This window comes from Thiomicrospira microaerophila, from assembly GCF_000934765.1.
Taxonomy (GTDB): Bacteria; Pseudomonadota; Gammaproteobacteria; order Thiomicrospirales; family Thiomicrospiraceae; genus Thiomicrospira; species Thiomicrospira microaerophila.
In genome coordinates, this window is the sequence record NZ_JYNN01000001.1 from 1 (window position 1) to 115,343 (window position 115,343).

Here is a 115,343-nt window from a genome sequence, read left to right on the forward strand (position 1 = left end):
CAGAGAGTGCAAGCTTGTGTTTGATAATCAGTGCACCGATCACCAAACGTGCGGGTTTGGCGGGACGACCGCGTTTTTGATTGAGCTTGGCATAGTAGCTTTGGGCGAAGTCATCCCATGGAATGCACTGTGCAAGTTGAACCCAGCGGTTTTGTGGATCAAGATCTGATTGGAAGGGCCAATCGAATTCGCTGAGTGATAATTGGGTTACAGAGTGGTCTCGAATCATTTTTGTGCACGCTTTTTTATATCTTGGGGCTGAAAAACTGTGCATTACTATACCACAAAAACAAGTATTTTTGTTTTAAAACAATGATTTATATTTTCTGAGCAGACTCTAGGTAGAAATAGTTGAAGTGACAGGCTAAAGGAGCTTACGCATGGCAAACCGAATTCATATCCCCTCAGACTATGTGTTATACAGTACAACCGATTTGCGCGGCACAATTCTGAGTGCCTCCGATGATTTTGTTAAAGTCAGCGGCTATAAAAAAGAAGAAATGATCGGCCAGCCGCATAATATGGTACGTCATCCAAGCGTGCCTAAGCAGGTGTTTGCGGATATGTGGGCCACATTAAAATCCGGTAAAACCTGGTCGGCTACTGTCGTCAATCGGGCAAAATCAGGCGAAGAGTACTGGGTAGTGGCGAATGCGTCGCCGATTGTAGAAAACGGACAGATTAGCGGTTATATGTCAGTCCGTGTACCGGCCAGTGATGCCGAAATCAGCGCCGCACAGCAGGCGTATAAATTAATTGATGAAGGCAAGTTGGTTTTAAAAAACAGCATGCCGCGTAAACCGGCCGATACCAAATTTGATTGGTATCGGGATCAACCGCTCTTTAGAAAAATTATGGCGCCGATTGTTGGGTTATTCCTCATCGGGGGTGCGATCACTGCCGAGCGCTTGGTGCACATGAAAAACGAAAGCCTGTACGCCGCCGGCCACAACTCGGCGTCGGATATGATTACCATGGCGATGAATTCGCGTCAATTTTACATGGATGAAATTGTCCCCAAAGTGAGGGCCGCAGGTATGGTGTTAAGCCATGAGTACGCGACCCACCCAACGCACCTGCCGCTTGCGGCTAACGTGATGCTGGCGCTGGGTGAAATGTCGAAAAGTGCCGACGGAGAAAGCGAAGTAGGCGAAGTCAAACTCTTCAGTGCGCATCCGTTCAAATTCCGTGGCCCCGCTAACCTCGACAGTTTTGAAGTCGCCGCCTTAGACGCACTAGCTCAAAACCCTGACGTGCCTTATGTACAGATAGAGCAACATGAAGGTAAATCCTATTTTAGAATGGCGGTGCCGGACTTTATGAATGCGCAAACCTGCTTAAACTGCCATAACCATGACCCAAATAGCACCAAGCAGGATTGGAAAATTGGCGATGTGCGTGGTGCTGTATCGGCACGTATTCCAATGAGTGACCTTGAGCAAGCGATTGCTAAACCTGTGATGCAACTCCAAGTGACGCTAGCTATTATTGCGCTCTTGATCTTAGGCGTGACCTATTTCTTGATTACGCTACTAAGAGTGCGCTTGCGTAAACTGCGTGCGGCGGTCGATTATGTTGAGCAAACCGGCGACCTGACCAAACGCATGACAGATAAGTCTAACGATGCGATTGGTGTGACGATTAACAAGTTTAACTCCTTACAAAATTATGTGCTAAATGCCCTCACCCAAGTAGGGGCTGGCGCGCGAGCCATCAGTGAGGGCGACTTTAGTCAAACCGCTACTGGCGCCAAAGGCAGCTTTGTGCCTTTACAAAACGCGATTAATAATGCGGCGTCTAGCTTAGACAGTACGATGAAAGAGCTAGCTAAGGTGATGAATGGTCTGGAGCAGGGTCAATTTGATGTGCAAATGGATCCAAGTGTACCGCAGGCCTTCCGTGATCAAGTAGATCGTGCGTTATCGAGTATCGATCACGTCATGACCGACATTATTGGTGTGATGAAGAAAATGGAAGGAGGCGACTTCTCCGCTAGGGTGGGGGTTGAGGCCCAAGGCGAGTTAGCCAATCTGAAACAGGCTATTAATTCTTCGATGAATGCGATGTCGGATGCGATTAGCCAGATTGGGAAAGTTGTGGCAGCGCAAGCTTCAGGTGATTTAACCGTCAGCTTGCCAGCGGGTAGTTTTAAAGGTGAGCTACATAACCTTAAAAACGCGATTAACTATTCGATGGAAAAACTCAAAGAAGTGGTGAATGTGGTGTCGGAAGCGGCGAATACCGTTGATGGCGCCTCCAGAGAGGTGTCGCAAGGCTCGCATGATCTTAGCGACCGCGTGCAAGAACAGGCGTCTTCATTGGAAGAAACCTCCGCCACGATGGAACAGATGAACGCCACGATTCAGCAAAACACGGAGAACACCGATCATGCGTCTAAACTCGCGGTACAGGTGCAAACCAAAGCCCAGCAAGGCAGCGATGTCATGGGTAAAACCATTGTCGCAATGCAAGGAATTAAGGATTCTAGCCATAAAATTGCTGAAATTGTCACTTTGATTGACGGCATCGCGTTCCAAACTAACCTGTTGGCGCTAAATGCCGCGGTTGAAGCGGCACGTGCCGGTGACCATGGCCGTGGTTTTGCGGTGGTCGCGGGTGAAGTGCGTGGTTTAGCACAGAAATCAGCCGAAGCAGCGAAAGATATTAAAAAACTGATTGGCGAGAGTGTTGAACGTATCGAAGAGGGTACCAAGCTAGCGGATGACTCAGGTGTGGCGTTAAAAGAAATCACCGGCGCGATTGATGAAGTGGCGGGCTTGGTGGTACAAATTGCCAATGCAACGAAAGAGCAGGCGCAAGGCATGCATCAGGTGCATGATGCGATCACTAAAATCGATGGTGTCACCCAGCAGAATGCGGCCTTGGTAGAAGAAACCGCGGCGGCGGCTGAGAGCCTAAGCAGTCAATCGGCGATTTTGCGCAAGGAAATGAGTTTCTTTGATACGGGGGCGGGGCGAAGCGCCGCGCCACAAGCATCAGCAACGCGCTCGGTTGCGCAACGCCAGCCGGCAGCAGGCAACGCCTTGCCCAACCGCCAACAGGTTGGACAAAAATCGGGACAAAGACCAATGCAAAAACCAACGCAAAAACCGAATAGCTCAAATGATGAATGGGCAGAGTTTTAACCTGATGGGCGCTTTAACGCATTGATAAGCGCGCTTAAATCTTCGTTAAGCCTGCGCATCGTTCTGATGTCGATGGGCTTTACGCTGGTATTTGGCTTGGTGTTGCTCGGGGTGATGATGCATTACTTCACCGAACAACACCAGCGTCAATTTATCGCCGAACAAACCGCGATAAACGCCACGACCGGCCAGATGATCGATTTGAGTTTATCGCATCGCCGAGATGCCTTAACCCAGTTTACTAATTTGTTACTGGATGATGGTGGGCAACTTAAACCGCTTGATGAACTCCAAGACCTGCTCGATGAGCGGATTGTTTTGCATCATCTGTTTAATGGTGGATTATTGTTGCTGGATGCGGATGCAAAAGGGTTAGTCGATTCGCCTATTGTGCCTGACAGGGTGGGCACGGATTACACTGACCGCAGTCATGTCCAATGGGTACAACAGCACCGCCAACCGCTTATTTCCAACCCCTTTATAGGGCGACGTATTCAGACGCCGATTTTTATTGTCAACACCCCTGTTTTATCGCAAGACAAGCAACTGCTCGGGTTTATGATTGGCATCATCCTGCTCAATCAAGATCCTTTGCTTTCGCAGCTACATGAACAGTTCAAAGCGCGTAAAGACCGTTCGTTTATTATTGATCCGGCCCAAAAACTATTTGTTAGCTCCACCGATAAGCAGTTTATTTTTCAACCGATTAATGATTGGTTGGATCGCTCGTTGGTTCAAGCCTTAGACAATCAACTCTCCAGCGGAAAGGCTTTAAGCATGAACGCGGAGCCGATTTTCTTTAGCGCCTATCCGCTACAAAACGTTGATTGGCTCTTGGTTTCCATCAAAGAAGCGCGTCTACTGCACCAACCTATCTACCACATGACCCTGCAAATGAGCTTGATTGGGTTGTTAATGTTTTTCATTGGGTTGCCTATTTTGTATTGGCTGATGCACCATCAGTTACGTCGATTGCGCCTAGCGGCGCACCAACTTAAGCAGATGCCTTATCAGCCAATTACTATTGAACCCAAGGCTTACAAACAGCTTGATGAGGTGAATCAGTTGATTCAGGCGTTCAACCAAGCGATGGTTGAACAGCAAGCCCAGCAACAAAAAATCGATCAAGCACGCCAAGAAGCGGAACAGGCAAATCAAACTAAATCACGGTTTTTAGCGGTGATGAGCCATGAAATTCGCACCCCCTTGTCCGCGATTATGGGGTTAGCAGAAATTGGCATTGCGCCGAACACACCCGCCGAAAAGCAACACGACTGCCTCAAAAAAATCTATTTATCGAGCGAAGGCTTAAAAGAGCTACTGAATGATATTTTGGATTTATCCAAAATCGAAGAACGGAAACTGGTGATACAAAACCAGCCTTTTTATCTTCAAGACCTGGTTGAGCAAATAGATAGCCAATACCGTGATTTGGTACAACAAAAAGGCTTGGTATTCGATATACAGCTTGACCCAAGCCTCAGCGCCGCCTATTGCGGCGATCGCCATCGTCTGCTTCAAGTGCTCAATAACCTATTGAGCAACGCGCTTAAGTTTACAGAGCAGGGCGCTATAAGCATGACGGTTGAGGCAACAAACCATGCGGATTCCAACCAGGCCTGGTTACAGTTTAGTATTCAAGATAGCGGCATTGGCATGTCATTGTCACAACAAAAAAACCTATTCAAACCCTTCTCGCAAGGGGATGATTCAATCAGCCAGTTTTATGGCGGTACGGGGCTTGGTTTAACGATTAGTCAAGACTTAGTCCGATTGATGGGCGCGGATGAGATTGATTTAACTAGCGCACCGGGGCAAGGTAGTTGTTTTTCATTCAGTTTGCCGTTTGATATCTGCACCCAAGCACAGCTTGCTGAGGCTGAAAAGCGTATCGCACTGTCTCAAACGCGTTTACCCAATCTGCAAACGCTCAAAGCGCGCCCGATTAATATTTTAATCGTTGAGGATATTAATGTTAACCGTACGGTACTATCCGAGGGCTTAGGGCGTATAGGCTTTGATTGCTATCTCGCGGAAAACGGTCAAGAAGCGATTAACCTCATTCAACAGCAGCCGATTGATTTGGTGTTGATGGACAAGCAAATGCCAATTATGAACGGATTTGAAGCCACGGCGGCAATGCGTAAAATAAAGCCTGATTTGCCAATTATTGGTATCAGCGCGGATAATACCAAGCATGACCATTTCCTCGCGATGGAAGTGGGGATGAATGCGTTCTTGCCCAAACCGATTAACCTCAATCAGTTAACGGATCATATATGTCGACTTTTAAATCTTTCAGCGATTCAATTAGACGATGACGAGGCTAATCAGCTAACACCTGAGGAAAACCTCCGTAATCCGCTAGATACGGTGGGGGCACTGGGTCATTACGCGGGTCAGGTGGATTTATATCATCAAGCGCTTAAACAATTCAGGCACGAGCCAGATCTTCAGGCGCTAGTCTTGCAGATAACCGAGTTAAATGCGCTAAAAGACGATCTAAGTATACCTAGTGGCGAGTTGTATCAACGTTGGATTAGCTTGGCTAAGCGAGTACATCGTCTGCGCGGCACCTGTGCCATGATCGGTGCGCAAGGGTTAAGCGCATGGCTGGAAACCTTGCATCAACATGTGCGTGTTTACCAATTGCCTCAAGCAAATTTTATTGATTATTGGCAAGAGGCTGTACAACAGATGCAAGCGGCTATTGATGCGCAATTAAGTGAATAGCCGTGACGCATAGCTTGGGACGAGGTTAGTCCTACCTATTGCTATGATTTTGCGTTATTTAGAGGCGTTTGTCCTGCGAATTTGTGAAATAGTTGAGTTGATTCTTTATAATGGTTAGTTATCTATCATTTTGTTAAATATTTGTTCCGCTCAGGCGTCGAGGTAATTCATGTTCTTCCCTAAACTATCGCAGATTTCAACTCATCAAGTCACCACCTTGGCGGATAGTCATACGATACAACAAGCCGTTGATTTAATGGATCAGGCATCGCTTCGTGACTTGGTGATCACAGGGGAAGCTGGCTTTAGAATGATTACCGCGCGTGAATTGATTGCTTTGCGGTTGCAAGAAGTAGATTTTTCAGACACCTTGGCCAGTGTTAATTTACAGAAAATTAACGCGCTTTATCAAGATGCCACCGTGATAGATGGCTTAAGTGCGTTAAAAGAAGGGCATTTTGAATACCTTTGCTTAATCAATGATGAAGGACAGCTTAGTGGTATCGTCAGCTACTCGGATATGGCGGCACATCTAGACCCACATTATTTATCCGAGTTTAAACGCATTGATGACCTCATTCATTTGAGCGATTTTTTGTCAGTTGATGCGCAGGCCCCCCTTAAAAAAGTGCTGATTGCGATGCGCGAGCAACAACAAACGGCGGCGCTTATCAAGTCGACTAATGACCAGCATATTGGTATTGTCACCCAAAAAGACATCACCCACGCGATTGCCCAAAATCTTTCAGTCGAAACACCGGTTAGCGAAATCATGGTATCGCCACTGATTACCCTTGATGGGCAGGCTAGTTTGCAGCAAGCCTTAAGCTTTAGTCGTGAAAAAAAGCTCAAACGTCTGGTGGTGACCCATAACAACAAGGTGGTTGGCTTATTACATCAAAAAGACCTAGTTGCGCTAGTCTATGAAAAATGGCGCAATTTGCTTGACGAACAACAGCGTCATTTACAAGCTGAGCGCGAACTGTTTAAAAATGGGCCGGTGATGCTATTTAGTTGGCAGCCAACAGGTTACTGGCCAGTCAAATTTGTGTCGGACAACGTACAAGACATTTTGGGTTACAGCGCACAAGAGATGATGCAGGAAGGTTTCGAATTTGGTCAGATTGTGCATCCCGATGATCTTGACAAAACCGCTAATGAACTTGAAAAAGCTTTAGCCGATAAGGTTGAGTTTATCAAACAATCCTACCGCATTATCGACAAACAAGGCGTTGTGCATTGGATTTACGATTACACCCGCCCAGCCTATGATGCCAAGGGTGAGGTGATGTCTGTGTATGGCTACTTGATCGATCAAACCGAACAAATTCAAGCGAAATTAGAAACCGAACGCGCACAGCAGCGGCTTGAGTTAGCGCTAGAGGCTTCTGAAACAGGGTTGTGGGTCTGGGATATGCAAACCAATAATATTAGTTGGTCTGACCAAGCCTATAGACAGCTTGGCTATGCCCCGCAAGCTTTTGAGGTCACGCTGGAAAGTTTTCAAGCCAGACTTCACCCTGATGACGTTCAGCCAATGTTTGCGCAAATTCAACGGCAAATGGCGCAGAACAGCGGTTTTAATGTCGAGTTCCGCTTCAAAAATGCGCAAGGCGGCTGGACCTGGCTTCAAGGGCGTGGACGCGTCACTAAAAGCAACCCCCAAGGCGAGCCGATTGAAATGATGGGCGTGCACATTGATATTTCAGCGACTAAGAAAATCGAAAAGGATATCCGGCTGGAGCGCAAACGCCTTGAAAATATTATCTGGGGGACAGGCGTGGGAACTTGGGAGTGGAATGTCCAAACCGGGCAGACGTTTTTTAACCAACGCTGGGCGCAGCTGATTGGCTATGAACTAACTGAGCTTGAACCCACCACGATTGATACTTGGATGGCTTTTGCACATCCTGACGATTTGGCCGAATCAGAAAAGCAATTAATGGCTCACTTTAATGGCGAAGTGGATCATTATGAAGTCGAAGCCAGAATGCGTCATAAAAATGGCGATTGGATTTGGGTGTTAGACCGAGGCAAGGTGGTGAGCTGGACAGCCGATGGCAAACCCGAGTGGATGGCCGGCACCCATCAAGAAATAACTGATAGAGTAATAAAACAGCAGGCATTGGCGATCGCTCAGCACCAAGCCGAAGCGGCCAATCAAGCGAAGTCGGAGTTTTTGGCGAATATGAGCCATGAGATTCGCACACCGATGAATGGCATTATCGGCTTGAGCGAGTTGGCGATGAAGCAGGATGATGTTGATATTCTGCATGAACAGTTGAATAAAATTTATCAGTCGGGCCGCCTTTTGTTGGGCATTATCAATGATATTTTAGACTTCTCAAAAATCGAAGCCGGTAAGCTTGAAATGGATCCGCAGCCGTTTTTTATGGGTCGCTTATTCGATGGACTCGCCAGTTTGTTTGCGGTTCAGCTTGACGCTAAGCCGGTAAAGCTTCGTCTTGAGATGCACGGCTTAGAAAAACGCGCTTTTGTCGCCGATAGTTTGCGCCTGCGCCAAGTCTTGTTAAACCTGTTGGGCAATGCGATAAAATTTACCGAGCAGGGCGAGGTGGTGTTATCCGTAAGTGAATGTCAAAAAAACCAAAACGACAACCAGGCCTGGTTGTGTTTTGAAATTAAAGACACCGGCATGGGCATGTCACCCGAACAACAATCAAAACTGTTTCAAGCCTTCCACCAAGCCGACACCAGCATCACCCGCAAACATGGTGGCACAGGGCTAGGTTTAGTGATTAGCCAGCGTTTGATTCAGTTGTTAGGTGGTCATGCGATTGAAGTCGAGTCAGCACTTGGGCAAGGCTCATGCTTTCGTTTTTCCTTGCCGCTATATCCCGCCACTGAACAGCAAATCACCTGCATTAAAACCCATTCGATGCATCAAGGTGATGGCGCTCGTTTAAAAGGGCATGTGCTGCTGGTTGAAGATAATGAGATTAACCAAGAGGTGGCGCGCAATCAGTTGGGTAATTTAGGCTTACAGGTGACATTGGCTGAAAATGGACGTGAGGCGTTGGACTTGTGCCGTGACCAGCATTTTGATTTGGTGTTAATGGATATTCAAATGCCAGTGATGGACGGCTATCAAGCGACACGCGCGATTCGTGAGTTTGATGGCGATACCCCGATTATTGCCCTTACCGCGGCGGCGATGATTGAAGACAAGAAAAAGGCGTTAGCCGCTGGCATGAACAGTCATTTAAGCAAACCGATTAATATTGAGGAATTGCGCGTGTTGTTGAGTAATTATTTAACCACGCAAAAGGCAGAGAAGAACACAGCCGAAGGTAAGATAGAGGTCGAGAGAATGAGTCAACCAACGACTAGTTTTGGGCAGTCCTCTTTTATTAACCACGAGCAAGGTTTAGTTCAGCTAAATGGCAACCAAGCCTTATATAGCAAATTGCTGTCTAAGTTTGGCGTGCAGTTAACCCAAGATTATGCAGATTTAGTGCCGGATTTAGAAGCATTGCTAAAGACATCCAATATTGAGCAGGCTCAATGGCAAAAACTTCAACAGCTCAATCATGCGCTTAAAGGCGTGGCTGGCAATTTGGCGATTGATGGTTTGTTTAAATTAAGCCAGCAAATTGATCTATTGCTTAAACAGCAGCAAGTGCCGCCTGCGGCGTTAATTGCGCAGTTTGCTGAAACCTTTGAGGCGACACGGGCGCTACTGACCGCCGCAACTGAATCAGCGTCCACCAGCCAAGTCGCAAGCGACAGATCTCTATCCGTTTCTGAGATTAATTCGCTATTAGTTAGAGTTAAAAACAGTGAATATATTGATGATGAGGAGTTCGCCGAATTAAGCGCCAAAATACCTGAAAAGCACCACCAGGCCTGGTTGGTTTTTCAGCAATATTTAGACGCGTTTGAATTCGAAAAAGCCGCCGAAGCGCTTGCAGGGATAATCGATTAAGTATAATTGTGAGGCAAAAAAATAACTCGTTCCCACGCTCCTGCGTGGGAATGCAGACTGCTAGAGCGTGAAGCCTTTTGTCTTGAGCACGAAGGTACCTGATAGACAGGTCTGCATTCCCACTGAGGACAGTGGGAACGAGGCTCAAATGAAAGGACGTAAAGGACTTAACTCGTTCCCACGCTCCTGCGTGGGAACGCAGACCGCTAGAGCGTGAAGCCTTTTGTCTTGAGCACGAAGGTGGCAAATAGACAGGTCTGCATTCCCACTGAGGACAGTGGGAACGAGGCTCAATGAGTGGCAATACGGAGCGAACCAACTTGTGTCATTGCGAGGCCGAAGGCCGTGGCAATCTCTGGCAGACTGAGCACGCCCTTGAGAGATTGCCGCGTCGCTGCGCTCCTCGCAATGACAGGTTAACTCGTTCCCACGCTCCTGCGTGGGAATGCAGACCGCTAGAGCGTGATGTCTTTTGTCTTGAGCACGAAGGTACCTGATAGACAGGTCTGCATTCCCACAGAGGACAGTGGGAACGAGGCTCAATGAGTGGCAATACGGAGCGAACCAACTTGTGTCATTGCGAGGCCGAAGGCCGTGGCAATCTCTGGCAGACTGAGCACGCCCTTGAGAGATTGCCGCGTCGCTGCGCTCCTCGCAATGACAGGTTTTTTTAACCTCGTTCCCACTGAGGACAGTGGGAACGAGAAAAGAAGTGTGCTAGGTTAGGTCTAATAAGGATCTTGTTTAACTACAGAAAAAATACAAAAGAGTATATGATAAAACTACATAAATTAATCGCAGCGGGTTTCGTGTTAGTATTGTTGTTTGGCTTTAGCAGCTTTTATTGGCAAGCCAAACAAGTTGAAAACGCGGCTTATAAAGAGCTGCAAGCAGTGAATGAGCTTAAAACGCAGCAGCTAAACTATTGGTTGGACGAACGACGTGCGGATGGCTGGGTGTTAGCAAGCAATTTGATTTTTCAGGAGTTGATTGAATCTAGCTTAACGGATGCGCAAAAGAAATCACAACTTAAACAGCGTTTAATGTTGTTTTTATCCTCAAAAAACTACGGGCAGATTACCTTGCATCAGGCCAATGGCGAGTTGATTGTCAATGCGGGGGAACATTTCGCCCATTTGCCGAACCTGACCAGCGAAAAGTTTAAGCAGGCGATTATTCAAAAACAGCCGGTATTTACTGATGTTTTTATAGATAAGCAAGGCCACCGTCATTTGGATATGATTATGCCGGTGTGGTCAGAAGCGAATGCGTTTGAGCCTTTGGCGGTTTTGGTGTTTCATATTGACCCCAAAAACTTTATTGATCAACTGATGATGAAGTGGCCTAGCGACCTGGTCGGTGCGCAAACCTTGTTGGTTCGCTTTGATGATCAACAACTCTTTGCGCAAACCCCTGTTCGTTTGAATGAGCGATTACATTATCGTGCGGAAGCCTTAGAGGGTTATCAGAATGTAATTAAACATAAGCTGAAGAGGTTGAAGGTTGGGAGAGTAGCCTGTCAAAACCTAGCTGGTGAGTCTATTTGGATTTATTGCAATAGCTTAGATAACCCGGCATGGAGTGTACTTTCACAGGTTGAAAAAGCGCGTTTATTACAGCCTGTCTATGTAACCAGCCTATTGATGAGTTTGGTGTTTGGTTTAATCCTGTTTGGTTTAGGCGCCTTGGTTTTTTTGCGCGCACAGGTCAAACAACGCAAAATGCAGGACAACCTTAAAGTCGCGGCCAAGGTATTTGACCACACCGGTGAGGGGATTATGCTCACGAATGTTGCTGGTGAAATCGAAATGGTGAATAAGGCGTTTTGTGATTTGCTGGGCTATCAGTCATCGCAAGTGATTGGGCAAACCCCTCGTTTGTTGCAATCAGGGCGTCACGACAAGGCATTTTATGCCAGTATGTGGCAAACAATAGCGCAAACAGGGCGCTGGCAGGGGGAAATTTGGAACCGAAAACAAAATGGCGATTTGATTGCCGAATGGTTAAGTATTGCCAGCCTAAAAGACGATACCGGTCAGGTTACGCACTATCTGGCTGTGTTTGCTGATATTTCCAAACTAAAAAATTCAGAACAAAAACTGGATTATTTATCGCACCATGATCCGCTTACAGGTTTGGCGAATCGTCGGTTATTGCACATCCATTTGCAGCAAGCCTTATCCCATCATTCGCGTCCACCGCATACGGGTGAACACTTGGCGATTTTGATGTTAGATATTGATCGTTTTAAAACCATTAACGACAGTTATGGTCATGCGCTCGGTGACGAGTTATTACAAAAAGTCGCGCATACGCTCTGTGATGGGCGCCGAAAAACCGACACCGTTGCGCGTATTGGGAGTGATGAGTTTACACTGGTGCTTGATGAGTTACAAAAACCCGAAGATGCGGCGCGCATTGCCAGTCAGTTAATCAATCAGCTGGCTAAGCCGATCAGACTGAGCAATGGCGAATCAATGACGCTAAGTGTGACAGTGGGGATTACACTGCTTAAAGACCCTGCCATCAGTGCCGAACAGTTAATTCAACAGGCCGGCACAGCACTCTATCGAGCTAAAATAGAGGGGCGTGGCGGATTTTTATTTTTTGAGCCGCACATGACCGCACAAGCGCAACAGCGTTTGCTAATGGAGCTACAACTCAAACAAGCGCTCAACCAAAATCAATTTGAGGTGTATTACCAGCCGCAGGTTGATTTGCATACCGGTGAAATCATCTCCGCGGAAGCCTTGGTGCGCTGGCATCATCCTGAGCTGGGCATGGTATCGCCGGGTTATTTTATTCCGATTTGCGAAGAAATTGGTTTAATTATTCCGTTGGGTGATTGGGTGTTGAATGCGACCTTAGAACAAGGCTGCGCTTGGTTAGAGCAAGGCCAACCAGCTCGGGTGTTGGCGGTGAATGTCGCGGCACTGCAATGGCAACAGCCCAATTTTGTTGAAAAAGTGGAGCAGGCGCTGAAAAAAACCGGCTATCCCGCTGAGCTGCTGGAGTTGGAGTTAACCGAATCAGGGCTGATGCGCCACGAACAACAGGCCATTAGCGCGATGCAGGCATTGCGAAAGCTAGGGGTTCATATTGCGATTGATGATTTTGGCACCGGCTATTCATCATTGATTTATTTACGCAACCTGCCCCTGAGCAAACTTAAAATTGACAAGCAATTTATTGACGATGTGGTCAGCGATGTTAAAAGCCAGCAGTTGGCTAAAACTATTATCAAAATGGCCCATAACTTGGGTTTTGGCGTGATAGCCGAAGGGGTTGAAACGTCTGCGCAACTCGATTGGTTGGCGCAAAATGGCTGCGAGAGCTATCAAGGTTTCTTGTGCAGTCCGCCTGTTAAGTCCGACGAATTTATTACCCTGAATCAATGTCAAGGAGCACAATCTTGAATCGACTGCGTTATTGGGTGTATGGCGTACCCGCGTTATTGGTGTTTGTAGCTGTTTGCTTAGCAGGGCTCTATGTTATCGAAAAAAACAAGCAAGACCATTTGGCGATGGAGCGCTTTCATGCTCAGCAAGAACTTGCAAAGCTTCGTGTGCAGTTAGAAACGGTGATAATCAGTAGCGCAAGCCGCATTGAGGGCTTGGTGGCCTATATCAGGCTGAATCCTGATTTATCCACGGCGCAATTTGATAGCTTTGCTCAACAATTAATTGATGATTATCCAATAGTCCAAAATATTGCTGGCGCTCCGGACTTAACCGTGAGTTATATGTATCCCTTGGCGGGCAATGAAGCCATAGTCGGGATGAATTATATGCAGATTCCAGCGCAAGCCGCCGCGGCGATTGAGGCGAAGGCCGCTAAAGCCTTAGTCTTAGCGGGACCGGTGAATTTAATGCAGGGGGGCGTGGCGTTTATTGCGCGTTTTCCGGTGTTTGTTGAACAAGATGGGCAGGCGCATTTTTGGGGGTTAGTGTCATCAGTGATGCCAGTGGAATTGGTTTATCAAGCGTCTGGGCTCAAGCAAACCGACTTACAAATTGCGATGCGTGGCCAAAATGCCAGTGGACAGCATGGCGCTATTTTTTATGGTGATGACTCAGTGTTTCGCCAGCAACCTGAAACCCAACCCGTGTATCTGCCCTATGGCAGTTGGTATATTGCCGCCATCCCACAGCAAGGTTGGCCAACGCATGCGCCTAACCAGGCCTGGTTGATATTGCTGTTTTTGGTATTGGCTTTGTTATTAAGTGCGCCTACGCTTTATATTAGCGGGTTATTGTTGCAGCGACGTCAACAAGCTGTTGCGCTAGAGCAAGCGGTGGCAAAAGCCGAAGCGGCCAATCAAGCTAAATCGGCTTTTTTAGCTAATATGAGCCATGAAATCCGCACCCCCTTGAATGGTATTTTGGGTTTAAGCGAACTGGCGTTGGATGAAACTGATGAGAAAAAGCGTGCTCAGCTTTTGCAAAAAAATTATCAGTCTGCCAAAAACTTATTGACCATTTTGAATGATATTTTAGACTTTTCCAAAATTGAGGCGGGTAAGTTAACGCTGGAGCCGCAGTGGTTTAATGGGCGTGCGTTACTGCGTCCTATTTTGGATTTATTTGGCCCGATGGCGAAGAAAAAAGGCTTAACTCTCAAACTCGATATCCAACTGGATGCGAATTTACAATTTCAGTCCGATGCGGGCCGTATTCGTCAAGTGTTAATGAATTTGTTAAGTAATGCCTTAAAGTTTACCGACAAAGGCTCCATCACCCTAAAAGTCCATCAAACCCTGCGCGACGCCAACCAGGCCTGGTTGGCATTTTCGGTTGAAGACACCGGAGTAGGCTTGAGCAGCGAACAGCAGGCACGCCTGTTTCAGCCTTTTAGCCAAGCGGATGATTCAATTACGCGCAAACACGGTGGAACGGGCTTAGGCTTGGTGATTAGCCAGCGCTTGGTGAAAGCGCTCGGTGGCGAGGGGATTGCATTGCGCTCGTCATTGGGGCAAGGCACCGTTTTTTCCTTTAGTTTGCCTTGTACCTATCAACCCAACTCCAGTGCGCCAGACAATAGTAGCATGCACGATAGCAAAACGTTACGCACTGCGCAGGCTTTTGTTGGCAAAATTTTATTGGTAGAGGATAATGAAATTAACCAGATCGTGGCCAAAAATCAATTACAGAAACTCGGTTTGTCTGTGAGTGTGGTCGCGGACGGTAAAAAAGCGGTGGAAATGGTCGAACGTTATCATTTTGATTTGGTGTTGATGGATATTCAAATGCCAATTATGGATGGCTATCAGGCCACCCAAGCCATTCGCCGATTTAATAGTGAGATTCCAATTATCGCGCTGACGGCGGCGGCGATGATTGAAGATAAAAACAAAGCCTTGCGTGTGGGCATGAACGATCACCTCTCCAAACCGATTGATTCTGACGCCTTGTTGGCGTGTTTAGCGAGTTATTTAAAGCAATAGGATGATTATGTTAATAGAACGATTAAAAAATTCGATGAAATTACGGGTGATGCTGTTTAGTTATTTGATGTTGGTTGTTTTGTTTATATTTGTTGGGCTACTGGTTACTTTTACCGTGTATGAAGACAACAGGCAGCGCTATCAGCTGGCACAACAAGATGCTAACAAACAACTGGCCTTGTTAATTGAGCAAGAGTTGGCAGATAGATTAAAAACCCTGGGCGATTTTTCATCTCAGCTTGCGGATAGCAATGGGCTATTACCCTTTGATGAAATTCAGTCGTTGTTAGATAGCCGTGTGCGTTTACATGGTTTTTTTAATAATGGCTTGATTGTTGTCGATAAGACGGGGCGGATTGTGGTGGATTCACCGGTTGTTGAGGGCCGGGTGGGTATTGATGCGAGCTCCAGAGCGTTTATTCAACAGGTATTAGGCACGCAACAGTCCATCATTACCTCTCCATTAGTGGGTAAGGCGATGGGGCAACCTATTTTTAATATCGCCGTGCCCATTGTGGGCGCCGATAATCAAGCCCATGGCGTTTTGTTCGGTGTCACCTTGCTACGGGAGGATAATTTTTTAATCAATTTATCAAATCGCCTAGTATCGAATCGCTTAAGCCAGTTTTATGTGGTTGATAAAGCAAATGATATGATTGTGGCGTCCTCAAACTCGGACTTGGTTTTCGAGTCTTTATCCGGCTATGCTGAGATTTGTGGCATTCTGCAGTCTATCCAGCGCGGTGAAGTGTCTGGTTTTGCAACGAGTGCGCTTGGACAAGATGTACTGTTTAGCAGTGATCCGATTGAACGAATGGGCTGGGAGGTGGTGCATGCCGTGCCTTTGGAGATTGTATTAGAACCCATTTGGCCTTTATTATGGAACTTGGTTTGGCTTTTAGTTTTGTTGATGGGTTTAATGCTGATGACATTGACATGGTTTATGCGAAGGGAACTTGAACCTTTGAGCAAGTATGTTCAGCAAATTGATCAGATGTCAAATGACACTCAAGATTTTGCGCCCATTCAATCTAACCGTCAAGATGAGTTGGGGCGTTTGGTGGCGGCGTTTAATCGTTTGGGGGCTAAACAGCAAACGATGATAAATGAGATGACCGAGGCTAAATTTGTGGCCGAGCAAGCTAACCAGGCCAAGTCTGAGTTTTTAGCGAATATGAGCCATGAAATTCGGACCCCGTTGAATGCGGTGATTGGCTTGAGTGAGATGATGGTGCATGATAAAAATCTACCTGAACAGCATCAACGTCGCGTTCGTCAAGTGCATGGTTCAGCAAAGTTATTGCTTGGCATTATTAATGATGTATTGGATTACTCAAAAATCGAGAGCGGACGTCTAGAGGTCGAGCGTAAGCCTTTCCGACTCAATGAGGTTTTGGATCAAGTCAGCGTGTTGTTTAGCGATATGACCGTGCGTAAAGGCGTGGAACTGGCGTTTCATCTTCGCCCGAATGTCCCCACCGATTTGATTGGTGATAGTTTACGCTTGACGCAGGTCTTGACCAATTTAATGGGCAATGCGGTGAAATTTACCGAGAAGGGCGAAATTGAGTTATGTATTCGGGTGGAACGCTTAGAAACCCATCAGGTTTCCCTCGTGTTCGCGGTGCGCGATACCGGTATTGGTATGACCGTGCAACAGCGTCAGCGTCTGTTTAGTGCATTTATGCAAGCCGATACCTCGACCACCCGTAAATATGGCGGTACGGGTTTGGGGGTGGGGATTAGCCAGCGTTTGGTGCATCTATTAGGGGGCAGTGATATTGATGTGCAATCGACACCGGGTGAAGGCTCGATGTTTAGTTTTAGCCTCACCTTGCCTAGAGTGCAAACCGATGTGGAAAGCAAGGCGCATACGTTTGTGTGTGATCCAGCACCCTGTCGCGCATTGGTGGTTGATGACCAGCCGATTAGCCGAGCGATTTTGCGCGAGGTTTTAGAGTCTTGGCAGTTTGAGGTCGATGAGGCTGAGAATGGCGAGCAGGCGGTGCAGAAGGTCGCCGAACATTTAGAGGATGCCCGTTTTTATCGTGTGATTTTAATGGATTGGGAGATGCCAAAACTCAATGGCTTGCTAGCATTGCGTCAAATCAAACAGCTGTATTTAGAATCGGGGCATGAAACCGACTTGCCGGCGTTGTTGATGGTGAGCGCACACGACGAGGCCGAGTTGGCGATGAGCGGCGATGATGCCTATCCATTTGTGCACAAGCCTTTCAGCCCATCGCATCTGTATAACGCGATAAATCAATTGCAGCGTCTAGATCGTTTAGGTGTGGTGGAGCGTGATGTGAATGTGCAATTTAAAGGCCAGCGGATTTTGGTGGTTGAGGATAACGAGATTAACCGCGAAGTCGTGGCCGAGTTGTTGGCGGATTTGAATTTGGTGGTGGAGTATGCCGAAAACGGACAGCTGGCGGTTGAAGCGGTAAAAACGCATGACTACAAGCTGGTGCTGATGGATATTCAAATGCCAGTGATGGGCGGCTATGAGGCGACCCGTGCTATTCGTGAATTTAACAGCTCGGTGCCGATTGTGGCCTTGACCGCCGCCGCGATGGTGGAGGACAAAAAGAAAGCCCTCGCCGCTGGCATGGATGCACATCTGGCTAAGCCAATTGATTTAAACCAGCTCAAACAGGTGATGATGCAATATTTAGAGCATGAGCGAGTTGAAAAAACACCTTTAACCGACGACGATGTGCAACAAGCGGCTAGCGAGATGATTGAGCAACCAGGCCTGGTCGGTGCGCAAGCCAAAACCGACAGTTTATTGCGCCAGTCAAAACCTCGGATTTTAATTGTCGATGACGAACCGGCGAATGCACGCGTTTTAGCAAATGGTTTAAAGGCTGACTATGTGCTGTTATTGGCTAACTCAGGCCAAAAGGCATTGAACTTGGCACAGTCAGAACCTCAGCCCGACCTGGTGTTGTTGGATATTATGATGCCAGATATGGATGGTTATGAAGTGTGCCATAGGTTGAAAAATGAACCGAGTACCTCAAACATTCCGATTGTCTTTGTCAGTTCATTGGATCAACGGCATGACGAGGAAAAAGGCTTAAATATGGGCGCGGTGGATTATATTTCTAAACCTTTCCATTTGCCTATTGTGAAGTCTCGTATTCGTAATCATTTGGCACTAAAGCTCAAAACCGATTTGCTCGAAGAAATGTCGCATATGGATGGGTTAACGCATATCGCCAACCGCCGCCAGTTTGATGAAAGTTTGATGCGTGAAAGCATGCGTTTAGCGCGCAGCGGCAAGCCGATGGGGTTGATTATGCTGGATATTGATTTCTTTAAACCCTTCAACGATCATTATGGTCATGGTCAAGGCGATATTTGTTTGCAAAAAGTCGCACAAGCCTTACAAGCGGTGATTCACCGTCCTGGCGACTTGTTAGCCCGCTATGGGGGCGAGGAGTTTGTGGTGCTGTTACCTGAAACCGGGCAGCGCGGTACTCAGCGTGTAGCTGAAGAATTGCGTTCAGCGGTCGAGTCGTTAAAACTGAAACACGAGTATTCAAACGTAGCGGATTACGTTACGATCAGTGTTGGCGCGATATCAGGCTGGGCACAAAACCACGAACAGGCCGAACAGATGCTCAAGCAAGCCGATGATGCACTCTATCAAGCCAAAGAAAACGGCCGTAACCGTGTGTGTATGATTTAAGAGCCATGGGGACACTTAACCCGCCATAAATTGAATGGTGGCGTTCCCACGCACAGCGCCACGGCCATTAAGTTAAGGAATAAATAGCTCCTAATTGCCCTGTCACCCTGCGCGAAGTCGCAGGGTCTATTGCCGCCAGGTAAAAAAACAGAGGCCAATGAGAAATAAGAGGCCATAAAAAAAGCCGTCTGATCAGGACGGCTTTTTTAGGGGTTCAGCGTTTTAATTAACGTTGACGTGCTTTGAATTTTGGATTGGTTTTGCAGATCACGTAAACCTTTCCACGACGACGAACGATTTGACAGTCTTTATGACGCGTTTTTGCTGATTTTAATGAAGATAAAATTTTCATAGTGAGTTACCTAGGTTAAGAGCTTCACAGCTCGGTTCAAATTTGAAAGGCGCATTTTACTGATTTGATGGCGGTTTGTCTATTAATTGTTTTAGTTTTTGATTGAAATCATCCTATTTTTCGCTAAGCTAGCGACAGATTTTCATTTTTATCGTTGTTTTATCGTGAATACTGGGCATATATTATGAATGCAGTTAGGTGCAAATTATGACGTTGATGGCGCGCGTTGAAGCGTTTTTGAATAAAGACGGCGCGCTTGAGCAGCGCATCGAGGGGTTCTCTGTTCGTACAGCGCAAATTGAGATGGCCAAGCAAATTACAGCGTGTTTTGAATCTGATGACACATTAATTGTAGAGGCCGGCACCGGCACCGGGAAGACATTTGCATATTTAATTCCAGCCTTGTTATCAGGCAAGCAGGTGATTATCTCTACGGCGACTAAGAATTTGCAACAACAATTGGTCGACAAGGATTTGCCCTTGTTAAAAAAGGTTTGTGGTGTAAAGGGTGTGGTGATGCAATTAAAAGGGCGTGAGAACTATCTTTGCGAACAACGCTTACATCAGGCAGAAACGCTGTTTAAGAATACGAAGTCTGATTGGCGAAAATTGGCTAAATTGCGTCATTGGATGGAGAGCAGTGCAACGGGTGACTTGTCTGAAGCCGGGGTGATTGATGAGTCGGACCCACTTTGGCGCAAGGTGTGTGCAAAGTTAGAGTTCTGCCAAGCGGCGGCTTGTCAAAAAGAGGGTGAGTGTTTTTATCCTAAGGTTAAACAAAAAGCACTTGAAGCGCAGGTGCTGGTGGTCAATCATCATTTGTTTTGTGCCGATCTGGCATTGCGTGAGCAAGGATTTGGTGAACTGTTACCGGATGCGGATTGCTATGTATTTGATGAAGCGCATCAGCTACCGGACATTGCGGCGCAGTTTTTAGGTTTTTCTGTGTCGCGCTTTCAGCTTGATGAGTTGTGTCGTGATATTAAGCAAGCCAAAGCGGAGGAGTCGAATGAGTCGGAGGATGTGGTTGATCGCGTTAATGTGTTGCAAGAGCAAGTTAAGCTAGTTAATGAGGCGCTGGGGAAGTGGGATAGGCGTTGGAACTGGGAGCAGTTGGCGGGTTCAGCGGTTTTTTTACAGCACATTAAGCGGCTGATTAACCAATTAGCTACCTTGGCTGATCATTTAAAAACGCTAGAAAAGCGCGGCAAGCTTTTAGCCGCTGTGGCAAAGCGTACACAGGAGTTAGAGACGCAGTTAAACCTTTGGCTTAACACTGAAAAAGAGACAGAGGTGCGTTGGGCGGAGTCTTCACAGGCGCGTTTTAAGTTGAATATGACACCGTTGAGCGTGGCAGAGCCGTTTAGTCGTCAGCGTGAAGCGATAGGCGGGGGCTGGGTATTTACTTCGGCGACCTTGAGTGTGCATGAGCGTTTTGATTATTTTGTGCAGCGCTTGGGTTTGGCACAGGCGCAAACAGCGGTCTGGCCAAGCCCTTTTGATTATCAAGCCCAAGGCGTGATTTATCATCCGGTGGGGTTACCCGATCCGCGTTCTGAGGATTATATTAAAATTTGTATGCGTGCGGTCTGGCCGTTGTTGAAAGAAAGTGAGGGGCGTGCTTTTTTGCTGTTTACCAGTTTTCGTGCGTTAAATGAAGCAAAGACATTACTGGCTGCGCATTGGAAGGGCGTGCTGCTGGTACAGGGCGAGGATGCCAAACACAGGTTGTTGGCGCGCTTTAAATCGGAGAAGGCGGCTATTTTGCTCGGCACGAGTAGTTTTTGGGAGGGGGTCGATGTTAAGGGGCAGGACTTACAATTGGTAGTGATTGATCGCATTCCATTTGCGCCACCGGATGATCCATTGGTGCAAGCACGTGAAAGCTACCTCAAACAGAAAGGCTTGAGTGGTTTTGCACACTTTCAGTTACCCGAGGCCGTGATGGCGTTAAAGCAGGGAGCGGGAAGGCTGATTCGTGATGTGAATGATCGCGGGGTTTTGGTACTATGTGATCCTCGATTGTCGAGCAAAGGGTATGGGCAAACAATTATGAAGAGTTTGCCGGATTTTCCATGGGTTTATCAAGCCGATGCCCCTTTGAATTTATTAAAAAAATTAAAGAAAGAAGTAAAGTGATGAATGTATTAGCGATAGAAACTTCTACGGCGAATTGTGCGGTGAGCTTGGTCGGTGAGCAGGTATGTGTCAGTTTGCAGGAATATGCGCCACAGCAACATGCCCAGCTTATTTTACCAATGGTCGACCAGGTCTTAAGCCAAGCCGGTTTTCAAGCGCAGGATATTGATGCGTTGGCTTTTGGCGAAGGCCCCGGCGCTTTTACGGGACTGCGCATTGCGGCAGGAGTGGTGCAGGGGTTGGCATTGGGTTGGGATAAGCCGGTGATTGCGGTGTCGTCTTTACAGGCGATGGCTTATCAAGCGTTTGAACAAACAGGGCAGACCCACTGGTTGGCTTGTCTTGATGCACGCATGGGCGAGGTATACACCCAGTGGTGTGAGTTCGATACACAAGGTCAGTTGCTTAATTGCTCCACAGCACAATTAGTTAAGGCTGCTATGATTAATCCCGCATCAGATTGTAACGGCGTGGGGGATATTCAAACCAGTTATCCCGCGCAGGCGGCGTTGTTTTCTCGTTGGTTGGATGCGGTGCCGAATGCGAATGCGATTGCCCAGTTGGCAAGGCAGCGACCTGCGCAAGCGTATAGTTTAGGCCAGCAGATTCCACAGCCAATTTATTTGCGCCCTTCGGTGTCTTGAAGCTAATTGCCTATTTTTTAAGCATACTCTATTAGATGCAAGACTTTATTGAAGTTTTTATGAAACCCCCGTTGTTTCCAACAATTTTATCCACAGATTCTGTGTAAAAAGGAAAAGCATTATGCATAACTATCAAAACATTCTCGTCGCCGTTGATTTTTCTACTCATAGTGAGCAGGCCTTGAGTCGCGCTAAGCAGTTAGCGGATATTTATTCTGCCGACTTACAGGTATTACATGTCACAGAGATGCCCACTTATCCTGTTTTAGAGGATATTGCGATTACGGGCTTGCCCGGTATCTGGTCGGATGAGGTGGCCGATAAGCTTCAGCAGGCCACATTGAAGCGTTTAGTCAGTATGGCTGAAAAGGAAGGTATTCCTTCTTCGGCTTGTGAAATTGTGGTGGGGGTGGCAAAACAAGATATTGTTAAACACGCGGAGCAAATGAAGGCCGATTTAATTGTTGTAGGACGACGCGGTGTATCGATGATTCAGCGTTTAATCGGCTCAACGGCGGACAGTATTTTGCATACAGCCTCTTGTGATGTGTTGGCTGTAAACTTAGGGGATAATGAATGAGTGTTTCTTATAAAGCGATCAGTCTTATTTTTGTGTTAGTTGCTTGGATGGCGCATCCCGCATTGGCACAAACTTTTAAGCAAGGCGATACGGTGTTTGTTGGTTTGCCTTCTACGAATATTCGTGATGATGCGTTTATTATTGGTCAAGTGACGCGCATCACCGAAAATGGCGATTATCAAATTAAAGTCGAAGACTATGTTGAGGGGCATGATTATGGCGCTTTTTGTACGCCTGTAGCGGTTTCAAATACCAGTAATGAGTACGGTGATGGCTGGGAGTTGTGGCAGGATACACGCAGTTTGCGTCAGCGTAATTTAGAGTATATTGTCCCGGCACAAAATGTGATGGCACACCGTTCTGGTCAATACCACTATATTGAGCGTAATAATACCTGGGTGGTATTTGGTCGCTGGTTGTCCGATGCGCCTATTTTGGCGCCTGAACGTATTGAGCGGGCGATTAATGGTTTAGAGCCAATTGGCTTAGTGGGCATGAAACCCGCGTTAGAGCTGGCCATTGCGCATCGTCTAGCGTTTTATGACCAGGGTTGGGGAAGGCCTTATTGGCCTTATGAAACGGTCACACCATTAAATGATTTAATAAGCCAGATTGCACATTTGTTAGAATCGGATGCCGCGTTGGCTAAGATTTGGTATCAACGCCCACGTGATCAGGCGTTAGTCTTACAGGACGTAAAGACTTTTTTCTTAATCAGTGCGCTGGATAAAATTGTGCAGGATGCCTATTACCAGCTGTACGAAAATCTTGAAAAGGCGGATGCGGCGGAAGTAGCATCCTTAACGCAAACCCTAGCGCAGTTAGGACGAGTAAAGCGTAATTGATTCAAGCCGGTTTAAACCGGCTTTTTTTGCTTAGCGTGGGTATTTGTAATATTTCTGATTTAAATAAACAGCTACATCAAGCACTTCGTCTTCAAACCAACCCGTATTTAAGTTAGTATTGCAAAAGTCTACGGCTTTAACTAAACGCTCAAAGTTCGGGGTTTTGGCTGTGCTGTAAGGATTAGCTGTATGACAGGATAGGCAGTTGGCTTCTTTATGAAGGGCCTTGCCAGACTCAGGGTTACCTTCAGCAAAACCAGTTGAGGATACGGAAAGTAAAACAGATGTAGCAAATAGTGCGATAACTTTTTTCATGACACTCTCCCAAGTTATTTGAAAAACGCAGTTTCATTGTAACCACAAATAAACTATAAAAAATTAAAACTTACTTATTCCCCGATAAATATTATTTGAGCCCCTTGTACGAGAAAAGCTTGTCAAATTACTATAAGCCCGTAAAAAAACCGATTGGCTGTTAAAATATCACCTTATTATTTAGATTGAATTTCCCTAATTCAGCACAATTAAACTAGTAAATAAAATCATGCCTGGTTAAACTACTTAATCTACGCCAGTGGCTGAATCCTGCGACTTCGAGCAGGATGACGGCTCTGGGTAAAAGAAATGGGGCATTGCGAGGAGCACAGCGATGCGGCCAACGAAGTCAGCGCGAAGCCTGAATATCTCAAAGGCGTGCTCAGTCTGTCAGAGATTGCCACGGCCTTCGGCCTCGCGATGACGGGCATTTTCTAAGCTTAATGGCAATGATGTTCAACGTGAGAGCGCCTTGGACTTGGGTTCGAGCGCTGTTTCATAGGTTAAATCGGTCTGCATTCCCACGCACAGCGTGGGAACGAGGTTAACTTGTTGATTTGTTATTTATTTAGGATGCGTTTTTCCTGATGGCGATGTGTCGTGGCTTACGCTTGGCGGTTATGGTTTATAATCAACAAATCTATTGTTAACCAAAGTAGGAGGCAACTATGAAACCATTTTATTTATCGCTGTTTAGGGCGTTCGCTGTGATGGGCGGTTTGGCGGTGGCGGGGTTGGCCGTTGCGCATGAAACCGATTATCACCATGTGCATTTTTATGATAGCTTTTTACAGCATTTGCCGAGCTTGGGCTTTTTTGTCGCGCTGTTAGTGGCGGGTTATTGGGTTTGGAGTAAGGGGCGCCGTTAAAGCTTTTAGAACCCTTTTAGAATCCTTTAGGAGTTAAGATTATGTGTGAAGATTGTGGCTGTAGCCTTGCGCCTTCAAAACCCGCTAAGCGGTTGGTGTTGGATAATTTGAAACTAAACCCGCAGTTGAATGACAGCAAAACGCTGCAGGTGATTCATCAGATTTTAGATAAAAACAATCAAGAGGCCGCGCATAATCGTGCGCACTTTGATAAAGCCGGGGTGTTGGCGCTTAATCTGATGTCGAGCCCGGGCAGTGGTAAAACCAGTTTGCTCGAAGCCATCGCCGATTTGCCAACGCGCCGTTTACGCTTTGGCGTGATTGAAGGGGATTTAGAAACCAACCGCGATGCCGAGCGTATCCAAGCCAAGGGCATTGTGGCGCATCAAATCCAAACCGGCACGGCCTGCCATTTAGATGCATTTATGGTGCACAAAGGGCTGCATGCGATGCCGCTGGATCAGCTAGATGTGTGTTTTATTGAGAATGTCGGCAATTTGGTTTGTCCGGCTAGCTATGATGTCGGCAGTCATTTAAATGTAGTGTTGCTATCGGTGCCAGAGGGCGATGACAAGGTGGATAAATATCCAGTGATGTTTCAAAAAGCCGATTTGGTGTTAATCACCAAGCTGGATTTATTGGCGCACTTTGATTTTGACCTCGACGCGGTGAAGGCGGCGGCGCGGCGGGTAAAACCGAATGTGGATATTTTGACCTTATCCACCCGTGATGCGAGCTCGATTGAGCGCGTGGTGGAATGGATTGAATTCAAACGCAAAATGCGTCATTAAGGAGAGGGCGAGTGTGTCTATCTATTCCTTCGCAAGTGGTGCGGATTGAACAGGATATCGCTTGGGTCGATACGTTGGGGATGCAGCGCCATGCGAGTTTGGCGCTGATGGGCGATGAGGTCAAGCTAGGCGATTATGTGCTGATTCATGTCGGGTTTGTGATGAATGTGATGGATGCCGAGGATGCCCAGCAGAGTTTAGCACTTTATCAACAGATGCTTGAGCAGGATAATGGCCGCGATGACGTGAATGACAATGCGCATCGCTTAGACCGAGAGTCAGTTTAAATGTCATTGGTGCTCAAAGATTTGTTTGATGGGTTTCGTGATCCAGCGACTTTGCAAGCCTTGGCTCATCAAATTGAACAGGCGGCGGCGCGCTTGTCAAAACCGCTGCGGATTATGGAGGTGTGCGGTGGGCACACCCATACCATTATGCGCTATGCGCTGCCTCAGCGTTTGCCGAAAAACATTGAATTTATTCACGGGCCAGGTTGTCCCGTGTGTATTATGCCCAAGGAGCGGATTGATCAGGCGATAGCCTTGGCCCAGCCAGCGAATCATATTCTGGTCACGCTGGGGGATATGTTGCGCGTGCCGGGCTCAACCCAATCCTTGGCAAAAGCGCGTTCACAAGGCGCGGATGTTCGCGCGGTCTATTCGCCGTTGGAGGCGTTGAGTCTTGCCCAACAACATCCCGATAAGCAAGTGATCTTTTTTGCAATTGGCTTTGAAACCACCACCCCAATGACCGCCGCGCTGTTAGCGCAAACCGAGGCGCTGGGTGTGCGTAATTTGTTTTTTCATATCAATCATGTGCTAGTACCGCCTGCGGTATCGGCGCTATTAGCCGAGCAGCCCTGTCATATTGATGCGCTGATCGCCCCCTCGCATGTGAGCGTGATAACGGGCGCAAAAATCTATCAGCCGCTCTTAGCGCGTTATGGCTTGCCAATGGTGGTTAGCGGGTTTGAACCTGTCGATGTGATGCAAAGTATTTTGCAACTGGTTGAACAAACCCTCGCCGGTGAAGCGCGTTTGGCTGTGCAATATAGCCGTGCGGTGGATTGGGAGGGTAATCTAAAAGCCCAAGCGCTAATCGCGCGTTTTTTTGAGCCGCGTGCGATGTTTCGCTGGCGCGGTTTGGGGGATATTGCGTTGAGTGCGCTTCAGCTTAAAGCGCCATGGCAGACGTATGATGCCGAAATTCAGTTTGCGAGCTTGTTATCCAATCAACCGATTGATGATCACAAACTCTGTATTTGTGGTGATATTTTACGTGGACGCGCCAAGCCGCAGGACTGTAAGGTGTTTGCTAAAGGCTGTGATCCTGAACGCCCTTTGGGCAGTTGCATGGTGTCGAGCGAAGGCGCTTGTCATGCCTATTATCGTTATGCCAAAGTGACACAAATCGAGGTGGAGGTAAGGTGAACAGGATTCAGTTAAGCCAAGGGGGCGGTGGGCTGGAAAGCCAAGCACTGATTTCACAGTTATTTTACCGTTACTTTAACAACCCGATTCTCGCGCAGGCCGAGGATGCCGCGCTGATGACACTTTCTGGCTCGCTGGCGTTTACCACTGATAGCTACACAGTGAGCCCGTTGTTTTTTAACGGCGGCGATATCGGTAAACTCGCGGTAGTCGGTACCCTGAATGATTTAGCGATGCGTTCAGCCAGGCCTGGTTGCCTCAGTGCGGGATTTATTATTGAAGAAGGCCTGCCCTATGCCGATTTGGAGCGTATTGTGGGTTCGATGGCGCAAGCACTGCAACAAGCAAACGCTCAATTAGTCTGCGGTGACACCAAGGTCGTGCCTAAGGGAGCGGTAGATAAGGTCTTTATTAATACCTCTGGTGTCGGTCAAGTGCAATGTCAACCCGCACCCGGCATGAACCAGATTCAAGCGGGCGACGCGTTGCTGATCTCAGGGGATATTGGCCGCCATGGTGCGGTAATTATGGCGGCACGCGAAGGTTTGGACCTCACCACGGAATTGCAAACCGATTGCGCACTCTTATGGCCACAGGTTGATGCGCTTATTCAAGCAGGCATCCACCTTCATGCGTTGCGCGATGCCACTCGCGGGGGCGTGGCAGCGGTACTCAACGAATGGGCGCAGGCGACAGGCTTGGGTTTGTGGATTGAAGAAGCCTATTTGCCCATCAGTGAACCGGTACAGGGTTTGTGTGAGCTGTTAGGGTTTGAAGCGTATGATTTAGCGAATGAGGGGCGGATGCTCATCGCCTTGCCAAAATCGCAAGTTGAGCAAGCCTTATCGATATTGCAGCAACTGACTGACAGCCAACAAGCCGCCTATATCGGCGAAGTACGTGCCGCCCAACCAAGTCGGGTGGTGATGCAAACTGCATGGGGTACCCAGCGCATTTTAGACTGGCCGAAAGGCGAGCTTTTACCGCGCATTTGTTAACCAGGATAATTGATATGACGCAAGATGCATGAATATTCAGTGGTGCAAGCCTTAGTGGATCAATGCGCCGATTATCTGCAACAGCACCAAGCCAGACAGATTGACAAGCTGGTGGTACAAATCGGTGAGCTAAGCGGCGTTGAACCCGCGTTATTTGCGCGGGCGTTTGATACCTTTAAGTTAAGCGAACCCGGGTGTGCGGATGCGGAGCTAGTGCTGCAGATACAGCCGATTATCTTGCAGTGTGATGACTGTGGTTATCAAGGCGAAGCCAAGCCGCATGACTACCGCTGCCCAAAATGCCAAAGCGGCGCGGTTCGGATAACAGCGGGTGAAGATCTATTGCTGATGCAATTGGAAATGCGTTAAGAATTAGGGCCTTGCTGTGTGTTACGGCCACTAAGTTAATGAGTATCTGGACGAGCATTTTCTAGTGATTCACAGCGTGGAAGCGGTTAATCATGCCTATTACTATGGTTTTTTGTATTATTAAGCGGCGTTTACCTTGGTTATTACAGATTCACCTAGAGAAGTGAACCTAACTCGGTGATAGAACCGTTATAATACTTAAATCGAAAAAATAATTTAAAGGGTTACTAATGGATCACGGTGTTCACAACAAGCTTGTTTCTTTTATCTGGAGTATCGCCGATGATTGTTTGCGCGATGTTTATGTGCGCGGTAAATACCGTGATGTGATATTGCCTATGGTGGTGTTACGCCGCCTGGATACCTTACTAGAGCCGACCAAAGAGGCGGTGTTAGACGAGGTTAAGTTCCAGAAAGAAGAAATGGACGCCGTGGAACTAGACGATGCGCCATTACGCGAAGCATCGGGTTATGTGTTTTACAATACCTCTAAGTGGACACTCAAAAGCCTGTTCAGCACCGCCACCAATAACCAGCAGATTTTACTGGCTAACTTTGAAGAATATCTAGCTGGCTTTAGCGATAACGTTAAAGAAATCGTTGAGCGTTTCAAACTCAAATCGCAAGTACGCCATATGGCCAGCAAAGACGTATTGCTGGATGTGCTAGAAAAGTTTGTTTCGCCCTACATAAACCTCACCCCGAATGAGATTGAAGACCCGAATGGCAATAAAATGCCCGCCCTAACTAATTTAGGCATGGGCTATGTGTTTGAAGAACTGATTCGCAAATTCAACGAAGAAAACAACGAAGAAGCCGGTGAGCACTTTACCCCGCGTGAAGTGATTGAGCTGATGACCCATTTGGTGTTCGATCCGCTTAAAGACAACTTACCGCTTACGCTTACCGTCTATGACCCAGCCTGCGGCAGTGGCGGCATGCTGACCGAGGCGCAAAATTTCATCGAAGAAAAATACCCCAGCGATAACCGCGATATTTACCTCTACGGCAAAGAAATCAACGACGAAACCTACGCCATTTGTAAATCCGACATGATGATCAAGGGCAATAACCCAGAAAATATTAAAGTCGGCTCCACGCTGTCAACGGATGAATTTGCGGGTAATAAATTTGATTTTATGCTCTCCAACCCGCCTTACGGCAAAAGCTGGGGTGCTGATCAAAAGTCGATTAAAGACGGCAAGGATGTGGTCGATCCACGCTTTAAAGTTGAGCTAACAAACTATTGGGGCGAAATCGAACCCGCCGATGCCACACCGCGCTCTAGCGATGGGCAGTTACTGTTTCTAATGGAAATGGTCAGCAAAATGAAAGACCCCGCCCATAGCGCCTTGGGTTCACGCATCGCTTCGGTTCACAATGGTTCCAGCTTGTTTACCGGCGACGCAGGCAGTGGCGAAAGCAATATTCGCCGTTACATTATCGAAAACGATAGCTTGGATGCGATTGTGCAACTGCCGAATAATTTGTTCTATAACACCGGTATTACCACCTACATTTGGTTGCTCAACAATAACAAACCCGATAACCGCAAAGGCAAGGTGCAGTTGATTGACGCCAGCTTACTCTATCGTAAATTGCGCAAAAATCTCGGCAACAAAAACTGCGAATTTGCACCCGAACATATTCAACAGATAGTACAAACCTATCTGGATTGCGCCTCAGTCGAGCGAAAAAAAGACGCCAATAACGACCCGATAGGGCTGGCGAGCAAGGTTTTTGATAACAGCGATTTTGGCTATTACAAAGTCACGATTGAACGCCCAGATCGTCGCAGTGCACAGTTTAGTAGTGATCGACTTGCCGATTTACGTTTTGACAAAAGCCTACTCGAACCGATGCAATGGGTGTATGACACCTATCGCGATGCCGTGTATCAAGCTGGCTTTTTAACCGACAAGGCCGATGAGATTATTAAGGCGCTCGAAGACCAACAAATCGAACTCAACACCAAGCAACGTAAAAACCTCCTTAACCACCAGGCCTGGTTAAAACAACGTGATCTACTGCAAACTGCAGAAGTGTTAATGGCTAAGGTGGGTACACAACAAACCGACGATTTTAATGGTTTTAGTGAGCAGGTGAATGATGCGATAAAGGCCGAGAAAATTAAACTCAGCGCCCCAGAGAAAAAAGCGATTCTCAATGCGGTCAGTTGGTATAACGAAGCGGCCGTTAAGGTCATTAAGAAAATTGAAAAACTAAGCAGCGATAAACTGACTCAACTCTTAAACCACTTGAACTGCACCGAAGCCGATTTACCGGATTACGGTTATTTCCCTACGGGTAAAAAAGGTGATTTTATCACCTGTGAATCGAGCAGTGATTTACGCGACAGTGAATCTATACCGCTCAACCAATCGATTCACGACTACTTTGCAGCCGAAGTAAAACCCCATGTGGACGAAGCATGGATTAATCTCGATTCAGTAAAAATCGGTTACGAAATCAGTTTCAATAAATATTTCTACCAGCATAAACCTTTGCGCTCTATGGAAGCCGTAGCGCAAGAAATTATTGCGTTAGAACAACAAGCCGAAGGCCTGATTGCCGAAATACTGGGCGTGTCAGTAAAAAAGGTGCAGGGTGATCTATGACGCTTGCAACTATGCCGAAATATGACCGCTATAAAGATTCAGGGGTTGAATGGTTGGGGGAGATGCCTGAGGAATGGGAGCTAATACCCAATAAACGTCTATTTACCTTAAAAAAGACCCAAGTAGGTAAGCGTTCTCATGATTATGATTTGTTGTCTTTAACTTTAAAAGGCATTGTTAAAAGAGATATGGAAAACCCTGAAGGAAAGTTTCCGGCTGAGTTTGATACTTACCAAGAAGTTAAAAAAGGAGACTTCGTTTTTTGTTTATTTGATGTTGAAGAAACTCCGAGAACTGTAGGCTTGTCTAATTTCGAGGGGATGATTACTGGCGCATACACGGTGTTTTCGGTTAATAAAGGCTTTGATAGGCAGTTTTTGTACTATTTTTATTTAAACCTCGACGCTACAAAAAGACTCAAGCCTTTGTATAGAGGACTAAGAAATACAATTCCTAAAGACTCTTTTCTAGGCTTTAAGTCATTTATACCTGCACTAAATGAGCAGGCTAAAATTGCCAACTTCCTCGACCAAAAAACCGCGCAAATTGATCAAGCGGTGGCGATTAAACAAAAGCAAATCGTCTTGCTGAAAGAGCGCAAACAAATCCTTATCCAAAACGCCGTCACCCAAGGCCTAAACCCCGATGCTCCAATGAAAGACAGCGGCATAGACTGGATCGGCCAAATCCCAGCCCATTGGGAGGTTAAGAGGACTAAGTACTTATTAAAAGAGATAGATGAGCGCTCGCAAACTGGGCAAGAGGAATTACTTTCAGTTTCTCATATGACTGGAGTAACCCCTAGGTCTGAGAAAAACGTAACCATGTTTATGTCCGAAGATTACTCTGGTTCAAAGCTTTGTCGTTCTGGTGATTTAGTTATAAATATCATGTGGGCTTGGATGGGAGCCTTAGGCGTATCAGATAGAACAGGTATTGTTAGCCCGGCCTATGGTGTTTTTAGAGAGCGTTTTCACAACACATTTAACCCTAAGTATTTAGAGCTTTTGTTGAAAACAACCAACTATGTCGAGTATTACAACAAAGTTTCAACAGGCTTGCACTCATCTAGACTTAGATTTTACGGTCATATGCTATTTGCCATGAAAATTGGTTTTGCACCTTTCGATGAACAAAATGAAATTGTCAAATTCATCGAAAAACAATCCCAGAAAATCGACCAAGCGATTGGTTTACAACAGCAACAAATCGATAAACTCAAAGAATACAAAACCACGCTAATCAACAGCGCCGTCACCGGCAAAATCAAAATCACTCCAGAGACTAGGTTAAAAGGATGATCAGAAATGTCTGTTTATAAGCTATTTTGCGATGAAAGCTGTCACCTTCAGCATGATGGAAGCGATGTCATGGTTTTGGGGGCTTTGCATTGTACTGCCAAAAAAGCCGAACAACTGACTCGTCATATTAAATGGTTGCGCCATCAACACGCATTCTCTCCGGAGTTGAAGTGGAGTAAGCTCCATAAGCATCAATGGCCGCTTTACCAAGCGATCATTGATTTGATTTTGGATGATCCCGAAGTCAATTTTAAAGCTACTGTAGTGCTAAATAAGAACACTTTAGACCACCAGCAGTACAATGCTGGGTCGCATAGTGATTTTTATTACAAGATGTTTTACTACACCTTGAGGGACTTCTTTAAGGAGGGCAATGAATATCGAATCTATTTGGATTACATGGACACGCTGGGGGCTGAGAAAACAAAAAAACTTTGTGATGTGTTACAGAAGGGAACGGGTTGGCCTTTGAATATCAGTACTACAATTGTTCAGTCCTATGAATCCCAATTGATTCAGGTGTCCGATTTATTGATAGGGGCTGTGGCTTATAAAAGTCGGTCAGATATTGATCATTTGAGTGCAATCAAGAATCAATTTGTAAATTACTTAGAGACAAAGTTGCGTCGTGGTTTGAATTGTTCAACTCCACCTTGGGAAGAAAGTTTTAACGTTTTTCGTTTTGTGCCGAGAGGGACGCAATGCTAACGGAACCATTGGCGCTTAACCGAATCGATGCAACTGAAATTATCGATGTTCTTTATGAAATATTTTGTCGAGATTTTATTGAAAGTGATACTTATCTTGCTGATCAAATTTATATCAATCCAAGAAGTCATCGAAAAGATGATGACAAAGAAATGGATTTTTGGCATTTGACGACAAGAGATGTTAAAGAAAAGGTTTGGGAAAACCGCAAACCGGTTTGGCGGGTTGTTGATCGCTATTTGGACTTCGATAGAGCAAGCCGTTTAGAATGGGTAAAGCAAATTTTGACTCACCATGATGATGAAAGCATTAGATTTTTTTATCACCGTGAAACCAATAGGAAAAAAGATATTCGTTTGTATTTATGGGCTTTTGAGGAGGATTTCGTTGTGATCTTGCAAAAACTAGGCAGATCCAGTTCGTTTTTGGTGACAAGTTTTTATCTAGATCATGAAGGGAAAAAGCGAGATTTTAACGCTCGATACCAAAACTATTTGAAAACAGATCCTGAGTTGTTTGAGTGTGAGTGGTTTTGAATAGAGGAAATGGTCGCCTATTATGGACCGGGCGATACGGTCACCTCTTTCTACTTAATAGTAGGTGAGCGAAGACAATTTTGATTGATTTAGGTGCCTGTGTCAATGTTAATAAATATTTTTTTAATTGAAACTTTACCTATAAGATAAAAAATTAGGATTAAAAGTTTAATTAAATTATTGGGTTAGGTTTTTTTTGTGTACAGGTTGGCCGATAATTGATCGTTGGGTGAGTTGAATAAGTTCAGCTTGGAATAACCAGGCCTGGTTGCTGAAAGTCCTGCAATTTAATTTTAAAAAAGCGATTAACTAAGCAGAAAGTTTATGAGAATAGAGCAAATAACATTATGTAATTTCCGACGATTTAGCGAATTGCGCATGAGTTTTCATCCGCGTTTAACGGTGATTGTTGCAAAAAATGGCCAAGGTAAAACCTCGATTTTAGATGGTAGCACTGTCGCTCTGGGTTCTTATTTTTCAAGCTTTGAGTTTGGGCAAGCACGCAATTTTGATCGATATGATGCCAAATACATTTCTACATTTAAAAATCTTGAAAAAGATCAATGCTATCCGGTTTCTGTGTCTGCTGATGTTTACTTTTCTAAACAGCCACATCAGATTTTAAGAGAATTACGCGGCCCGAAAGGCAGAACCACAACCGGAGATGCATTTGAAATTAATCAATATGCTAAATCGTTAGCGCAGTCATTGACCTCAAACCAAGAGGTTTCGTTGCCCTTGTTGGCTTACTACGGTTCAGGAAGGCTTTGGAATAGTCACAAAAACATGAAACGAAAGTTGGTTTTAACGGCAAGCCGTAGTATGGGGTATGAAGACTGTTTTAGTGCCGCCTCGTCCTATAAGCAAGTACAAGAATGGATGATAAAAGCCACCTTCGCGGTGATTCAAGAAGGTGCGATGGGTGAAGATAGCGGCTCGAATTTAAAGCGCCAGCTGGCTTGTGTTCAAAATAGTATTAATCAAGTTCTCGAATCAGAGGGGTGGCGAAATTTTCATTACAGCATCCCACATGAAGAACTTGCCATGACGCATGATCAACTTGGCCCGTTGCCGGTATCGTTACTCAGTGATGGGGTGCGGGCGATGGTCTCGATGGTCGCGGATATGGCGTGGCGTTGTGCAAAACTTAATCCGCATTTTGGTGAGGATGCAGCGCAAAAAACAGAAGGTATCGTTTTGATTGATGAAGTCGATATGCATCTTCATCCGGAATGGCAGCAGCGAGTTATTCAATCGTTGACAAAAACATTCCCTAATATTCAATTTATTGTGACGACGCATAGCCCTCAAGTGCTTTCGACTGTTCCCAGGGAATCTATTCGGGTATTGTCCGAGTTTAATGGCGAAATGATAGCCGAAGAACCTAAAGCGCATTCTTATGGTGAGCCAAGCAATGATGTGCTTGAAGCGATTATGGGCGTAGACCCTCAACCACCGATTGCCGAAAAACAGAGTTTAGATAGGTTGACTGAATTGGTTGATCAAGGTGATTATGCATCGGAGGAGGCGAAAAATTTATCTAGTCTGCTTCAAGAAAAGTTAAATAAAGCGCACCCTCAGTTGCAAAAAATTGAGCGCTCGATTCGCCGTCAACAGTTCTTAAAAGGTGAGACGAACTAATGCGTTTTATCACAAAACATGGTAGTGGTGGGTTTCAACTCGATCAGTCTAATCAAACACCACCGACGACAGGCGAGCAGGCAACTACTCGGTGGGGATCATTTAAATATAAAGCCGGTTTACTCAAAACCTTAACCGACGAACAGCAAGGTTTGTGTGCTTATTCCGAAATCAATCCCGATGAATTTGGGCTGGCGTCTCACATTGAACATATTGAGCCCAAAAGTCTTAATCCACAAAGAACCTTTGATTATCATAATTTGGTAATGAATGCGTTAAGTTCGGATGACCTGAAGCGCAGTGATGTTGATTTATTTGCCGGTCATGCAAAGAGAGAGCGCTTTGATACAAACCTTTTTATTTCTCCGTTAAATAATAGTTGCCAAGATTACTTTGTTTATCTCTCTGATGGACTGGTTGTGCCGAACAATAAATTAAATGAGGCGGATAGGCTCAAGGCAGAATACACCATTGATTTATTGAACCTCAATTGCGCTTATCTTAAAAATAAGCGTAAAAACTGGGTTGATGAACTGGAAGAATTGATTGATGAGCACCTTAACAATAATTGGTCACTAAATGATTTGATGCAGATATATTTGTGCCCTTGTAATGATAAGCTCTATTCATTTTTTAGCGCAAATCAGCAACGTTTGGTTGCTTAATATTCGAGCTAAATAGACGAAAGGAATAAACATGGTAAGCCAAACCAACGAACAAGCATTAGAGGCCGCGATTGAGCTGGCATTAACGGGGTTGTGTCGTGAGGATTTTCAACCAGGCCTGGTTGCTGAAAGTCCTGCGGATTATGTTGTGCATAATGGTTTTAAGCGAGGCACGCCGTCCGACTTTAATGCGCAATATGCCTTGGATGAAAAATGGTTTTGGCTTTTCCTTGAAACAACACAAAAAGATACGTTATCGCAGTTACAAAAACATAACCCGAATGATTGGCAACGTAAAATTTTAGAGCGTTTTGATCGGTTAGCGAAAAAGCATGGTGTGTTACACCTTTTGAAAAAAGGTTTAAGCCTGGATGATGTGCATTTTGATCTGATGTTTCCAGCGCCTTTAGCCAGTAGTAGCGATCAGGTTAAACAAGATTTTGAAGCGAATATTTTTAGCGTCACGCGCCAACTTCGTTATTCGTTAGCCAATCCGTTGCAAGAAATTGATATGGTGTTGTTTATTAACGGTATCCCGTTAGTGACGTTGGAGTTAAAGAATGCTTGGACGGGGCAGAACGCGCGTTATCATGGTCAAAAGCAGTACCGCACCGACCGAGACACCAACCAGCCGTTATTACAATTTGCGCGTTGCTTAGTTCACATGGCCGTTGATACCGATGAGGTGTACATGACCACCAAGTTAAGCGGGCAGAGTACTTTCTTTTTACCGTTTAACAAAGGTCACAATCAGGGGCAGGGCAATCCGCCGAACCCTAACGGGCACAAAACGGATTATTTATGGAAAGAAATCTTTACCAAGCAAAGCCTAGCCAACTTAATTCAGCACTTCATTCGCTTGGATGGCTCAAGCAAAGATCCGCTCAATAAGCGCACGTTATTTTTCCCGCGTTATCATCAAATGGATGTGGTGCGCCGGTTAATAAGCGATGTGTCAACCAAAGGCGTAGGACAAACCTATTTAATTCAGCATTCCGCCGGTTCGGGTAAATCAAACTCGATTACTTGGGTCGCTTATCAATTGATCGAAGCCTATCCAGAAACTGAGGATGTACCGAGCGCAAAAGGGCTTGAAACGCCGTTGTTTGATTCGGTTATTGTGGTCACGGATCGGCGCATTCTTGATCAGCAACTTAAAGATAATATCAAAGACTTTTCTGAGGTTAAAAACATTATTGCGCATGCCAATAAGTCAGCCGATTTAAAAGCGGCGTTGGAGAGTGGTAAAAAAATCATCATTACCACCATTCAGAAATTCCCCTTTATTATTGATGGCCTCAGCGATTTGAGCGATAAGCGTTTTGCGGTGATTATTGATGAGGCGCATAGCTCACAAAGCGGCACGGCGCATAGCAAAATGAACGAAGCGATGGGTTCTGAAGAGGACGAGGATGCACAAGACAAAATTCTGCAAGCGATGCGATCACGCAAAATGCGCGGCAATGCGTCTTATTTGGCCTTTACGGCGACGCCCAAGAATACAACCTTAGAAAAGTTTGGCCATCAACAGCCAGACGGCTCGTTTGTGCCGTTTCACCTTTACTCGATGAAGCAGGCGATTGAGGAAGGCTTTATTTTGGATGTATTGGCCAATTACACGACCTATAAATCCTATTATGAAATTCAGAAATCGGTTGCTGAAAACCCAAAGTTTGATACCGCAAAAGCGCAAAAAAAGTTACGTGCATATGTTGAGCGAAGTCAGCAGACGATTGATACCAAAGCCGAGATCATGCTGGATCATTTTGTAAACCATGTAGTCAATACCAAAAAGCTGAAGGGCAAAGCCAAATGCATGGTGGTGACCCAAAGCATTGAAATGGCGATTCGCTATTTTAAAGCGATTCAGCGCTTGCTGGCGCAACGAGGTAATACGTTCAAAGCCATTGTGGCGTTTTCGGGTGAGAAGACGGTGGATGGTATTGTTTACACTGAGTCAGATATGAATGGCTTTTCGGATAATGACACCAAAGATAAATTTGATACCGATGAATATCGAGTGTTAGTGGTGGCGAATAAATACCTGACCGGTTTTGATCAACCGAAATTGAGCGCAATGTATGTCGATAAGAAGTTGCAAGGTGTACTGGCGGTGCAGGCACTTTCGCGCTTAAATCGTTCAGCCCCTAAGTTGGGTAAGAAAACCGAAGATTTGTTTGTGCTGGATTTCTTTAACAGTACCGATGATATTAAAAAGTCCTTTGATCCTTTCTACACAGCGACCTCTTTAAGCGAGCCAACGGATGTAAACGTGCTGAATGACTTAAAAGACGCGATGGATGATGTGGCGGTGTATGAGTGGTATGAAGTCGAGAATTTTGCAAAAGACTATTTTGATGGCGTAGATGGCCAATCTTTGAGCAGTATGATTGATGTGGCGGTTGAGCGTTTTGAGCATGAATTGCATTTAGAAAACGAAGAGCAAGCGGACTTCAAAATTAAGGCAAAGCAGTTTGTTAAAATTTATGGGCAGATGGCATCGATTATGCCGTATGAGAATATGGCCTGGGAAAAGCTGTTTTGGTTCTTAAAATTCTTAATACCCAAGCTAAAAGTGGCTGACCCGCAAGCGGATCAGCTGGATGCTTTGTTGGAGTCGGTTGATTTAAGTTCGTATGGCCTTGAACGCGTGAGGTTGAATCAGTCAATTGGGTTGGATACAACAGAAACGCAGCTTGACCCACAAAACCCTAATCCTCGTGGTGCGCACGGTGAAAAGCAAGAAGACCCATTGGATGAGATTATTCGTGAATTTAACGAACGCTGGTTCCAAGATTGGAGCGCGACACCGGAAGAACAACGGGTGAAGTTTATTAATATCGCAGACAGTATTAAAGCGCACCCAGACTTTGAAGCAAAGTATAAGCATGAAACCGACCCGCATCACCGAGACTTGGTATTTGACAAAATATATCAAGAGGTCATGTTGAAAATGCGCAAAAACGACTTGGATTTTTATAGGTTAATCGCTATGGATGAGGCGCGTAAAATGGCATTTAAGTCTACGATGCAGCATCGGGTTGCGTTTTAAGCAGAGATAAAGCAGAGAGGCGGTTATGAAAATTGTGATTATTGGTGGCGGGATTGCGGCGGATTATATTGCCAACCAGTTTTTGGCGCAGGATGCTTCGCTTGAGATTTTGATTTTATCAAAAGAGACTTATGCGCCTTATGATCGGATTCATTTGTGTGATCTGGTTGAGGGCACGGCGCAGCTAGAAGATATTACGCTCGATTTAGCGCCTCAGGTGCAGCTTAAGCTTGATCATCAAGTCACGCGGATTGAGCGCAAAGCGAAACAGGTGTTTTGTGGCGATAAATCCTATGGTTATGATTATCTGATTATTGCCAGCGGTTCTGAGCCTCGCACGCTGTTTGATCTGTCGCAGATTGACAATGCGATTACTTTTCGCAGTGCGGATGATAGTTTTAAGATTGCGAAAAATCTGCAAGATCGCCATATCGTCATCGTCGGCGCGGGGCCGATTGGTTTGGAATTATTGGATACGCTGGTGCGTATGCCACAGCCTAAAGCCATCACGCTGTTGGTGATCGATGAGGCGCTGTATGCGCCGGATGTCGATGCGTCGATTGTGGCGATGATGCGCGCGACCTATGAAGCCGATCCTCGGGTGAATATTGTGTTTAATGACCAGATTGTCGATAAACAGCTCGATGGTCGCCTGATTACTCGGTTAATCACTAAGAAACACCAGATAGACGACCCCTTTGTGATTTTTGGTATTGGGATTCAGCCGAATGTTGATTTTGCGCGAGATGCCTTGCCGATAGGGCGGGGTATTTTGGTGGATCGCCATATGCGCAGTGATGATTTGTTTATCTATGCGGTGGGTGAGGCCGCCGAAATCAATGAAACGGGCTTTTGCGCTGGTCATGCCCGCGATTGTCAACAGCAGGCCGATGTGGCGATTGCCCATATTCTAAAAACCGACCCGCAAGCGCAATATCATCGTCAGGTGGCGATTGATGGCTTAAAAGTGGGGGCGTTTGATTTTATTGATGCCACCTCGCCTGACTACAACCCAAAAGATCAAGCTAACGAAACCCTGTTGTTACGCGCAAATAATCCGCCGCGCATTGATCAATATATTCTTAACCAGGATAAGTTGGTACGCTTTTTTGGCGCGAACACCAATGTGGATGCGATGGCGGTGAAACGCTTGATGGAGTCGAATGAATCCGTTGATCCCGCTTTCTTTTACACCAGCCGTTTAGTGAGTGAACGTGGGCGTTTGGTCTGTAGTTGTGTCGGCGCTTATCAAGCTGAGTTGCAAGCGCTGATTGCGGATAACGCGGTGACCGATTTTGCGGAGCTCAAAGCCTATAGCCAAGCAGGGCGGGTGTGTGGACGTTGTAAAAACGAAGTGGTCACCTTGATTGCAAATACCGAAGTCGATCCTGAAGAAGTGGCGCGTAAAAAGCAGGCACAGCAACAGGCGGAGTTGGAGAAAAAACAGCAGAAAATCCAACGTCGACTAGACAAGTTTAATCGCTTCCATCCGGATGCGCCGCTGGATATCAATGAAATTGACCAAGCCCTCGCGGCCTTTGATAAGGTCAAGGATTTTAACGGCTGGGTATCGATGATGACGCTGAATCTTGAGTTTCCGCCGGTCTATCAAGACTTGGTGCGCCAAGGGGTTTATCAACTGAATAAAATGCCGGTGATTTGGCTGGAGCTGTCCGATTGCAGTGGCAACTCCGAGGCGTTTATAAAAACCGTGAACCCGAGCATTGATGAGTTGATTCTCAAGTTTATTTCACTCGATTATCACGAACTATTGATGGCGGCTTCCGGTCCACATTCTGAAACCCGTTTGGATGAAATTATCGAACAGTATCCGGGCGAGTATTTGTTGATTGTGGAAGGCGCAATTCCGCTGGCGATGGAGGGCAAGTATTTGCGCATTGGGCCGAAGGGCGAAACCGGCGAAGCCTTGTTAAAGCGGGTGGCAGAAAAAGCGGCGGCGATTATGGCGGTTGGCTCCTGCGCACTCGATGGCGGCGTAGTGGCGGCCAAGCCAAACCCAACGGGCGCAGTCGGGGTGGCGGAAGCCTTGGCGCGAGAGGATATTATTAATTTACCCGGTTGTCCGGTAAACCCGATTAATGTGGTGGGCACCTTGTTGCATTATTTAATGCTCGGTGAGATGCCGGCGCTGGATAGTAAAAACCGCCCGCTTTGGGCGTATGCGCCGCGTGTACATGATAACTGTGAGCGGCGCGGTCATTATGATGCGGGTGAGTTTGTTAAGGAATGGGGCGATGAAGGCGCGAAAAAAGGCTGGTGTTTGTTTGAAATGGGCTGTAAAGGGCCTTATGCGGATATTAACTGCTCGCTCGTGAAGTTTAACGAAAACACCTCTTGGCCAGTACAGGTCGGACACGGCTGTATTGCCTGTGGACAAGGAAAACGCGCGTTTGATGAGTACGCTAATAATCGTAAAGTTATTAGTATGCCAAGCTAGCCCGGATATTTCATAAAGTTCACGCGCCCTCGCTGGTATATTGATTCCCCAGCACTTTTTTCTCAGTCGGCTGTATGAATAACTACAGCGCTCCTTCGAAAAAAGCGCTGGGAAACCAATATCCTACGCGATCATCACGCGAATTTATGAAACATCCGGGCTAAGGAGAAGCAGATGAGTCAGCCAACAACACAAAAAATTATTATTGATCCGGTTACACGCATTGAAGGCCATTTACGGATTGAAGTCGAGCTGGATGAACATAATATTGTCAACCAGGCCTGGGCATCGGGGCAGTTATTTCGTGGTATCGAAACCATATTAAAAGGTCGTGATCCGCGCGATACCGGTTTAATTGCGCAGCGTATTTGCGGGGTGTGTACCAATGTACATTATCGCGCCTCGATCAGTGCGGTCGAGCAGGCTTATCAAATTGAGATTCCACGTAATGCCGAAATCGTGCGGAATCTAGTGACGCTTGCGTTGTTTGTGCAGGATCATTTGGTGCATTATTATCATTTGCATTCATTGGATTATGTTGATGTAGTGAGCGCCTTATCCGCCGACCCCAAGGCGGCTAGCGAACAGGCGCATCAATGGCATAGCCATCCTTATCAATGCAGTCAGAGTGATTTAGCCGCCAGCCAACAAAAGCTCACCCAGTTTGTGCAGGCAGGGCGATTAGGTTTGTTTGCCAATGGTTATTGGGGACATAGTGCCTATAAATTTAGCCCTGAGCAAAATTTGATTCATATGCATCATTACCTCGAAGCCTTGCGCATTCAGCGCGAGATTAGTAAAGCGATTGCGATTTTTGCTGGTAAAACGCCGCATCCGCAAAACCTAGTGGTCGGCGGCGTAACCAGTGTGATGGATATGCTCAACCCTCAGCGGATGAATGATTATCTGTTTATTATCAAAGACGCACGTGAGTTTATTAAGCGCGCCTATATGCCGGACATGAAAATGCTGGTGAGCGCCTATCGTGATTCGATTAAAGCCGGTGAAGGCCGAGGGCATGGACACTTTATGAGTTCGGGCGGCTATCGGCTGTTTAATAATGAGCCTTTATTTGCGCAGGGGGTGGTGTTTGATCATCAGTTTGATCAGGTAGCCGATTTTGATCCAGTCAATATCACCGAAGAAGCCGCACGTTCTTGGTATGCCGATAACGAACCGCGCTCGCCTTATGCGCAAACCACGGAGCCTGAATACACCGACTTGAATGACGATGGCAGTTTAAAAACCGAAGGTAAATACAGCTGGATTAAATCGCCGCGCTATCAAGGTAAAGCGATGGAGGTGGGCCCTGCGGCGAGGATGATCATTGGCTATTTGCGCGATGCGCCGCTGATCAAGCCTTATGTAGACGATTTTATGCAGACCTGTGATTTGGAACTGATTGATTTTTCAAGTTCGATTGGGCGTAATGCCGCTCGGGCGATTGAGGCGGAACTCACCTGTGATGCGATTTTTGCCTTTGCTAGTGAGTTGATTGAAAACATTAAATACTATGATGAAACTACCTGGACCCAATATGTGTTCGAGGATTTGCCAACTAGTGCGCAAGGCGCGGGCATTTTTGAAGTGCCGCGAGGCACTCTCGCGCATTTTGTGCGCATTGATGAGGCCAAGGTCGCTAACTATCAAGCGGTAGTGCCGACCACTTGGAACGCCTCGCCTAAAGATGGACAGAATCAACCGGGGCCTTATGAAGCTTCCCTGATCGGTATTCATTTGGCTGACCCGCAGAATCCACTTGAAGTGTTGCGTGTGGTGCATTCGTTTGACCCTTGTTTGGCGTGTGCGGTGCATGTGATTGATGCACAGGGCAGCGAATTAGCGGCCTATCGCATTCAGCCTAAAGCGATCTAGTCGGGTGTCTAGGCAAGCCAAAGTAGCGGTACTGGGGTTGGGCAATGTGTTGTTTAAAGACGAAGGGCTCGGCGTGTATGCAATGCAGTATTTGCAACGTAATTTTAAGTTTTCTACCGAGCTGGATTTTGTCGATGGCGGCACCTTGGGAATGGGTTTATTAGATTATTTTCATGATTATCGGCAGCTTTTGATTCTGGATAGTTTGTCCACCCAGCCAACCAGGCCTGGTTGGGTTTATCGCCTGCCGCTAAGCGCGTTACAAAACCTTGGGCAATATCGCAAAACCGCCCACGAAATCGAATTATTACAAGCCTTGGATATGGCTAGGTTGTTGAGTTTGAATGTCACGCTTGAAGTGGTGGCGATGACGCCAGAAGATATTGAAACCGTGGCGTTTGATTTATCCGAGCCAGTACAAAATGCCATGCCCTTGATGGCAAAAACGGCTTGTGAAGTGTTGGCGGATTGGGGGGTGCAGGCACGAGCCGTTGAAAGCCCGCTGACACCGACCGAGATTGTGGATTTATGCCATCCCTAATATGTCAGCATTGGCTCATTAGCGGTCAAGTGCAGGGCGTGGGGATGCGGCCTTATGTCTGTCGCTTGGCACAAGCGAGTCGTTTAGTCGGCTGGGTGATCAATCATCCGCAGGGCGCGGAGGTTGTGGTGCAAGGCCGATCAGAGGCGCTAAACAGGTTTCGCCAAGCGTTTGAAGCCAATTTGCCTCCTTTAGCACAGGTGCATCGGATTTCGGTTTCTTCTCATCCGCTGATTCAGATGACCGAGTTTGTTATCCATTCAACCGCTCATCAAGGCGCATTGACAGAGCTGGTTGTTGCGCCCGATCGTGCGGTGTGTGAGACGTGCTTGAGCGAGTTGCACGACCCTAAAAACCGACGCTATCAAGACGCTTTTATTCAATGCAGTGATTGTGGTCCTCGTTATTCGGTGAGTCGAGCGCTACCGTTTGAACGCGCTAGCACCGCGCTTGCGCCCTTTGATTTGTGTGGCGATTGTCAAACAGAATACATTGCGCCTGAAGTCCGACGGTTTCATTGCCAAGGTCTCACTTGCCCAGTCTGTGGTCCGAGTTTGCAGCTGTATCTTGCCGACCCAACGGGCGAATGGGTTCAACGCTCAGGCGATCAAACTCAGCTTATTCAACAGGCGGTGACGCAATTACAAAATGGCGCTATTTTGGCGCTTAAAGGTGTGGGCGGTTATCATTTAATCTGTGATGCGAGTCAAACAGCAGCGGTGGCACGCTTGCGCCAGATAAAGCGCCGTGTCGCCAAACCCTTTGCGCTTTTGTGCGCTGATTTGGCCAGCGCACAGAAATTGGCGCAGGTATCCCCGGCAGAAGCAGATTGGCTCACGAGTGCCGCACGTCCGATCGTGTTGCTGAACAAACGCCTAGATGCTATCGGCGGCATAGAGGGCGCAAGCAGGCAAATCAGCGAACAGGTTGCGCCCGATATTCAGCGTTTGGGTATTATGTTGGCTTACAGCCCGCTACATCATCTACTATTTGAACAGGCCAATCAGCCCTGGGTCGCGACCAGTGCTAATTTGGCGGGCGAGCCGATTATCTATCAATTTGAACAACTGAGAAACCAGTTTGCGGGCTTGATTGATGGCGTGTTGGATTATAACCGCGATATCCTTCATCCTTGTGATGACTCGATTGTCCAATGTATCAATCAGCAGACCTATCAAACCCTGCGCTTAGGACGCGGCATCGCTCCGTTGGTGATCCCTTTAGCGCCTGCATTTCACCATCAGCTTGAAGGTTGGGTGGGATTAGGCGGGCAGCAAAAATCAACCTTGGCGCTAGGCTTAAAACGGCATATTATGCTGATGCCCGATAGCGGCGACTTGTCGAGTTTGGCGGCGCTGGATCGTTTTGAACAGCAAATACAAACCGCGCTGGGATTCTACCAGCTCCGTGTCAAGGGATTTGTCGCCGATAACCACCCTGATTATGCCAGCCACCGCTGGGGCAAAGCGCGTGCAACTGAGATGGCGACTGAGATGGCGACTGAGATGGCGAGCGCGCCTGCTTGGCAAACAAGGCAGCACCATTATGCACATGTTCTGGCCTGTATGGCAGAGCACCAATTGGATGAGCCAGTGATTGCGCTGGTTTGGGATGGCAGTGGCTTGGGTGAACAGGGGCAAACTTGGGGCGGGGAGCTGATCCAAGCGGATCGCCAGGGTTATCAGCATCTTTGCGGGTTGATGCCTAGCCGTTTGCTGGGCGGTGAGTTGGCGATTAAGCAGCCTAAACGCATTGCGCTGGCCTGGTTGTTTAACCTATTGCCATTGGAAGCGGTTTTAAGCTTGGACCATCCAGCGGTCAAGGCCTTCAGCGAACCGCAACTTTGCGCCCTCCATCAATTGCATCAAACCGGATTCAATAGTCCACTCAGCAGTTCAGTTGGGCGCTTGTTTGATGGTGTCGCCAGTTGGTTGGGGTTAGCGCAAACACTGGATTATGAAGGGCAAAGCGGTTTATTGCTTGAAGCCTATTATGTGCCATCAAGTTGTGCGCCATCAAGTTGTGCGCCATCAAGTTGTGCGCCATCAAGTTGTGTAGCCTCCGATCAAGCCTATCCGCTGGCGCTCACCCCACAAGGCTGGGATACCCCCAGCCTACTCGCCGCCATTTGGCAGGATATCACCCAAGGCGCATCCTCCCAGCAGGTTGTCACGCGGTTTTTTAATGCCTTGGTGAATGCGGTGGTTGAGATTAGCCAGCGCTATCCAGATAGCCCCTTAATCCTGTCTGGTGGTGTATTCCAAAATGTCACCCTGATGCAACAGGTTGTGATAAGACTCGGATCACGCCGGTTCTATTTCCAACAAAAAACACCGATAAACGATGGCGGGCTTTCACTCGGACAAGTTTATTCAGTAGGGCAAAAAAACCGTCAGTTCCATTAAATAAAAAAACAGTCATTGCGCGGAGCAAAGCGACGCGGCCATCTCTTGAGGGTGTGCGCAGGTTTGAGAGATTGCTTCACTGCGTTCGCAATGACGTGGTTTTTTTGTTCGTAATGACAACATAAACCCAGTCATTGCGAGGAGCACAGCGACGCGGCAATAAGAGCGAGTTGGGGATAATCGCCGAATCAGCTATACTAGTCTGAATTCCAGGCTAGGCGTCAGTAGGCTGTTTATTTTTGAGTAATTAACGATTTTTAAAGGTTGTGAAAAGCATGAGTGAAGTGACATTTATTAAGGGCAAGGATCAAAGTTTAGAAAACTCGATTGCCTTTATGCAAGCTACATTGGCCGAGCAGGGTTTTGATATTAACGAGGTGAAGTGGCTAAATCCGATTGAAAATATTTTTTCGTTGCATATTCACGACAAGGTGTGCCCGGGTTTATTTACCAACGGCAAAGGAGCGAGCCGCAAGGCCACCTTGGCGAGTGCGCTAGGTGAGTTCTTAGAGCGTTTATCCACCAATTATTTTTTCTCTGATTATTATCTTGAACCTGCGCTGGATAACAACCAGGCCTGGTTGTACTACCCAAACGAAAAATCCTTTGCGCTAGCCGATTATAAGTCTTGCTTGAATGCGGATATGTGGCGTGTTTATGATCCGCACCAAGAATTGACTGGCGAGCATTTATTGAGTTTTAACGACAATAGCGATCAAATCCGCGCGATTGAAATGCGTCATGCTTTGACAGATGAAACAGTGTATGTGCCGATGAATCTGCTGAGTAACCTGTATGCCAGCAATGGTTTGTCCGCTGGCAATAGCCGTTATGAGGCGGCGGTGCAGGGTTTGTCTGAGATTTTTGAGCGTTGGGTGAAAAACAAAATTCTCAAGGAGAACATTTGCTTGCCAGAGGTTCCTGATAGTGTGATTGCGCGTTTTCCTTCGATTGAGCGTTCATTGGCGGATTTGCGTGCACAAGGTTTGTCGGTGTCTGTGCGTGATGCCTCGTTGGGCGGTCAGTTTCCGGTGATGAATGTAACTTTGTTTGATCCTAAACAGGGGCGTTGTTTTGCATCCTTTGGTGCGCACCCGTTGTTTGAGGTGGCGCTGGAGCGAACCTTGACGGAATCCTTGCAGGGTCGTCACTTAGGATTTTTAGATGGATTCCAAGTGCCGAGTTTTGACCAGCAGGCGATTGCCGAAGACGAAAACCTTGAAAATCATTTTATTGATTCGAGCGGCTTAATCAATGCGCGTTTTATTTCAAGCCAAGCGGATTTTGCGTTTGTGGATTGGAATTGGGATTTAACCACCGAGGCGCAATGGACTTGGCTGGTGGATCTTGCCAAACAGCAGGGTTTTGATGTCTATGTCGCGCATTATGATCATTATGGTTTTCATGCATGTCGGATGATTGCGCCGGGCATGTCAGAAGTTTATCCAATGGATGAATTATTGGTAAAAAATCAAAATGACGGGCGAAAACTTCGACAAGCGCTGGATCAGTTTGCGCTGGATTCTCAACCAGGCCTGGTGATTGATTTGTTAGATGAAATTGGCTTTAGCGATCATCAGGGCGTGGCGTCGTTAATCGGTTTGATGCCGGATGCGGGTGATGTCTGGAATGATATGAAAATTATTGATTTACGTTTTTGGCTAGAGGTCTATGCCAAGGATTTTGACTCAGCTTATCAAAGTTTGCAAGTTTGTAAAGCGTATGTGCATCCAGACAAGCCAATGGCGGTGGTGTATGAGGCGATGCAGTTTGCGCTGGGTATCGAGCTGGATGGTTTAGATGCGGCGATTTATCGTGATGGTAGGGTGATGTTGTTTGGTGAGACGATGGTTGAGCAGGTTGAAGCGCATATAAGCGGGGATGCATGTTGTTGGGGATTGGCCTTAGGTCAGGCGGCTTTTGAACAAAGCCAGCGTCATCAGGCGTTATGGCAGGTGTATCAGCGCGCCAATCTAGCGAAGGCGAAAGAGTAAAGCTAGCTGTGCACTAGGAGATTGCTTCACTGCGTTCGCAATGACGAGTGTGGGGTGCGTTTGCAATAAAAACATAAACCCATGTCATTGCGAGGAGCAACGCGACGCGGCAATCTCCAGCCAACTGTGCACTAGTTCAGGAGATTGCTTCACTACGTTCGCAATGACGAGGGAAGGCTGTTCGCAATCACATTGGGGTTGCTAGCCTTTTTGGTTTTTAGAAGTTGTAAATCAAAGACAGGTTGGTTTCACCGTCGGTCTTTTTCACACCGGCACCGGGTGCTGAATTGTAACGGTACTTGTAACCAAAGCTGGCTGATAACTGATTGCTTAGCGCCGCTCTTAAGCCGGTGTTGGTTTCAATCTTGTCTTGTTCGCTACCGGTGATATACAGCGCATCCTGTGCGAAGCTATAGGTGTCGTTGAACTTGTGATTGAAATCCAGTTTTACACGTCCGGTGACCTGGTCGAAATCAGAACCCGTATAAACACTCACGTCTTGATAACCGATACCGGCTTCACCCTTTAGCTGACTGGCATTGGTTTTATACAACACACGACCCAAACCGATAGTGAGGGTGTTGTCTAGTTTAATATCAGTAGGTTTGTTGCGCTCATTTCTAAGGTTAACAAAGCCATAGTTGTCGCGGGCGGTTGTGAAATAAAGGTCATACTGCTGATCAAGCATATAGCGCGCTGAATCTGTGTTGCCATCGGTTTTCTTGTTCTCAATTTCAAACATCACGCTATAGTCGCTACGCGTCAAGCCATAGCCCATTTTTAAGCGTGCAAGCAGGGTTTGGGTGTCGGTGTTCCCGGTCGTTTTATTAAAACCGGCTTCGCCCGATCCTGTCCAGCCAGCGCCATCATTGGCCATTGCTGCACCTGAAGCAACGCCTAAAATTGATGCAGAGGCAAGAGTGATAAGTTTTTTGTTCATTTTCATGCTAATTATTTCCTTTGAATGACTTAAGTGGCTATATGACCAAACTCTAATATTATCATGCCGATTGATTGCAAGCAAATGAAGCGCAGGGCGATGAAATTTGATAAAATGCCCTAAATTATGACTCGAATTAGGAAAGTCCCATGAAACTTGATTTTTTAGATTTTGAACAACCGATTGCTGAACTTGAAGCGAAGATTGACGAGCTGAGACACCTTGAAGGCAATCAAGACTTTGATTTATTACAAGAAATTAGTGCATTAGAGCAAAAGAGCCGCGCCTTAACCGAGTCTATTTTTAAAAACCTAACAGACTGGCAAATATCCCAGTTGGCTCGTCACCCCCAACGCCCCTATATGCTTGATTACATTAAATCCATTTTTACAGACTTTACCGAGTTACATGGTGATCGCGCGCTGGCAGATGATGCCGCCATCGTTGGCGGCTTGGCGCGTATTGAGGGCCAGCCCGTCATGGTGATTGGTCAACAAAAAGGCCGTGATACCAAGGAGAAGATTCGCCGTAATTTTGGCATGCCTCGACCAGAAGGTTACCGCAAAGCCCTGCGTTTGATGCGAATGGCTGAGCGTTTTAAATTACCAATCTTAACCTTTATTGATACCCCCGGCGCTTATCCAGGAATTGATGCCGAAGAACGTGGACAAAGTGAAGCGGTTGCACGTAATTTAATTGAAATGGCGGAGCTTAAAACCCCGATTATTTGTACCGTGATTGGTGAAGGTGGTTCGGGTGGGGCGTTAGCCATCGGTGTTGGCGATGTCACCATGATGATGCAATACAGCACCTATTCGGTCATCTCGCCAGAAGGTTGCGCGTCAATTTTATGGAAAAGTGCAGCCAATGCGTCTGATGCCGCTGCCGCGCTAGGTGTCACCGCGCCACGTTTAAAATCCTTGGGGTTGATTGATGAAATTGTGTCCGAACCTTTGGGTGGCGCCCATCGCGCCCATGCACAGACAGCTGAGAGTTTAAAGAAGGCATTACTTGCGCAACTCGCTCACTTTAAAACCTTTGAGGTTGATGCACTGGTAGCGCGCCGCTATGAGCGCTACATGGGCTACGGTAACTTTGAAGTTGCTTAAGTCTCACTTTTTTAAAAACGCGCTATATAGCGCGTTTTTTGTTTAATTTTTTTGTTTAAATCCTTATGCAAAACAATTGCCCAGTTCGTCATGCGGTGGACGCGTTTTATCAAAATCTAACAACCCATCAATTGTGGGTTGGTTTTAGTGGTGGCATGGATTCAACGGTGTTGTTGCATGCCTTAACTCAAGCTAAACCAAGCGCCGTTAAACTCAATGCGCTGCATATTCATCATGGTTTGCAATCCGAGGCTGATCATTGGTTGATTCATTGTGAGGCGATGGCAAGCCAGTTTAATGTGGGTTTCTTGGCTAAAAAAGTAGCGGTGGATGTCACGGCTAATCTTGAAGCCGCGGCACGTCAGGCGCGTTATCAGGCTTTTAGCGAAGTTGTTGAAGCAGATGGTGTGATTGTGACGGCACACCATCAACGCGATCAGGCAGAAACCTTTTTACTTAATCTAATGCGTGGAGCGGGTGTGGCGGGATTGTCTGCAATGCCAGTAAAGCGACCTCTGACTCATCAGTCATCCTACCAGGCCTGGTTGGTTAGACCTTTTTTAAGTGTGCCTTATCAGGCGTTGCTGGAGTATGCAAACAGCCATCGGTTAAGCTGGGTTGAAGACCCAATGAATCAGCAAACCGACTTTCGGCGCAATTTTATCCGTCAGCAAATTCTGCCATTATTCAACCAGGCCTGGTTGCAGCCTGAGCAAAAAATAGCGCAAGCCTCAGCGCATTGTTCCGAGGCGAATCACTTGCTAGACACCTTGGCGCAAATTGATTTACAGGCTATTGATCAAGGTTCAAATTATTTTGATTGGCAGGCGATGCAATCGCTTGATTGGCCACGACAAAAAAATCTTTTGCGCTATTGGTTTGTTCTTCGCCACCATATTCGTTTGACACAAAGCGATTTGGACTGGTTTAGGCATGAGTGTTTTGCTGCTTCATTAAAGGCAAATCCACAGCGAATTCTGGGCGGTAAGGTCTTAAAGCGTTTTAATAAGTTTGTACTTTATCCTGTTGAAAAAAAACAAGAGTTTTTATTTGTCTGGCGTGAAGATATTGATTTAACATCAATCAATTCGACGCTTCAAAAGTGTCTAGGCAAAGGGGTGGCCCAACACTGGTTTAATCCGAATAATAAAATTGAAATCCGCCGCCTAAAGCCGACGGATTCGGTTAATCGCGCCTCGTTAAAAAAATGGTTTCAAACCCATAAAATACCGCCTTGGGAGCGTGGAGTTTGGCCGGTGATAATAATTAACGATCAGCTTGCGGCGATTCGTGATTATCGTGTTTTTGAACCTTTTAGCGCAAAACCAAACGAAATGGGCGTAAAGTTTGTGGCTTTAAATTGAAGCGACCGCGCTTTTCGGTTAGAATAGGCGACCATTCTGAGTTCAAAAGGTTGGGATGTAAAAATAACATTCCCCACGTGTCTTAAATTTCTACAAAGTGTGAATAATGACTAAATTTATATTTGTTACCGGTGGTGTAGTTTCTTCTCTTGGAAAAGGCATTGCAGCCGCATCGTTGGGTGCTTTATTGGAAGCGCGTGGCTATCGTGTCAGTATGTTAAAGATGGATCCGTATATTAACGTCGATCCGGGAACGATGAGCCCCTTGCAACATGGTGAAGTATTTGTGACTGATGACGGTGCGGAAACCGATCTCGATCTTGGTCATTACGAACGTTTTGTGCAGCGCCCATTGAGCAAGCGCAATAGCTTTTCAACCGGTCAGGTCTATGAAACCGTGATTCGACGTGAGCGCCGTGGTGACTATTTAGGCGGCACCGTGCAGGTGATTCCGCATATTACCGATGAAATCAAAACCCGTATCAAAGCCGCTGCCGATGGCGCGGATGTCGCCTTGGTTGAAGTGGGCGGTACGGTAGGTGATATTGAATCCTTGCCTTTCTTAGAGGCGATTCGTCAAATGGGTGTCGAAGTGGGGCGTGACAACACCCTGTTTATGCATTTAACCTTGTTGCCTTATATTGCGGTGGCAGGTGAGGTAAAAACCAAACCTACCCAACACTCCGTAAAAGAATTACGTTCGATTGGTATTCAGCCTGATGTGCTTATCTGCCGCTCCGAAATTCCTTTAGCAGACAGTGAGCGCCGCAAGATTGCCTTGTTTACCAATGTTGAAGAAAAGGCCGTGATCAATTCACTCGATGCAAAATCGATTTACCAAGTTCCTCGCATGCTTCATGAGCAGGGTATGGATGATTTGGTTGTTCATAAGCTCAGACTCACCGATGCCAAACCACTTGATTTATCCGATTGGGATCAGGTGGTTGAAGCCCAGTTAAATGCACAAGATCAGGTTGATATTGCGATGGTTGGCAAGTATGTGGATTTAACCGAAGCCTATAAATCTTTAATTGAATCCTTATTGCATGCCGGCATTCATACCCGCACCAAAGTAAAAATTCATTACATAGACTCCGAAGAGCTTGAAAAGTCAGGGATTGAGCAGCTTAAAGCCATGGATGCAATTTTAGTTCCTGGTGGATTTGGTGAGCGGGGCGTTGAAGGTAAGATTTTGGCGATTCAATATGCACGTGAAAGCCTGAAGCCTTATTTAGGTATTTGTTTGGGTATGCAAATGGCCGTGGTCGAATATGCACGTCATGTCGCTGGTCTAGCAGCAGCGCACAGTAGTGAGCTTAACCCTAATACACCACACCCTGTTGTTGCATTAATCACTGAATGGACTGACGAGCAAGGTAAGGTTGTTGAGCGCTCTGCTAGCTCAGACTTAGGTGGCACGATGCGTCTAGGCGGTCAAAACTGTAACGTCAAGCCAGGTAGTAAACTAGCCAGCATTTACGGAAAAGCAACGATTCGCGAACGTCACCGTCATCGCTATGAAGTCAACGAAGGTTATATTTCTCGTTTAGAGCAGGCTGGATTGGTGTTTTCAGCGCACTCTGAAGATGGCGGATTGGTTGAATCGGTTGAGATTCCCAATCACCCTTGGTTTGTCGCGTGTCAGTTCCACCCTGAATTTACGTCAACACCGCGCAATGGTCACCCGTTGTTCAGTGCATTTGTGACAGCGGCGCTTAACGCCAAGAAAAAAGGATAACTCTATGCAGCTTTGTGGTTTTAACGTTGGGATTGATCAGCCGTTTTTTTTGATTGCCGGCCCGTGTGTGATTGAGTCTGAGCAATTAGCGATAGATACGGCGGGCAAGCTCAAAGAGTTGACTGATGAGCTGGGTATTCCTTTTATTTTTAAGTCCTCTTACGACAAAGCCAATCGATCTTCAACCGCCAGTTTTCGTGGTTTAGGGATTGAAGAGGGGTTACGTATTTTACAAAAAGTAAAAGATCAAATTGGGGTGCCCGTATTGACCGATGTGCATGAGGACACCCCTCTAGGTGAAGTCGCGAGTGTGGTGGATGTGATGCAAACGCCGGCTTTTTTAGTGCGTCAAACCAACTTTATTCAAAATGTTTGTCGTCAAGGCATCCCTGTTAATATCAAAAAAGGCCAGTTTCAAGCACCTTGGGACATGGATCAAGTCGTTGCCAAAGCCCGTGAAGTCGGCAATGATCAAATTATGGTCTGTGATAGAGGCACTTCGTTTGGTTATAACACCTTGATGTCGGATATGCGTGGTTTAGCTTCGATGCGCCGCACAGGTTGTCCAGTTGTCTTTGATGCCACTCATTCTGTGCAGCAGCCAGGTGGACAGGGCGCTACGTCAGGTGGGCAGCGGGAGTTTGTTCCTGTTTTGGCGCGCGCTGCGATTGCGGCAGGAATCTCTGGGTTATTTATGGAGACCCATCCAGATCCTGCAAACGCAAAAAGTGATGGTCCAAATATGTGGCCATTAGGCAATATTAAACCTGTTTTAGAAGTGCTTAAAGCACTCGATCAGGTGGTTAAACAACACGGCTTCATTGAAAACGAATTGATGTAATGGATTCGTCATGTTTGCCCGATAGAATTTGCAGTACCAAAGGAGCCTTCGACAGGCTTCAAGTTTTTTTAATTTTTATTACTCAAAAGGTTTAGAGAATGTCATTGATTAAACAAATCAAAGCGCGTCAAATTATTGATTCACGTGGAAATCCGACTGTAGAAGCGGATGTTATTTTAGAATGTGGTGCGGTTGGCCGTGCCGCATCACCTTCTGGCGCATCAACCGGATCGCGTGAAGCGATTGAATTGCGTGATGGCGATAAGTCTGTGTTTATGGGTAAGGGTGTGCTTAACGCCGTTAACAACATCAAAAACGAAATTGCCCCAGCTTTAATCGGTAAAGAAGCCACCGAGCAAGCTAATATTGATCAGATCATGATTGATTTAGACGGCACCCACAACAAAGCACGCTTAGGTGCTAACGCCATTTTGGCGGTATCGATGGCCTGTGCAAAAGCGGCGGCTATTTCTAAAGGTCAGGCGTTGTTCGAATATTTGAAAAACGATGACTACCGTATGCCTGTGCCGATGATGAATATCATTAATGGCGGCGAGCACGCCGATAATAGCGTTGATTTTCAAGAATTTATGATTATGCCTGTCGGTGCGCCAAGTCTTTCTGAAGCCCTACGTTATGGTGCAGAAGTCTTCCACACCTTGAAAAAAGTATTGCACGACAAAGGCTATAACACCGCTGTAGGCGATGAAGGTGGTTTTGCACCGGATCTGAAATCAAATGAAGAAGCGATTACCGTTATTCTTGAAGCGATTGAAAAAGCCGGTTACGTACCAGGTAAAGACATTATGATCGCGCTGGATGTGGCGGCATCAGAACTTTATAAAGACGGTCACTATGTATTGGCTTCTGAGGGTCGTACCTTGACCAGTGCTGAAATGGTTGATTTTTATGCTGACTGGTGTGCAAGATACCCCATTATCTCAATTGAAGATGGTTTTGATGAAAGCGACTGGGATGGCTTTAAAATGCAAACTGAGCGCCTTGGCAAAACCGTGCAGCTAGTGGGTGATGATTTGTTTGTAACCAACACTAAGATTCTGAAAGAAGGTATCGACAAGGGTATTGCTAACTCAATCTTGATTAAGGTAAACCAAATTGGTACCTTGACTGAAACCATGAACGCGATTCAAATGGCGAAAGAGGCGGGTTATACCGCGGTTATTTCTCACCGTTCGGGTGAAACCGAAGACGCAACGATTGCCGATATCGCTGTAGCAACGGGTGCCGGTCAAATCAAAACCGGTTCTATGTCACGTTCAGACCGTATTGCGAAGTACAACCAATTGATTCGTATTGAAGAAGCGTTGAATGAAACCGGTACAGCGGTTTACCCAGGTCTGTCTGCATTCTATAACCTTAAGTAATCGCTTAAAACGGAGCATATCAAACGGATGAAGGTATTATTGATTATTCTATCCGTTTTGGTGCTCTTGTCAGGTATTCGCTTGCTGTCATCGGATGGCGGTTTAGCCGAATACCTGTCACTTAAATTGCGTTTAGCGGAGGTTCAACAACAACTCGATAGCCAGCAAGCGGTTAACGACCTACTCAAGAAAGAAGTCCAGGATTTACAAGCTGGAACCGATGCGATTGAGACGCTCGCACGTCAACGTCTGGGTATGATCGGTAAAAACGAGGTGTTTATCCAGTTACTCGAAATCCCCCCTAGCTCGGTCAGTGCGCCAGTGCCTGATATCGAAGCCATTTCTATTCAAGAAAATCCGTTACCTATCAATCCTCTTGAGCCCTAACAATCTCTCTGTTTGTCGCCTTTTAGCAACACGTAAACAGCACCTGTTCCGCCATCCTTTTGATTCGCACTGCTAAATGCCAATACGTCTGGCATGCATCTCAGTAACCGGTTTGCCAGGTTTTTAAGCACGGGAAAATCGATATCCGAGTTATAACCCTTACCATGCACCACTAGTAGATAGCGATTTTTTCTTAAAAATCCTTGATGAATAAACTGAGTTAAGCGATGTTGCGCGATCTCTTCGGTATAGCCATGTAAATCTAATCGGCCTTGAATACTAAACTCGCCTCTGCGCAATTTTGCGAGGTCTTGCATTCGCAGCCCTTTTCGATAGTATAAAAGCGTTTCATGCGCGCTAACACTATCCAATTGCGCATAACTTGCAGGCTCGATTTGCTCTGCCAGCTTTTTACGCACCTGTCGTTTAGACACCGGTTTCGGTTTTTCTGGCATGATGTCCACTTTTTTACGTGGATTCATTGGTTTGACACCTTGAATCGCTTGCTCAAACAGTAATTTATCTTCTTCTGTAACCTGAGACACTTTATAATTCCATTTAAATAAATACGATTTTAAAGGATTAACACTTCATGCGCATCCTATTATCTAATGATGATGGTTATTTAGCTCCTGGCATTCAATCACTTTATCAGGCACTAAAACAACATTCCGCCGTTAGCGAGCTGGTGATGATTGCACCAGACCGCAATCGCAGTGCTGCCAGTAATTCATTAACCTTGCTTGACCCTCTGCGAATTCAGCAGCATGACGCACAAATCTATAGCGTGAGCGGTACGCCCACAGACTGTGTGCATTTGGGGATTAATGGCGCACTCGATTATAAACCCGACATGGTGATTTCTGGCATTAATGCGGGCGCCAATATGGGCGATGACGTTTTGTATTCAGGTACAGTCGCCGCCGCGACCGAGGGGCGGTTTTTGGGTAAGCCTTCGATTGCGATTTCGCTTTGTGGTGACCAGCATTTTGATACGGCCGCTGAGGTGTTAGTGCGTTTGTTGGCGGACTTGCATTTACAGGATTTGGACAATAACACGATTATTAATATCAATGTACCGGACTTACCCTTGGCACAAATCAAGGGTATTTTAGTCACGCGCTTAGGGCGACGTCATGCGTCTGAGCCCGTAGTTAAAGCGCAAGATCCGCGTGGCGGTAAGATGTTTTGGATAGGCCCAGCAGGCTCCGCCGCGGATGCTGGTGAAGGGACCGATTTTTTTGCGGTTGAACATGGGTTTGTTTCTATCACGCCTTTGCAGATCGATTTAACCAACTATATGATGCTCCTCAAGGTGAATCAATGGGTGGAAAACAAGTGGTAACGCTGGATTTATCGCAAAAGCCTGTTTATCCTAACTCACTCTACGATGCCGCGCAGGGTTTAGGTTTTACCTCCCAGCGAAGCCGTGACAGATTGGTTCAACGTTTAATGGCTAATCCGCAGTTGGATGTGGAGGTGCTTAACGCCATTCGCGTCACACCTCGCCATTTGTTTATGGATGAAGCACTGGCAAATCGTGCTTATGAGGATAGTTCCTTGCCGATTGGTTATGGGCAAACAATTTCTCAACCCGGTACCGTTGCGCTGATGACCAGCTGGGTAAGGCAGGGGACTCGACCACTTAACCGCGTTTTGGATGTCGGTACGGGATCCGGTTATCAAGCCTCGATTTTATCATTGGTTGCCAAGCAGGTTTACAGTGTTGAACGCATTGCCGCCTTGTCTTTACGTGCACAGCATTGCTTGGATCAGCTCGGTGTGCGCAACATTCGGTTTAGCCTAACGGATGGTCATTGGGGTTGGACAACTTTTGCACCCTATGATGCGATTGTGTGTGCCGCTGCTCCGTCTGATATTCCAGATGCCTTGATTGAACAGTTAGCTGAAGGTGGGCGCTTGGTTTTACCCGTCGGAGAGCAGCAGCAAATGCTAACGGGTGTCGAGAAAACCGCTACAGGCATTAAACAATACGCACTGGGTGAGGCGGTTTTTGTCCCACTGCTCAAAGGAGTGGCAGAATGAAATTATTTGCACCACTTTACGATTTAACTTTGCGATGGGCGGGGCATCGCCATGCGCCGCGCTATTTAGCGGGGATGAGTTTTGCCGAATCCTCTTTTTTCCCGATTCCACCGGATGTGATGTTGATGCCAATGAGCTTGGCTCGACCTGAAAAAGCCATGTATTTTGCTTGGATTGCCACCTTGTTTTCAACGCTGGGTGGGGTGCTTGGCTATTTTATTGGTATGTTGTTATTGGATGCGGTTTGGCCTTTAATTGTGTCAGCAGGTTATGATGATCGTTACCATCAGATTGTTGATTTTTTTGAGCTGTATGGTGTTTGGATTGTGTTTGTAGCCGGTTTTAGTCCGCTGCCCTATAAGATGTTTACTGTTTCGGCGGGGGCAACGGGGATGGCGTTGATTCCGTTTATAATTGCCTCATTGATTGGCCGTGGCGCGCGGTTTTTTCTGGTGGCCTGGTTAATGAAAATAGGCGGACAGAAATTTGAGCCATTAATCCGTCGTTGGGTAGAGTGGTTAGGTTGGTTATTTGTTGCGTTAGTTTTGTCTTATATTTTATATAAAACAATAGGTTAGTACTATGTTTAAAGTTCTAGGGTTAAGTATTGTTTTGTTATTGCTGGTGGCCTGTGGTCAACCCCCAAGAGACTACTTGCAACGCGGCACAACGTCTGATAATGCGAGAACTCAAGCGCCCGCCGCGCAAGTCGGCGCTAGAGACTGCAGCGGAACCAACTACACGGTAGTGTTACACGACACCTTGGGAGAGATTGCCTTGCGTTGTGGCGTTTCAGTGAATCAGTTGATTGGTGTTAACAACCTCACACCGCCCTATATTATTTACCCGAAACAAGAGCTGATCATTCCGCGCGCCGCGATGGCAACGCCTAAAATAAAAAAGTCGGCCAATTCGGTGACTTGGCATTGGCCGCTTGATCACAAAACTCATTATGCTTACGTGCTTGACTCGCAAGGTGTTCAGGCTTTAGAGGTGTATGGCGAGGTGGGTGCGTTGGTACGCGCCGCCGCCGATGGTGAAGTCGCCTTTGCCGAAAATGCATCCGGTCCGCTGGGTAATATGGTGATGATTCGTCATGCTGATAACTATTTGTCAATTTACGCCCATAATCAGCGCTTACACGTTAAACAGGGTGATCAAGTGAAAGCAGGGGATGTGATTGCGAACCTTGGGCAGTCAGGACGAACTGATCGCCCCAAACTCTATTTTGAACTGCGTTATCAAGGTCGAAAAATGGCGGTTGAACCCTTGTTAGGCAAACCTTAGTCCGCAGGCGCCTAGTCTTTTCCAATTATTAAACCAACCACGACTTCACGTTGTTCGGTTGTCAAAACGTTATAGGTGCGGCAGGCGGCGGCATTGTTCATTACTTCTAAGCTTACGCCCTGACGCGCACAAAACCCAAATAACGCCGCGGGCGGAAATACTTGGGTTTCGCCTGTTCCCAAAATTAATACTTCTGGCTTGAGGTCTAACAGGACTTGTAGGTGGTTATCACTCAGCTCGTTAATGTGTGTTATAGGCCAATCTGTTTGCAGTGTATTTTGTGTAACTATGCAGCTTTTGTTAAGTTTTTGTTTGTTAACTTCAACCAGGCCTGGTTGATAATGGCGAATTAAGTTAATGTTAGGGTCGATGTGTTGAGTAAACTTCATGCAATGCGCCTTTTTTTAGTAAGAATAACCATCCGAATTATTTAAAACACTATTTCAATCAAATTCAATTGACCTGTAAAATAGATTCTGTATCATTTACAGGCTTAATTGTCGTCTTTTTTCCGCGATAAACCAAACATTTTTTAACCCGCAATTATTGCAGTAATCTTGAAGGCCTTTTCGTGACTAGCGAATTTCAAAGAATTAAACGTTTGCCGCCTTATGTATTTAACATTGTAGGTGAACTGAAGGCGGAAGCGCGCCGCCGTGGTGAAGATATTATTGACTTCGGGATGGGTAATCCAGATCAGGATACGCCTAAACATATCGTTGATAAAATGATTGAAGTCATTCAACGTGAAGGAACCCACCGTTATTCGGTGTCGCAAGGTATTCCACGTTTACGCAAAGCGATATGTAATTGGTACAAAACTCGCTTTGACGTGGATTTAGATCCTGATTCAGAAGCGGTAGTGACGATTGGCTCGAAAGAGGGGCTTGCCCATTTAGCCTTAGCGACGGTTGAGCAGGGCGATACAGTATTAGTGCCCAACCCCGCCTACCCGATTCATCCTTATGGTTTTGTGATTGCCGGTGCGGATATTCGTCATGTCGAAATGTCACCGAATGTTGATTTCTTTGAAGAGCTAGAAAAGGCAATTCAAGACTCTTGGCCCAAGCCTAAAATGCTGGTACTCAACTTCCCTGGTAACCCAACCACGCAAACGGTAGAGCTAGACTTTTTTGAGCGGGTGATTGAGATTGCAAAGCACCATAATATTTGGGTTATCCATGATATTGCTTATGCCGATATCGTGTTTGATGGCTATGTCGCCCCCTCAATTATGCAAGTACCCGGCGCGAAAGATATTGCGGTCGAGTTTTATACTCTATCGAAAAGTTATAACATGCCCGGCTGGCGCGTTGGCTTTATGGTCGGCAACCCGACCTTATGCCATGCACTAAAACGAATGAAATCCTATTTAGATTATGGCACCTTTACCCCGATTCAAGTAGCGGCGATAACCGCACTTGAAGGGCCGCAGGATTGTGTGCAAGAGATATGTGACATGTATCGCGTGCGTCGTGATGTCTTGTGCCAAGGTTTGAATACGATTGGATGGGAAGTTGAGCCGCCCAAAGCTACCATGTTTGTCTGGGCGCCGATTCCTGAAGCTTACCGTGAAATGGGGTCAATTGAGTTTTCTAAAAAGTTATTGATTGAAGCCAAAGTAGCGGTTGCACCCGGCGTAGGTTTTGGTACTTATGGTGATGGTCATGTACGTTTTGGCTTGATCGAAAATGAGCATCGTACCCGTCAGGCGATTCGCGGCATCCGTGATATGTTTAAAAAAGACGGCTTAATCCAGACAAAGGAGTAGAGTTTGAAACAAATAAAGCTAGGATTACTAGGGTTAGGCACAGTCGGTGGCGGTCTGGTTAATATTTTGCGCACCAGTGAGCATGACCTAGGTCGTAAGCTCGGCAAGCAGTTACATATTGAAAAAATTGCCGTGCGTGACTTATCGAAGCCAAGAAACGTTGATACAGGTGCAATTGCACTCACCGACGATCCGTTTAGTGTGGTCAATGATCCGAATGTGGATTTAGTGGTTGAACTGATGGGCGGTACCACCTTAGCACGTGATTTGGTTGAACAAGCGATTAAAAACGGCAAGCATATAGTGACGGCTAACAAAGCTCTAATCGCTTTGTATGGCAATGAACTATTTTCGCTCGCCGAAAAACATCAGGTTCAAATCTATTTTGAAGCCTCGGTAGCGGGTGGTATTCCGATTATCAAGGTGCTGCGTGAAGGTTTAGCGGGCAATCAGATTGATTGGCTAGCAGGGATTATCAACGGTACAGGTAACTATATCCTGACTGAAATGAAAAAGCCGAACGCGGACTTTTCTAAGGTGCTAAAAGATGCACAGGATTTAGGCTATGCGGAAGCGGATCCAACTTATGACGTTGAAGGCATTGATGCGGCGCATAAGTTGACGATTTTAGCCTCGATGGCCTTTGGGATTGAACTCAGTTTTTCTCGGGTTTACACCGAAGGCATTAGCCTGATAACCGCTGATGATGTACGTTTTGCCAATAGCTTTGGTTATGAAATTAAGCACTTAGGTATTGCGGCGAGAACCGATGAAGGTTATTCGTTGCGCGTTCACCCAACTCTGGTGCCTAAAACTGTTCTATTAGCGGATGTGAACGGCGTAATGAATTCGGTATTGGTGCATGGCAATCATGTCGGTTCGACGCTTTATTACGGCGCAGGCGCCGGTGCTGGCGCGACCGCAAGCGCGGTGATGGCGGATATTATTGATCTGGCACGTGGCTGGGATGCGCCCTATGAGATGCATGTTCCTGCACTGGGGTATCATGCCGATCAATTAGAGCAGAATCCGAATATTCTTAATATTGATCAAATTGACACCGCGTTTTATTTGCGCTTCCTGGTAAAGGATCACCCAGGTGTGTTAGCGCGCTTATCTCAGACACTCGCGGACTGTGATGTTAGCATTGAACACCTGCATCAAGACCCGATGCCAGAGGGCGATTTGGCATTGGTTGTGATGACCACTAATGTCGTAAGAGAGTCAGGTTTGAATCAAGCGATGGCCGTGCTAGAAGGCATGGATGACCTAGAAGGCAAGATAACAAAAATTAGGGTAAGTGACTTTTAACCAGACCTAGAACCCCAACAGGAAACCGAGTCGCCAAAAGCACTCGGTTTTTTATTTTTATGGAGAAATAAAATGAGTTATGCCGTTACTTTAGGATTGAAAGGATTAACGGAACAGTCGTCGCTTTCGTCAGTAAGCATGCGTTTGGCTGGATTGGCTAAGCTGTTAAAACGCGCTGATGCCTATCCCATTAAGGCGCGTGGATTAGAAGCGCGCGCCAGTCATTTATTTCATCAGCCTGCGACGATTCCGCATGCGGTTTGTAGTGCGCAAGTTGAACTGGTGAATGCGGATCATAGCTTGTTTTGGATTCGGGTAGACCCGGTACAGCTGATTCCTGATCGCGATACCCTCGTCTTAATCCCAGCTAGTCATTTAGAACTAACAGCAGACGAATCTTTGTCTTTGCTCAATGCGTTTAACGCGCATTTTGCGCAGGATGGTGTGCAATTAGTTTATGGTTCTAGCCAGTCCTGGTATTTATCGCTTCCTCAAGCAGTCGATATTCAAACTACGTCACTGGCTCAAGCGGCGTTTCGAAATCTGCAAGGGCTGTTTCCACAGGGGCATGCATCGAGTTATTGGCGCAAACTGATGAATGAGGCTCAAATGTTGTTTTTTAACCATCCCGTGAACCAAGCTCGCCGCGATAGGGGTCAAGCAGAAATCAACAGCATTTGGTTGTGGGGCGAGGGTAAATTGGACGATCAGCTGATAAAAGCCCGCCTAGATGCCAAAATCTGGGGGCAGGGTGCGTATCTGCAAGGCTTGGCTTCACTGACTCAAGCGCACTGTGAAAATCAGCCAGCACACTACCAGGCCTGGTTGGACAACGCCAATAAAACACCTAATCTGCTTAATCATTTAATTGTCCTTGACGCTGATAGTCAAAGCTCCGCTGACAACACCCTGCAGTCGCTTGAGCGGGATTGGTTTCAAGGCTTACTGAAAGGTTTGCAACAGGGCGAGATTCACTCACTTTACATTGACCTTGGATTTGATCAGGGTTTCCTGCTTGAACCCAAAAACCTAAAGCGTTTCTGGCGTTGGCGACACCCTTTAGCGCCACATTGTGATTCATAGCGACTCATAGCAATTTATAGAGCGAGCTGAAACCTGATATAATCAGCAACAATTTTATTTTTAACCCTGTCAATAAAGGTTTTCCCGATGAATTTTATTGAAACCCGCGGTAATGATGGTCAATTCCCACTTGAAGTCACCTTTTCTGAAGCGATTTTAAATCCCATGTCATCGTTTGGAGGCTTGTATTCGCCCAAGAGTTTACCGATGCTAGAAAAAGATTTTTTAGCTAATCATCTAAACGCTGACTACAAAACGCTGGCTAAAGCGATTTTAGACAAGTTTGAAGTCGATATTGATGAAGCCGTGATTGATCGTGCCTTGGCACTGTATGACCAGTTTGATGAGCCTGCCAACCCCGTTCCGGTGGTTAAGGTTTATGATGATTTATATGTCAGCGAGCTATTCCATGGCCCAACCCGCGCGTTTAAAGATATGGCGCTACAGCCGTTCGGCACGGTATTGTCGGCGGTTGCGCAGGCACGTAATGAGCAGTATTTAATCCTTGCCGCGACCAGTGGCGACACGGGGCCAGCCGCATTGGATACCTTCCGTAATAAGCCGAATGTGCAGGTGGTCTGTATGTATCCTGATGGCGGCACCTCGGATGTGCAGCGTTTGCAGATGGTGACCGAAGATGGACAAAACCTAAAAGTAATTGGCATTAAAGGTGATTTTGATGATGCCCAATCGGCACTAAAGCGTCTGCTGACCTCGCCGGTATTTCGTGAAACGCTGAATCAAAAAGGCATTCAAGTATCCGCCGCTAACTCGGTGAACTTTGGTCGGATTATTTTCCAAACCCTATACCATGTCCACAGCTATTTGGAGCTGGTGCGTCAAGCGGCGATTGCCTTAGGCGATAAGGTGTATTTGAATGTCCCTAGCGGTAACTTTGGAAATGCATTAGGCGGTTATTATGCTTATAAAATGGGTTTGCCGGTCGAACAGATTTTAATTGCATCTAATAATAACAATGTGTTAACCCGTTTTATTAATGAAGGCATTTATGACCTACGCACGAGCCAAGTAATTCCCACTAGCTCACCGGCGATGGATATTTTGAAGTCATCGAATATCGAGCGTATTTTATTTGATTTATTTGGTGCTGAGCGTACCAAAGCATTGATGTTGGCGTTGGATAACGATAAGTTTTATCAATTGACCCCCGATGAATTAGCTCAGGTTCAAGCTATTTTCGCCGCTGACTTCTGTAGCGATGAAGAAGGGCAGGCTTACATTAAGCAAGCCTATGACGCAGGGTATTTAATGGATCCACATACAGCAACCTGCTTTAAGGTGCATGATACCTCACGTAAAAACAAACAACTCAAAACCATTGTTTACTCCACCGCAGAATGGACTAAGTTTTCACCGATTATCGCTAAAACCCTATTTGGTGGTGAAATAAGCGCTGATGTTGATGCGTTGAAGTTGATAGCGGATAAAGGGCAAATCGCCATTCCAGTGCAAATTGCCAGCTTGCTCGACAAGCCACAAGTCCAAGACAAGGTGATTGCTAAAGAAATGATTGAACAAGAGATTGTGACATCTTTGTAAGCTTGCAAGTTATCGGGGTTATATCAACACCCACAAAAAAGCCCGTTTAATAATGGGCTTTTTTGTTGATTGTCATAAGGTTTCTATATCAGAATAGGTTTGTGCCTTTAAGCCGCTTTCAATAATGCGTTGTGCGGCGGATTCTACGGTTTCATTTTGGCAGGGCGGCTCGCCTGGGTAGAGTTTAGAGCGCAGGTGGCTAGCCAAGGCGGGAAGGCGGGCAATCAGGCCTTGAATGCTCGGGTTTTCAGTGCAAACCAGTCGAGTAAGTTGTTCTAAACCGGCTTTGGCGACCGCATAGGCGCCATAGTAGGCTTGGTTGTTTTGCACCGCTTGATCTGAAATGCAGACTAACCAGGCCTGGTCGGCTTGCTTTAGTTTAGGTAAGCAGGTTTGAATCAAGTGAAAGTTCGCATTCAGATTAGTTTGCATTACTTCGTACCATTGTAATGCATCAAAGTGTTCAATCGGGGTTAATGCAGGCAAGATGGCGGCATTTAAAAACAGCCCGTCCAGCTTTTCAAAGCCACTTAGCCCCTCCGCTAGCTGCTCAAATTCAGCTTGCGCAGAGCCTGCTAAATCCATTGGGAATAGGTAAATGTTTTTCCAGCCTTTTGCATCCAATTCATCATAAAGCTTGTTGAGTGCCTTAAGATCTTTATCCAGCAAAATAAGCTGGTTATTGGCTTGATTAAGTTGTTCAGCCAGCGCACGACCTAATCCATGCGCTGCGCCGGTAATGAGATAAGTTTTTTGTTTAGAATCCATTAGTTAAAGCACGCTTTTAAAAAGTTTGTGATGTCATAAGGTGTGCGAAACACATGGTTCGCTTGCCCCAGGTTGTTTATTTGATCAGCGGCTAGATAGCCAAATAACGCCGCACCTGTTTGCATACCGGCATTCATCCCAGCTTCAATGTCGCGAGGATGATCACCTAAATACAGACATTGTGCTGGTGGCACACCACATTGCTCCGCCGCTAGCCACATCGGCTCTGGGTTTGGCTTGCGAACACTCAGGGTATCACCACAGATCACGGTTTTCGGTGGGCTAGGGAAGCTGAAGTGATTTAATAAAGCCAGTGTGAGGTCTGTGGGTTTGTTGGTGACGATGCCCCAAGGAATATTTTTATCGGCTAACTCAACCAGGCCTGGTTGTAATCCTGGGAAAATCTGGGTGTGTAATGCAATGTTTTCCAAGTAGATTTGTAAAAAACGTTGACGTCTTTTTTCAAAGCTTGCTTCATCATCCTTAGTAAAGGCAAGCCGGGTAACCGCTGCACCTCCTTGCGATACCGTGTTACGAACTTGCTGATAGCTAGGTGCAGGCACATTGCATTCATCACAAAGTAGATTGAGCGCATAACTAAAGTCATAGGAGGTGTCGAGCAGTGTGCCATCAAGGTCAAACAGGACGCATTTAATGCTCATCAGTCTGCTCCTCAAGTAAAGGTTTTTGAAAGGCCATTAAGTAGTTGATTGATAAGTCTTTGCTTAATGCGCAACGTTTAAATACAGGGTTAAAATCTATTCCCGCTGAATCAATTAAGTTTAACCCCGCTTGACGCGCCATCTGAGCAAGCTCGCTGGGTTTAATAAACTTGTCGTGTTGATGGGTACCTTTGGGAACAATGTTAAGCAGGTATTCGGCGGTGAATACCGCCAGTAACAGGGATTTATTGCTTCTGTTCAATGTTGAAAAAAACAACATTCCACCCGGTTTCGTTGCATCGGCGGCGGCTTGAATAATCGCTTGTGGGTCGGGGACATGCTCCAGCATTTCCATACAGGTAACCCTATCATAGCTTTCAGGGTGTTGGCGGGCATGTTCTTCCGCGCTGATAGCTTGATAGTTGACCTTAACACCAGTATCCAGCGCATGCAGCCGGGCAACGCTTAACACCTCTTCGGCTAAATCAATGCCAGTGACTTCGCCACCGAGCAGGGCAAGCGATTCGCTCAAAATACCGCCGCCACAGCCGATATCCAATATAGTTTGGTTAGCTATTCCAGTGTGTTGCTGAATAAAGTCTAAACGTAGCGGGTTCATTTTGTGCAGCGCACCAAACTCGCCATCCGTATCCCACCATTTGTGGGCATATTGATTAAAGTTGCTTAATTCTTGCGGGTCAACATTATTATCAGACATAGATTATTCGTTGTTTTGAATGAATGAAAGCTTATTTTACTGGATAAATGCCGCGATGTAGTCGCTAATTTTTTCGCTTGGAGTCTAAAACCTTGGGGCTTTTAGGTTATAATGCGCAATTTCATAGATAACAAATTGAGATTGGATCGTCCATGTCAGATTTTGCACGTGAAATACACCCTATATCGCTAGAAGAAGAAATGAAGCAGTCCTATTTGAGTTATGCGATGAGCGTAATCATAGGTCGCGCCTTGCCCGATGTGCGTGATGGTTTAAAACCGGTGCACCGTCGTGTTTTGTATGCGATGAACGAGTTGCACAACGATTGGAATAAGCCTTATAAAAAGTCCGCGCGTGTCGTCGGTGATGTGATCGGTAAATACCATCCGCATGGCGATACCGCTGTGTATGACACGATTGTTCGTATGGCCCAGCCTTTTTCTTTGCGTTATATGCTGGTCGATGGTCAGGGTAACTTTGGTTCTATTGATGGCGATAACCCGGCTGCGATGCGTTATACCGAAGTGCGGATGGCAAAAATAGCCCATGAATTACTTGCCGACCTTGAAAAAGAAACGGTTGACTTCACGGCTAACTACGACGGTTCTGAACACGAACCGAATGTATTGCCTAGCCGTATTCCTAACCTATTAGTTAATGGTTCAGCCGGTATCGCTGTCGGTATGGCGACCAATATCCCGCCACACAATCTAGTTGAAACGGTTAATGCTTGCTTGGCACTGATTGAAGACCCTGATATTGATGTAACAGGTCTAATGGAGCATATCCCAGGCCCGGATTTCCCAACTCACGGGATTATCAATGGTACACGCGGCATTCGTGAAGCTTATGAAACAGGGCGTGGGCGCGTGCAGATTCGTGCGCGTTATTTTATCGAAACCGATAAATCCGGCAAGCAAACGATTGTAGTCAGTGAAATCCCTTATCAGGTCAACAAGGCCAAGCTGATTGAACGTATTGCTGAACTGATTAAAGAAAAGAAAATCGAAGGCATTACCGCACTGCGTGATGAGTCTGACAAGGACGGCATGCGCATTGTGATTGAATTACGTCGTGGTGAAGTGCCTGAGGTAATGGTTAATAATCTATATAAACTTACCTCGATGCAAACAGTCTTTGGTGTAAATATGGTGGCGCTGATTAATGGTCAGCCTAAACTCTTAAGCCTTAAAGAAATTATTACCGCTTTTGTGCGCCACCGCCGTGAAGTGGTTACACGTCGCACTATTTTTGATTTGCGTAAAGCCCGTGAAAAAGCCCATTTACTGGAAGGCTTAGCGGTAGCGCTGAGCAATATCGATGAAATGATTGCGCTCATCAAATCCTCGCCATCACCGCAAATCGCGAAAGAAAAAATGCTTGAGCGTGAATGGCCAGCGGGCAATGTGATTCAATTGCTAGAACGCGTTGAAGCCAATGATACCCGCCCTGAGGATTTAGGCCCAGGTTTTGGTATGGTCGAGGCGGATATTTACCGTTTATCACCAACCCAAGCTCAAGCCATTTTGGAAATGCGTTTGCATCGCCTAACCGGGCTTGAGCAGGATAAAATTCTTGAAGAATATAAAGGCTTAATTGCCAAGATTTTTGAATTCCTTGAAATTTTGCGCAACCCAGATCGTTTAACCGAAGTGGTACGCGAAGAGCTGGTTGAAGTACGCGATCAGTATGGTGATGCGCGTCGCACTGAAATTGATCATGCTTATGTTGATTTGGATCAGGAAGATTTAATCGCGGTTGAAGATCGTATTATTACCTTATCGCAAGATGGTTACATCAAAACACAACCCTTGAGTGATTATCGCGCTCAGAAACGCGGTGGACGCGGTAAGTCAGCCAGCGCGATGAAAGAAGAGGATCAAGTCGGTCAAATTCTCGTTGCCAGCACTCATGATATGTTGTTGTGTTTCTCTAATCGCGGAAAATTGTACTGGAAAAAAACCTGGCAGTTACCACTTGCAAGTCGTGGCTCGAAAGGCAAACCCATTGTAAATGTGTTCCCGCTTGAAGACGGTGAGAGTATTTCGGCTATTTTGCCTATCAGTGAGTTTGATGATGAGCATTTTGTATTTATGGCAACTAAGCATGCGGTCGTTAAACGTGTAGCGCTGTCGGACTTCTCGCGGCCACGTGCTAATGGTATTATCGCGTTAGATTTACTCGATGGCGACGAACTGGTGGGTACTGCACTGACTAATGGCGAGCAGGAAGTGATGTTGTTTGCTAATGGCGGCAAAGCGATTCGCTTTAAAGAATCGGATGCCCGTGTAATGGGGCGTACAGCTCGCGGTGTACGCGGGATGAAGTTAGCTGAAGGCCAGCAGGTTATTAGCATGCAGATCGCAATGCCTGATACTTTAATTCTAACGGCTACCGAACATGGTTTTGGAAAATGCACACCCGTGGATGACTACTCAACGATTAATCGTGGTGGTCAAGGTGTGATTTCGATTAAGACCTCAGAGCGCAATGGACAAGTTGTGTCGGCCGTTACCGTGACACCTGACCAAGAAGCAGTATTGATTACCAATAAAGCTACATTGGTACGTATTAGAGTTAAAGACATTTCTGTAGTAGGGCGTAATACCCAAGGTGTGAAGTTAATTAATGTCGGCAAGGATGAAGCCGTTGTTGGTTTAGCGGTGGTCAATGTGTCTGAAGAGGACGAGGTCTTGGATGAAGAAGAAACAGCAGAAAATGCTCAATTGGCTTCATCTGAAACCACTGAAACATTAATCGTTTCAGAAGATAGCGCTGAATCAGATGAACAAAATAATGATAACAAAGAGTCGGAGTAAAGCCTGATGTCAAGAGCGTTTAATTTTAGTGCCGGTCCGGCAATGTTGCCTGAATCGGTGATTCGTCAGGCAGAGCAAGAGTTATTGAATTGGAATAACTCGGGTATGTCGGTAATGGAAGTCAGTCATCGTTCGGTGGAGTACATGGCGATGGCGAAACATGCAGAGCAAACGCTGCGCGATATTATGGCGATACCTGATAATTACAAAGTGCTGTTCTTACATGGTGGTGCATCACTGCAATTTAGTGCGATTCCCCTTAATCTAACCCGGCCTGGTGAATCAGCGGATTATTTTGATACCGGTGTTTGGTCGGCTAAGGCTATTAAGGAAGCGCAAAAATACTGTGATGTGAATGTCGTGTGTCAAAACCATCAGCGTATTCCTGATGCATCGGAATGGCAGTTATCTAAAAATGCCAAGTACGTGCATTACACACCCAATGAAACCATTGGTGGCTTGGAGTTTTTGTCTGTTCCCGATGTTGGTGATGTGCCCCTGATTGCTGATATGTCCTCTACCATTTTGTCGCGTCCAGTCGATGTGTCAAAATTCGGTATGATTTATGCCGGTGCGCAAAAGAATATCGGCCCAGCGGGTCTTGCGATTGCCATTGTTCGTGAAGACTTGATCGGACATCAACGTGACATTACGCCGAATCTGTTAAATTGGCAGTTATGTGCTGAGAATGATTCGATGTTCAATACCCCGCCGACATTTGGTTGGTATCTAGCTGGCTTGGTATTTGATTGGATCAAAGCCCAAGGCGGCCTAAATGCAATGGCACACCACAATGAAAGCAAAGCCAACAAGCTTTATCAAGCGATTGATAGTATAGAATTTTATGCCAATCCAGTAGACGCTTCACAGCGTTCTTGGATGAACGTGCCATTTACCCTTAAAGACCCAAGTTTAGATAGCCTTTTTCTAACCCAAGCAAAAGAAGCGGGGTTGTATAATCTAAAAGGCCATAAACTAGTCGGCGGTATGCGCGCGAGTATTTACAATGCGATGCCCGCTGAAGGCGTAGATGCGTTAATTGATTTTATGCGTGATTTTGCACAAGCACACGGTTAATAAGTTAAAAGGATCGATGTTTTGACGCCAACGGAACAAGAAGCCCAGCAATTAAATGAAATTCGCCAGCAGATCGATACGCTGGATGAGCAAATTCAACAATTGATCACTCAACGTGCATTGTGCGCACAAAAAGTGGCGGATATTAAAACGCAAGGTGGTCGTGTCGAGGCGGTTTTTTACCGTCCAGAACGTGAAGCACAGGTTTTGCGTGCGGTACGAGAACGCAATAACAGCTTGTTATCTGATGATGATATGGCGCGATTGTTTCGTGAAATCATGTCTGTTTGTTTGGCGTTAGAGCAGCCGTTGAAAGTCGCTTATCTTGGGCCTGAAGGCAGTTTTACTCATGCCGCGACCCTAAAGCAGTTCGGCTCGTTTGCGCAACCTTATCCGGTTTCAACGATTGATGAGGTGTTCAAATCGGTCGAAGAAGGCGAAGTGAATTATGGCATTGTGCCGGTTGAGAATTCAACCGAAGGGGTGGTCAACGCGACGCAAGATAATTTAATTCACATGTGCACACAGGTCACCGGTGAATTGGATTTGGCTATTCACCATTGCTTACTGTCGAAGTCGAATGAGTTAAAATCGGTAAAAAAAGTGGTGGCGCATACTCAAGCGCTGGGGCAGTGTCGTAATTGGTTACAAAACAACCTGCCGGGTGTTGCACTTGAAGCGGTTGATTCAAACGCATTGGCGGCTCAAATGGCGCAACAAGATGATACATTGGCTGCGATTGCCTCTGAACAAGCCTCGGTGCTTTATCAATTACGCATTTTAAAGTCGCGAATAGAAGACAAGCAGGACAATACCACTAAGTTTTGGGTCATTGGTAAAGAAAAACCCTTGGCTAGTGGTAAGGATAAAACCGCTTTAGTTCTGTCGTTAGCGAATAAGGCTGGGGCCTTGCATCAAATTCTTGAAAGCTTTGCCAAACGTGATATTAGTATGACGCGCATCGTATCACGCCCCTCGACAAATAAAAAATGGGATTATGTGTTTTTTATTGATATTATTGGACACCAGTCTAATAAAGACGTGGAGCAGGCCCTGAAAGAAGTCGAGCAACAAGCGCATTTTTTCAAGCTGTTAGGCTCTTATCCTATTTCACCGATGGATTAAATCTTTCACTTCACTCACCTTAATGACGAGAACGTTTATGAGCAGCTTATTTCAGCAGCAGATTCAACCTCAAATCCAATCCATTAAACCCTATGTGCCAGGCAAACCTGTGAGTGAGTTGCAGCGCGAGTTGGGCTTAAGTCATGTCACCAAGCTGGCATCCAACGAAAACCCGCTTGGCGCCAGTGAAAAAGTGTTGGCGGCGATGGAGATTGCACTTAAAGATATTGGGCGTTATCCAGATGGTAATGGCTTCTATCTGCGTTCTGCGTTGGCCGAGTTTAATCAAGTTGCCCTGAATCAAGTTTCTATAGGCAATGGTTCAAATGAGTTATTAGAGTTAGTAGGGCGTGTATTTGCCGGCCCGGGTGATGAAATCATCTATTCTCAATATGGCTTTGCGGTTTATCCGATTACCGCGCAGATAGTCGGCGCCACAGGCATCGAAGTGGCGGCTAGTAACTATGGTCACGATTTGGCCGCCATGGCAAAAGCCGTGACTGAACGCACTAAACTTATTTATGTGGCGAATCCGAATAACCCTACGGGAACCTGTTTTGGGCGTGACGAATGGGAAGCCTTTATTCAATCTATTCCACCTCATGTTATGGTGGTTTTGGATGAAGCCTATTTGGAATATGTTGACCAAGTTGATTACCCATCGGGTTTGGATTATCTTGCGGACTACCCAAATTTAATTTTGTCGCGCACCTTTTCAAAAGCCTATGGCTTGGCTTCATTGCGAGTTGGCTACATGCTGGCATCTGAAGAAATAACGTCTTATATCAACAGACTGCGCGCACCTTTTAATGTGAATCATTATGCACAGGTCGCGGCAGTGGCCGCGTTACATGACCAGCAGTTTGTACAGCAATCGGTCGAACTGAATCGGCAAGGTAAAAAACAGATGATCAAAGCGCTAGAGGATGCAGGCTTAGATTACATTCCCTCGCAAGGCAACTTTATTTGTGTCAAGTTTGGTTTAGATGCCGCTGAGATTAATCAACGCTTCTTACAGCAGGGTGTTATTTTACGCCCAGTGGCTAACTATGGCTTAACTGCGTTTTTAAGAGTATCCATAGGTACCCATCAAGAAAACCAGCACTTTATTGACGCTTTAAGTAAGGTATTGTAAAGCATGCATTTGCAACGTTTAACTGTGATAGGGGTTGGGCTCATTGGGGGTTCCTTTGCCCTCAAGCTTAAGCAGCTTGGCCGCGTTGTTGATGTGGTTGGTTATGGTCGTAACACACAAAATCTTGAAAAAGCGGTTGAGCTGGGCGTGATTGATCGCTATGCCTCTAGTTTGGCCGACGCCGTTCAGGATGCCGACCTGGTTGTCCTGGCGGTTCCTCTAGCCTCGATTGCACCGATTTATGCGCAAATCGCTACATACTTAAAACCGGATGCGATTGTCACGGATGTGGGGAGTGCAAAAGCCAGTGTTGTCGAACAGATTGAAACACAACTTGGTTTTAAGCCAGCTCAATTTGTGCCTGGGCACCCGATCGCAGGACGCGAAAAAAGTGGGGTCGAAGCGGTTGAAGCCGATCTATATCAAAATCACCGGGTCATTCTAACGCCACAAGACTATACCAATACCGATGCAGTAAATAAGGTAGAGTCACTTTGGCAGGCGGTGGGTGCGCAGGTTACAAGAATGACGGCTACTTATCACGATGAAGTGTTTGCAGCGACCAGTCATTTACCACACCTGCTGGCCTTCGCCTTGGTCGATATGCTCAATGAGCATTCTGAGCTAGGCAATGTGTTTCAATATACCGCGGGTGGTTTCCGTGACTTTACTCGAATTGCTTCTAGTGATGCTACTATGTGGCGTGATATTGCATTACAAAATGCATCCGCCATTGTTAAATGGTTGGCGGCTTATCAAGTTGAATTGACTAAACTAAGTCAGTTAATTGAGCAGCAGCAAGGCAATCAGCTCTATGATTTATTTGCCGACGCCAAAGCTGCGCGGGATAAACATATTATCAATAAGCGTTAAACTAGGTTGCGTTAGTCGCTCATTAATTTCACATAAATTTTAAAAAAGCAAGTTATTATCATGAAAAATATACGTTTTATTGTTCAGCCAGGTGGTTCAGTTCAAGGAAGAATTCGTGTTCCAGGTGATAAATCCATTTCGCACCGTAGTATTATGCTGGGCTCTATAGCGGAAGGCACAACAACCGTTACAGGTTTCTTGGAAGGCGAAGACAGTTTGGCCACGCTAAAAGCATTTCAAGCCATGGGTGTTGAGATTGAGGGGCCAGTTGACGGCAAGGTAACCATTAAAGGTGTTGGATTGAGCGGGCTTAAGCAACCCAAACATACATTGAACATGGGCAATTCAGGCACCTCAATGCGTCTGTTAAGTGGCATTATTGCAGGCCAAAAATTTAGCTCTGAATTGACCGGTGATGCTTCGCTAAGCAAGCGTCCAATGAAACGTGTTATCGATCCGCTTACCTTAATGGGTGCCAAAATCGAAAGCGAAGATAAAGGCTTGCCGCCGCTCAAAGTGCAGGGCAGTGATCAACTTAACGCCATCGACTACACGCTACCCATGGCGAGCGCCCAAGTAAAATCCTGCGTGCTGCTTGCTGGCTTGTATGCACAAGGCACCACAAGCGTTGTTGAGCCAGCGCCGACTCGTGACCATACTGAACGCATGTTGCGTGGCTTTGGTTATCAAGTAACAAGCAAAAAGTTAGATGCGCTTGCAACGAAAATTACCTTGCAAGGCGGTGGAAAATTGACAGCCACCCACATTGATGTACCTTCTGATATTTCATCCGCCGCATTTTATATGGTGGCCGCTTCGATTGCCCCCGGCTCAGATTTAGTGATAGAGCACGTGGGGATTAACCCAACCCGCACAGGCATTATTGATATTCTAAAACTAATGGGCGCGGATATAACCCTTGAAAACCCACGTGAGGTGGGTGGTGAGCCCGTCGCTGATATTCATGTGCGTGCCGCAAAATTAAAAGGGATTACCATTCCAGAAGAATTAGTACCCTTGGCCATTGATGAGTTCCCCGTGTTATTTGTTGCCGCCTCTGCAGCCGAAGGGACAACTGTATTAACCGGTGCCGAAGAGTTGCGTGTTAAAGAATCAGATCGCATTCAGGTAATGGCGGATGCCCTTCAAGCGGTTGGCATTGATGCACAGCCTACTGAGGATGGTATGATTGTTCAAGGTGGCGAGCAAAAGCCCCAGTCTGCCGCTATTATCAGTCATCATGATCATCGCATTTCGATGGCGATGACGGTAGCTGGTCTAAAAGCCGTCGCACCGATAAAAATTGAAGACTGTGCGAATGTAAATACGTCCTTTCCTCGTTTTATTGAACTTGCCAATTCAGTTGGGTTGCAGGTGACGGCTGAGGAGGCGTGATGATAAATATTATTACGGTTGACGGCCCAAGTGGAGTCGGCAAGGGCACACTTTGTCAATTACTATGCGAGCATACGGGTTTTCATTTTTTGGATAGTGGTGCTATTTATCGAAGTCTAGCCTATGGTGTGTTGGATAAAAAAATTGAGTTAGAAAACCAACCAGGCCTGGTAGCGTTGGCAAGCGTTTTGCCCGTTGAATTTATAGATGGCAAGGTTTGGTTTGAAGGTCAAGATATTAGCCTGACGATTCGTAATGAAGACGTCGCGGGCATGGCGTCAAAAGTCGCGGCCATGCCCGCGGTAAGGGAAGCATTGTTGCAAAGACAAAAAGATTTTGCGCGCCAACCAGGCCTGGTTGCTGACGGCCGAGATATGGGTACGGTGGTGTTTCCACAGGCTCAGGTTAAGTTGTTTTTAACCGCTTCTGCAGAAATTCGTGCAGAAAGACGTGTTAACCAGTTGAAAAATCAAGGTGTTACTGCTAATATTAACAAAATAACGCAGGACATCATTGAGCGGGACCAACGAGACATGTCTCGGGCCACTTCGCCTTTGATACCTGCGGATGATGCATTTGTGATCGATACGACGGATTTAAATATCCATCAAGTCTTTGATAAATCAAAACAAATTCTACAAAATTGTGGAATATGACGACCTAGCCAATGATTGGGGAATTGGCTTTTATTAACTGACCCGAGTTGTTTTACTTGCCCCAAGATTGGTAATTCATTCGGTTTTGTAATTTTAAATTTGGTAATCCATTCATGAGCGAAACTTTTGCACAGTTATTCGAAGAATCTCTTCAGTTAGACCGTTTTCAAACCGGCGCATTAATTATTGGTACCGTTGTTGGTATAGACAAAGAAACCGTTATGGTCGATGCAGGCATGAAGTCTGAATCTGCCATCCCAAGAAAGCAATTTGAAGATGCGCAAGGCAACTTAGAAGTGGCTGTTGGTGATGAAGTTGAAGTATGTTTAGAAGCGTTAGAAGACGGTTTCGGTGAAACCCGTTTATCACGCAAAAAAGAAAAACGTGCTAAAACTTGGGATCGTCTTGAAACCGCCGTTGAAGAAAATGAAACCGTTATCGGTTTAGTAACCGGTAAAGTTAAAGGCGGTCTTACTGTTGATGTTGAAGGCGTTCGCGGCTTCCTACCAGGTTCTTTGGTTGACACGCGTCCAATTCGCGACTTTAGCTTCCTAGAAGGCAAAGAAGTAGAATTAAAGTTAGTTAAAATTGATCGTAAGCGCAACAATGTTGTCGTCTCTCGTCGTGCTGTTATCGAACAAGAAAACAGCGCTGAACGTGAAGCATTACTTGCAAACATGGACGAAGGGTCTGTGCTTAAAGGTATTGTTAAGAACCTAACAGACTACGGCGCATTTATTGACCTTGGCGGTGTTGATGGTCTATTGCACATCACGGATATGGCATGGCGTCGTGTTAATCATCCATCTGAAATCGTACAGGTTGGTGATGAAATCGAAGTGCGTGTATTGAAGTTTGATAAAGAGCGTAACCGTGTTTCTCTAGGCTTGAAGCAAATGGAAGCCGATCCATGGTCAGACATGGTTGCACGTTACCCAATCGGTTCTGAAACTGGCGGTAAAGTGGCAAATATCACTGACTACGGCGCGTTTGTTGAAATCGAAGAAGGTATTGAAGGTTTAGTACATACTTCTGAATTGGATTGGACAAACCGTAACATTCACCCTTCTAAAGTGGTTCATTTAGGTCAGGAAGTGCGTGTTAAGGTATTGGATGTTGACCAAGAACGTCGTCGTATTTCTTTAAGTATCAAACAGTGTACCGTTAACCCATGGGAAAGCTTTGCTGTTACCCATAAAAAAGGTGACAAGATTGCAGGTAACATCAAGTCTATCACTGACTTCGGTATCTTTATCGGTCTAGATGGTGGCATCGATGGTTTAGTTCACCTTACCGATATTTCTTGGAATCAAACGGGCGAAGAAGCCATTCGTGATTTCAAAAAAGGGGATGAGCTAGAAACGGTTATTCTTTCAATTGATTCGGAGAGAGAGCGTATTTCTCTAGGCCTGAAGCAGCTTGAGCAAGATCCTTTCTCACAATTTGTGGCAACCAATGGTAAAAATGCGATTGTTGAAGGTGTTGTGAAGTCTGTCGACGATAAAGGTGCGGTAATTGATTTAGCGGAAGAAGTAGAAGGTTACCTTCGTGCTTCTGAACTAAACGAAGACACGCGTGATGCATCAAGCGTATTAAAAGTAGGTGATAAGGTTGAGGCCAAAATCACTAACATCGATCGCAAGAGTCGCAACATTTCTTTGTCAGTAAAGGCAAAAGACAAGCAAGAAGAAGCCGATGCTATTAAGGGCTACACTTCAAATCAAGAGCAAGCCACCAACACGCTAGGTGATTTGTTGAAAGGTCAGCTTTAAGTCTGGTAAATTAAACGTCAATCATCGCATTGACATTTAATTGGTCGTCCAGCTCCGTTTTTGGGGCTGGTCTTATTTCTACCAAAATACACTTAAAGAGTAAAATAATGACCAAGTCAGAGTTAATCGAGCTCATCGCAAGAAGACAAGCTCAATTACCACAAAAAGATGTGGAGATTGCAGTAAATCAAATTTTAGACTCTATGACTGAAACCTTAGCACAAGGCGATCGAATTGAAATTCGTGGCTTTGGTAGCTTTAGTTTGCATCATAGAAAGGCACGTATTGGTCGTAACCCTAAAACGGGTGAATCTGTAGAATTAGCTGAAAAGCGTGTTCCGCATTTTAAGCCAGGCAAAACCCTGCGTGAGCAAGTGGATGCCGCAAAAGCAACGACGGATATTATCTGCTAACAAGGATAAGTTTATATGATCGGCAAAGTGCTTTCATTCGTTGTACTGGTTGTTATGATGGTGTTAGGGATTTTGCTCGGTTCACTTAATCCAACTTCTGTGCCGTTTGATTATTATTTTGATCAACGGCACATTCCCTTGTCCATTCTTTTAAGTCTTTCATTTATTTCAGGTTTATTGCTTGCTGGATTCTTTATTATTTTGCAGGTTGTTCATTTGAAGTGGACCAATCACAAACTCAATAAACAAATCAAAAAGCAATCGAATGAAATTATCGAGTTAAAAAAGAAAGTTCATACTGAGCAAGAGAAGTCGGTTACCACCGAATTAATCGTATCCCCTGTAAAACCTGATTAAACCTAATTATATAAATAAAGGAGTTAAGCATGACTTCCTCACCCGTTATTGTTGCATTGGATTTTGACAATCAGCAAGGCGCTTTAACGCTGGTCGAAAAACTGGATTCAACACAGTGTAGACTAAAAGTGGGCAAAGAATTGTTTGCTATTGCGGGGCCGCAACTAGTTGAAAAACTTGTAACTCAAGGTTTTGATGTGTTTCTTGATCTGAAATATCATGATATTCCCAATACCGTGGCGATGGCGTGTAAAGCCGCTGCCAATATGGGTGTCTGGATGGTCAATGTACATGCCTCAGGTGGGCCTAACATGATGGCAGCCGCTAAGGAAGCAATTTTAAGTTGCTCGCATCAGCCAATCCTAACCGCTGTAACCATCCTTACTAGCTTCGATCAAGCACAGCTTGAATCGATTGGCATGCAAGGTACCATTGAGCAAAATGTTTTGCGGCTGGCTCGTTTAGCCAAGACATCGGGTGCGGATGGCGTGGTTTGTTCTGCACTGGAGGCGAGTGTTTTACGCTCGGAGCTTGGAGGGGCCTTTAAACTCGTTACGCCCGGTATCCGTCCTGCAGGTTCGGCAACCAATGACCAGCAACGCATTATGACCCCGCCTCAAGCGATAGCAGCCGGTTCAGATTATTTGGTAATAGGGCGCCCCATTACCCAAGCACCTGACCCCTTAGCCAGTTTATTAGCGATAAATGAAAGTTTAGGCTGCTAGGAGCCTGTTTCATAAATGTCGCGTGAACTTTATGAAATATGCGGGCTAGTAAGCTTGCAATAGCTATAAGTTTTATCTATAATCCCAGTCTTTCAGGTCTTATAAAAGATAGGCCTGAATTTCCTTGCTTTACTATAAAGCCTTTTTGCTTTGTAGAAAGCTCCGATATTGATCCATAAGGAGAGACCATGCGTCATTACGAAGTAATATTTTTAGTGCACCCTGATCAAAGCGAGCAGGTGCCTGCGATGGTTGAGCGTTACCGTTCAATGATCGAACAAGCTGACGGTAAAATTCACCGTTTAGAGGATTGGGGTCGTCGCCAATTGGCCTACACCATCGATAAAGTACATAAAGCTCATTATATTCTAATGAATATCGAGTGTAATCAAGAAACGTTGAGTGAACTTGAAAATGCGTTCTACTACAATGATGCCGTGTTACGTAATATGGTCATAGCTCGTAAAGAAGCCGATGTTGAACCTTCTGTGATGGCTGGCAGAAAAGATGACAAACCGGCACTCGCTGCAAACGCATAATTAGGAGAGTAACATGGCTAAAAATTTCGGACGTAAAAAATATTGTCGCTTTTCAGCAGAAAACGTAAAAGAAATCGATTATAAAGATTTGGATACGCTGCGTGCTTACATTACTGAAACAGGTAAAATTGTACCTAGTCGCATTACAGGTACAAGTGCAAAATACCAGCGTCAGTTGGCAACCGCCATTAAGCGTGCCCGTGTACTAGCATTATTGCCCTACACTGATCAACACAAATAAATCGTTTATTAAGTTAATATCATGATTGCACTTGCAAACTATGTAATGAAAGGGCCTATGCAGGCCTATATTGCCAGTATTGCGTTTGCATTGTTGGCTATCTGGTTTACACCGGTAGGCTTTTTGGCTGGCGCGGTCATTGCATTAGTTACGCTACGTGTTGGGCTAGCTGATGGCTTAAAACTGATGGCTGCAACAGCGGCGGTGCATTTGGGACTCTCTGGTGTACTATCAGGCAGCTATTTAGCAGGCCTGGTGGTTATTATCGAGTTTATGCTACCCGTTTGGGTTTTGGCGGTGGTATTACGCCAGACTAACTCACTGGGCGCTACATTGCAATTTGCCGGTTTGATGGCAGCGGCTGGCTTAGTGTTTGTTCATTTACTCGTCGGCGATATGCCAGGCTGGTGGATGAATACATTTAATCAAGCGGTTAGACCTTTATTGGATCAAGCAGACGTTGCCTATTCTATTGAACTGATTGAGCAAATGTCCAACGTGATGACCATGTTGATTGCGATGTTTGCTGTAGTGCTTTGGTTTAGCGTTTTAATCACCGGGCGTTGGTGGCAAGGTGTGCTGTATTACCCTGGCCAGTTCCAAAAAGATTTTCATCAATTAACGCTGCCGAGAAATGTGGCCTATGCGACGGCGTTAGTGGCTGTCGCTAGCATTTTCTTTAATGATGCAAGTGGTGGCTTACTCGGTGACTTATTTGGTTTGTTAACCGTGATATTAATGTTTCAAGGCTTGGCAATTGCGCATCATGCCGTCTTGAGAAAAGATTTGAGTAATGGCTGGTTAGTCGGTTTATATATTTTATTGGCTGTGTTCCCACAGACAGTGTTGGTTTTATCAATCCTTGGCTTGGCGGATAATTTTATGGATTTACGCAGTCGTTGGATAGAAAGTTAATAGAGGTTTTCTTATGAACGTTATTCTGCTTGAAAAAGTACAAAATCTTGGTACATTAGGTGACCAAGTTACAGTTAAATCGGGTTATGCACGCAACTTTTTAATTCCACAGGGTAAAGCAAAGCCTGCAACAAAAGAGAATTTGGCTGAGTTTGAAGCACGTCGTGTTGAATTAGAAAAACAAGCGGCAGCGGCCTTGGCTGATGCACAAGCCTTGTATGAAAAAATGAATGGCATGGTTGTGACTGTTGAAGCTAGTGCGGGTGAAGAAGGCAAGCTATTCGGTTCTATCGGTACGCAAGACATTGCGGACGCACTATGTGCATCCGGCTTTGAAGTTGAGCGTCGTCATGTTCGTTTACCAGAAGGTGCTTTGCGCCATATCGGTACATTCGAAATTGATGTTCAGTTACACACCGATGTTGTAGCTGCTATCACGGTTGAAGTCAAAGCAGGTTAATCACTGCTTTAACTTGAATAATGAAAACCCCGTCTAATTATAATTAGACGGGGTTTTTTAATGGCTACAATCTATCGCATTCAATCGTTTATAATATGTCTAATCTCATAATAAACGATAAACTATGAAACCCAACGCTAAATCTCAGTCACCCTCCACAACAAGCAGCCCTTTCAAGGTTCCTCCTCACTCAATTGACTCTGAGCAATCTGTCTTAGGTGGACTCATGCTATCGAATGCGTCATTTGAAGATGTCTCTATTGTTGTTAATGAATATGACTTCTATACCCAGCAGCACCAAGCGATTTATAGTGCGATTTGTGAGTTAAGTCGCGCCAATAAGCCATTTGACCTGGTCACTGTCGTTGAACTCTTAGAAGCGACGAATCAAATCGAGCTGGCCGGTGGTAAAACCTACCTGGCTGAATTAGTGGCGAATACACCGGGTGCTGGCAATATTCTTTTTTATGCACAAATAGTGCGTGAAAAATCTATTCTTCGCAAATTGATTGACGCCTCTAACGAGGTCTCGGAAAGCTGCTTCTTTACCAAAGGTAAAGATGTGCGTGAAATCCTTGATTTTGCCGAGGCTAAAATATTAGCGATTGCTGAGCATGGTGCAGGAAAGCAACGTCAATATAAAACCATGGATGAGTTACTCGCCTCTGCGATTAATCGCATTGATGAGTTGTTTAACTCCGATGGTTCCATTACCGGTATAGCCACACATTTGACCGAGTTTGACGAAATGACCTCCGGATTGCAACGCGGCGACTTGTTGATTGTAGCAGGGCGCCCCTCAATGGGAAAAACCACTTTTTCAATGAACTTAGCCGAAAACGTCGCAACAAAAAGTGGGCAACCTGTTGCGGTGTTTAGTATGGAAATGCCCGGAGAACAGCTTGCGATGAGAATGATTAGTTCACTAGGGCGTATTGATGCTCACCGGATGCGAACCGGTAAATTATTGCCTGAGGATTGGGCAAAAATGAACAAATCTATCTCGCTATTATCGAATGCCGATATTTATATTGATGACACACCGGCCTTGATGATTACAGAGCTTCGAGCAAGGGCGCGTCGCATTGACAAGGATATTCGTGATAAGCAACGGCGTAAAGCGATTGAAGCGGGGGTTGAAGACCCCGAGTCCAAGGTAACAGGTTTGGGTTTAATTGTCATTGACTACCTTCAGCTGATGCGGGGCTCTCAGCATACCGATAACCGTGTGAATGAAATTTCTGAAATCTCTCGTGGTTTGAAGGCACTGGCTAAAGAGCTTAATATCCCGCTAATTGCGTTATCACAGCTCAATCGAAGCTTGGAGCAGCGCCCTGATAAGCGCCCAAAAATGTCTGACTTACGTGAATCAGGGGCAATTGAACAGGATGCCGATTTAATTATCTTTATTTACCGAGACGAAGTCTATCATCCTGATAGTGATGACAAAGGAACGGCGGAAATTATTATTGGCAAACACCGTAATGGTTCGATTGGCACGATACGATTGACATTCATTGGTCAATACACCCGGTTTGAGAACTATATTTCAATGTCACCTGAAGATATGCACTATTAATATGTCACGTCCTATTTGCGCTCAAATTAATCTTGCCGCTTTACGGCATAATCTTACACAAGTTCGACAACTCGCCCCCCATTCTAAAATTTGGGCCGTGATTAAAGCGAATGGGTATGGTCATGGTATTGTGCGTGTAGCGCAGCAGTGTTCATCTGCGGATGGTTTTGCTGTCGCCAGTCTGGATGAAGCCCTTATATTGCGTCAGCAAGGATTTTTACATCGCATTTTATTACTAGAGGGTATTTTTCAACCTGAAGAAATGCCATTGGTTGAGCAACATCGTTTGGATTTGGTGCTGCACTCGCCGCATCAGGTTGAATGGTTGCTTGCTTATCAACCAAAGTTTGCGCTCAAAGTATGGCTTAAACTCGATACAGGGATGCATCGACTAGGGTTCGACCCCGTCAGCTTTGCCCAATCAATGCTGAAAATCCGTAATAGCTTACCGCAATTAAGGCTCAACTTAATGTCACATTTTGCCAGCGTAACAGAAGATACGGTGTTTACCAGGCAACAGCAGGTTTGTTTTGAGCAGCAAGCTAAAGACTATCAATGCCCAATGAGTTTAGCGAATTCCGCGGCATTACAGCGCTTACCGCAAACCCATTTAGACTGGGTACGACCTGGCATTATGCTCTATGGCGCCGGCATCATGCCCGAGTTTCGCTCTTTGTTTCAACCGGTATTGACATTTCAAACACAAATTATTAGCTTGAAATGGATTGCGCAAGGTGAGGCGGTGGGATATGGTCAAACGTGGGTGGCACAAAAACCGAGTTTGATTGGTGTCGCGGCTGCAGGCTATGGTGATGGCTATCCACGCCATGCACCAAGCGGCACGCCAGTATTAGTCAATAACCAACGCGTCCCCATTGCAGGACGTGTTTCAATGGATATGCTGACCCTTGATTTGACAGCGATAGCTGGCGCCGTCAATATAGGTGACCCTGTTGTGCTTTGGGGTGAGGGTTTACCTGTGGACGAAATAGCTGAAAAAGCCGGCACAATAGGTTATGAATTACTCTGTGGCATCACCCAGCGTGTGCCCATTAAAGAAATAGAGCGGGAACCAGATCATGTCAGATAAAACACTCGTCATTCATTCTAATACTAAAGGCTATGACGGCTTTTTTAAAATTAATCGAGTCACCTTTCAGCACAGTCTTTATCAAGGCGGTATGAGCCCTGCCATTGTAAGAGAGTTATTTGGTCGTGGTCAGGCCGTCGTGGTCTTACTCTATGACCTGAATGCGCAACAGGCTGTACTGGTTGAGCAGTGCCGTGCCGGTGCGCTCCAACATGCACTGGAAGCGAATAATCCTAATCAGGCCTGGTTAATAGAGCCTGTGGCAGGGATGATTGACCCAGGGGAGTCTACTTGGGAAGCTTGTAAACGTGAAACGCTTGAGGAAGCCGGTGTCTTAGTCACCGAGTTCGAGTATATTTGCCAATTTTACCCCAGCCCTGGCGGCAGTGATGAAATACTTCATCTTTATGCCGCGCAGGTAGATGTTAATCAACTGGGTGAATTTAGCGGCCTAAAAGAGGAGGTTGAGGATATTCGCTTGCTCAAGATGCCATTTAGCTCACTAAAACAAGATTTGTTAACCGGCAAGTTTCGCGTTGCCAGCACCCTTATTGCTTTACAATGGCTTTTTTTTCAAAAGCTAGGTCATCATTAAACGCCATGAAAAATACCTCACAAAAACCGGATAACCATCCACCCTCACGCGATCCATTAATGGCCTTGTTTCGTTATGGCAAGTTACCAAAAATAACACATCAGCTCTTACTGGCAGCCAGTTTAATTGCCGCGTCATATTGGCTATATTTTGCTATTGTCAAAATGCAATTACTCCCTCGGTTTTTAGCGGGTGAAGCGTTGATTTTAGATGCCGTTGTTGGGTTTCCATTAGTCTTGGCTTTGGCCATTGTGGTGTATGCCGTTGTATTTTGGTTAGTGAAACTGATGGTGATTATTTTTTACCCCAGCTGGCTAACCTTGCCGAGTGATTATTATGATGATGCTGATGAATCATATTTTGATCCTACTGAACCACCCGATGATAAGCGCACCCAATGAACCTAACCGCTCATAAGCGTGAAGCCTATCAACTGATACGTATCGCACTGCCGATTTTTACCGCACAACTCGCCCTGACGAGCTTAGGGGTCGTGGATACCATTATGTCAGGCTGGGTAGGGGTCAATGACCTAGCGGCGATTGGCTTGGGAACCAGTATTTTATTACCGGTTTTTATTTTTGCGACCGGTATTTTGTTAGCCATGACGCCCATTACAGCCCGATTTTTAGGGCAAAAAAATTCAACCGCGATTGGATATAATCTTACTCAGGGTCTATGGTTAGCGATCCCGATTGGGCTTGTGAGTATGTTATTGCTGATGATACCGCAGCCCTTGCTGAATTTGTTGCAGTTAAGCCCACAGGTTTATGATTTAACCGTCGATTATCTATTCTATGCCGCGTTAGGTTTGCCTGGGGTTGCACTTTATCAGGTTTATCGATTTTTCTGGGAAGGTTTAGGCATTACGCTACCAACACTTTATTTAAGTGTTGGTGCCTTGTTATTAAATATTCCGCTTAATGCATTGTTTATCTATGGCTACGGGCCGATTGAAGGTATGGGTGCAGTGGGCTGTGGTGTAGCGACCGCGATTGTGATGTGGTCGATGTTGCTGGGTGGTTGGTTGTATGTGCGCTATGCAACAAAAACACAAGTCTATCGCCAACCAGGCCTGGTTGGTCCAGACTGGAAAAAAGGCTTTAAACCGATTTTATTATTGGGTGTACCTATGGCATTTTCATTGTTATTTGAAGTGGGGATGTTTAGTTTTGTTGTATTGTTTATCGCACCGCTTGGCACGACAGTAATTGGTGCCCATCAAATTGCAATGAGCTTTACCTCTTTGCTGTTTATGTTGCCTTTAAGTCTGGCAATGGCGATGACTGTGCGCGTCGGTTTTGGCTATGGTGAAAATAGCCGTGAAGCCGTCAAAACTAGCATTAGCGTCGGTGTGGCCTTTGCCTTGTTTTTTGGCATTGCCTTATCACTGTTTACCCTAACGTTCAGAGAAGTGTTTGTCAGTCTTTACACCAGTCACCCAGAGGTATTTCATATTGCGGCGATGTTATTTATTTTTGCAGCCTCTTATCAGGTATTTGATGCGATACAGGTAGCAATGGCCGGCGCACTCCGTGGTTTGCACGACACCCAGGTTACCATGTGGGTGACACTGATAAGTTACTGGGGCGTAGGGTTAGGCGGCGGCTACTGGCTGGCTTTTGCTAATCCATTTGGTGAACCGCTCGGGGTGTATGGCTTTTGGTTTGGGATTATTGCCGGTCTAGCCTTAGCGGCTGTTTTATTGATTTTGCGATTGAGATGGATGATGCAACATGTTGATTTTAAAAGCTAAGTGTCCTTGCGGAAGTGGACAAGACTATAGCGATTGCTGTAAGCTAATTCATACGGGTAAAGCCAAAGCGCTGACGGCTGAAGCCTTGATGCGTTCTCGGTTTAGTGCTTATTATTTGGGTCAGCAACAACCTGAGCTAGCGTCGTACCTGTTAAATACTTGGTGTCCATCTACACGACCAAACAGCATGGAACTGACCGATCAACCAAACTGGGTAAGATTAAAAATATGGCAAACCCAAGCGGGGCAGCCAAACGACAAACAAGGCATTGTTGAATTCAGTGCGTTTTATTTGGATGGCTTGTTTCAATTGGAGTTTCGTGAGAAAAGTTATTTTCAACGAAACCCGGAGGGTGACTGGTGTTACCTGCGCGGTGATATCTTAAAAAACTAAAGGTGATTGCGCTTTTCGTCATCCTCTTTTGAGTTTTTAAAAAATAAATAAACACCATAAATAACGAGGCCCACAATCGTGACCGCAATAGCGGTTAACCCCAGCATGAGTAAAAGCGCGTCAAAAACCTTATCCATTGTGATAGAGTGCATTTAAAATTTATCCATTTATTTTTATGTGTGAACATTCTACAATAAACATGCAATTTTAGCCGACAAACATTAGAGAAAAATTATGGCACAGACAATTTCGGAATTGGAAAAAGAACGCGCGAAATTATTAGAGGCGATTGAAGCACAAGCTAACCAACTCTCCAAGCAGCGTGGCGGAGCCACCAATGAAGCACGTCCTCACACCCTCAATGATTGGTTGAACGCCGCTGAGCAGGTTGTACCAGCCAAAAAAGAACCCAAAATGAGCTATGACGACGATTACAGTTCACTCGCCAAGCCACGTCAGCATAATCCGCGCATCAGAGAACCCATGTTTAATCCGCAAGATTTTGCGGAGCCTGATGTGACCTTAAGTCAAACCGCCCAATCCGAAGCCGCCCCCAAAATGAAAAAGAAATCCACCGCCTTAGGCGCGCATAAAGCCAAGCAAGCACAAAAAGCCTCGTTTTTTGGTGTTATCATTATGCTATCCTTATTGATGACGGTATTAGGTGTGATTTATGTCGCCTACAATGCGGTGCAACGCGATATGCAGCAGCTAGCAGCTATTCACTCTGAAACCCTTGATACATTGGGTAATGTACAACTAGAGGTGATGGCACTTAAAGACCAAATTGAAAAAGGCGGTGATGCTGACATGTTTGATCAATTGATTGAGCGTATCGAAATCCAACAGCGTCAGTTAAGCGAGTTAAGACAAGCACAAGCCTCACAACAAATCAGTCCGCATGCACTGCGAGAAGCCACACAACAGCTTGAGCGCCAAATGGAAGCGCGTTTACAAGGGTTTTTAACTCAAATGGCGTTTTCAGATGCACCGATACCGCCGAATGATATACAGACACCGGCTACGCCCTCCGTGCCTACAGCTAGATCCGAACAAAAAGTCGTGCGCCTTGTTGAACAAAAAGCACCGGTTGACCCAGATGTTACCTGGCTTAAGCAACAAGCTGCTGATAATTTTGTTTTACAGCTTGCTAGCATGGCCGACCGCAACGGCATTGAGCAGGTTATCAATGACAAACGCATTCAAGGCGGTCGAATTATTCCGCAGATACGTGATGGTCGTCAAAGTTTTGTGCTGGTTGTCGGTTCTCATGCGCAGCGTACTCAAGCTAACCAAATGGCGGTTGATATTAAAGAGCAAACCGGGATTTCACCCTGGGTGCGTCGTGTGCGTGACTTAAGCGGGCGTGTCGAGTAAAGGGATCACCAAACAAAAGGTGACACCTTGCTGGTCGGGCCAGTTGTCGACGGATAGTTCAGCTTGATGATGTTGTGCAATCAGCTTGGCCAGATAAAGCCCCAACCCTAAGTGCGCATGATCTAAATCGCCGGTTGCTCGAAGAGACACCATGCCCTCAAATATTTGTGATTTCAGCTCATCCGGTATCGTTGGGCCAGCATTACTTACACGGACCACTAACTGGCCGCTTTGTTTTTCCATCGATAGTAAAATAGGCTGGCGGCCATTATTAAAATCGAGTGCATTATCAATCAGTTTATCAATGAGTTGCTCAAGTAAAAAACCATCGGCTTGAACAGCACAATCTTGTAAGTTTTGTGCGATACGTATCGTCACAAGACCCGTGGGTAAACTGTCGCAAATAGATTGAAAGTAATCACTTATTCGCTGTACAGCAAGCGGATACAACATCTGATTCTCAAGGCTTTGCTCTAAACTCGACGCTTCTGATAAAGCAGTTAAGAGTCTTTGTAATTGCGCTAAACCTTGCTGTGCTTGCTTAATCCTGTCTTGCTCTGGGTAGGTGAGTGCCAATAGCTCAAGGTTGGCACTCACTCGATTGATTGGATTGTGTAGCTCGTGACGTAGTGTTTTAGGTAGCTGCTTTAGATAACGCTCATAACTAGCGAGTTTTTCAAACATTTCCCATATATCTTGACGCAACTGTGTGAGTTCATCATTTTGCCTTTCTGGTCGTTTTAAATAACCAGGTTGCAATTTTTTTGCCGATGAAAAACTTTTTTTAACATCCTCACCAAGGCGTAAAATCCGATTAGACATGGCTTGCGCATAAAATAAAACACCGGTTAACACCGATAACAAAATCAAAGTGGATAAGCCGATTAAACGATGAAAGGCACTTAAGCTTTGTTGAAATAACTGCGCAATACTCTGCTCAAATACCACCGCACCGATAATTTGGTTGTTGTGATAAAGGGGGGTAGCCGACATCAAGCTAATCGGGTTTTGTTGATGATTAATGCGATATTGTTGACTGGTTTGCCCCTTGAGCGCAGCTTCAATTATTTCACGCTCTGGGTAAGGCGACTGCGGAAAGGGATAGGGGAGTGGGTTGGCGACCTTGCCCAATAATTGAATCCCAGAAAAACCTAGCCACTCTAAAAAATCACGTTTAAAGCTTAAGGACGCATTAAGGTGGCCCATAACATATTGAGTTTGCCCGGTTTGATTGACCAACCAAATGCTACTTTGTTCTAAATCAATATGTGAAAGAATCTGTCCAGCTTCCTGCGTTTTACCCCATATTTCAGGTCTTGTTTCTAAAATCAATGACAAGTTTTGTACAGTATGTTGGTGTAAGCTGGCTTGATGATTTAAAATCAAATGTTGCAAATCGATTGCTAAGCGATAAGCCAAGAGAGGCAATATACCCAACAATAAAAATAACAATAGCAAACGACGTCGGATAGTAAAACGTGCAGTCATTGCCAACGGTAGCCACGACCATAGACATTGTGAATCGCATCAAACTCAGGGGTTATTTTTTTAAACGCATTACGTAGTCTACAAATATGGGTATTAATGGTATTTCGCTCTACCACGCCTTGCGTCGCGGTTTGTAGTTGTTGGTAATTGATCACCGAACCGATGGGGGTGAGTGCAAATTGTTCAAGCATTTCAAATTCCGTCACGGTAAGTTGAAGCGGTTGTGCTCGCCAAAAAGCTTTTAAATTATGTCTATCTAATTGCAGCCCTTCAATAAAGCTCAGCGATGGCTCCGCTTTAGGCATTTGTGTTAAACGCAATAAATTATCCACTTTTCGCTTTAACACCGCCAAGCTTATAGGCTTAGGCAGATAATCCACCGCGCCAATATCATGACCGGCCATGATATCAAACTCAGATTGACGTTCGGAGAGGAAAATAATCGGAATAGGGCGCTGATAGCGTTGCAAGTTCCGCGCTAAATCAAAGCCCCCGTCGATTTCATCACCTAAAATAATATCGCTAATCAGTAAATCAGGTAGCTGTTGCGTGAACCGAAGCTGTGCGGGCTCACGCATGGCAAAAACATCAATATGAATAGCCTCTGATTGCAATGCCTCCACAATCGCCGATTGCTGTTGCAAATCATCCTCAACCAGCATCACGTTATAAGCCATCGGATTTAAACCTAAATTACTTAACGTGATTGAAGTCGAGAATTTGCATATTCATAATCAAACCCGCATCTTGAATCGGCAGCACAATGGCATCTTCACCGGATTCATTATGATGGGAATGCCACCAACCTGGTGGGGTGATAAAGACCGAGCCGGCTACCCAGTTGGCGCGAATCGGGTTAATGATTTGACCTTGATCGTCAATCTCTTTGCCAATCATCGTATAGGTGTTCTCGCCAGCGGCGACACAATAGTCGATAGCAATGGAGTTGTGACGATGGGGTTTTTGTACAACACCTTTTGGCAACACATTGTATAAAGACCACAGCGTGTGACTCAGCGTCATGGTCAGTGGAAAGTTTGGATTAGATAACAAAATACCGGTACGATTACGTCCCTCACCTTGCGCTCGGACAGCCGCGAGCTCTGATGCTAAACGCTCCTTGGTATAAAGGACGGGGCTAAAACGTTGTTCAGCCGGCATGACACCAAGATAGCTAAGCAACGGACTATCGGTTACCCAATAAAGTGCGGCATCTTCGGTGGCACTGTGCAACGCATCCGGCAGCGCGGGCAGGGTGAACAAATCGCCTTGCTTCCACTCAATCGTACCCTGTTGCATTTGGGTGCGACCCTTGCCGCGAATGACATAAAACATTTGTGACGTCGCTTTGGCATCGGTAACCAGGGTTGTACCTTCGATAATGCGAATAAAGTTCGCCATTAAATTAGGTGTCGTGGCGGGGTAAGCCGTTTGCAACTGTTCACTTAAATCAAATGGAATAACCCGTGAAGCCCCTTCAGCATATAAAGTATGTGGGAAGTTGACCACCTCAATTTTTGGCATCGGTGGATTCACTGCAGACATATACTCTTTAAAATCCGCTTGTTGTTCCCATTGCTGTTGAACCGCTTGCTGAACTTGTTCGATGGGTTGTTTGGCTAGCATAGGACACATCCTTTTTATAATTAAAATTTAATAGTTAAAATCAACGGAATCGATTTAGTTTTTTGCGCTCACTCGAAGAGGGGATGCCCAACGCTTCACGATACTTGGCAATGGTTCTGCGTGCAATACTGATATCTTGTTCCTCTAACAAGTCCATCAATTTATTATCACTTAAAGGCTTGCTTGGGTCCTCATTGCTTATGAGCTCTTTAATATGGGCTTTAATTGCAACCGCTGATTGATCCTCACTGCCATATTGACTAATACCACTGGAAAAAAAATATTTTAACTCAAATGTACCGCGCGGGGTTTGCATGTATTTTTGATTAGTCGCACGAGAAATGGTCGACTCATGCAATTCAAGCACTTCCGCAACCTCGCGTAGTACCAAAGGCTGCATCGCCTGTTCACCTTCTTCAAAAAAACGACATTGTTTTTCAACAATATAGCGCCCAACACGTAATAGGGTTTCACCTCGACTTTGCACACTTTTAATCAAGCCTCTGGCTTCGGCTAGCTGTTCTTTTATCTTGCGTGCTTGTTCAGTATTGTCTATTTTATTCGCCAGATCGATATAGGTTGTGTTCACCGCTAAGCGAGGAAAAGCCTCCTGATTCAACTCCACTAACCAGCCTTGTGCTGTCCGTGATAAACGCAGATCAGGAATAACCAGATCCGTCTGCGTATTGGCAAACTCTCTGCCAGGACGCGGATTGAGTGATTGAATTAACCGGAGTAAAACAGCCAGCTCGGTATCATTTAAACCATAGACTTTTTTAATCCGCTTGTGATCATGATAAGACAGCCAATCAAAATGTTCTTTTACCAACTGAAGGGCGGTGATTTTGTAGGGTGAATTCGCAAGATTATTAAGTTGTAAAAGTAAACATTCTTGAACAGAACGCGCACCCACGCCAACCGGCTCAAACTGTTGAACGGTTAACAGCACACGCTCAATATCAGCAATTTGCACCTCGAGTGATTCATTGTCTTGGATTGAAGATTGAATTTCATTAAATTCAACGTGAAGATAACCTTCCTCATTAATCTCATCAATAATATAGGAGGCAATCAGCTGTTCTTCAGGGCTAGCCCAAACAAAAACATCGGCTTGCCAATTTAAATGATCATGTAAACTTTTTTGTTCGGCAGTATAGTTTTCAGGGGGGGTGTAATCCTCAGACTCCTGATTAGTGGTGTGGTTTGTTGCACTCACTTGACGATCGCTATAAAGATCCTCTAAGCTGTATTCTGCCGCGTAAGCATCATCACTAGGTTGAGCGTCATTATTAATATCCAACTCTTTTACGCTAGGCTCAAAGGGCTCAAATTCATTATCATCAGGACTATCATCATCAAGCCTTGTCGCTTCATAGTCGTCTGCCTGTGCTATATCATCCGCAAACTCATCTTCAATTTCGAGCATGAAATTTGTTTCAAGCGTCGCCTCAATGGTTTGCTGCACCTCTAAAGCCGAATATTGCAAAATCTTAATTGACTGCTGCAACTGTGGCGTCAGCTTAAGATGTTGCCCCATGTTTATTTGTAATCCTGGCATAATCGCCATCTACAAATGCTCCTCGAATAATATCTATTGAATTAGGATGTCGCTTTTTATGCCCAAAGCGTGCCGTTGTCGATATAATAATCTAAAATCTGTCAAAACGGTAATAAAACGGTTACCTTGATGCAGAATTGGCATAGAAATTGAACGTTAAATTTTTAAAATAGGTTTACAGGAGGAGTGATTATGACAATAAAAGCCGATGCGTTAGAGATTATTGAAAATCTACCGGAAGGTGCAACCTGGGATGATATTGTTAAGGAATTAATCCGACAGCGTAAGATTACCGTTGGGTTACGTGATCATGAAATACATTCGAATGAAGACTTTAGTGAAGCTGAGCTAAATGCTATTATGGCGCGCTTACACTCAAGCCATTCTATGCCGGATGATAGACGCAACACCAAAAGCTATAAACCAGGCAATGCGACAACATTAGGTATGATTGCCGGTGTGATTGCCGTGGTATTTGCATTTGTTATTCCGCCAATTTCTTGGTTGGGTGCGGCAATTGCTGTGATTGCCGGCGGATTTGGCATTTCGCGTAAAGAAGAAAAAGCATGGATTCCATTGTTATTAGCGTTTGTTTCAGTGTTTGCATTTTTTATTGGTATTAAAGGGTTCTAACAATTCCTAAATTTTTATGTTATGTTTCTTTATGTTAAGCCGGCTTGATGCCGGTTTTTTTTACACCCTTTACATGTTCTCATAATGTATATTATGTTAAATTGGATTTAAACCAAAAAAACACCAGACGGCCTCATCATAAAACCTTGCCCCGCTACACCATTAATTTAGTAAAATAATTTACTAAATTAAAATCACTTCAACATTGCCCAATCTTTAGATGGCAAAGCACTACTCATTAAATCTGCCGCAGACTTGACGGTACCCTTCAGCATTGGATGTGGCTTACGCTTTTTTTTATTAACGACCATTTTTTTAAAAGGAGTTTCATACAACACCAAGACCTTAACAGGACAGTCCTCAGGTACGTCGTTTGGTAAACGAATCAGATGGTCACGAACTACTGTCTCAAATTCAATCGCGTACATAACACGCTCCTCATGTTAATTAAATCTAATGCTATTTTAACCTAAAACTCAAACTTGGTTATTAATCAGGCGGATAACATCTTCTGCCGGTCTGGCGATAATGGCTTGTTGGTTTATCACAACAATGGGTCTTTGGATAAGCTTAGGATATTGGCATAGAATTTCAAACCAGGCCTGGTCATCGCGTTGATCATCAACGCTCAACCCTAGTGCCTGAAACAATACTTCATTAATACGAATAATACCTGTTGCACCACATTTGAGCATCTGGCATATGTCAGCTAACATCTCAGGGTTAATTGGCTGCTCTAAATAGCGAATTTCGTCTACCTGATAACCGTGCTGAACCAAAAGTTTTAATGCCTCACGGCTTTTTGAACAACTTGGGTTGTGGTAGATTTTGGCTAGTTTTAAGGGCTTATCTGACATATCAGCTCCAGTTTATAATTAAAATATCCAGTCTGTGGGGTGTTTAGTCTTCTTTATCCAAACGTTGGCTTAATGCCGCTTCGACCGCATCGAGTCTGGATTTACATATTTGATAAGCACGGCTGGCTTCGTCCACCATGGGCACTAACTGATCAATATCGACCTCATCGGTTTGTGTCAGCTGATTGGCAATCTGTTGTAATTTCGCATAGTTCTCTTTAAAACTTTCAGCTTTGGCGATTTTTGCCATACTTGGCACTCCTTGTGTTTGGCTCGGGTTCAATGGGTTTTATTGGATTGGGATTGAACTGGGCGTACGCGCAGCTCACCATCGGTGAATTGTAAACTAAACTCATTAAGCTTTGCGGCTTGCTGTGCTGAGCTAATGGGTTGATTGGCGTCTGTTTTCGCCATCGCAAAGCCCCGTTTTAACTGGGTTTGCGGCCCAGAACTGAGGATAAAGCTTAGCGTTTGCTGGCTTTGTTGTCGATAAAAAATCACCGCTTTTTTTGCACTAGCCTCCACCTGCTGCTGGTGCGCCAGCAAATCGGTTTTTAAACGTGCAATGGGCTGTTTGGCTTGGCGATAGACTTGCGCGATTAAACTATCCAAACGCACTTTATTTTGACCAAGCTGCTGCTGACTGCGGGATTGAATCTGCGCAAACAAGGGCGCTAATTGGTGTTGCCAATAGCTAAAGCTACGTGCTTGATTGTGTTCAAGCTGCTGTTTTAGTTGGCTTAAATGAGCGGTGGCATTTTGCAATCGTTGTAGCGCCCCGCTTTCAATACGCTGCCAATTATCAACCGCACGCTTGGCTTGTTGGCTAATCTGTTGCCAAATACCATTGATTACCTTACTGGGCGTATCGAAACGCGTATGTGCCACTTCGTCCAAAATGGTGTTGTCACGCTCATGCCCAATGCCGGTTAACACCGGTATCGGCATCGCACAGAGTGCTTTGGCCAATTCATATTGATTAAGTGGGTTTAAATCGAGTTTGGCACCGCCACCGCGAATAATCACCAATGCATCAAAGGCGTTTTTTTGGTGCAGGGCATCAAACGCCTCAAACGCCGCCAGCATTTCATCGCGCACCTGCTCACCTTGGAACGCGCTATGAAAATAAACAAACTCACATAAATTAAGATGTTGAAGCCTGTCTGCTTCGGCACGAAAATCGCCCAAGCCGGCCGCATTCGGTGGAGAAATCACAGCGATACGAAAGAAATCCCTAGCCAGCTCACGTTGCTTGTTTGCTTGATAAACGCCCTCTTTAATCAATCTTTGACGAATCGCGATTAAATTAGCTTCAATTTCGCCCAACGTAAAACTAGGGTCAATATCCTGAATCACCAACGAAAAGCCAAACTTTTCATGAAAATTAACCTGCGCCTGCACCAAGACTTTTTGCCCATCTTTGAGTGTGCTACCCGTAGTTTTTTCAAATTGCGCAAGCAAACTATCTGCCGTTGACGCCCAAATCATCGCACGACAATTGGCAAGCGTTTGCCCTTGATCGTTGTTTTCAGATAGCTCCAAATAAATATGGCCACGGCGCTCGTTTAGATTGGCAATTTCTGCTCTGACCCAAATCGCCTTTGGGAATTGGCTTTGGAGTTTAATTTGAACTTGGGATAACAGCTGACTTAAGCTTAGGCTGTTTTTTTCCGCCCGATTAGGATTAGAAAAGTCTGAGTCACCCACCAGGCCTGGTTGTAAATCCGGCATTATTTCAGGCATTATTTCAGTTAAAGGTAACCAAGCTTGAAACAAGCTCAAATCAATATTATCGGCATCGGGAATATACCATTTCTTTTTCAGCGGGTCCCAACGCGCGCCCTGCTGCTTAGCTAATTCCTTTTGCGAAAACGGCACCTCAAGATACAGCATATCTTAGCCCTCGTTATTCATGGCTTTCGCCGCTTCATAGTCAGCTTTGCGTTGGATTTCATTGGCGACCAACTGATAAGCCTGCTCAACGACTTCAATGCCCGCCTCTGGCTTGCAGGCATTTTCAGATAAATAGCGACGCCATAACCGGCCACCGTCACAACCATGAAATAAACCCATCATATGACGAGTGATATGGCTGACACGCCCGCCTTGCTGTAAATGCGCTTCGATATAAGGATAAAGCGCTGTTAATATTTCATAACGGGAAATCGGTGTTTTTTGCTTGTCATAATACAAAGAATCCACCTCGGTTAACAAAAATGGCTGCTCATAAATAGCGCGACCCAGCATCACCCCGTCCACCGCTGGCAAACCTTCATAATCTGTTAAATGGGCTAAACCAGCTTGCGGTGTTTTAATGCCACCGTTAATTGAAACTTCAAGCGCTGGAAAAGCACGTTTAACCTGATGCACCCAAGCATAATTTAGTGGAGGCACATCGCGATTTTCTTTGGGCGACAAGCCTTGCAACCAGGCTTTTCGTGCATGAATAATCACCCCGTCCACTCCAGCATTCACCAAGCTACCGACAAAATCAAGCAGGGTTTGTAAATCCTCCTGTTCGTCTATGCCAATCCGACACTTAACGGTCACCGGAATCGACACGGCGGATTTCATCGCCGCTACACCTTCTGCCACTAAGGCAGGATGTGCCATCAAACAAGCGCCAATCAAATTGTTTTGCACCCGATCACTCGGACAACCGACGTTTAAATTAATTTCACTATAACCCCACTCCTCGCCAAACTTAGCGCAAGTCGCCAGATCTTTTGGGTCACTGCCGCCCAGTTGCAACACCACGGGGGCATCAATCGGATTATGCCCCAAAAAGCGCGGCAAATTATTGCCATAAATTAACGCGCCGGTCGTGACCATTTCCGAATACAACCAGGCCTGGTTAGAAAGCAGACGATGAAAAACTCTGCAGTGCCGGTCAGTCCAATCGAGCATCGGGGCCACCGCAAAGCCGCTGGCGCTGGTTAAGCCGTTATTTTTAATAATTTTTTGTTTTATATCAGTGACTTGCAATGTATTTTTGCCTTTGGTTTTTTGGATTTATTTTGTATTATTTTAGCTTTTTTTGTTGCATTTTGATTTTTTAAATAACCATAGTACGCCCTAAAAACCTGTCGGACTAAAGCCAATCGGCTGTAGAAAAGCCCAGGTTTAGTCTGAAAAAATCCCTAAAAAAACTAAGGGTTACTGGGTTGGTAGCCTTGTTTAATGCGCCATATTGACAAGCAAGTCCGCCAAACCTAACCAAGGATCGCCGGTTTGCAGCCCTTTAATTTGACGATCAATTTGATAGGCTTGCAGCAAACAATCTTGCCAATGGCGTGCATTCTGGCGTCGCAAAGCTTGTGTGTACTCTTGCTGCTTGCTTGACCAAATGCGCAGATTTTTCATCACCTGCGGCAGCGGCATTTGCTGTTGCTTTTGCACCAACTCACTCAATAGCCGCAACTCTTTAGTCAGTAGCCAAAGCACAATCGGCGCCTCGGTACCCTCCTGTTTTAGCCGTTGTAAAACATGCAGCCCGTCTTTAACTTTTCCTAATAATAACAAACTACTTAGCGCAAATAGTTGATAATGTGCTTGATCTACTACCTTCTGTTCAATATCCTGCAGGTTCACCTGCGAACCCGCGGGTTTAATCAGCGCTAACTTTTCCAATTCCTGATCGGCGGCCAGTAAATTCCCCTCAACCCGTTCAGCCAATAAACAAGCCGCATCATAATCCAACTGCAAGGATAAATTCTGCGCTTGGTGTTGACACCACTTAGGTAATTCGCGTGGTTCAATCGGTTTAGATTGAACCACCAGACCGGCGGATTCAATCGACTGCACCCACTTAGATTTTGTTTGCCGCGCATCCAGTCGCTCGCAATAAATGATTAACACCAAATCCATTTCTGGCTGTGCGGGTTGATTACACCAGGCCTGGATAAACGCGCCACCCTCTTTTCCCGGGTTACCTGTTGGCATCGACAACTCAATAATGCGTTTTTGCGCAAACAACGAACCCGATTGGGTTTCCATCAGCAAACCTTGCCAATCAAACTGCGCATCAATATCAAAACGATCTCGCTGATCAAAACCCTGTTGAACCAAGGCCTGGCGCAGGCTATCGGTAACGCGTCGAATATAAAGCGGTTCCTCGCCATACACTAACATCACGGAAGGCAATACCATTTGCGCTTGCGCTAATTGTTTTAACAAGGCAGGGGCAAGAATCATCGTGCGAGTGCCTCCGCGACATAAGCACGATTAACACTATCAAGAATTTGACGCGCCAAGTTCTGCAACATCGCTTGGGTTATCGACTGCAGCTCGCGCTCGGCGGCCATTCGCTGATTAGGGTCTAACTGGCGATCACGCATTACCACCTGTTCGGTATCCATTATCTGAGCTTCATTGTCGAGACGATAAGCCTGAACCTGTTGGCTAAAACGAATCAATTCAGCCGTCGTTTGCCCGGTTTCACTGCGTGAGGTGCGGCTAATTTGACGGCCAAACACCCCTAACTCAATCATCAATTCGGCATCGGCTATCACCTCCACCTCCTGAACACCCGCGCGCGTCAAGTTCTGGCGCAACGCCTGTTGTAGCTCAAACGGTACGCTGGCATCAAAGCGCAAATACACCGTTTTATAATTTGCTTGAACGCCATCCATGCCGCGCAATTTAAAACCACAACCCGACAAGAGCCCAGCGCTAACCAGGCCTGCTAATAAATGACGCCTTGAAAAACGACCAGCGGCCATTAGCCTTTCACCACCAAGTTCACCAAACGACCCGGCACTAAAATTTCTTTTAGCATCTCTTTGCCTTCAATAAACTTAAGCACCGAGGCTTCTGCTTTAGCGGCGCTCAAAATGGTCTCCTTGGCCGCGTCCTTGGCCACCGCAATCTTCCCGCGTAATTTGCCATTTACCTGCACCATCAGCTCTATCTCATCCTGCACTAAAGCCGCTTCATCCACCTTTGGCCAATTCACATCCAACACCAGGCCTGAGTTACCTAAAGTTTCCCACAAAGCTTGGCTGATATGCGGCACCATCGGTGAGAGCATCAACACCAACAACTCCAAAGCCTCCTGCATCAGCGCACGACCCTGCTCGCTGTCGTCCTCGAATTTCGCCAATGCGTTTAACAGCTCCATGCAAGCGGCAATCGCGGTATTAAACTGCAAACGACGCCCGATATCATCCGACACCTTATGCAAGGTTTCATGCAGCTTTAAGCGCAAGGCTTTTTGCTCTTTAGTTAAACCCTCGTTTGAACGGCATTTCACCACCAGGCCTGGTTGCGAATTGCCCTGAATATAGCTCTGGCTATGCACCAAACGCCAAACGCGGTTTAAAAAACGGTGCGCACCCTCCACGCCCGAGTCAGACCACTCCAAGCTTTGTTCAGGCGGTGCGGCAAACATAATAAACAAACGCACCGTATCCGCACCGTATTTTTCAATCAAACCCTGCGGATCAACCGTGTTGCCTTTCGATTTCGACATTTTTGCGCCATCCATCAACACCATGCCCTGGGTTAACAGATTCTTAAATGGCTCATCCGAATTCAATAAACCCACATCACGCATCAACTTATGGAAAAAACGCGCGTACAACAAATGCAAGATCGCATGCTCAATGCCGCCGACATACTGATCAACCGGCAACCAATAATCCGCACGCGCATCCAACATCGCCTGATCATTATCCGCACACGCATAGCGCGCATAATACCAAGACGACTCAAAAAACGTATCAAAGGTATCGGCTTCGCGCTTGGCCGCGCCGCCGCATTTCGGACAGCTGCAGTTTTGGAATGAATCGAGTTTTGCTAAAGGCGAACCCGCCCCATCCGGCACCACATCCTCCGGCAAGCGCACGGGCAAATCCTGCTCAGGTACGGGCACCGGACCGCAATCGGCACAATAAATCATCGGAATCGGACAACCCCAATAACGCTGACGAGAAATGCCCCAATCGCGCAAACGGAAGTTAGTTTGCTTGCGTCCTAAGCCTTTTTCGCTCAATAAATCCGCCAATTTATCCATCGCGCCATCAAAGTCCAGCCCATCCAACTCGCCGGAATTAAACAACACGCCGCGCTCAGTAAACGCCTGCTCTGACACATCCACCGCGTCTTGATCCGCAGGACGAATGACCGCCTTAATCGCTAAATCATACTTCTTCGCAAACTCATAATCGCGCTGATCATGTGCAGGCACCGCCATAACCGCGCCCGTGCCATAACCCATTAATACAAAGTTCGCCGCCCACACAGGAACAATCTGATTGCTCACCGGATGGCGCACACGTAACCCCGTATCCACGCCCTTCTTCTCCATGGTTTCCATATCCGCCTCAGCGGTCGAGATATGTGAACACGCTTCAATAAACTGCGCTAACGGCTCATTCATCACCGACGCCTGCTTAGCCAGCGGATGATCCGCCGCCACCGCAACATAAGACACACCCATCAAGGTATCTGGACGCGTGGTGTACACCTTAAGATGCTCATCCATGCCCTCAATCGGAAATTCAATCTCCATTCCGGTTGATTTACCAATCCAATTGCGCTGCATGGTTTTAACCTGCTCCGGCCAACCTTCAAGCTGATCCAAATCGGCCAACAACTCATCGGCATAATCGGTAATTTTTAAAAACCACTGCGCGATTTCCTTGCGCTCAACCGGCGCACCCGAACGCCAGCCCTTGCCATCAATCACCTGCTCGTTGGCCAATACCGTCTGATCAACCGGGTCCCAATTCACCACCGACAACTTGCGATAAACCAGTCCTTTTTCAAATAACTTGGTAAACAACCACTGCTCCCAGCGATAATAATCGGGCGAACAAGTCGCCACCTCGCGTGACCAATCATAACCTAAACCTAACTGAGTCAACTGCTTGCGCATATAATCCATATTGTCATAAGTCCAAGCCGCTGGCGCGACCTTATGCTGCATCGCCGCGTTTTCCGCTGGCAAACCAAACGCATCAAACCCCATAGGCTGTAAAACATTTTTACCCAGCATCCGCTGATAACGCGAAATCACATCACCTATGGTGTAATTACGCACATGCCCCATATGCAAACGCCCGCTTGGGTAAGGAAACATCGACAGACAATAGTACTTTTCCTTGGTTGGGTCTTCTTTAACCTCAAAAACCTTTTGATCCTGCCAAACCTGTTGAATCGCGGCTTCAAGCACTTGGGGTTGGTAACTATGGGGGTGGTTTGAATCTTGATGGGCCTGTGATGCAGTCATTTATGCCATTTCCTAAATTTTGTCTATGATAAAATTAAACTATAAATATTAAATAATCCGCGCATTATACCAAAGCCCTCTCGAAAAGGAGACCGCAATGAAGCTATCAGACAAACTACAAGACGCTTATAACAGCTTGCTCGAATCCCTGTCGTTCAAAATTAAAGCGGCGGAAGATAAAAGCCTGCACTGGCTCGGCGAAGAAATCACTAACATCGAACAAAAAGGTCAAGCGCTTGAAGTGCTCACCGAGCACGAACTCGAACAAGTACAAGACATTCTCAAAAAAGACATTGAGATTGCCGCCGACTATTTTAATGAAGTGGGCGATGGTGTGAACGCCTTTATCGAAAACGACTGGCCAGCGATTGAAGCAATACTCAGCGAAAAAGCGCTATCCCTCGCCGACCCAACCCAGCTAGACTATTTAAAACTCCGATTACAAGCCGCAATGAATCAAATAACCCACAATTAACAACCAGGCCTGGTTGTAAAACTAGCGCTGTTTTAAAGGTAAGCATGCAAAAACAAAGCTCAAAAAAACACAATAGCAGCATTCAAAAACAACGCGGTTCAATTTTACTGATACTTGTTTTGATGCTTACGCTTGCATCGGCGACCTTCCTTTACAACATCACGGGGAAAACAGTACAACAAATGAAAACCAGTAACACACTACAGCAACGCGACCAGCTTAATGAAATAAAGCAGCGATTGATTTTGTTTGCTTCAGAATACAATCAAGATTTATTCTGTCAAGACGACCGCCAAGGTTATTTGCCTGTGGCATTAGATAGTGCTATGTTTGGTTTTAATGACTTGCTCAACTTAGACAACGTCGAACTTGAGTTTGAACATCCTTACGCTGATGAGGTAGCCGTTATTTGTTATGATAGTTTTTATGCGCGAAACGTATGCGACGCGCCTAGCAATCCCAAAATTGCATCACTCACATACAAGCAAAATAATGCAATTAAAACGGTTATTTCTCGGTCAGAGTTGAACTGCCCACCCACGATTTAAAGGATAAAAACATGACACCTAGATACCAAAAAGGCTTTACACTCATTGAAATAGCGATTGTTATTGTCATTATTGGTATCATTACGGCTGGCCTATTAAGCGGCATGGGGGCGATACGTGAAAGCGCCAAGTTCAAAGAAGATCAACGCAATCTTCAAGACATCAAAAGCGCGTTGCTTGGATTTGTCGCGGTAAATGGTTATTTGCCTTGTCCAGATACATCGGGTGATGGTTTTGAAAATATTGGACCCACAGGATCACACGATAGAAACGCAACGGGAGCCGACCTTCGATGCCACCAAACTTTCGGACTGCTTCCTTACCTAGATCTTGACACCCATGCAAAAAATGCCTATGGCTATCCATTTAGTTATTACATTAATACAAATGCTAACAATAATTCCAATATGAATGGCTCAAACGACAACAGTGCTAATTACTTTGGTAACTGTTCCGCTAACTCAGGAAATAGATGCTTTACTGCTAAAACTCGCCCTATCGCATCTGATGCTACATCTGATTTGGGTAATTATCGTGTTTCAGATGGAACAGCCTCACTAGCCAATCAAGTGCCTTTAGTTGTTGTATCTCACGGCAAGGATCTAAAAAATCTTACCACCTGTAATGGCAAGGGTAGTTTTGAAAACTGGAATTGCGACCGAACACAACGAACACTGACACCCGACAATCAAGTCCTACTCTATCAAGCACCACAATCCGAAACCTTTGATGACGTGTTGATTTGGTTATCCGGCTTAGAAATCAAACGTGCTGCCGGATTATTTGAAATAACGAGTATTCCTTACGACACCCCACCTCCACCTCCACCTAACCAGGATCCCCTAATCCCTGTCAACCAAGCCCCAAGCTCTGAATTTGTTGACTTTGATCAAATCGTGTATGGGAACTATAACAGTGACTCACAGCTCACCACGACTAACCAAAGCGATAAAATAAAAATTGAAGGAGATATGAACCAAGCCCTGGATCTTCGCAATGGAGAAGATATGCTATACGTAGAGGGTAACTTGAATGCACGACTTGACGGTGGTAACCAAGATAAAACCATTTTTATTGATGGCGATGTAAACAGCCCCATTGATTTAGGGCAAGGCAATAATACGATTGAAGTGACTGGCAGTGTCAATGCCATGATTCAAACTGGCAATGGTGCTAACAATATTATCATTCACGGGACCGTTAACAGCGCTATTACACTGGCTACCGGTGGACAAGATAGTGCAGTTTACTTGGGCAGCAATATCAATGCCACAGTTTCTGGCAGAGGGACAGTCTATATCAACCAAACACCTAGCCAGCTTGAGAACTGGCAATACAACCATATTCAAACTTTCAATACTATTTTATGCCGTCAAGAACCTGGTAGTACAAACTGGGTTAGCTGTAGATAGGACCAGGCATTTAAACAACTCAACACCTATGCTAATACCAAATCGAAAGCGCCACCATCGCAATCACGCCGACGCTGACTACATAAACTAACATAGGCATGAGTGTATAACGGATAATTTAGCCTTCTTTGCCGACTAGGTTAACAACCGAGGCGGCGACGCTGACCACACAAGTCATATTACCTGCGTTAGCCTTTCTAGCTTTAGTTTACCCCTTTACAAACACACACATGCCTGGGGCAAAGTTAACTTCAACTAGGCGTGATGTTGTTAGCCAATTATCTTGAACTAGCTTTGACATCGCTTCAGAAGGTCTAGGCGTCCAAGCAACATTAGGGTTATGGGCTGTAGGGGCAATCGTCACCCCTGCCCCTAAACAGCTGGCCCATTTTAATTCACCCGTACTTTCAATCATATATTTATAATTAATTCGCACGGTTGGCTTGTTAAAATGCACACGGTATAGTTTTTGGCCCGCATACATGTCCAACCCATCAAGAATAGCTTGAGAGCGTGCATCTTCACCGTTTCGCCGATAATGCTGTGCCAAGGCTTGTAACGTTTTGGGTGCGATAGTGCGAACGCGAGAATGATTTTTTGCCCAACTATAGCCCACATGCTGTGTGGTTTCAGGCAATAGTCGGATGCGTTTACGCGCTTTTGAAAAATCGATTTCAGCCAAGCCTAATCGCCGAACAATTTCTTGAAAAGCATGATCGCGATTTTTGTTGACAAACTCACTACGCGCGACCGCCATCGCATCTAAAAAATCATCATTAGCATGGGGATTGACCTCTTGCTCTTTGGATACGAACAGCTGCTTTTTAAGCGCGTCAATTTGACTACATAAGCTCAACTTAAATGTATTCATCCTGTGCACTTGTTCAAGCACTTGTGGGATATCACAGACCAACAAACCGACGGGTCGATTAACCCTATCTCCCATCCACAAATCAGTCAATTTATCAGCCAGTTGAATAAATACGTCTTCGGGCAGTGGCGTTTGTGCAACACGCCTTGTCTTTGCTACTTCATTTGTTTGATCATCAATACTTGGCATAAAGCCCCAGATGTCTTGACGATGATCCAGCACGACCTGGCGCACCGTGTTTGCCTGGGTCATAACAGCCTGACAGGCCGCTTTAAATTCAGTGTAATCCATATCATCACCGCCTTATCACCAAACCAAACGTCTATTTTAACAGCGCCTCAACCCGGATATTTCATAAATTTCACCGCGATCATCACGCGAATTTAGGAATCGAAGAAAGCGAAGTTAAATATCCGGTTTAAGCCAGCTGTTGGACTTCATTTGCACTTTCAATATGTTCAATGCCCCGCCCCCTCGCTTACTAAGAAAGCCAATTTACTAGTTATTGAGATAAGACTATTTTATTTTTTTATTACGATATCGTACTGTTATAAAATTTTACGTTATATATTTAAACCTGAAACCACGCGTTACGGTTTTATCAATACCAAATCGACAAGCCAATCATCGCGACTATCCCTACACTAGTGACATAGAACACCATTGGCATCAGCGTATAGCGAATAATCTGACCTTCTTTACCGACTAAATTGACAACCGACGCCGCCGCGACCACGTTGACCACACAGATCATATTACCTGCGTTAGCCCCCAAGAGCTGCAAGGCTAGGATCCAATGCGTGGGTAAACCTGTTGCCAGCGCAGTCGTTTCCTGAAACTGCGCAAACATCATATTCGAAAACGTTGCAGAACCCGCTATAAAGCTCCCCAAAGCGCCGACAAACGGTGCGGCCATTGGCCAAGCGCCTTCAAATGTACCCGCGGCTAAGGCGGCTAACTCCATCGGCATCGATAATAAATCCGCGCCATTCTCGCCGGAGTTCAAGAAAATACGTACCATCGGTACGGATGCACCCAGTGCAATAATGGTTGGTAGCATAACCTTAAACGATCGCCCCCAAGCTAACCCGGCTTGCTCAATCGGCACGCGATGCAATAACAGGGTTACCAATGCCACTAAAATAAACAGCGTGCCAGGTAAATACAAGGGAACGAGCTTGGCCGAAATCTGGGTTGATAAAATCTGACTAAACTCTAGCTGCCAAGCCATCAACCAACCCTTAAAAGGCAAAAACTCTAACCGGCTTAACACCAAGACCAATGCCACGAGAACATAGGGTAACCAGGCCTGGTAAATGGACAAATGGGTGGTTTTGGCCTCAACCGCTAACGAAGACAAAGCCGGTGATTTTTCACCCCCCTGCATCACCACCGGCGCAGATGACACAGATGAAGGCATCGCATCGGCCGCTTCACGATCAGATTTAAATAACCAAATCTCTTTTGGCGTCAAAAAACCTTTTTTCGCAGCGATAACCGTAATAATCAAACCCATCAGACCGCCTAAAATCGCTGGAAACTCAGGCCCTAGGGTTTTAACGACCAATAAGGCAGATAAGGTATAGGAAAACCCGCCAAGCAATGCAAACCGCCAAGCGCCCAAACCTTCTCGCCAGCTTTTATTTTCACCAAAGAAACGGGTTAGAATCAACACCATAATTAACGGTAAAAAACTCGCCACAAACAAATCAATCGTGCTTGCGGTGACGGCAATTTGCATAATTTCTTCATATGTTGGGTTAGCCAACCCTTGGCCCATGCCGACAATCACCGGCGTACCAACCGCTCCATAAGACACCGCCCCACTGTCGGCAATTAAAGCCAATACCACGGCGGCCATCGCGGGAAATCCTAACGCCAACAATAAAGGGGCCACAATCGCCGCAGGCGTACCAAACCCACTCGCGCCTTCTAAAAACGCGACAAATAACCAACCAACGATGACGGTTTGTACTCGTCTATCCGGCGAAATTTGGGTAAACCCCGCCCGAATCACATCGACCGCGCCACTGGCTTTTAAGGTATTGAGCAGCACAATCGCACCGAATACAATAATCAAAATCGAGCTAGCAATGACCCAGCCCTCTATTACAGAGGCTGAAATTTGCAACAAAGGCACCTGCCAAATCGACCAGGCCAACACAGCCACCAATAACAGGCTCAGGCCCATTGCACGACTTGCTGGCATTCTTAAAATCACTAAAAAAAGCAATACCGCCAACACCGGCATGGCGGCCGTTAAACCTTGTAAAACGTTCATTAAAAGGCTCCAGAATAAGTGCGTCTTTCCCTACTACCAGGCTAGGCGGTAGGGATGGTTTTTTTGATTAGCTTATTTTTTCGATTTTTGTTTCGAAGATAAAGGTTTCGCCAGCGAGGGGGTGGTTGAAGTCTACTTTGATTTTATCGTCATGGAGTGCGACGACCGTACCAGGGATTTGATCGCCTGTTGGCGTATCAAATCCGACCACATCCCCGACTTTTAATGTCATATCGTCTGGAAACTCGGTCTTGTCAAGGTCATAAATATTAGCCGGGTCAGGGTAGCCAAAGCCGTCTTCTGGCGGCACAAAAAATTTGGCGCTAGTTCCTTCCTCAAGCCCAATAAGCAAGCTTTCTAAATTAGGAATCAGACTGCCGTCACCGATTTTGAATTCAAACAGTTCATCGACCTCGGTTTTATCGATTTCGGTTTCATCCATCAGCCGCATCGAATAGCTAATCGCGATTTGGCTGGTTTCGGTGACGCGCGCAAGCGGCTTGGTGTTTTCTGACATCTTCATATCCACAATATTAAATACAGCGATTAAGTACGACCAAAGAAACGGAAAGGTTCACGCGGAACATGACCACAGCGAATATGCCATTTTAGTTGATGGCTACAATCCCCACCGGCTGAACATTGCGCATGATGCACCGCTAACTCGCCATTGCGATGGGCTTGACGTAATACATAGCTGTAGCCTGTTGGGCATAGCTGTTCGGCTTGGGCGCGTAGTCGGCGGTTTTCAAATTTCATTGGCGGTTCATTACGGGTTATGCTAAGCAGAAACTCATCTTCTGCAAGCGTTTGAACACTAACGGGCGTACCGAGCGTGGTGGGTGTCTGGCTACAACCGGCCATAACAGCCAATGCGGGTGCTAACAATAATAAGGTCTTTAGGTTCATAGTGTTTCTTGATTGCTTCTTGGTTTCATTTTTAAGATTTGTGAGATTTTAACACAGCCCTGTTATTCAATTTTAGGGATATCCTGAACTAATTCAAGCTGGGCGCGTTCAACCAACGCCTCAGGCAGCTCTTTTTGCACTAAAACGCCAAGGTCTTTAAACTCGGCGGCTTGTTTAATCAGGTTTCCACGGCCAGTATAGAGTTGTAAGAAGGCTTTGTCATAGGCCTCTTTGGCCTTATCTAATTGAGTGCCGACCCCTTGTAAGCTAGCAATAAATCCGTTGAGTTTATTGTAAAACAGTTCAGCACGTCGCGCCAGTTCGGCGCTATGGGTGTTTTGTTGTGCAAACCGCCATAGCTGGCGCACGATTTGCACCGAGCTGAGTAAGGTGGAAGGCGTGGCAATCAGTAGATTCATTTTCATCGCTTCCTCGAGCAAACTGGGTTCCGCCTTAATCGCCTCGACGTAAGCGGATTCAATCGGCACAAATAAAATCACCACTTCGGGGGCGACCAGGCCTGGTAGTTTAAAGTAATCTTTATCCGATAGTTCTTTCATGCGATCTCGAAGCGCTTTAATATGGGCTTTTAACGCATCGCTCCTTGCGCTGTCGCCTTGTGCATTGACCATCCGACTATAGGCATTGAGCGAGGTTTTGGCATCCACGACTATATGCTTATTACCCGGTAAATAAATCACTACATCAGGTCGTTGACGCCCTTGGTCGCCTTGAATCGATACTTCACGTTGGTAGTCTCGCGGCGACACGAGCCCGGCGGATTCTAACACCCGCTCTAAAATCATTTCGCCCCAGTTGCCCTGCGCCTTGGTTTGACCTTGCAGCGCTTGAGTAAGCTGGTGGGCTTGATCGGATAAATTTAGGTTAAGTTTTTGCAAATTCTGTAATTCAAATTTCAGCGCCAAACGCTGTTCCGTTTCCGTTTTTTGAATTTGCTCAACTTGGGTTTTAAAGGCTTTGACATCCTGATGAAATGGCGATAACAAACTTGATAAACTGGTTTCAGTTTGTTGTTTAAATTGTTGATTGTTATTTTCAAATATAGCACGTGCGAGTTCCGAAAACTCCTGTTTAAGTCGTGTTTGTTGTTGCTCAAATTGTTGCTGTTTTTCTGCCAATTGGCTCTCTATGCGTCCCAGCGCAATCTCTACCTCTGTTTTCTGTTGTCGTGCGCTTTCGAGCGAGCAAGTTAGCGCCGCTGATTGGGTTTGCCAATGGTGTTTTTCAGCTTGCGCTAAGGCTAACTCGGTGGTTAATTGATGCTGTTTTTCCAACCAGGCCTGGTTGGCTTCAGCCAGGTTTTGCTGTTGTTGTTCCAGCGTGTTTTGCGCGGCTTGGAGCTGGTTTTTATGTTGTTGCGCTTGCTTCCAAAAATAGCCTGCCAAGCCGAAGGCGCTTAACAAGCCTATCCCGATAGCGACTTCAAATCCTGTCATAGTTTTTCCTGTTTTAATAAGCCATCACCGACATCGGCCATCATGGTTTCGCCTGTAGCGATATGTTGCCATTTATCTTGCTGGGTAAATACGATATCCATCGCAATAAATGGATATTCCTTGCGGAAAGCTTGGTAAAGCTGCTCTCGCACCTCGTCAAAGGCTTCAATACTATCCAATGAACTATCCGCACTGACTTTAAAATAAATATGCACCAACAAAAAGCGCCCCGTCACCACCAAACGCAATCGATATCCGTTATGCCTGTCTTGGCCAATTACCGCATCAATCAGGTCACGAATATTGTCTTCAATATCCTCACCAGGATGCTTGCCGACGATTTCATTCCACGCATCACGCATAATGCTCAGCGGCACGATAACAATTAACAACACCAACACGATCACCATCAGCGGATCAAAATAAGGAATCCAGGGCGCCCATTCGGTATCCTGTAATAAATAGGCCGCGACAAACACCAGCAACATCGCCGCTGAAATATAGCCATCCACCCACCAGTTTTTGGCATCAACCAGCGCTAAGGGTGACTGAGCACGTTTGCCCAGGCTACTCACCACCCAAGCCGAGGCAAAACAGCCAACGGTCGCAAGCAGCGCATAGATAATCGCCATATCCAGCACCACCGCTTTACCGCCGCCATACAAGGCTGCAAAGGCATTAAACAAGGCAAGCGCCAAGAGTGTAATGATCATCAAGCCCTTCGCCAGATTAATCATGGGCTCATACATCCAATAACCAAATGGATACTCATCATTACTCGGTTTCATCACCAACTGGGAAACACGAATCGTCAACAAGGCAATCAGTAAATGGATAAACGAATAGAGCCCATCGAGCATAATGGCATCGGAGGCACTGACAATCGCGAATCCCACGCCAATAATCACCATAAATACATTGCCCCAAACGGAGAAATTAAGGGCACGTTTTTCGAGTTTATTAAGAAGGACCTGGTGGCTTGACATCTTTAGAATTTCATCCGATTAAAAGGGTTTAAGCACCACAAGCACCAGCAGTGCGAAGGTAATAAACAAGGGGATTTCATTTGCCCAACGGTAATACACGCCGGAATGGTCTAGGTGCCCTGCTTGCATTTCCATCACACGTTTTCTCGCCCAGAAATGGTAGATAATTAACAATACGACCATCAACAGCTTTGCATGCAACCAGCCGCCACTAAACCCGAAGCCAAACCATAGACCAAAACCGGTAATTAATGTCAACACCATCATAATAGACATAAAATTCCACAGCTTGCGCGCCATAATCGCTAAACGATCAACCTGTTGCCCCGCCGCTTGACCTTCAACGAAATGGACAAAAATACGCGGTAAGTAAAAAATACCTGCCATCCATGACATCATAAACAATAAATGAAACACTTTTACCCATAAATACGCCATAAATCACTCCATTTCTATCAATTCATTACAAGAACGCTTTTTGAATCGGTATGATACTCCACTGGAAAAAAATTTTTACTGTTAACCAAGGATTTCTGATGAAAATTGAAAAAAACAAGGTCGCTCAAATTGACTACACCCTCACCAATTCACAATGTGAGTTATTGGATAAATCAGATGGCGAAGCGCTGGCTTATCTGCACGGTCATCACAACCTGATTGACGGGTTAGAAGCCGAGCTAGAAGGGAAATCAGCCGGTGACAAATTCACCGTGAAAGTCCCTGCCGCTAAGGCTTATGGTGAAGTTGAAGATTTTTTAATTCAGCAAGTGCCCAGTGACTTATTTGAAGGTGTTGAACAACTTGAAGTCGGCATGCGTTTTGAAGCGCAGTCAGATCAAGGAATGCAATCGGTTGAAATCACCGCGATTGATGGCGACATGGTTACCGTTGACGCTAATCACCCGCTGGCGGGTCAAGACTTAACCTTTGAAGTTGAAGTTATTGATGTGCGCGATGCGAGCGCCGATGAAATTGACCATGGTCATGCGCATGGTGTCGGCGGCCATCAGCACAATTAATTTAAGTCAATACAACCAAGCCTGGATCAACCAGGCCTGGTTACAAAACAGCCTCAAAACAGCCTATGACGCGCACCTTAATCCTTCGCAAATCGAACCGCGTTTTTGCGTCTTAGCTTGATCGCTTCAGGCGCTATTCGACCAGATGCGATGGCCGCGATGATTTTTTTATAATCTATCTTCAACTCGTGCGCTAGCTCCATTAAATCAAAATATTCAAAATCTACCGAATCCAATAGTCTAATGGGTTTATCAACATGGAGTTTTTGTTGCACCAAGCGCATCATGTGTGAAGGATCAAAACTAACCACTTCTTCGCTGACAAGGTCTGTCACTTGAATCGCTCTAAGCGAAATCAGTTCATCGATTATAAGGCGAATAGCCTTATCATCTAAACCCGCAATCAATTCCGCCTGCTCAAATACCCATTCGGTTGTAAGGTTACGTGTTCCTGCTAAACTTTTATGCAATAAAATTAATAAATTTGCCAAAGAAAGTAAAGGCGGTGTTTTAGCGGTGTTTTTAATCGCCACTTCATTCAACAAACGCATTCGCTTAACCAACGCACTAATAATCGCCTGCACCAAACGTGGCAAAGAGGCGATCAACTTGTCCAAATACGCCTTGTCAATTTCATACAAATCCGTATAGCCCATGGATACCGCTGATGCCGTGCGCGGCATATTGCCAATAATCGCCATCTCACCAAAACAGGTTCCGGTTTTTAATTCAGCCAGTACCACCTCTTTTTCCTTGTAATAGGATAGAATCTTTACACCCCCTTTACGCACAATATACGCTTTTTCGCCAGGATCACCTTCATGGAAAATCACTTGCCCTGGTTCAAAGGTTAATATCTTTGGTTGTTGCGGTGTGTCTGGCATAAGTATTCCTCAAAAGAAGTGAATTATTTTCGGTTCTTTTTTGTACGGGCTTTACGTTCGGCATCGCGTTGGGCTTTGAATGCGGTTTTTTCCTGTTCAATTTTCTGCGCCCTTTCAACTTCAAGCGCGACACCTGCTGGGGTTTCTAGGGTGTAGGCGCCTAATTTGCTATCGCGCAGCTCGTTAATCAGAATCCGGCTCACCTTATCCCAATCGACTGAGCCACCTTTGCCAACACAACCGCGCTTTTTGCCTATCGCTATCAAAAGATCTTCATCATGCTCGGGTAGAGGGCTTAAACCATAACGCGCTTCAAGCCGCTCAGGATAGGCTTTTAATAAAAAAGCGGCGGCAAACAATGCAATATCAGGGAACTCAAATGCAGTGTCCTTGATGCCGCCGGTGATGGCCAAGCGATAACCCGCTTCTGGTGGCGTCAGCTTGGGCCATAAAAACCCAGGGGTGTCGGTTAAGTAGAAATTATTAGCGAGTTTAATTTTTTGTTGAGATTTTGTCACGCCCGCTTCATTACCGGTTTTAGCAATCGTGCGCCCGGCTAGGGTATTGATCAGCGTCGATTTACCCACATTCGGAATGCCCATAATCAGCGCCCTTGCTGGGCGTATATTAAGATCACGTTCGCCAATTAACTCCACCGCCAACTTGAGCAAGGCTTTAATTTGCTCTGGATTTTGGTGACTGATCGGAATCGCACGAATTCCCTTTTGCTGTTCAAAATAATCCACCCATATTTGGGTGACAACTGGATCAGCCAAATCGGCTTTATTAAGAATTTTGATGCAGGGTGTATCCCCACGCAAGCCATTAACCAGAGGGTTTTCACTCGAAAACGGAATTCGCGCATCGAGCATCTCGATAATCACATCGACTTGCGGCATCACCTCGGCGATGTCTTTACGCGCCTTGTGCATGTGTCCTGGAAACCAATTGATGGCCATTATTTTTCTCTTTTTTTAAAGTAAGATATCGCTGTTTAAAGTATTAACGGGTTAATTTAAATTGTTTAATAGCCAATTATAGGCGATACGCTCTTGCTCTAGGCGGATATTCTTGCCAAAAGCACCTTGCTGAAGTTTTTGATAGAGCGCCTGCTCATCTGAAGTAAGCTGGGTTAAGTTAGCCTGAGTCGGTTGGGGTTCTTGCCCACAAAGAGGATGATGCGCCAACAAAGTCGCTTCATCCATCAACAGGCTTTGTGCTTGAGGTAAGACATGACGAAGCTGGTTAAGAATTGCAAAACCATGGGTGTCGATATCACCCCAATAGTGAATCGGCAAATCTTTTAACCAGGCCAACTGTGCCCAGTGTTCAAATCCAAACCCCTTGCCAAACAAAATCAAACTGTTAGGCCTGTCTGGAAACGCAAGGAAATTCACCTTGTTTTCAGTGATATAAACCTGCTCAATAGCATAATGAGCAGGGTCAAAATCGCGCCATTCGACAAATGGCGCGCTAAACGTTTTAAACCCCTGTAGCGATTGAGTTGGATCTAATAAGCGCGCTTGCAACTGTTCAGCCTGATCCAAAAAACCATAGCGCGCACAAAACTGTTTGGTTCCGCTAAAACTAGACTGAATCTGTTCGGGCGCTAAAACCAAATCCAAACAGCTGGCTAACACCGCCTTATGCGCTTCCAAAAACTTGCTATCCACCTCGGCTAAGGGTACCTGGCGCAAATAGATAGCGGGCTGTGGATGGGCTAAACGCCAACGAATAAAAGCGATGATCGACAACCAGGCCTGGTTATCATAAGCCAGCAGCTTGGCCGCTTGTTTTTGACAAAAAACCTTTAGCATCGGAAAAGCCTGAAGCAGTTGTTTCGCCTGTTTTCTGTAGTGCGCAAGCTCAGCCGTTCTGTTTAAAAACTGAGCCAAGGTGTCAATATTTTCAAATATAATCGCTTGCGGCAGGTCATTTTTACCCAAACTGGTACGTTTGGTTTGCCATTCAATCACAAAGGGCGGGTTATTGCGTTGCGCATAGGTTTGCACCCAACGCTTAACGGCCTCAAAATCCTGCAAAATCTGTTTATCCGTCGGTGGTTTTAAACCTATTTTTAAAGGAAAAAAACCGGATTCGCTGCTCAAACTGTCGGGCAAATAATGCGTCAACCAGCGTTTAGCCAACTTGCTTTTGATATCAGAAAGCGGTGTCATAAATAGATTAACCTTTGGCTTTATCTCGGTACTGTTCAATCGTTAGATTACGCAATAAAGATTCACGTCCCTCGCGGTTGGTTACAAAACCGACATTGGCAACATAGGGCTCAATCACATGGATTTTTTGTTTTGGCGTCACAATCAATAACTGCAAATTGAGCTGTTTAAACAACTCCAAACCAAAACGTGCTGAATCATCAGATCCACGTCCAAACGCCTCATCAATCACGACAAAGCGGAAGCTGCGCGATTTAACCTCACCCCACTCCAAGCCAAATTGATAGGCCAAGCTGGCCGCCAGTACGGTATAGGCGAGTTTTTCCTTCTGCCCACCTGATTTACCCGCCGAATCGCTGTAGTGTTCGTGTTCCGTATCGTCTTCACGATAACGCTCTGACGCCGAGAACTGATAGAAATTGCGCACATCAGTGACCTTGGCTGTCCAGCGTTTATCCAAATCAACCAGGCCCTCGCGGCCAGCAAAGCGATCAATCAGCGCCTTAACCTGCAAAAACTTGGCTTCGCTGTACTGTTCGTCTTGCGAACCCGTTAGGGTGTTTTCGGTGCAAACCTC

Annotated in this window: 102 protein-coding genes and 1 pseudogene (1 of these 103 running past the window's edge); 70 read left to right on the forward strand and 33 right to left on the reverse strand. The window is 45.8% G+C overall.

All coding sequences use genetic code 11. The features are described from left to right. Nucleotides 1–229, reverse strand: a pseudogene (locus NA59_RS00005) (IS5/IS1182 family transposase); the annotation flags it as partial. 151 nt (nucleotides 230–380) lie between these two features. On the opposite strand from NA59_RS00005, the gene NA59_RS14080 reads away from it, so the two are divergent. The 6 genes from NA59_RS14080 (at nucleotide 381) to NA59_RS00035 (ending at nucleotide 18,965) form a co-directional block, all read left to right on the forward strand. Beyond that, nucleotides 381–3,146, forward strand: coding sequence for a methyl-accepting chemotaxis protein (locus NA59_RS14080; protein ID WP_052501343.1), 2,766 nt, complete (start codon nucleotides 381–383; stop codon nucleotides 3,144–3,146). Nucleotides 3,147–3,167: 21 nt separating this feature from the next. Next, nucleotides 3,168–5,879: a hybrid sensor histidine kinase/response regulator gene (locus NA59_RS00015; RefSeq protein WP_198401021.1), complete on the forward strand. Its 2,712-nt coding sequence runs from the start codon at nucleotides 3,168–3,170 to the stop codon at nucleotides 5,877–5,879. Nucleotides 5,880–6,048: 169 nt separating this feature from the next. Further along, nucleotides 6,049–9,825: a PAS domain-containing protein gene (locus NA59_RS14085; RefSeq protein WP_052501344.1), complete on the forward strand. Its 3,777-nt coding sequence runs from the start codon at nucleotides 6,049–6,051 to the stop codon at nucleotides 9,823–9,825. A gap of 773 nt (nucleotides 9,826–10,598) precedes the next feature. After that, nucleotides 10,599–13,241, forward strand: a complete 2,643-nt coding sequence (locus tag NA59_RS00025; RefSeq protein WP_052501345.1) for a bifunctional diguanylate cyclase/phosphodiesterase — start codon at nucleotides 10,599–10,601, stop codon at nucleotides 13,239–13,241. Further along, nucleotides 13,238–15,268, forward strand: a complete 2,031-nt coding sequence (locus NA59_RS00030; protein WP_198401022.1) for a response regulator — start codon at nucleotides 13,238–13,240, stop codon at nucleotides 15,266–15,268. Before NA59_RS00025 ends, NA59_RS00030 begins: the two co-directional genes overlap by 4 nt. Before the next feature lie 7 nt (nucleotides 15,269–15,275). After that, entirely contained in the window at nucleotides 15,276–18,965 is a 3,690-nt protein-coding gene (locus tag NA59_RS00035) for a response regulator (RefSeq protein ID WP_083944819.1), read from the forward strand. A gap of 226 nt (nucleotides 18,966–19,191) precedes the next feature. Here the strand turns inward: NA59_RS00035 and ykgO are convergent, their stop codons facing one another. After that, nucleotides 19,192–19,317 carry a type B 50S ribosomal protein L36 gene (ykgO, locus tag NA59_RS00040; RefSeq protein WP_044406047.1) on the reverse strand — a complete coding sequence of 42 codons (126 nt, stop codon included), beginning with the start codon at nucleotides 19,315–19,317 and terminating at the stop codon, nucleotides 19,192–19,194. A 207-nt stretch (nucleotides 19,318–19,524) separates the two neighbouring features. Between ykgO and NA59_RS00045 the strand changes: the two genes are divergently transcribed. The 4 genes from NA59_RS00045 to NA59_RS00060 all read left to right on the forward strand — a co-directional run bounded on the left by NA59_RS00045 (nucleotide 19,525) and on the right by NA59_RS00060 (nucleotide 23,525). Further along, nucleotides 19,525–21,456: an ATP-dependent DNA helicase gene (locus tag NA59_RS00045; RefSeq protein WP_052501346.1), complete on the forward strand. Its 1,932-nt coding sequence runs from the start codon at nucleotides 19,525–19,527 to the stop codon at nucleotides 21,454–21,456. After that, nucleotides 21,456–22,100: a tRNA (adenosine(37)-N6)-threonylcarbamoyltransferase complex dimerization subunit type 1 TsaB gene (gene tsaB / locus NA59_RS00050; protein ID WP_044406052.1), complete on the forward strand. Its 645-nt coding sequence runs from the start codon at nucleotides 21,456–21,458 to the stop codon at nucleotides 22,098–22,100. The genes NA59_RS00045 and tsaB overlap by 1 nt, the downstream gene beginning before the upstream one ends. A gap of 121 nt (nucleotides 22,101–22,221) precedes the next feature. Beyond that, entirely contained in the window at nucleotides 22,222–22,680 is a 459-nt protein-coding gene (locus tag NA59_RS00055; RefSeq protein WP_044406054.1) for a universal stress protein, read from the forward strand. After that, nucleotides 22,677–23,525 carry a hypothetical protein gene (locus tag NA59_RS00060; protein ID WP_052501347.1) on the forward strand — a complete coding sequence of 283 codons (849 nt, stop codon included), beginning with the start codon at nucleotides 22,677–22,679 and terminating at the stop codon, nucleotides 23,523–23,525. Before NA59_RS00055 ends, NA59_RS00060 begins: the two co-directional genes overlap by 4 nt. A 30-nt stretch (nucleotides 23,526–23,555) precedes the next feature. Here NA59_RS00060 and NA59_RS00065 read toward each other — a convergent pair whose 3' ends face one another. Further along, complete coding sequence (locus NA59_RS00065; protein ID WP_044406057.1) at nucleotides 23,556–23,840, reverse strand: hypothetical protein; 285 nt, start codon at nucleotides 23,838–23,840, stop codon at nucleotides 23,556–23,558. Between the two features lie 309 nt (nucleotides 23,841–24,149). On the opposite strand from NA59_RS00065, the gene NA59_RS15650 reads away from it, so the two are divergent. From NA59_RS15650 to ycaO, 19 genes are all read left to right on the forward strand, one after another. Next, nucleotides 24,150–24,278 carry a hypothetical protein gene (locus NA59_RS15650; protein ID WP_269763813.1) on the forward strand — a complete coding sequence of 43 codons (129 nt, stop codon included), beginning with the start codon at nucleotides 24,150–24,152 and terminating at the stop codon, nucleotides 24,276–24,278. Between the two features lie 230 nt (nucleotides 24,279–24,508). Then, the gene (locus tag NA59_RS00070) at nucleotides 24,509–24,709 is read left to right on the forward strand and encodes a hypothetical protein (RefSeq protein ID WP_044406060.1); all 201 of its coding nucleotides are present in this window, start codon (nucleotides 24,509–24,511) and stop codon (nucleotides 24,707–24,709) included. A 41-nt stretch (nucleotides 24,710–24,750) separates the two neighbouring features. Next, nucleotides 24,751–25,500 carry a hydrogenase nickel incorporation protein HypB gene (hypB, locus tag NA59_RS00075; RefSeq protein ID WP_044406062.1) on the forward strand — a complete coding sequence of 250 codons (750 nt, stop codon included), beginning with the start codon at nucleotides 24,751–24,753 and terminating at the stop codon, nucleotides 25,498–25,500. Nucleotides 25,501–25,511: 11 nt separating this feature from the next. Then, nucleotides 25,512–25,787 (forward strand): HypC/HybG/HupF family hydrogenase formation chaperone, encoded by a 276-nt coding sequence (locus NA59_RS00080; protein WP_044406064.1) that lies wholly within the window; start codon nucleotides 25,512–25,514, stop codon nucleotides 25,785–25,787. Continuing rightward, entirely contained in the window at nucleotides 25,788–26,930 is a 1,143-nt protein-coding gene (hypD, locus tag NA59_RS00085; RefSeq protein WP_044406066.1) for a hydrogenase formation protein HypD, read from the forward strand. It begins immediately after the preceding gene. After that, the gene (hypE, locus tag NA59_RS00090; RefSeq protein ID WP_044406068.1) at nucleotides 26,927–27,928 is read left to right on the forward strand and encodes a hydrogenase expression/formation protein HypE; all 1,002 of its coding nucleotides are present in this window, start codon (nucleotides 26,927–26,929) and stop codon (nucleotides 27,926–27,928) included. The genes hypD and hypE overlap by 4 nt, the downstream gene beginning before the upstream one ends. A gap of 24 nt (nucleotides 27,929–27,952) precedes the next feature. After that, nucleotides 27,953–28,297: a hydrogenase/urease nickel incorporation protein HypA gene (gene hypA / locus NA59_RS00095; RefSeq protein ID WP_044406071.1), complete on the forward strand. Its 345-nt coding sequence runs from the start codon at nucleotides 27,953–27,955 to the stop codon at nucleotides 28,295–28,297. 230 nt (nucleotides 28,298–28,527) lie between these two features. Continuing rightward, the gene (locus NA59_RS00100; protein ID WP_044406074.1) at nucleotides 28,528–30,915 is read left to right on the forward strand and encodes a type I restriction-modification system subunit M; all 2,388 of its coding nucleotides are present in this window, start codon (nucleotides 28,528–28,530) and stop codon (nucleotides 30,913–30,915) included. Further along, nucleotides 30,912–32,216, forward strand: a complete 1,305-nt coding sequence (locus NA59_RS00105) for a restriction endonuclease subunit S (protein WP_044406076.1) — start codon at nucleotides 30,912–30,914, stop codon at nucleotides 32,214–32,216. The genes NA59_RS00100 and NA59_RS00105 overlap by 4 nt, the downstream gene beginning before the upstream one ends. Before the next feature lie 6 nt (nucleotides 32,217–32,222). Continuing rightward, nucleotides 32,223–32,924 (forward strand): DUF3800 domain-containing protein, encoded by a 702-nt coding sequence (locus NA59_RS00110; protein ID WP_044406079.1) that lies wholly within the window; start codon nucleotides 32,223–32,225, stop codon nucleotides 32,922–32,924. Then, entirely contained in the window at nucleotides 32,918–33,460 is a 543-nt protein-coding gene (locus tag NA59_RS00115; RefSeq protein ID WP_044406082.1) for a hypothetical protein, read from the forward strand. Before NA59_RS00110 ends, NA59_RS00115 begins: the two co-directional genes overlap by 7 nt. A 324-nt stretch (nucleotides 33,461–33,784) precedes the next feature. After that, nucleotides 33,785–35,101, forward strand: a complete 1,317-nt coding sequence (locus tag NA59_RS00120) for an AAA family ATPase (protein WP_044406085.1) — start codon at nucleotides 33,785–33,787, stop codon at nucleotides 35,099–35,101. Continuing rightward, the gene (locus tag NA59_RS00125) at nucleotides 35,101–35,766 is read left to right on the forward strand and encodes a retron system putative HNH endonuclease (RefSeq protein ID WP_044406088.1); all 666 of its coding nucleotides are present in this window, start codon (nucleotides 35,101–35,103) and stop codon (nucleotides 35,764–35,766) included. The genes NA59_RS00120 and NA59_RS00125 overlap by 1 nt, the downstream gene beginning before the upstream one ends. Before the next feature lie 31 nt (nucleotides 35,767–35,797). Then, nucleotides 35,798–38,818, forward strand: coding sequence for a type I restriction endonuclease subunit R (locus NA59_RS00130; RefSeq protein ID WP_044406091.1), 3,021 nt, complete (start codon nucleotides 35,798–35,800; stop codon nucleotides 38,816–38,818). A 25-nt stretch (nucleotides 38,819–38,843) separates the two neighbouring features. After that, complete coding sequence (locus tag NA59_RS00135) at nucleotides 38,844–41,276, forward strand: hydrogenase small subunit (RefSeq protein WP_044406094.1); 2,433 nt, start codon at nucleotides 38,844–38,846, stop codon at nucleotides 41,274–41,276. 174 nt (nucleotides 41,277–41,450) lie between these two features. Then, nucleotides 41,451–43,151 carry a nickel-dependent hydrogenase large subunit gene (locus NA59_RS00140; RefSeq protein WP_044406097.1) on the forward strand — a complete coding sequence of 567 codons (1,701 nt, stop codon included), beginning with the start codon at nucleotides 41,451–41,453 and terminating at the stop codon, nucleotides 43,149–43,151. 4 nt (nucleotides 43,152–43,155) lie between these two features. Further along, on the forward strand, nucleotides 43,156–43,692 hold the full coding sequence (locus NA59_RS00145) for a HyaD/HybD family hydrogenase maturation endopeptidase (protein WP_052501349.1): 537 nt from the start codon (nucleotides 43,156–43,158) through the stop codon (nucleotides 43,690–43,692). Beyond that, nucleotides 43,680–46,097, forward strand: a complete 2,418-nt coding sequence (gene hypF / locus NA59_RS00150; RefSeq protein WP_083944802.1) for a carbamoyltransferase HypF — start codon at nucleotides 43,680–43,682, stop codon at nucleotides 46,095–46,097. The genes NA59_RS00145 and hypF overlap by 13 nt, the downstream gene beginning before the upstream one ends. Nucleotides 46,098–46,372: 275 nt before the next feature. Then, nucleotides 46,373–48,091: a 30S ribosomal protein S12 methylthiotransferase accessory factor YcaO gene (gene ycaO / locus NA59_RS00155; RefSeq protein ID WP_044406103.1), complete on the forward strand. Its 1,719-nt coding sequence runs from the start codon at nucleotides 46,373–46,375 to the stop codon at nucleotides 48,089–48,091. A gap of 217 nt (nucleotides 48,092–48,308) precedes the next feature. Here ycaO and NA59_RS00160 read toward each other — a convergent pair whose 3' ends face one another. Beyond that, complete coding sequence (locus NA59_RS00160; protein WP_052501350.1) at nucleotides 48,309–49,037, reverse strand: DUF481 domain-containing protein; 729 nt, start codon at nucleotides 49,035–49,037, stop codon at nucleotides 48,309–48,311. 143 nt (nucleotides 49,038–49,180) lie between these two features. Here NA59_RS00160 and NA59_RS00165 point away from each other — a divergent pair, with 143 nt between their 5' ends. From NA59_RS00165 to NA59_RS00190, 6 genes are all read left to right on the forward strand, one after another. Then, on the forward strand, nucleotides 49,181–50,140 hold the full coding sequence (locus NA59_RS00165) for an acetyl-CoA carboxylase carboxyltransferase subunit alpha (protein ID WP_044406105.1): 960 nt from the start codon (nucleotides 49,181–49,183) through the stop codon (nucleotides 50,138–50,140). A 65-nt stretch (nucleotides 50,141–50,205) separates the two neighbouring features. Further along, nucleotides 50,206–51,504 (forward strand): tRNA lysidine(34) synthetase TilS, encoded by a 1,299-nt coding sequence (gene tilS, locus NA59_RS14090; RefSeq protein ID WP_052501351.1) that lies wholly within the window; start codon nucleotides 50,206–50,208, stop codon nucleotides 51,502–51,504. Between the two features lie 106 nt (nucleotides 51,505–51,610). Then, nucleotides 51,611–53,242, forward strand: a complete 1,632-nt coding sequence (locus NA59_RS00175) for a CTP synthase (protein ID WP_044406108.1) — start codon at nucleotides 51,611–51,613, stop codon at nucleotides 53,240–53,242. 4 nt (nucleotides 53,243–53,246) lie between these two features. Further along, nucleotides 53,247–54,083 carry a 3-deoxy-8-phosphooctulonate synthase gene (gene kdsA, locus NA59_RS00180; RefSeq protein WP_044406111.1) on the forward strand — a complete coding sequence of 279 codons (837 nt, stop codon included), beginning with the start codon at nucleotides 53,247–53,249 and terminating at the stop codon, nucleotides 54,081–54,083. Between the two features lie 98 nt (nucleotides 54,084–54,181). Next, complete coding sequence (gene eno / locus NA59_RS00185; RefSeq protein ID WP_044406114.1) at nucleotides 54,182–55,468, forward strand: phosphopyruvate hydratase; 1,287 nt, start codon at nucleotides 54,182–54,184, stop codon at nucleotides 55,466–55,468. Nucleotides 55,469–55,495: 27 nt separating this feature from the next. Beyond that, nucleotides 55,496–55,855: an FtsB family cell division protein gene (locus NA59_RS00190; RefSeq protein WP_044406116.1), complete on the forward strand. Its 360-nt coding sequence runs from the start codon at nucleotides 55,496–55,498 to the stop codon at nucleotides 55,853–55,855. Here NA59_RS00190 and NA59_RS00195 read toward each other — a convergent pair. After that, entirely contained in the window at nucleotides 55,852–56,400 is a 549-nt protein-coding gene (locus NA59_RS00195; protein ID WP_052501352.1) for a Smr/MutS family protein, read from the reverse strand. The genes NA59_RS00190 and NA59_RS00195 overlap by 4 nt on opposite strands. Nucleotides 56,401–56,447: 47 nt before the next feature. On the opposite strand from NA59_RS00195, the gene surE reads away from it, so the two are divergent. The 4 genes from surE to NA59_RS14095 are packed head-to-tail and all read left to right on the forward strand — an operon-like array spanning nucleotide 56,448 to nucleotide 59,188. Next, nucleotides 56,448–57,200, forward strand: a complete 753-nt coding sequence (gene surE, locus NA59_RS00200) for a 5'/3'-nucleotidase SurE (protein ID WP_044406119.1) — start codon at nucleotides 56,448–56,450, stop codon at nucleotides 57,198–57,200. Then, nucleotides 57,179–57,901 carry a protein-L-isoaspartate(D-aspartate) O-methyltransferase gene (locus NA59_RS00205; RefSeq protein WP_083944804.1) on the forward strand — a complete coding sequence of 241 codons (723 nt, stop codon included), beginning with the start codon at nucleotides 57,179–57,181 and terminating at the stop codon, nucleotides 57,899–57,901. The genes surE and NA59_RS00205 overlap by 22 nt, the downstream gene beginning before the upstream one ends. Further along, complete coding sequence (locus tag NA59_RS00210; RefSeq protein ID WP_044406122.1) at nucleotides 57,898–58,479, forward strand: YqaA family protein; 582 nt, start codon at nucleotides 57,898–57,900, stop codon at nucleotides 58,477–58,479. The genes NA59_RS00205 and NA59_RS00210 overlap by 4 nt, the downstream gene beginning before the upstream one ends. Before the next feature lie 4 nt (nucleotides 58,480–58,483). Beyond that, nucleotides 58,484–59,188, forward strand: coding sequence for a M23 family metallopeptidase (locus NA59_RS14095; protein ID WP_052501353.1), 705 nt, complete (start codon nucleotides 58,484–58,486; stop codon nucleotides 59,186–59,188). Nucleotides 59,189–59,199: 11 nt separating this feature from the next. Here the strand turns inward: NA59_RS14095 and NA59_RS00220 are convergent, their stop codons facing one another. Then, complete coding sequence (locus NA59_RS00220) at nucleotides 59,200–59,577, reverse strand: Mth938-like domain-containing protein (protein ID WP_044406125.1); 378 nt, start codon at nucleotides 59,575–59,577, stop codon at nucleotides 59,200–59,202. Nucleotides 59,578–59,759: 182 nt separating this feature from the next. Between NA59_RS00220 and alaC the strand changes: the two genes are divergently transcribed. The 4 genes from alaC to thrC all read left to right on the forward strand — a co-directional run bounded on the left by alaC (nucleotide 59,760) and on the right by thrC (nucleotide 64,913). Beyond that, nucleotides 59,760–60,959 (forward strand): alanine transaminase, encoded by a 1,200-nt coding sequence (gene alaC / locus NA59_RS00225; protein WP_044406128.1) that lies wholly within the window; start codon nucleotides 59,760–59,762, stop codon nucleotides 60,957–60,959. A gap of 3 nt (nucleotides 60,960–60,962) precedes the next feature. After that, a complete protein-coding gene (locus tag NA59_RS00230) occupies nucleotides 60,963–62,270 on the forward strand; it encodes a homoserine dehydrogenase (protein WP_044406131.1) in 1,308 nt (435 codons plus the stop codon). Between the two features lie 72 nt (nucleotides 62,271–62,342). Next, nucleotides 62,343–63,353, forward strand: a complete 1,011-nt coding sequence (locus NA59_RS00235; protein WP_044406134.1) for a hypothetical protein — start codon at nucleotides 62,343–62,345, stop codon at nucleotides 63,351–63,353. Between the two features lie 87 nt (nucleotides 63,354–63,440). Next, on the forward strand, nucleotides 63,441–64,913 hold the full coding sequence (thrC, locus tag NA59_RS00240; RefSeq protein WP_044406137.1) for a threonine synthase: 1,473 nt from the start codon (nucleotides 63,441–63,443) through the stop codon (nucleotides 64,911–64,913). A 72-nt stretch (nucleotides 64,914–64,985) separates the two neighbouring features. On the opposite strand, the gene NA59_RS00245 is transcribed toward thrC, so the two are convergent. From NA59_RS00245 to ubiG, 3 genes are read right to left on the reverse strand one after another with little or no spacing between them, the layout of a single operon-like run. Beyond that, nucleotides 64,986–65,681, reverse strand: a complete 696-nt coding sequence (locus NA59_RS00245; protein ID WP_044406140.1) for an SDR family NAD(P)-dependent oxidoreductase — start codon at nucleotides 65,679–65,681, stop codon at nucleotides 64,986–64,988. Beyond that, nucleotides 65,681–66,343 (reverse strand): HAD family hydrolase, encoded by a 663-nt coding sequence (locus NA59_RS00250; protein ID WP_044406143.1) that lies wholly within the window; start codon nucleotides 66,341–66,343, stop codon nucleotides 65,681–65,683. Before NA59_RS00250 ends, NA59_RS00245 begins: the two co-directional genes overlap by 1 nt. Further along, nucleotides 66,333–67,061 carry a bifunctional 2-polyprenyl-6-hydroxyphenol methylase/3-demethylubiquinol 3-O-methyltransferase UbiG gene (gene ubiG / locus NA59_RS00255; protein WP_044406146.1) on the reverse strand — a complete coding sequence of 243 codons (729 nt, stop codon included), beginning with the start codon at nucleotides 67,059–67,061 and terminating at the stop codon, nucleotides 66,333–66,335. Before ubiG ends, NA59_RS00250 begins: the two co-directional genes overlap by 11 nt. A gap of 152 nt (nucleotides 67,062–67,213) precedes the next feature. Here ubiG and gyrA point away from each other — a divergent pair, with 152 nt between their 5' ends. The 21 genes from gyrA to NA59_RS00360 all read left to right on the forward strand — a co-directional run bounded on the left by gyrA (nucleotide 67,214) and on the right by NA59_RS00360 (nucleotide 86,977). Continuing rightward, complete coding sequence (gene gyrA / locus NA59_RS00260) at nucleotides 67,214–69,880, forward strand: DNA gyrase subunit A (protein ID WP_044406150.1); 2,667 nt, start codon at nucleotides 67,214–67,216, stop codon at nucleotides 69,878–69,880. A 6-nt stretch (nucleotides 69,881–69,886) separates the two neighbouring features. Beyond that, nucleotides 69,887–70,957, forward strand: a complete 1,071-nt coding sequence (gene serC, locus NA59_RS00265) for a 3-phosphoserine/phosphohydroxythreonine transaminase (protein WP_044406153.1) — start codon at nucleotides 69,887–69,889, stop codon at nucleotides 70,955–70,957. A gap of 21 nt (nucleotides 70,958–70,978) precedes the next feature. Next, nucleotides 70,979–72,082, forward strand: coding sequence for a prephenate dehydratase (pheA, locus tag NA59_RS00270; RefSeq protein WP_044406156.1), 1,104 nt, complete (start codon nucleotides 70,979–70,981; stop codon nucleotides 72,080–72,082). Between the two features lie 37 nt (nucleotides 72,083–72,119). Then, nucleotides 72,120–73,217 carry a histidinol-phosphate transaminase gene (gene hisC / locus NA59_RS00275; RefSeq protein ID WP_044406159.1) on the forward strand — a complete coding sequence of 366 codons (1,098 nt, stop codon included), beginning with the start codon at nucleotides 72,120–72,122 and terminating at the stop codon, nucleotides 73,215–73,217. Between the two features lie 3 nt (nucleotides 73,218–73,220). Further along, the gene (locus tag NA59_RS00280; RefSeq protein WP_044406162.1) at nucleotides 73,221–74,090 is read left to right on the forward strand and encodes a prephenate dehydrogenase; all 870 of its coding nucleotides are present in this window, start codon (nucleotides 73,221–73,223) and stop codon (nucleotides 74,088–74,090) included. A 60-nt stretch (nucleotides 74,091–74,150) separates the two neighbouring features. Continuing rightward, the gene (gene aroA, locus NA59_RS00285) at nucleotides 74,151–75,485 is read left to right on the forward strand and encodes a 3-phosphoshikimate 1-carboxyvinyltransferase (RefSeq protein WP_044406164.1); all 1,335 of its coding nucleotides are present in this window, start codon (nucleotides 74,151–74,153) and stop codon (nucleotides 75,483–75,485) included. Then, nucleotides 75,485–76,141 carry a (d)CMP kinase gene (gene cmk, locus NA59_RS00290; protein WP_044406166.1) on the forward strand — a complete coding sequence of 219 codons (657 nt, stop codon included), beginning with the start codon at nucleotides 75,485–75,487 and terminating at the stop codon, nucleotides 76,139–76,141. The genes aroA and cmk overlap by 1 nt, the downstream gene beginning before the upstream one ends. Before the next feature lie 113 nt (nucleotides 76,142–76,254). Beyond that, nucleotides 76,255–77,913, forward strand: a complete 1,659-nt coding sequence (rpsA, locus tag NA59_RS00295) for a 30S ribosomal protein S1 (protein ID WP_044406169.1) — start codon at nucleotides 76,255–76,257, stop codon at nucleotides 77,911–77,913. Nucleotides 77,914–78,020: 107 nt separating this feature from the next. After that, complete coding sequence (locus tag NA59_RS00300; protein WP_044406172.1) at nucleotides 78,021–78,326, forward strand: integration host factor subunit beta; 306 nt, start codon at nucleotides 78,021–78,023, stop codon at nucleotides 78,324–78,326. A gap of 15 nt (nucleotides 78,327–78,341) precedes the next feature. Then, on the forward strand, nucleotides 78,342–78,683 hold the full coding sequence (locus NA59_RS00305) for a LapA family protein (RefSeq protein WP_044406175.1): 342 nt from the start codon (nucleotides 78,342–78,344) through the stop codon (nucleotides 78,681–78,683). 29 nt (nucleotides 78,684–78,712) lie between these two features. Beyond that, complete coding sequence (pyrF, locus tag NA59_RS00310) at nucleotides 78,713–79,408, forward strand: orotidine-5'-phosphate decarboxylase (RefSeq protein WP_044406179.1); 696 nt, start codon at nucleotides 78,713–78,715, stop codon at nucleotides 79,406–79,408. A gap of 188 nt (nucleotides 79,409–79,596) precedes the next feature. Beyond that, nucleotides 79,597–79,947 (forward strand): 30S ribosomal protein S6, encoded by a 351-nt coding sequence (gene rpsF, locus NA59_RS00315; RefSeq protein WP_044406181.1) that lies wholly within the window; start codon nucleotides 79,597–79,599, stop codon nucleotides 79,945–79,947. Nucleotides 79,948–79,960: 13 nt separating this feature from the next. After that, nucleotides 79,961–80,188, forward strand: coding sequence for a 30S ribosomal protein S18 (gene rpsR / locus NA59_RS00320; protein WP_044406184.1), 228 nt, complete (start codon nucleotides 79,961–79,963; stop codon nucleotides 80,186–80,188). Between the two features lie 21 nt (nucleotides 80,189–80,209). After that, nucleotides 80,210–81,103: a DUF2232 domain-containing protein gene (locus NA59_RS00325; protein ID WP_044406187.1), complete on the forward strand. Its 894-nt coding sequence runs from the start codon at nucleotides 80,210–80,212 to the stop codon at nucleotides 81,101–81,103. Between the two features lie 13 nt (nucleotides 81,104–81,116). Beyond that, the gene (rplI, locus tag NA59_RS00330) at nucleotides 81,117–81,563 is read left to right on the forward strand and encodes a 50S ribosomal protein L9 (RefSeq protein WP_044406191.1); all 447 of its coding nucleotides are present in this window, start codon (nucleotides 81,117–81,119) and stop codon (nucleotides 81,561–81,563) included. A gap of 124 nt (nucleotides 81,564–81,687) precedes the next feature. Beyond that, nucleotides 81,688–83,142, forward strand: a complete 1,455-nt coding sequence (gene dnaB, locus NA59_RS00335; RefSeq protein ID WP_044406194.1) for a replicative DNA helicase — start codon at nucleotides 81,688–81,690, stop codon at nucleotides 83,140–83,142. A gap of 1 nt (nucleotide 83,143) precedes the next feature. Next, nucleotides 83,144–84,232 carry an alanine racemase gene (gene alr, locus NA59_RS00340; protein ID WP_044406197.1) on the forward strand — a complete coding sequence of 363 codons (1,089 nt, stop codon included), beginning with the start codon at nucleotides 83,144–83,146 and terminating at the stop codon, nucleotides 84,230–84,232. Next, nucleotides 84,222–84,827, forward strand: coding sequence for an NUDIX domain-containing protein (locus tag NA59_RS00345; RefSeq protein ID WP_044406200.1), 606 nt, complete (start codon nucleotides 84,222–84,224; stop codon nucleotides 84,825–84,827). Before alr ends, NA59_RS00345 begins: the two co-directional genes overlap by 11 nt. A 5-nt stretch (nucleotides 84,828–84,832) precedes the next feature. After that, nucleotides 84,833–85,228, forward strand: coding sequence for a hypothetical protein (locus tag NA59_RS00350; protein WP_044406202.1), 396 nt, complete (start codon nucleotides 84,833–84,835; stop codon nucleotides 85,226–85,228). After that, nucleotides 85,225–86,583, forward strand: coding sequence for an MATE family efflux transporter (locus NA59_RS00355; RefSeq protein WP_044406204.1), 1,359 nt, complete (start codon nucleotides 85,225–85,227; stop codon nucleotides 86,581–86,583). The genes NA59_RS00350 and NA59_RS00355 overlap by 4 nt, the downstream gene beginning before the upstream one ends. Further along, entirely contained in the window at nucleotides 86,564–86,977 is a 414-nt protein-coding gene (locus NA59_RS00360) for a YchJ family protein (RefSeq protein WP_044406560.1), read from the forward strand. The genes NA59_RS00355 and NA59_RS00360 overlap by 20 nt, the downstream gene beginning before the upstream one ends. On the opposite strand, the gene NA59_RS14980 is transcribed toward NA59_RS00360, so the two are convergent. After that, nucleotides 86,974–87,129, reverse strand: a complete 156-nt coding sequence (locus NA59_RS14980) for a hypothetical protein (RefSeq protein WP_157792521.1) — start codon at nucleotides 87,127–87,129, stop codon at nucleotides 86,974–86,976. The two genes, NA59_RS00360 and NA59_RS14980, sit on opposite strands and share 4 nt — an antisense overlap. Before the next feature lie 82 nt (nucleotides 87,130–87,211). On the opposite strand from NA59_RS14980, the gene NA59_RS00365 reads away from it, so the two are divergent. Further along, the gene (locus tag NA59_RS00365; protein ID WP_044406207.1) at nucleotides 87,212–88,354 is read left to right on the forward strand and encodes an SPOR domain-containing protein; all 1,143 of its coding nucleotides are present in this window, start codon (nucleotides 87,212–87,214) and stop codon (nucleotides 88,352–88,354) included. Here NA59_RS00365 and NA59_RS00370 read toward each other — a convergent pair. Genes NA59_RS00370 through NA59_RS00385 form a run of 4 tightly spaced genes read right to left on the reverse strand, consistent with a single transcriptional unit; the run spans nucleotide 88,334 to nucleotide 93,035 of the window. Next, a complete protein-coding gene (locus NA59_RS00370; RefSeq protein WP_044406210.1) occupies nucleotides 88,334–89,842 on the reverse strand; it encodes a sensor histidine kinase in 1,509 nt (502 codons plus the stop codon). The genes NA59_RS00365 and NA59_RS00370 overlap by 21 nt on opposite strands. Beyond that, nucleotides 89,839–90,519, reverse strand: coding sequence for a response regulator transcription factor (locus NA59_RS00375; protein ID WP_044406213.1), 681 nt, complete (start codon nucleotides 90,517–90,519; stop codon nucleotides 89,839–89,841). The genes NA59_RS00370 and NA59_RS00375 overlap by 4 nt, the downstream gene beginning before the upstream one ends. A 16-nt stretch (nucleotides 90,520–90,535) precedes the next feature. After that, nucleotides 90,536–91,468 (reverse strand): cupin domain-containing protein, encoded by a 933-nt coding sequence (locus NA59_RS00380; protein WP_044406215.1) that lies wholly within the window; start codon nucleotides 91,466–91,468, stop codon nucleotides 90,536–90,538. Between the two features lie 40 nt (nucleotides 91,469–91,508). Next, complete coding sequence (locus NA59_RS00385; protein ID WP_044406217.1) at nucleotides 91,509–93,035, reverse strand: RNA polymerase factor sigma-54; 1,527 nt, start codon at nucleotides 93,033–93,035, stop codon at nucleotides 91,509–91,511. A gap of 183 nt (nucleotides 93,036–93,218) precedes the next feature. Between NA59_RS00385 and NA59_RS00390 the strand changes: the two genes are divergently transcribed. Then, the gene (locus NA59_RS00390; RefSeq protein WP_232503998.1) at nucleotides 93,219–93,659 is read left to right on the forward strand and encodes a hypothetical protein; all 441 of its coding nucleotides are present in this window, start codon (nucleotides 93,219–93,221) and stop codon (nucleotides 93,657–93,659) included. A gap of 194 nt (nucleotides 93,660–93,853) precedes the next feature. Here NA59_RS00390 and NA59_RS00395 read toward each other — a convergent pair whose 3' ends face one another. The 8 genes from NA59_RS00395 to leuS form a co-directional block, all read right to left on the reverse strand. After that, nucleotides 93,854–94,087: a hypothetical protein gene (locus NA59_RS00395; RefSeq protein ID WP_044406221.1), complete on the reverse strand. Its 234-nt coding sequence runs from the start codon at nucleotides 94,085–94,087 to the stop codon at nucleotides 93,854–93,856. Between the two features lie 48 nt (nucleotides 94,088–94,135). Next, the gene (locus NA59_RS00400) at nucleotides 94,136–94,516 is read right to left on the reverse strand and encodes an arsenate reductase family protein (RefSeq protein ID WP_044406224.1); all 381 of its coding nucleotides are present in this window, start codon (nucleotides 94,514–94,516) and stop codon (nucleotides 94,136–94,138) included. A gap of 43 nt (nucleotides 94,517–94,559) precedes the next feature. After that, nucleotides 94,560–94,766 carry an exodeoxyribonuclease VII small subunit gene (gene xseB, locus NA59_RS00405; protein WP_044406227.1) on the reverse strand — a complete coding sequence of 69 codons (207 nt, stop codon included), beginning with the start codon at nucleotides 94,764–94,766 and terminating at the stop codon, nucleotides 94,560–94,562. A 29-nt stretch (nucleotides 94,767–94,795) separates the two neighbouring features. Further along, on the reverse strand, nucleotides 94,796–96,409 hold the full coding sequence (gene xseA / locus NA59_RS00410; protein WP_044406230.1) for an exodeoxyribonuclease VII large subunit: 1,614 nt from the start codon (nucleotides 96,407–96,409) through the stop codon (nucleotides 94,796–94,798). A gap of 3 nt (nucleotides 96,410–96,412) precedes the next feature. Beyond that, nucleotides 96,413–97,501 carry a tRNA dihydrouridine(20/20a) synthase DusA gene (dusA, locus tag NA59_RS00415; protein ID WP_269763814.1) on the reverse strand — a complete coding sequence of 363 codons (1,089 nt, stop codon included), beginning with the start codon at nucleotides 97,499–97,501 and terminating at the stop codon, nucleotides 96,413–96,415. Between the two features lie 192 nt (nucleotides 97,502–97,693). After that, nucleotides 97,694–98,710, reverse strand: coding sequence for a DNA polymerase III subunit delta (gene holA / locus NA59_RS00420; protein ID WP_044406233.1), 1,017 nt, complete (start codon nucleotides 98,708–98,710; stop codon nucleotides 97,694–97,696). Then, entirely contained in the window at nucleotides 98,707–99,237 is a 531-nt protein-coding gene (locus NA59_RS00425) for an LPS-assembly lipoprotein LptE (protein ID WP_044406236.1), read from the reverse strand. The genes holA and NA59_RS00425 overlap by 4 nt, the downstream gene beginning before the upstream one ends. Then, the gene (gene leuS / locus NA59_RS00430; RefSeq protein ID WP_044406240.1) at nucleotides 99,237–101,747 is read right to left on the reverse strand and encodes a leucine--tRNA ligase; all 2,511 of its coding nucleotides are present in this window, start codon (nucleotides 101,745–101,747) and stop codon (nucleotides 99,237–99,239) included. Before leuS ends, NA59_RS00425 begins: the two co-directional genes overlap by 1 nt. 97 nt (nucleotides 101,748–101,844) lie before the next feature. Here leuS and NA59_RS00435 point away from each other — a divergent pair, with 97 nt between their 5' ends. The 3 genes from NA59_RS00435 to NA59_RS14100 are packed head-to-tail and all read left to right on the forward strand — an operon-like array spanning nucleotide 101,845 to nucleotide 104,182. After that, on the forward strand, nucleotides 101,845–102,222 hold the full coding sequence (locus NA59_RS00435; protein WP_044406242.1) for a zinc ribbon-containing protein: 378 nt from the start codon (nucleotides 101,845–101,847) through the stop codon (nucleotides 102,220–102,222). A gap of 44 nt (nucleotides 102,223–102,266) precedes the next feature. After that, nucleotides 102,267–102,770, forward strand: a complete 504-nt coding sequence (locus NA59_RS00440) for a hypothetical protein (protein ID WP_044406245.1) — start codon at nucleotides 102,267–102,269, stop codon at nucleotides 102,768–102,770. Nucleotides 102,771–102,781: 11 nt separating this feature from the next. Then, on the forward strand, nucleotides 102,782–104,182 hold the full coding sequence (locus NA59_RS14100) for a prepilin-type N-terminal cleavage/methylation domain-containing protein (protein WP_052501355.1): 1,401 nt from the start codon (nucleotides 102,782–102,784) through the stop codon (nucleotides 104,180–104,182). Nucleotides 104,183–104,390: 208 nt separating this feature from the next. Here NA59_RS14100 and NA59_RS00450 read toward each other — a convergent pair whose 3' ends face one another. The 7 genes from NA59_RS00450 to NA59_RS00480 form a co-directional block, all read right to left on the reverse strand. After that, on the reverse strand, nucleotides 104,391–105,344 hold the full coding sequence (locus NA59_RS00450) for a hypothetical protein (RefSeq protein WP_044406248.1): 954 nt from the start codon (nucleotides 105,342–105,344) through the stop codon (nucleotides 104,391–104,393). Between the two features lie 310 nt (nucleotides 105,345–105,654). Continuing rightward, nucleotides 105,655–107,334, reverse strand: a complete 1,680-nt coding sequence (locus NA59_RS00455; protein ID WP_044406569.1) for an L-lactate permease — start codon at nucleotides 107,332–107,334, stop codon at nucleotides 105,655–105,657. Nucleotides 107,335–107,401: 67 nt separating this feature from the next. Continuing rightward, nucleotides 107,402–107,851 carry an FKBP-type peptidyl-prolyl cis-trans isomerase gene (locus tag NA59_RS00460; RefSeq protein WP_044406251.1) on the reverse strand — a complete coding sequence of 150 codons (450 nt, stop codon included), beginning with the start codon at nucleotides 107,849–107,851 and terminating at the stop codon, nucleotides 107,402–107,404. 29 nt (nucleotides 107,852–107,880) lie between these two features. Further along, entirely contained in the window at nucleotides 107,881–108,243 is a 363-nt protein-coding gene (locus NA59_RS00465) for a hypothetical protein (RefSeq protein WP_044406254.1), read from the reverse strand. A 62-nt stretch (nucleotides 108,244–108,305) separates the two neighbouring features. Beyond that, nucleotides 108,306–109,700 carry a DNA recombination protein RmuC gene (rmuC, locus tag NA59_RS00470; protein WP_044406257.1) on the reverse strand — a complete coding sequence of 465 codons (1,395 nt, stop codon included), beginning with the start codon at nucleotides 109,698–109,700 and terminating at the stop codon, nucleotides 108,306–108,308. Continuing rightward, nucleotides 109,697–110,686, reverse strand: a complete 990-nt coding sequence (locus tag NA59_RS00475) for a cation diffusion facilitator family transporter (RefSeq protein WP_083944806.1) — start codon at nucleotides 110,684–110,686, stop codon at nucleotides 109,697–109,699. Before NA59_RS00475 ends, rmuC begins: the two co-directional genes overlap by 4 nt. An 18-nt stretch (nucleotides 110,687–110,704) precedes the next feature. Further along, a complete protein-coding gene (locus NA59_RS00480) occupies nucleotides 110,705–111,124 on the reverse strand; it encodes a CopD family protein (RefSeq protein ID WP_044406262.1) in 420 nt (139 codons plus the stop codon). Between the two features lie 98 nt (nucleotides 111,125–111,222). Between NA59_RS00480 and NA59_RS00485 the strand changes: the two genes are divergently transcribed. Continuing rightward, nucleotides 111,223–111,705, forward strand: coding sequence for an FKBP-type peptidyl-prolyl cis-trans isomerase (locus tag NA59_RS00485; protein ID WP_044406264.1), 483 nt, complete (start codon nucleotides 111,223–111,225; stop codon nucleotides 111,703–111,705). Nucleotides 111,706–111,782: 77 nt separating this feature from the next. Here the strand turns inward: NA59_RS00485 and NA59_RS00490 are convergent, their stop codons facing one another. The 4 genes in view from NA59_RS00490 to NA59_RS00505 are tightly spaced (at most 51 nt apart) and all read right to left on the reverse strand, a layout consistent with a single transcriptional unit that may run on beyond the window. Further along, nucleotides 111,783–112,589 (reverse strand): cyclic nucleotide-binding domain-containing protein, encoded by an 807-nt coding sequence (locus NA59_RS00490; protein ID WP_044406267.1) that lies wholly within the window; start codon nucleotides 112,587–112,589, stop codon nucleotides 111,783–111,785. Between the two features lie 23 nt (nucleotides 112,590–112,612). Continuing rightward, nucleotides 112,613–113,548, reverse strand: a complete 936-nt coding sequence (gene ylqF, locus NA59_RS00495) for a ribosome biogenesis GTPase YlqF (protein WP_044406271.1) — start codon at nucleotides 113,546–113,548, stop codon at nucleotides 112,613–112,615. 51 nt (nucleotides 113,549–113,599) lie between these two features. Further along, nucleotides 113,600–114,766, reverse strand: a complete 1,167-nt coding sequence (locus tag NA59_RS00500) for a Wadjet anti-phage system protein JetD domain-containing protein (RefSeq protein WP_044406274.1) — start codon at nucleotides 114,764–114,766, stop codon at nucleotides 113,600–113,602. Nucleotides 114,767–114,773: 7 nt separating this feature from the next. Then, nucleotides 114,774–115,343 carry the final stretch of an ATP-binding protein gene (locus NA59_RS00505; protein WP_044406277.1) on the reverse strand. It continues 2,799 nt past the right edge of the window, so only the last 570 of its 3,369 coding nucleotides appear in the window; its start codon lies beyond the right edge, outside the window; its stop codon occupies nucleotides 114,774–114,776.

Coding starts and splice junctions, on each gene's coding strand:
- NA59_RS14080 (WP_052501343.1), top strand. CDS start 381: ATGGCAAACCGAATTCATATCCCCTCAGACTATGTGTTATACAGTACA.
- NA59_RS14085 (WP_052501344.1), top strand. CDS start 6,049: ATGTTCTTCCCTAAACTATCGCAGATTTCAACTCATCAAGTCACCACC.
- NA59_RS00025 (WP_052501345.1), top strand. CDS start 10,599: ATGATAAAACTACATAAATTAATCGCAGCGGGTTTCGTGTTAGTATTG.
- NA59_RS00035 (WP_083944819.1), top strand. CDS start 15,276: ATGTTAATAGAACGATTAAAAAATTCGATGAAATTACGGGTGATGCTG.
- ykgO (WP_044406047.1), bottom strand. CDS start 19,317: ATGAAAATTTTATCTTCATTAAAATCAGCAAAAACGCGTCATAAAGAC.
- NA59_RS00045 (WP_052501346.1), top strand. CDS start 19,525: ATGACGTTGATGGCGCGCGTTGAAGCGTTTTTGAATAAAGACGGCGCG.
- tsaB (WP_044406052.1), top strand. CDS start 21,456: ATGAATGTATTAGCGATAGAAACTTCTACGGCGAATTGTGCGGTGAGC.
- NA59_RS00055 (WP_044406054.1), top strand. CDS start 22,222: ATGCATAACTATCAAAACATTCTCGTCGCCGTTGATTTTTCTACTCAT.
- NA59_RS00060 (WP_052501347.1), top strand. CDS start 22,677: ATGAGTGTTTCTTATAAAGCGATCAGTCTTATTTTTGTGTTAGTTGCT.
- NA59_RS00065 (WP_044406057.1), bottom strand. CDS start 23,840: ATGAAAAAAGTTATCGCACTATTTGCTACATCTGTTTTACTTTCCGTA.
- NA59_RS15650 (WP_269763813.1), top strand. CDS start 24,150: ATGGGGCATTGCGAGGAGCACAGCGATGCGGCCAACGAAGTCAGCGCG.
- NA59_RS00070 (WP_044406060.1), top strand. CDS start 24,509: ATGAAACCATTTTATTTATCGCTGTTTAGGGCGTTCGCTGTGATGGGC.
- hypB (WP_044406062.1), top strand. CDS start 24,751: ATGTGTGAAGATTGTGGCTGTAGCCTTGCGCCTTCAAAACCCGCTAAG.
- hypD (WP_044406066.1), top strand. CDS start 25,788: ATGTCATTGGTGCTCAAAGATTTGTTTGATGGGTTTCGTGATCCAGCG.
- hypA (WP_044406071.1), top strand. CDS start 27,953: ATGCATGAATATTCAGTGGTGCAAGCCTTAGTGGATCAATGCGCCGAT.
- NA59_RS00100 (WP_044406074.1), top strand. CDS start 28,528: ATGGATCACGGTGTTCACAACAAGCTTGTTTCTTTTATCTGGAGTATC.
- NA59_RS00105 (WP_044406076.1), top strand. CDS start 30,912: ATGACGCTTGCAACTATGCCGAAATATGACCGCTATAAAGATTCAGGG.
- NA59_RS00110 (WP_044406079.1), top strand. CDS start 32,223: ATGTCTGTTTATAAGCTATTTTGCGATGAAAGCTGTCACCTTCAGCAT.
- NA59_RS00115 (WP_044406082.1), top strand. CDS start 32,918: ATGCTAACGGAACCATTGGCGCTTAACCGAATCGATGCAACTGAAATT.
- NA59_RS00120 (WP_044406085.1), top strand. CDS start 33,785: ATGAGAATAGAGCAAATAACATTATGTAATTTCCGACGATTTAGCGAA.
- NA59_RS00125 (WP_044406088.1), top strand. CDS start 35,101: ATGCGTTTTATCACAAAACATGGTAGTGGTGGGTTTCAACTCGATCAG.
- NA59_RS00130 (WP_044406091.1), top strand. CDS start 35,798: ATGGTAAGCCAAACCAACGAACAAGCATTAGAGGCCGCGATTGAGCTG.
- NA59_RS00135 (WP_044406094.1), top strand. CDS start 38,844: ATGAAAATTGTGATTATTGGTGGCGGGATTGCGGCGGATTATATTGCC.
- NA59_RS00140 (WP_044406097.1), top strand. CDS start 41,451: ATGAGTCAGCCAACAACACAAAAAATTATTATTGATCCGGTTACACGC.
- hypF (WP_083944802.1), top strand. CDS start 43,680: ATGCCATCCCTAATATGTCAGCATTGGCTCATTAGCGGTCAAGTGCAG.
- ycaO (WP_044406103.1), top strand. CDS start 46,373: ATGAGTGAAGTGACATTTATTAAGGGCAAGGATCAAAGTTTAGAAAAC.
- NA59_RS00160 (WP_052501350.1), bottom strand. CDS start 49,037: ATGAAAATGAACAAAAAACTTATCACTCTTGCCTCTGCATCAATTTTA.
- NA59_RS00165 (WP_044406105.1), top strand. CDS start 49,181: ATGAAACTTGATTTTTTAGATTTTGAACAACCGATTGCTGAACTTGAA.
- tilS (WP_052501351.1), top strand. CDS start 50,206: ATGCAAAACAATTGCCCAGTTCGTCATGCGGTGGACGCGTTTTATCAA.
- NA59_RS00175 (WP_044406108.1), top strand. CDS start 51,611: ATGACTAAATTTATATTTGTTACCGGTGGTGTAGTTTCTTCTCTTGGA.
- kdsA (WP_044406111.1), top strand. CDS start 53,247: ATGCAGCTTTGTGGTTTTAACGTTGGGATTGATCAGCCGTTTTTTTTG.
- eno (WP_044406114.1), top strand. CDS start 54,182: ATGTCATTGATTAAACAAATCAAAGCGCGTCAAATTATTGATTCACGT.
- NA59_RS00190 (WP_044406116.1), top strand. CDS start 55,496: ATGAAGGTATTATTGATTATTCTATCCGTTTTGGTGCTCTTGTCAGGT.
- surE (WP_044406119.1), top strand. CDS start 56,448: ATGCGCATCCTATTATCTAATGATGATGGTTATTTAGCTCCTGGCATT.
- NA59_RS00205 (WP_083944804.1), top strand. CDS start 57,179: ATGGGTGGAAAACAAGTGGTAACGCTGGATTTATCGCAAAAGCCTGTT.
- NA59_RS00210 (WP_044406122.1), top strand. CDS start 57,898: ATGAAATTATTTGCACCACTTTACGATTTAACTTTGCGATGGGCGGGG.
- NA59_RS14095 (WP_052501353.1), top strand. CDS start 58,484: ATGTTTAAAGTTCTAGGGTTAAGTATTGTTTTGTTATTGCTGGTGGCC.
- NA59_RS00220 (WP_044406125.1), bottom strand. CDS start 59,577: ATGAAGTTTACTCAACACATCGACCCTAACATTAACTTAATTCGCCAT.
- NA59_RS00235 (WP_044406134.1), top strand. CDS start 62,343: ATGAGTTATGCCGTTACTTTAGGATTGAAAGGATTAACGGAACAGTCG.
- thrC (WP_044406137.1), top strand. CDS start 63,441: ATGAATTTTATTGAAACCCGCGGTAATGATGGTCAATTCCCACTTGAA.
- NA59_RS00245 (WP_044406140.1), bottom strand. CDS start 65,681: ATGGATTCTAAACAAAAAACTTATCTCATTACCGGCGCAGCGCATGGA.
- NA59_RS00250 (WP_044406143.1), bottom strand. CDS start 66,343: ATGAGCATTAAATGCGTCCTGTTTGACCTTGATGGCACACTGCTCGAC.
- ubiG (WP_044406146.1), bottom strand. CDS start 67,061: ATGTCTGATAATAATGTTGACCCGCAAGAATTAAGCAACTTTAATCAA.
- gyrA (WP_044406150.1), top strand. CDS start 67,214: ATGTCAGATTTTGCACGTGAAATACACCCTATATCGCTAGAAGAAGAA.
- serC (WP_044406153.1), top strand. CDS start 69,887: ATGTCAAGAGCGTTTAATTTTAGTGCCGGTCCGGCAATGTTGCCTGAA.
- hisC (WP_044406159.1), top strand. CDS start 72,120: ATGAGCAGCTTATTTCAGCAGCAGATTCAACCTCAAATCCAATCCATT.
- NA59_RS00280 (WP_044406162.1), top strand. CDS start 73,221: ATGCATTTGCAACGTTTAACTGTGATAGGGGTTGGGCTCATTGGGGGT.
- aroA (WP_044406164.1), top strand. CDS start 74,151: ATGAAAAATATACGTTTTATTGTTCAGCCAGGTGGTTCAGTTCAAGGA.
- cmk (WP_044406166.1), top strand. CDS start 75,485: ATGATAAATATTATTACGGTTGACGGCCCAAGTGGAGTCGGCAAGGGC.
- rpsA (WP_044406169.1), top strand. CDS start 76,255: ATGAGCGAAACTTTTGCACAGTTATTCGAAGAATCTCTTCAGTTAGAC.
- NA59_RS00300 (WP_044406172.1), top strand. CDS start 78,021: ATGACCAAGTCAGAGTTAATCGAGCTCATCGCAAGAAGACAAGCTCAA.
- NA59_RS00305 (WP_044406175.1), top strand. CDS start 78,342: ATGATCGGCAAAGTGCTTTCATTCGTTGTACTGGTTGTTATGATGGTG.
- pyrF (WP_044406179.1), top strand. CDS start 78,713: ATGACTTCCTCACCCGTTATTGTTGCATTGGATTTTGACAATCAGCAA.
- rpsF (WP_044406181.1), top strand. CDS start 79,597: ATGCGTCATTACGAAGTAATATTTTTAGTGCACCCTGATCAAAGCGAG.
- rpsR (WP_044406184.1), top strand. CDS start 79,961: ATGGCTAAAAATTTCGGACGTAAAAAATATTGTCGCTTTTCAGCAGAA.
- NA59_RS00325 (WP_044406187.1), top strand. CDS start 80,210: ATGATTGCACTTGCAAACTATGTAATGAAAGGGCCTATGCAGGCCTAT.
- rplI (WP_044406191.1), top strand. CDS start 81,117: ATGAACGTTATTCTGCTTGAAAAAGTACAAAATCTTGGTACATTAGGT.
- dnaB (WP_044406194.1), top strand. CDS start 81,688: ATGAAACCCAACGCTAAATCTCAGTCACCCTCCACAACAAGCAGCCCT.
- alr (WP_044406197.1), top strand. CDS start 83,144: ATGTCACGTCCTATTTGCGCTCAAATTAATCTTGCCGCTTTACGGCAT.
- NA59_RS00345 (WP_044406200.1), top strand. CDS start 84,222: ATGTCAGATAAAACACTCGTCATTCATTCTAATACTAAAGGCTATGAC.
- NA59_RS00350 (WP_044406202.1), top strand. CDS start 84,833: ATGAAAAATACCTCACAAAAACCGGATAACCATCCACCCTCACGCGAT.
- NA59_RS00355 (WP_044406204.1), top strand. CDS start 85,225: ATGAACCTAACCGCTCATAAGCGTGAAGCCTATCAACTGATACGTATC.
- NA59_RS00360 (WP_044406560.1), top strand. CDS start 86,564: ATGTTGATTTTAAAAGCTAAGTGTCCTTGCGGAAGTGGACAAGACTAT.
- NA59_RS14980 (WP_157792521.1), bottom strand. CDS start 87,129: ATGCACTCTATCACAATGGATAAGGTTTTTGACGCGCTTTTACTCATG.
- NA59_RS00365 (WP_044406207.1), top strand. CDS start 87,212: ATGGCACAGACAATTTCGGAATTGGAAAAAGAACGCGCGAAATTATTA.
- NA59_RS00370 (WP_044406210.1), bottom strand. CDS start 89,842: ATGACTGCACGTTTTACTATCCGACGTCGTTTGCTATTGTTATTTTTA.
- NA59_RS00375 (WP_044406213.1), bottom strand. CDS start 90,519: ATGGCTTATAACGTGATGCTGGTTGAGGATGATTTGCAACAGCAATCG.
- NA59_RS00380 (WP_044406215.1), bottom strand. CDS start 91,468: ATGCTAGCCAAACAACCCATCGAACAAGTTCAGCAAGCGGTTCAACAG.
- NA59_RS00385 (WP_044406217.1), bottom strand. CDS start 93,035: ATGGCGATTATGCCAGGATTACAAATAAACATGGGGCAACATCTTAAG.
- NA59_RS00390 (WP_232503998.1), top strand. CDS start 93,219: ATGACAATAAAAGCCGATGCGTTAGAGATTATTGAAAATCTACCGGAA.
- NA59_RS00395 (WP_044406221.1), bottom strand. CDS start 94,087: ATGTACGCGATTGAATTTGAGACAGTAGTTCGTGACCATCTGATTCGT.
- NA59_RS00400 (WP_044406224.1), bottom strand. CDS start 94,516: ATGTCAGATAAGCCCTTAAAACTAGCCAAAATCTACCACAACCCAAGT.
- xseB (WP_044406227.1), bottom strand. CDS start 94,766: ATGGCAAAAATCGCCAAAGCTGAAAGTTTTAAAGAGAACTATGCGAAA.
- xseA (WP_044406230.1), bottom strand. CDS start 96,409: ATGCTGTATCTTGAGGTGCCGTTTTCGCAAAAGGAATTAGCTAAGCAG.
- holA (WP_044406233.1), bottom strand. CDS start 98,710: ATGATTCTTGCCCCTGCCTTGTTAAAACAATTAGCGCAAGCGCAAATG.
- NA59_RS00425 (WP_044406236.1), bottom strand. CDS start 99,237: ATGGCCGCTGGTCGTTTTTCAAGGCGTCATTTATTAGCAGGCCTGGTT.
- leuS (WP_044406240.1), bottom strand. CDS start 101,747: ATGACTGCATCACAGGCCCATCAAGATTCAAACCACCCCCATAGTTAC.
- NA59_RS00435 (WP_044406242.1), top strand. CDS start 101,845: ATGAAGCTATCAGACAAACTACAAGACGCTTATAACAGCTTGCTCGAA.
- NA59_RS00440 (WP_044406245.1), top strand. CDS start 102,267: ATGCAAAAACAAAGCTCAAAAAAACACAATAGCAGCATTCAAAAACAA.
- NA59_RS14100 (WP_052501355.1), top strand. CDS start 102,782: ATGACACCTAGATACCAAAAAGGCTTTACACTCATTGAAATAGCGATT.
- NA59_RS00450 (WP_044406248.1), bottom strand. CDS start 105,344: ATGGATTACACTGAATTTAAAGCGGCCTGTCAGGCTGTTATGACCCAG.
- NA59_RS00455 (WP_044406569.1), bottom strand. CDS start 107,334: ATGAACGTTTTACAAGGTTTAACGGCCGCCATGCCGGTGTTGGCGGTA.
- NA59_RS00460 (WP_044406251.1), bottom strand. CDS start 107,851: ATGTCAGAAAACACCAAGCCGCTTGCGCGCGTCACCGAAACCAGCCAA.
- NA59_RS00465 (WP_044406254.1), bottom strand. CDS start 108,243: ATGAACCTAAAGACCTTATTATTGTTAGCACCCGCATTGGCTGTTATG.
- rmuC (WP_044406257.1), bottom strand. CDS start 109,700: ATGACAGGATTTGAAGTCGCTATCGGGATAGGCTTGTTAAGCGCCTTC.
- NA59_RS00475 (WP_083944806.1), bottom strand. CDS start 110,686: ATGTCAAGCCACCAGGTCCTTCTTAATAAACTCGAAAAACGTGCCCTT.
- NA59_RS00480 (WP_044406262.1), bottom strand. CDS start 111,124: ATGGCGTATTTATGGGTAAAAGTGTTTCATTTATTGTTTATGATGTCA.
- NA59_RS00485 (WP_044406264.1), top strand. CDS start 111,223: ATGAAAATTGAAAAAAACAAGGTCGCTCAAATTGACTACACCCTCACC.
- NA59_RS00490 (WP_044406267.1), bottom strand. CDS start 112,589: ATGCCAGACACACCGCAACAACCAAAGATATTAACCTTTGAACCAGGG.
- ylqF (WP_044406271.1), bottom strand. CDS start 113,548: ATGGCCATCAATTGGTTTCCAGGACACATGCACAAGGCGCGTAAAGAC.
- NA59_RS00500 (WP_044406274.1), bottom strand. CDS start 114,766: ATGACACCGCTTTCTGATATCAAAAGCAAGTTGGCTAAACGCTGGTTG.